The organism is Bacillus sp. 105MF, assembly GCF_000374885.1.
Lineage (GTDB): Bacteria > Bacillota > Bacilli > Bacillales > Bacillaceae_G > Bacillus_A > Bacillus_A pseudomycoides.
Genome location: NZ_KB895578.1, coordinates 56,160 through 148,730, shown reverse-complemented (window position 1 = coordinate 148,730; position 92,571 = coordinate 56,160). Strand labels below are relative to the sequence as shown.

Genomic DNA, 92,571 nt, shown 5'->3' with positions numbered 1-92,571 from the left:
ACGCTATTCTTTCTGTAGAATCATAGGAAAGGATGGCGTTTTTGTATGTCTATTTCTGTATCTGATGAATTACAACTATTTGCTCAAGAGATTCAAAGTTTTTTATCTCCAAATATCTTACGAGATCTTGCTAGAGATGTTGGTTTCGTGCAACGAACCAGTAAATACCAAGCATAACATGAATTTAAATATCAATTTATAAGTTAACAAGCATATATTCTTAATATTTTGATTGAAGAAAGCAGCAACTATATCGTTGCTGCTTTCTCATTTTCGTTATTGACTACTGATAAGTGGTGTTATGTAAACTTCAGATGTATACGATATTCATTAAAAAATGTACGACTTATTCTAACTCTACAGTGATAGAATGTAATAAATCTATATTTTTACAGGTGATAGGAGGAATGATTTTTGCATAAAAAACTTAGAAAATATCTTATATTAGGTTCCTTAACCCTTATCATTAGTGGCTGTTCGATTTCAAAAGGATACGATACACCACAAGAAGCATTAAAGCACGGATTAAAACCAACAAGTGATGCAGAAACAAATAAATATTCTGTTTTAGAGCGTATTATAAAAATAGATGGAAAAACAGCCTTTTTTGTTACACCTAGTGATTACATTTCAATAGCAGATTTAGAAATAAAAAATGGACTGTTAGTGGGATGACAGGAGGAACAAATGTAAGTGAGTTAGAAGTACAAGATTCTGGTATATCACCTACTATGGGAATATCAAATGGAAAAGTTATTTCTGGTTATCTTAAGAACCCATCTATTAGCAAGGTATCATATGAATCCACCCCAGGACATATTGTAGATTTAGATAAATTCTTACCAAACGAACCAAAGTATAAAGGATGGAGTTTATGGTACGTGATCCTTCCTAATAAATTAGATGATGGTCCAAAATCGTTAGATCTCATTACGACTGTTTTAGAATTTAAAGATACAAACGGCACTATTATAAAATATAAGAACTGATCATTTATAAACAACTTCCGATTTCGAAAATTATATAAAAAAGCTTGCATCTTTCTTCAAAATGGTTTCTTATTATTTATTGTGAAATGAGGGTTTTCGAGTTGTTTTTGATCAATGTTTATTTCAAAGCTACATTTACACCTGTTGAATTTTTAAAATATTGTTTCTGTATATCTAAATTAACAATTTTTAAGTGGAGAAGAAAAGATAAATATTTAATGTTACAACTTTAAATGAATACGAGTATAAATGTATAGATGTACATTTATACTCAAGGTGGAATTAGAAATTCTATATGAGTAACAGTAATAAATGTAATCATTAGAATAGGATCTCAGTAACGATAATAATTGTTTCAAAAGGAAGAACTATGTACGTTATTATGGAGTATATAAGCTTTTATAGTAACGATGATAGTTGTCTCTGGACAGCTATTTACGTACAGTAAAACGCCGAAGAAATAAGAAGTTAGGTGGGAGATAAACTACCCGTAAAAGCCAAATTGATGAAGGCTAATAATCGGAGGGAATGAAGGAAACCTCCACTGATTATTAGCCTTCACTTTATATTATTTACAATATATCCAAAAAAGATAGAGATATATTGTAAAATTAGTATTAAGCTTTACAAGTGAAAGAGGTCAAAAAGAAGATCGTGAAACTGAAAATTAAGAAATTTCCAAATGGGAAATGGGGGATTTTAATGAGAAAAATGATATTATATAGCGATCAAATACAAGAAGATAGAAAATTGGATTATGAGCTTTTAAGGTTATTAAATAAAGAAAACCCTTCAATAGCATATCTTCGATCATCTTCAGATGAAACAGGAAAGTATTTTAATAATGTAGTTAAATATTATAGAGATTTAGGAATTAGCAAAGTAGAATATTTTGATTTAGATAAAGAATACGATGAAAGAAAGGTTAATAACATATTTAATTATGATGCAATACATCTTTCAGGTGGAAATACATTTCGCTTTTTAAATTCCCTAAGAAAAAGAAATTTATTACATTCATTAAAATCTTATGTGGAAAATGGTGGGGTTTTAATTGGTGTTAGTGCAGGTAGTATAATATCTACTAAAAGTATTGATACAGCTCAATTTGTAGACGAGGATATTATAGGACTAGAGGATAGAAGCTCTTTAGGTTTTGTAGATTTTGATTTTATGCCTCATTGGAGTGAGGAGCAAAGTGAAAAATATTTAGAATTATTAAAGGATTATTCCAGGCTGAAAAATAGGACAATTTATGCTTGTAAAGATGGTGATGGGATAGTTATTGATGGAGAAGATATTAAATTGATTGGAAATGTTATAAAAATCTAATTTGGCTTCAATTTATCAAATACATTTTGTCTAAATGAGCTGAACAGATGTCTAGATACATTAAGAACTTATGGACATGAAAAAGTGTTTTTATATCTAGAAAATATTTTTATCATTTGCTCAAAGTAGGGAACGAAATCAGCAATTTCAATATAAACAGAAGGAGGTAGCTCAATTGAAAGAGTATGATTGGGATAATAAGTTGGAGTATTTGAGAAATACAAGGGATCTATATTATAACGATGATTATCTAAGTTTTTTGGTGAATTCAGTTTGGAAAATCTCTAAACCAGTTCATATTGTTGACTATGGTTGTGGATATGGTTATTTAGGTCTGAAACTATTACCTCTGTTACCAATAGGGTCTAGATATACAGGAATTGATAAGGGGAAGAAACTAATTAATAAAGCAAGAGAGTTATTCCGCATTCTTCCATATGAAGCAGACTTTCTTGAGGCAGATGTTACTGAAATTCAATTAGAAAGTAAGTATGATATAGCAGTATGTCATGCTTTTTTATTACATATGAACGATCCAAAGACAATGTTACAAAAAATGATAGACTCGGTCGTTGATGAAGGTAATATCATATGCTTTGAACCACATTGGATTTCGAATATGTCTTCGTATAGTCTTAACAATCTAGAGCAATCAGAAATTGTTCAGATTGGTGTTCTTCAAAAATTATTTGAAAAAGATGCAAAACGAAATGGTAAAGATGGAAACATCGGTATTAAATTACCAACATATCTAAGTGAGCTAGGGGTAGAAAATGTTGAATGTAGAGTTAGTGATAAGATTAATTTTCTTAATGTTAATGAGGATCAAAGAGATAAACAGCAATTGTATCAATCACTCAAGGAAGAGGGAATCGGTAATACTCCTGCTGAAAAAGAAGAATTCATTGAACGTTTAATAAATCGAGGGCTGATATACAATGAAGCGATGGTGCAGTACGAAGCAGAATTACAATTTTCTAAAGCATTCACTATAGATTCTTCTTTAGTATATGCTCCAAGTATGAAAATTACTTTTGGCATAGTGAAAAGCAAGTAATGTAAATAAAGAAATGAGTTAGGACTTCTAACGCTGTATACATGTTAGAAGTCTTATTTTTTAGTTTGATAGTATTTTCTAAAAGAAAATATGTCAAAATCGTGTACGAATGAAAATAGATTCGATATTAATTTTGAAAACCTCGCTTAAATCACCCATTTCCTATGGAAAAACAGAGATAGTCTTGTTATGATAACAAGCATAGTCCTTTTTTAAAACTAGAATAGATAGAATTGTGAGAAAAGTCCGAGAAAAGGACGCGCACAAGGGAGGAACAACATGAAGCGTGTTGCTTGGTTTACTGATAGTACAACTGCAAACTTTACAACAAGTGCAGATAATTTTGTTATACCGATTGAAATTGTTATTAATGGAACGGCTTACAAAGACTGTGAAGAAGGTGTTCGTGAACGTGTCTACGATGCATTAAAACAGGGTATAACTGTAACTACGTCACAACCTAATTTTGGAGATATGGTTGCACTCTTTTCTAAATGTAAAGAAGAATATGAAGAGGGATTTGCAATCACAATTAGTGGGAAAGTAAGTGGCACTTATCAAAATATGATACTTGCAGCAGAAATGGCAGGATTTCCTCTAGTTGTAATAGATAGTGAAACAACGAGTTATCCAATGGATGAAATTTTAACAAAAGCGCAAACGTTATACCGTAAGGGTATGACTTTACAAGATATACAAAAGACAATACAACATGTGGAACGTAGTCCTTATTATGTATTTCCAAAGGATTTGAAAGGTCTATATGCAAGTGGACGTGTGAAAGGTGTACAATTTATACTAGGCAGTCTACTAAGTGTAAACCTAATTCTAGAAGTAAAACATGGCGAACTTGTGTTGGAGAAGAAAGTTCGTAAAATACAAAAATGTAAAGAATATATGCGAAGCGAACTTGAAAAAGAAATGCCGAAAGTAGTCCATGTTTTCCATGCGAATGATGAAGAAGGGGCAGAAGAATGGATTGCTGATTTCAGAGCAGTATTTCCTGAAATGAAGTTTTTAATTTACCCACTTCCTATATCTTTTGCTGTTCATGCAGGTGCTGGAACAATTGCGATTAGCTTTTTGAAAGGGGAAACCCGTGAATAATTCACGGGTTTTTTTGATGTGCCAGTTCTTATTTTTTTATGTTGATGGAAATAATTTAGAGAATGAGAGATGAAGTGTTTTAGTAATAAGTAAGTGATTAACCATTAAAATAAATTAACGTGATAAGATTTCCAACATACGATATATGCTGGAGGTCGTATTTTGTTCATAGTAATAACCTAATGTCATTTTTTCATTTTCCACAAAAACAAGCACAGATAACATAAAAGAAGAACACTAAATATGTAGAAAGCATTTGTAAATCCAAATAAATCTGATAAACTTCCGCTAAGCATCGGTCCAAAAAACATACCAATTGAGTAGGCTGTATTATAGATTGCAAAAAGTATTCCATATGCATGAACTCCGTTTTTGTCTGCGAGATATGTAAGTTCTGGTAAAGCAGGTGCTAGTAAAAGGCTAAAACTAATTCCAAGGATAGCAAGTACAAATATTTCCAGGGCGGTATGAGAAACAATCACTGTAAATGGGAAACATAAAGCAGCCAAAGCTATGCCTACTGCCATCGTTTGTTTTCTGCCAATTTTAGTTGAAAGTGTGCCAATGATTGGTGCGGTAAATCCATATGCGAGAGTTGGAACGGAAAATAGGAGTCCGATTGTCCCAGGGCTAAGGTGTAAGGTGTCTTGTAAGTAGAGTGGAAGAGTTGGCTCTAAAGCGCTAGATAAGGCCGATCCTAGAATAATAATACCGATCATAATAAATAGGGAACGCATATTCAAGATAGATCGATAGCTAATTCGTTGGTTTGAGCTGGATTTTGGTTCATTATGAAGTAATGTTATTCGTAATATACCATCAATGAGTGCAATACTGGCAGCGATAATAAAGGGAAGATGATACCCTCCCCATTGATAAAGTGCCCCGCCGATTGTTGGACCAAGGAGCATCCCAGCTGCTTGTCCCGATAAAGCGAGACCCATGGCCTTTCCGCGTTCTTGCAGAGGGAACACATCTGCTAGAAGTGCTAATCCAGCTGTCCATGTTGCTGCTGCAGATATACCTTGTAGCATTCTTGCGAGCACGAGCAACCAGAAACTATTTGCAAGTCCGAATAATAGAGTCGCTGCTGCAAGTCCAAATAAGCCTAGAATCATAGGGAGGCGTCTTCCAACCTTATCGGAAACCACTCCTAAAATGGGAGTAGCAAGAAGTAAAGTAATAGCGTAACTACCGAATAAAAAGCCAATCTCTGTTTGGGAAGCACCTAGTGTTTCTGTGTACCGTGGTAAGATTGGGACAATCATTCCGTAGATGAGCATATCCGTAAAGACAGCTACTGCTACAACCCATAACGAAGCTTTTTGCACGCGAGACATTTTTAACCTAGCTTCCATCATTTTTCCTCCGTGTTCTTCTTATTTTCTAATCGAGATAACATTTTTTCCATTTTTCCAATGAAACGTAGCTGTATTTCACATTGTTCATAAATATTTTCAAAAATCAGGCTCACATGCTCTGGAATGTCTATCATTTTTTCTTTAATAGATTGTCCAGCTTTCATATTCTCGTACATTTCTATAATTTTCTTTTTTTGATCTTGTAAGGCGGATGAAATGTGTTCAAGAGAAACAGTATTTGTATCGAAAAAAGTAAGTGCTGTATATAACTCTGTTGGGAATACGACTGAAGATTGCTGGAATGACTGAAGCATGAGTGTATAGAATTCATCTTTTCCAGCAGGTGTAACACTATAAATTGCTTTGGAACGATTGCCCGTTTTTTCAACGGCATCGAGCTCTACTAATCCTTCTTTATCCATTTTTTTTAAGGCATGATAAATCGAAGCGGGAAAAACACCTGCCCAAGTGTCTGTTTGTGCTGATTGCATAGCTTGTTGTAATTCGTATCCAGACATAGGACCGTATTGCATGAGTAAACCTAGCACCATTAAACGTGTCATATGTATCCTCCGTTCAAATAGAAAATATAGAATACTAAATGTTTAGTATTTGTTTATAATATATGTGGAAATATTTGTTTTGTCAATAAAAGGATGGGGATTGTTATGTCCCGTTATTTCAGGAAATAAGACCCACCCCAAAATTCAGCGAAAGTAAAGAAGTTTAGATGGGATACAAACACCGTATAAAATTTTGATTTATAAGTGGTGATTAACTTAATAAAATAAATTTTATTTCACCAAATTAAACAAAATACATGAAAAAATAGTTATTTTTATTCTTTTTAAACTATAATTTAAATAATATTTTCTATTATCGAGGATTATATAAGATTTTAATTGAATACATGATATAAGCTGTGTAGAATCTAAGCAAGCGGATAAGAATACTGCTTACTGATGCGCAAGAAAAATAATTACTAGAGGTGAATGCATGTTAGAATTTAGGCGATTAGAGATGTGTTTGAAGGAGAAACGATTTGTAGATGGATTACAGGATGTAAATAACGAAATTGCACATATAAAAGAAACCAATACGTTCTCCTATGTGAAGGAATGGCTTTCTTTGATTTCAGGGCATGAGGAATTTGATACGCTAATCCGTCTTACAGATGAAGGGCTTATGCATCAATATAGTGCCTTCCTAATTCGCTATTCATATAAAAAATTTCCAAATATGAGAACGCTCTCTTTATATTGTGATGAGCTAATTGATGACCGAAAAGTACTTGATGCTGAAAAGTTATTAAAAGACGCTTTGGACGATATAAAGGCAGAACAAATAGATTCTGATATTTTATCAAAAGCCTACTTTACATTAGTAAGATGCCTTTTAGAAATGAAACGAAATGAAGAAGCATTCCAATATATGAAAAAAGCTGAGAGTTATAGTACACGTCCAGTCTTTGATAAATGGGGCTATTTTTATATACAAATAGGAGAATGGGAGAAAGCGGAGCACTCACTTTTAGCTGGGATGGAACATAAGGAAAATGAAGAACTAGCGGTTTATTTATTATCACAGCTATATGCATATAAAGGTGAACAGAAACGAGCATTGCAATTGATTAATGATGCGATAGATCAGTTTCCGCAAGTACCGTATTTTTATTTCGAAAAGGTGAAACATTTACTAGATTTACAGTGTTATGAGGAAATGTTAACTGTAATAGATAAGATCGATCAGATATTACCGTACCATTCGTATAAAGCTTATTTTACACATTTACGTGCAGAAGCGTTGTATAAAATGAATAAGAACGAGGAGTTACTTGCTCTATTAAAAACGGAAGTATGTTTGAAAGAGTCACTATATCATAATATAGAAAAATACCCGAATGGGAAAAAAGTAAAATTGCCATTAGTACCAATCGTACAAAAAGATAATTATTGTGTTCCAGCGAGCTTGGAGATGATGCTTCGCTTATGGGGAGAAAGTCGTACACAAGATGAAGTCGCAAATCATATATTTGATGTAACAGGATCAAAATTTTCAGATACGGTTACTTATTTAGAAGAATTGGGCTATGTTTGTCGTTATTTCAAGGGGAACGAAAAGAACTATAAAGCATTACTCGATCAAAATATTCCTGTTTTATTAAGTATAGATATTGAACATGCATCCCATGTTCAAGTTCTTTCTGGATATGATGATCAGTTACAATCTTTTTTTGTTCAAGATCCTAATTTCTTGGAACCGCTTTTTGTTGAATATGAGAAGTTACAGGAAAGATATCGCTACACCGATGGTTTATCTATCGTATTTGTTCCTAAGGAGAAAAAGGAACAATTGTCATTTTTAGTAGAAGAGGAAGATGTATACTTCCGAAAGCTATTCTCTCTGACGGATCATTTAGAAGAGCTGGATAAAAAAGGGATTGAAAAACTTGTATCATTTTTACAAGAGACAAATGAAAATCCATACACGTGGTTATACACAATCAAACATATGGATGTTGAAGTGAATCAAGAGTTTATTCTTTTTTGTGCTGAAAGGTTAATGGAAAGATATCCGAATTCAGATTTTGTTAAGCTACATAGTGCACAATGCTTTATCCGTATTCAAGATCTGGAGCGGGCTAGTGATGTCTTGCGAAGTGTTGAGAAAAAGAATAATCAAGCATTGTATCATTTTATACATGGCCGTTATTCTTTAGAGAAAGAAGAGTATGAGGAAGCAATTTCTAGCTTCCGCTCATCGTTACAATTAGATGCGGATCAGCCAATCGCATGGAGTTTTCTGGCATTATCATATATGTATATAGATCAGTCTGAACAGGGCTTGCAAATGTCGCAAATTGCATTGCAACGTCATCCTGATAGGTTTATTCTTGTGAATCATGGTTTAGTTTTAATGGATTTAGAGCGTTATGAGGAAGCATATGAAGTGTTTAATGATTTATTGAAAGAATATAAGTATGAAGCACATATATGGTATGAAAGAGCCAAATGTGCGCATCAAATGGAGAAATTGCATTTAGCAATCAAAGGACTTCGCATCGCCATTCAATTAGACAAAACGGTACCATATCCATATGTAAAACTCTCAGAAATATATGAATCAGATCTAGAAGATAAGAAGAGTGCAGAAGCAATTTTATCGCAGGGTATCGAAAATTGCGAAGAATCATCATCATTATATACTCGATTAGGGGATTTGTATTTTCAAAATGATGAATTTGAAGAAGCTGAAAAAATATATAAACGTTCTTTAGAAGGAAATGATGGAGACGTTTATTCTCATTTTGGTTTAGTTCAAATTTATATGGCAAAAGAACAGTATAATGATGCAAAGCATTATATTTTCAGCATGGAAAAGAAATTTGAACAAAATGATGAGTTTCTAATGAATGCAGGAATGGTATTGTGGGACGCTGAAATGGAATTAGGGGCTAATGAAGAACAATTAAAGATAGCGTTGTCAAAGTTAGAAAATGGCATCCGATGTTTGAAAAATAATACAGCGAATGTTTTGGAGGAATATGTAAATAGAGTTGAAGGGACACCATTTGTACAACGTGGGATAGCATTTTTAAGAAAACTAGAAAAAGAAAGAGCGGATATTACTGAGTATGGCTGTTATGCTGGTATTTTATATGAATCTCTTGGACAATACGATCAAGCAATGAAACGATACCATCAAGCAATAAAGCATAGACCGAGTAATCTTCCGTATTTTCGTATTGGTGAATCCCTTATGGTATTAGGGGAATTGGAAGACGCAAAAAGAGCATATGAATCTTGCTTAGAAATAGATGCAAACTTTATAGGAGTACATTTGAAGTTAGCGGAAATATACGAAAAAGAAGAAAACCGTTTAAAAGAACAACATCATATGCTTCAGGTAATGATCCAAGAACCGATGATTGTAAATATGGAGTATTTGGCAGAGCTTTCAGTAGAAAATTCTCTTCATAAAGAGCTTCTATCTGAGTTAGAGAAATTGGCTGGCAGAGTGAATGAAATGTGGCGTTTAGACGCTCTTGCATATGTATATGGCGCCATGAAAGATGTAGATAAAGAACAAGAACTAATGGAAGAAGCTTTGCAAATGGATGAAGAACATGTGGAAGTACGATATCATTATGCAAAAGTACTTGTTAAAAAGCGAAATCCGGAAGCAATTACATTTGTTACAAATTTAATAAAGCAAGATATTGAAAATGAACGTGTATTTGAAGTGTATGTTCAAGCGATGGAACAAAGGCGGAAATTATCTCAAATACGAGAGTCCCTTCATTTGCTGCCAATTAAGAAAAAAGAAAGAAGTACTGCATTTATGTACGCTGCATCTGCACTTGCTGAGAGACTGAGTAAGCAACAACAAAATGAAGAGCCAAAGAAATCAATCCTTACAAGAGCATTTTATCGAATGAAAAACCGTGCGAAAGAAATTTCACTTATTACAATTGTTATTGATTTATTTGAAATTTCCTTAAAATTTAATGCTAAAAATAGTATGGCAGCGCAGCGTTTAGCGATATTTTATGAAAATGGGAATATGATTACAGAAGCGATAGATGTATTACAAACATCTTTAGAAAACATTTGGAATACTAGCGCGGCACGGCAACTTGTAAATCTTCTCATCGAACATGGTGATGAAAATGAAGAGATGTTAAGAGATGCTCTTGAAATAATAAAGCAGATGAGTAAAGAAGAGCCAAATGATTATGACATGCTCTTGTTACATTCAAATGTTTTGTTCATGTTAGGGGAAGAAAAACAGGCAGAAAAGATCTGTTTACAATTAATCGAAAGAATGCCTTTTGTGAGCCGTGCATTCCTTGCTCTAGCGGAAATATATCAAAGTGAAGAAAGATTTGAAGAGTCTATTGCAATGCTGGAAGAGGGAGTACTGCACCATCCGCAAGATCATGCAATGTTTCTCGCTTTAGCAGCGTCTTATCATCAGATTGGAAAAACAGAAAGGGCAGAAGAACTAACAAATCATATACTATCTTTCGATTCTTCAGATTTATTAGTTCGATACAACAGAGCATGCTATTTAGCTGTTTTAAATCGAAATGCTGAAGCGAAAGCAGAACTTGAAACTGTTCTTCATGAGGATGAAACTGGATTTTTTGCAGAGCTTGCAGAAGAAGATGAAAAGTTAGAGGAAGTGTGGGAAACAATAAAGTAATAGCAACTGTTCATGATGTATAAAATTCGAGAACTAGGACGAAAATGAAAATATATTTTTGAATTGATTGACAATTGTCTGTTTCATGGAATAAAATAACTTTTAATAAAAGTATACAAATCTGAAGACGAGAAAGAGTAAAATATTGTACTGTTCCCCAGAGAGCCGGCGCCTTGCTGAAAGCCGGTGTACAGACTTTATTTGAAAATCATCTCCGAGGAGCCGTGGCTGAATAAAGTAAGCTCGGACGGATGTCTACCGTTACAAAGAACGCGTATGTTAGTACGTTGCTAAGTGCTATTAGTTAAGATGCTAATAGAATTAGGGTGGTAACGCGGGTAAACCCGTCCCTATTTATAGGGACGGGTTTTTTGTGTGCTTTTACAAATTTTCAAAGGAGTGATTGTAAATGGAGAGGGTAAATGTAAAAGAATCAGCTGTAGGGAGAGAAACACGAATTCGCAAGCAGTGGAATAAGCAGAATATCTTTGAACAATCCATTCGAAATCGTGAAGGTGCACAATCTTTCATTTTTTATGAGGGGCCACCAACTGCAAATGGACTGCCACACGTGGGGCATGCGCTCGGACGGACGATTAAAGATTTAGTAGCGAGATATAAAACAATGACTGGATATAAAGTACTTCGAAAAGCTGGATGGGATACACACGGATTACCGGTAGAATTGGGAGTTGAAAAACAGCTTGGTATTTCTGGTAAACATGAGATTGAAGAGTACGGAATTGAACCATTTATTCAAAAATGTAAAGAAAGTGTATTTACGTATGAGAAGCAGTGGCGTGAATTTACTGAGAGCATTGGATATTGGGTCGATATGGAAGCCCCGTACGTAACTTTGGAAAATCCTTATATCGAGAGTGTATGGCATATTCTTGGGACTATTCATGAAAAAGGGCTGCTATATAAAGGACATCGAGTTTCGCCATACTGTCCAAGTTGTCAAACATCACTTAGTTCACATGAAGTAGCGCAAGGATATAAAACAGTAAAAGATTTAAGTGCAACGGTAAAGTTTAAAGTATTGCATAGTCAAAATGAATACTTTCTTGGATGGACAACAACGCCATGGACTCTTCCAGCCAATGTAGCACTTGCTGTACATCCAGATATGGAGTATGTGAAAGCACAGCAAGCTGATTCGGTTTATATTGTTGCAAAAGAGCTGGCAAGCAATGTATTAAAAGAAGATTATCAAGTATTGTCTACCCATAAAGGAGAAGAATTAGTAGGTACTTCATATGCAGCACCATTTCCTATGGATGAAGTTACGAATGGCTATCGTGTTATTTCGACAGACTTTGTTACGGGAGATAGTGGTACGGGGCTTGTTCATATCGCACCAGCGTATGGAGAAGATGATTATAAAGTTGTACAGAATCAAGGATTATCATTCCTTCATGTTGTGGATGAACAAGGTAAGTATACGGAAGCTGTTCCATTTTTACAAGGGAAGTTTGTGAAAGAATGTGATGTTGATATTGTTCGTTACTTAGCGCAGGAAGGATTGTTATACTCTAAAGAAAAATATGAACATAGTTATCCGCATTGCTGGCGCTGTGATTCACCACTCTTGTATTATGCTGGAGAAAGCTGGTTCATTCGGACAACTGAGATCAAAGAGACATTCTTAAAGAATAATGATGCAGTCACATGGTATCCAGAGCATATGAAACATGGGCGATTTGGAAAGTTTTTAGAGAATATGGTGGACTGGAATATTAGCCGAAAACGATACTGGGGAACACCGTTAAACGTATGGGAATGCAAAAACTGTGATCATCAATTTGCACCGAAGAGCATCGATGAATTAAGAAAGCATAGCGTAGGGCATACAGCAGAAAATTTAGAACTGCATAAACCGTATGTAGATGAAGTGAAGGTATGCTGTGAAAAATGTGGTAGTTCGATGACTCGTACGCCAGAAGTAATCGACGTTTGGTTTGATAGCGGTTCGATGCCATTTGCACAGTATCATTATCCGTTTGAAAATAAAGAGCTTTTTGAGGAACAATTTCCAGCTGATGTAATCGCTGAAGGTGTCGATCAAACGCGTGGTTGGTTTTATAGTTTATTAGCAGTAGCGGCTTTATATACGGGAAAAGTACCATATAAACGTGTATTATCTCTTGGGCATGTGTTAGATGAACAAGGACAGAAAATGTCTAAAAGTAAAGGGAATGCATTAGATCCAGTAGAATTAGTCGAGAAATTTGGTGCAGATGCATTAAGGTGGGCACTTCTTGTTGATAGTGCACCTTGGAATGCAAAGCGTTTTTCTGAAAGAACTGTGCAAGAGGCGAAGTCAAAACTAGTAGATACACTTGTGAATGTATATAGCTTCTATGTTTTATATACAAACTTAGATAAATACAATCCAAAAGAAAAGTATGAGGTCAAGCGGACGAAATTAGATGAGTGGGTATTATCACGTCTTCATAGTACAGTGAAACAAGTAAGAAATGCATTAGACGAGTATCAATTTACAAATGCAGCGCGTGAAATTGCGGTTCTTGTAGATGAGGTTAGTAACTGGTATGTAAGACGTTCGCGCAATCGTTTTTGGGAGTCTGGCATGAATCCTGAAAAGGCAGCTGCATATGAAACGCTTCATGAAGTGCTTGTTACGCTTAGTAAATTACTTGCTCCGTTTACTCCATTTGTCGCGGAAGATATTCATCTTAACTTAGAAGGAAATAGTGTTCATTTAACAGATTATCCAACAGCGGATGAAAAGCTTATTCAAACCAAGTTAGAGCAAGAAATGAATGCCGTTTTACAAGTTGTTGAGTTGGGACGTAGCAACCGAAATCAGCATGGATTAAAAGTGAAGCAACCATTAGCAGAGCTTGTATTACTTGAGCACCATGAGCAGAAAGTGGACTGGGAATCCTATCGTGATATTGTTATGGATGAACTGAACGTAAAAGCATTTCATGTAGAATTAGATGAAACACAATATACATCGTACCAATTAAAGCTCGATTTTAAGACTGCAGGACCGAAGTTCGGGAAGAACGTTAACGCTGTAAATCAATGGCTAAAACAATTATCGCAAGAAGAAGTACAAAACTTTGTTTCGACTGAAAAAGCATTGTGTAAGCTTGTATCTGGGGAAGAAGTTGTTGTAACGCTTGAAGATGTATTAGTAGAACAAGTACCCAAAGTAGGGTTTTCTAATACTACAAATGGACAATATACGGTAATGTTAGATACGAATGTGACAGATGAACTATTACAAGAAGGAGTGGCGCGAGAATTTATTCGAGCTGTTCAAGAGTATCGAAAACAATTGAATTTACCAGTTAATTTACGAGTAGATGTTATTTTGGATACAGAGGATGAATTACAAAACACTCTAACAAAGCATAAAGATTTATTAGAAGAAAATTTATTAGTAAAACAATTTACGTTTAAAGCATTGTCACAAGAAGAGGATGAAATTTCTTTAGGTGAGAAAAAGGTTCGTATTAAACTGAGTCCAGCTAGCTAAATGAAAAATAGGATATAGATGGAAAGTTCGAATTTTTTATAAAAGTAACTTGAGAATGGAGCGTAAAAAATTACAAGAATCCCTGCGGAATGTCGGGCAGGGATTCAGGGGTAAAGAGGGTTATTTGTATTTGTCGAAACATGTCGTTTTCAACAAGTTAATATTACCACCAATTTTCAGAAACTCATCATGTTAAATGTGTCTGAATTGTATATAAACTGTGTATAAATTTAAACAAAAATGCTATTTTACCTTATAAAACAAAAGTATGATAATCCTTATAAATAATTGCTGAATGATAAACTTACAAAAATGCTTTTAAAAGTTCTTGAACTAATGGAAGTACTCCACCTACAAATTTCAAAACTGCCATTGCGATTTTCATATTATTTCCTCCTCTTTCTTGTAAGATGTGATAAATGTTTATACCATTATTATAGAAAGTACTTATAACAATATAAATAAATTTCAATATATAATATTTCAAATTTATTTATATTTTATATTGTTATAATAGAAAGGGTAAATTCTACAGCATTTTTCGATGAACTGAATAACTAAAGAACATGAAAGTTTCCCTACTTAAAAAGGAAGAGAATTATAAAAATTCTCTTCCTTTTTTATGTGTACATAAACATTGCTTATCTATCTGAAAGTACATGTATACTATACGATTAGTGGCTCTGGTACAAATATGTTGCGCCCTTAAATAATTCATACAGATACGTAATCAAGTGTTCGTAAAGGTATAAGCTTACATAAAATAGAAATACTATCGTTGTGTATGGTAAGTATTTCATTATACAGGAGAGATGTTGTATGACTACTAATAAACGAAATGATTCAGAAAAGGAATTTGAACCTTCAATAATTAACTTAAATGATGAGTTAAATATAATTGATAATGGGGTTACAGAGAGAGTAGACGCTTATCAAAATTTGCAAGCTGAAGATACAGTTACACTTTTTTGGGGAGATGAATGGAATATAGAAGAAGCTGAGAAGAAAAAGATGGATTGTAATCGACCAAATGACGTTAAACAATATTAATTAACATCATGGAACATCTGTCAGTCAATCATACAGAAGCGATTTTAGGAACGTTATGAATAAAGAAACTGATGATTTCCTCAGACAAAAACAAAGCATCTCATTACTATTGAGATGCTTATTCAAATCAAGCATGAATTAACTATTATTATTTAAAAGAAATACAACAATTTATTTGATCTTTCAAAGTTAGAAAGTGGACAAGGAGCTTTTCATCCAAGTTTAACACATGCGGACAGAGCTCTGTTAAGAGGTATTAGAAGCTCAGTCGGTCTTATTAACGGACAAACGTATCGAGTTAAAAGTGTAAGTCTCCAATACATTACCTCAACTTTGGATTATGCCATGTAAAATAGTATGTGTTATCAGTAATTTATTACATAATGTTATACAGTATTCCCCTATATATGGAAAAATAGAGTGATAAATTAATAACTTATCCAGTGGTTTTTCTCATAACCCACTCTATAGGTCCTCTAGAAAATTTATTTCTCCATAAAATACTAAAAATGAAGAAACAAATGGCAAATATTAATACGAAAGATAAAGATTGATTTTCAAGTCTGTGTAAAAGGATCAATGTTCCGATGCCTAAAATGACGTGACTTACATAATGAGTTAAAGTTAATTGTCCGGTTTTAACGATGGCCCCAATAAACCAATTTTTTTCATACCTCTCAGTAATAAATAAGCAAAGGATCAAGATTATTAAAGCAGATCCGGTGGCAGATAAGATGTATAAAATGTTTGGTAAAATAGGTCCTGTATTAAATAAAAAGGTAGAGGATTCTTTTCCGATATAGGGGATGAAAAAATGAGTCAATACTTTTGACAACAATTCAGCAGTTGTTGAAATGATTAGGCTGATTATTAATAGTTTTTTTCTAATTTTATTATTATGAAGATTCATTCGTCCAATCAACATACCAACTAAGAAGAACGAGAACCATGGGAAAATAGGGTGGTAGCCGTTAAAGAATAAATTACGGAGGAATCCTTTTACTGACCAGAAATCTATATAGTTTATAAAAGGAATGGGGCCTCCCCAGCCTTCAAAGGCATTAAAGGTTAATTGGAGGTATTGTGTAATGAGTAAAATGAGTATCGATAACCAAAGCAATATCTTTTTATTTATTGTAATGAAGAAGGCTGCAATAAAGAGATACACGCCGTAGTAGTGTAATATATCACCTGTCCAGTCGATTGTGTATAACAATAAGCCTAATACAAATAAGAACAACGATCGCTTCCAAATCATTTTTTGACTAGCCATAATTTTAATTGGATTACTACTAGAAACGGATGATTTAGTCATAAGGGAGATTCCTATACCTGCAAGTATGACAAATAGAGCAGAAGCGCGACCCTCAAATAGTGACATAAAGGCTATTAACCATGGGGGGCCATTACCTTCAGCCCCGGTTATAACCATGAAATTAACAATTAGCATTCCAAACATAGCCCATGCTCTAGCAAAATCTAATCCAATAATTCTTCTTTTAATTTCCATGGGAAACACGTCCTTTAAATATGCTATGCACAGCTTCAATCCATATTTGTTTATAATCCATGTTTGTATCAAACATCATGAAATTCCCGATATTATCAAGCACCAATGCGAGCATATGAGCTTTGGCTGTCAGGTTATCATCCTCAATAAGTTGCAATGAATTTGCTTTAGTAAGAAGTGCTTCAAATCCCTTTAAATATTCTCTTTGTATGGAAAGGAGCCGTTCATTATAATTGTTATTTCTAGATGCAAGTAACAAGTATTCTTGTAGGACACGGTTAAAATAAGGATCTTTATCTTGTTCATCGATTATGTTTAAACCAATTTCAATACATTTTTCAATAAAATTGTTTTTTGTAAATTCATCAGTCTTAAAGAAGGTTGAAAATTGAACTGCCTGACATAGCTCATCAAATAAGCCTTCGATTAACGCATCTTTAGATTTGAAGTAATAATAAATAGATGGTTTTGCGATTCCGACTTCCTCGGCAATCATTGTGTATGTGGTCTTAGCGATTCCGTGCTCTGCGAATAAACGATAGCTTGCCTCGATTATTGCAGAAAGGGTTTCCTCACTTTTACTCATAATTGAGCCTCCTAACATGTAAGATCATATTCAGAATAGCATGCATTAAAACAATTTTCAACCTATCGTTAGGTAAAAAATAGCCCGTTTTTTTATTGCCACCATATGAGTTACGATTGGTAAATGTCTAATTAAAAACAAACATTTCTGCTTAATATCCATAGCGAATAATATCTTTCGAAAGTATTTATCATTTTGATACACAAATATTGAGAAAATATTACTTTCTGTATTAATATAAAAAAGATAAAGGTAATATAATTGATCTTATAGAATTACTCGTACATTCAAAATTTATTAAGAGAGTGGAGAGTGATTCTAATGTTCAAAAAAAGGATGGTAGCAATTGCTACAGCAATACCGTTAGTGTTAGGTACAGTATCGGTTGTTTCAGCGGTAGAAGAGAAACAAGTAAAGATAGACAGGTATTCTCCTCAGGAAAAAGCAGCCGAATATTTAAAAGCGAATGCCGCGCAATATTCATTAAAGACAGATCTATCAGACTTACAGTATATTTCAACTACTGATACACAGGTAGCTTCATATGTTAGATTTCAACAAGTAGTAAATGGTTCCCCTGTATTTTCAAAACAAATAACCGTGACTCTTAATGGAAAAGGACAAGGGGTACTTGCTGTTTCTGATTATCAGCCTGTTCAAAATGTGAAAGAAATAAAGCAAAAAATTAGTGAAAAAGATGCAGAGCAAAAATCAAAGGTATATGTTGGTGGAGAAAGTGAACAAAATTTATGGGCTCCAACAATGAAAGAATTCGGGTATATCATTGAAGAGGGAGTTGCCATTCCTGTATACCGAGTTGTAGTTCACTCCAATCAACCATTTGGTGCATGGGAAACATTCATTGACGCTGAAAATGGAAAACTACTAAAAAAGGTAGATATAAACCGTAAAGCGGAGGGAACAGGGAAAGTGTTTTTGCCGAATCCTGTCGTAACAAGTGGTAGTGTAACTGGATTAAAGGATAATAATGATGCAGATTCAGCAGCATTAAATAATCAATTAAAAACAGTTACTTTAAAAGGCTTAAATGGAACAGGCTTTTTAGTTGGAGATTATGTCACAATTTCTTCAAAGGCAAAAACAAAATCTTCAACTCTTCAATTTAATTACACACGTTCAAATGATAGTTTTGAAGATGTAATGGCATATTATCATATCGACACTTTACAACGTTATATCCAGCAAATAGGATTTAAGAACATTAACAATCGCTCTATTAAAGTAAATGTGAACGGAACGAGAGATGATAATTCTTTCTATTCTCCGTCAACAAAAGATTTAACATTCGGAACTGGTGGAGTAGATGATGCTGAAGATGCAGGAATCATCGCACATGAATATGGGCATTCGATTCAAGATAATCAAGTTCCGGGCTTTGGTAGCTCTCCAGAAGGTGGGGCGATGGGAGAGGGATTTGGAGATTTCTTAGGTGCAACTTATGAAGATGCTACATCAACTACAGGATATGGAAAAGCATGTGTAGGAGAATGGGATGCGACTTCTTATTCAAGTTCAAATCCAACATGTTTGCGTCGATTAGATAATAATAAGGTGTACCCAAGAGATGTGCAAAATGAAGTACATGCAGACGGAGAAATTTGGTCCCAAGGAGAGTATGAAATGGCACAATCCTTTGGCCGTGATGTAGCCACAAAAATCATTTTACAATCGCACTGGTCATTAACGCCAAATGCTAAATTCCGTGATGGGGCAAAAGCGATTAAACAAGCAGATGCTCTTCTATATGGTGGGCAACATGCGGCGGAAATTGATCGGATTTGGGCGGCAAGAGGAATTAGTACAAATTAAGAATATGAATGAATAATAAAGAAACCCTGGCATAACACCGATTATGCCGGGGTTTCTTTATTATTTGTATTTACTATCAAAAATTACCTATCCAGTCATCTAGGAGTTTTCCAGATTTATTGATTCACTGACGCAAAGGCTGTCTGAGAGAAAGTAGGTACAATTTGATTTAATACTACATCTAATGATTGACCATGGGCTAGCAAGAGTTCATCAAGGAAGCGCTGTCCTTCAGTAGATGAAGTGAGAATGGTAGTTACTAGCTGTGGATCAAATATAGTATGTGGTGAGATTGCTAATGAGTTTACTGCCCAATACATTCCGTATAATTTGAAATCACGCTCGGTTGTGGCATATTTAAGAAATAAATCCATATATTTTTGGCCAAAAGAAATCCCTTTCAATTGCTGTGAACTCACATATTCGACACCTTTCCACTGCAAATCAGTAGCACAATTGAGCCACCAAGCTGGTTCGATTACATCTTGCATTTTTTTGAGAACTCTTTGTTCAAAAAAGGGAGTAGGATTATTTTGTTGTTCTTGCAAGCAAGACTCGAGTACTTCTACTTCAATTGCAGCAACGGTCATTCCTTGACCGAAAATTGGATCGTAAATACAGAATGCGTCTCCCAAGACTAACAATCCAGAGGGCCATCGATCCATTTGTTCAAAGTGATGACGAAACAGTTCTGGAACACGATAACTCCGAGGAGAGGATATTGGTTCAAACTCATGCAATGTTTCTCCAATTATCGGACTTGGGAGCTGAGAAATAACCTGCTCAAACTCTTCGGCATTTGTAGGAGGATAATGTCCACCAGGACGATAGATTAGCACCTCGGCTATATTATTTTCAATAAAGGAAAAGACACCTGTAAAAGTTTCTTTAGTTGGCTGCCCTGCAATATTGATTGTGTCCCATTTTTCTGTGAGATGTAGTAGGTGGGAGGGAACCTTATAGCGGCGAGTACTATATCCAAGGGAGACTTTCAAGCGATCTGAATCTGGCACATCATAACCCTGATCTTGAAGCCAATTTACGAGTTTAGAGGAACGACCACTAGCATCAACTATCAAATCAGCATTTAGTGTTCGTACTTGTTCAGATTTTCCGCGTTCTGAGACTTGGACTCCTGTAACAGTTGTTTGATCAATCGTCATTAATAAACCAATTACGTTATGATTTGTGAGAAAACTAATATTAGAAATTTTTTGTACTTGTTTACGAAGTGTCCATTCAAGCAAAGCTCTACTGAACTTGACATCATTCCGTGGATATTGCATTTCTATCGTACCGTATTGATTCATGTTATGGATGGTTTTATTTAGTACTGAGGGTGCACCTTGTGCTGCTAAATCATTTTCATAGCCTGGAAAGAGTCGTTCTGTAATTAATTTACCACGCTGGGTAAAACGATGTGGATGGAAGGCTTGTGGAGTACCAGGACGGTTGTCAGGTCTTTCTGGAAAAGTATCTTTATCGACTATAAGCACTTCTTTATAGTAGGTAGAAAGTACTCTTGCAGTTAGTAACCCTCCAATACCACCCCCAATGATAATTGCTCGTTCTGTTTTTCCTGTTGTTAGTGCATAGTTGGTATGAGTCATAATTTTCAACCTCCATTTATCAGGTGAATTTTAATCAGTATTTTTCATTCCACATTGGTTATTAGTGATTGACTGAGGTTTTTCCTGCTTGCTAAATTAAATATTCTGCATTAAGGTCATTTAATGGAGCCACGCTAGGAAGTTGAAAGGTAGTTAGAGTTTTTAAAGGGAAAAAGAATGATACAAAAAAGCGTCATTCTTTCCTAATATTTCTTAGAAAGACCAACGCAATTTTCCATTTAATATATTTGTTTTATAAGTTTGAAGATATAGATATGATTATTGCAAGAAATCTTTTCTAATCTTGTAGAAGAATTTTATTTTTGAGATTCCTTAAAAACAAAATGCTCTTTAAACTTTCTTCCCTCAACTTTTTGACCATTTCGCATTGCACGGAAAGGATGTTCTTGCCATGTAATCATGACATCTACCTCGTTTGTTTTTACAGAAACAGGGAAATTTGCATGTTCAAACCCTGTTTTTCCACTTGCTAATCGAGCTTCTTTTAAAGAAAAGAGTTCATATTTTGTTTCCGTGTTTGATTCATTTCGGAATACTTCCACTTGTACGTTATATACTTCATCTTTTCCAATGTTTTGTACTGAGAAGTGATACGTGTGAAAAACATCTTTTTTAGGTTGTAACATGTTTTTGTCTGTTTTCTTTACTTCGTCAATATTTACTTTCCATTGTTTTGAATTCTGTGAGATGGGTAATGATTGTGGGGAATAAGCGTATGCTTGATTTGTCATTATCGTGCACAATAGTAAGAGTAAGAAACTTATAATTTTTCTCATGTATAGACCTCCAGAAGAAATTTACTAATAATATGCCTAGGAAAACAAATTGTTATGTAATGAAATAGTTTCTTTCTGAGTGGGAGGGGAAGTCATGATGCAAAAGAACTTGAAGAAGTGGCAAATCAAACTGATGTTGTTTTAGTGAAAGATTCGAGAGGAATGACATTAGAAGAAATTGTTTCAGAATGAATTTGAAATTAAAATCAGAAAATAATGAAAAAACACCTTGCATTTTCTCTTTTAAAGGAATAGAATACTCTGTAAATATAAAAAGTGGTGAACAGGAAAAGTACATGATGTAAGGGTCTCCAGAGAGCAATCAACTGCTGAAAAGATTGCGATACCGCATGATGGAAAGACATCTGTGAGCGTTGCTTTGAACGTGAAGGTTAGTAAAAGCAAACGGTACCTACCGTTATCAGGTTTAAGATGGTCAGTATGACAATTTGGGTGGTACCGCGGAAAAATCCGTCCCTATTTATAGGGGCGGATTTTTGTATTCTTTGAAAGGAGGTGAGTGGCCGTGGATGATGATGATGATAACAATAATGTAAATAAATATGAAAATATAGGAGGAAACAATAATGGATCAATCAATGAAGCGGTCACTCGTTCGTGAATGTAAAACATGTAGTAAAAAGGTGGTTTTACTACAAGGTTGGGTGAAAAAAATTCGGCATTTGGGGAATATCAGTTTTTTATTATTACGTGATCGAACAGGTGTTATTCAATGCGTGTTAGAAAAAGAATTAGCGGGATATAAAGTAGACGTAGAAAGTGTTGTTCAAATTATTGGCGAACTTGTGGAAACCACAAAAACAGAATTAGGTGTGGAACTGCTTGTAGAAGAAGTAAAAGTGTTAAATACTGCTGAGCCACTTCCTTTTGAAGTGAATAAAAGAAAGCTGCAAGTTGGTTTAGATCAAATGTTGAATGAGCGCGTCATATCGATTCGGCATGAACGGATACAAGCCATTTTTACGATTCAATCTACGCTCGTACAGGCATTTAGTGAATTTTTAATAGAGAACGATTTCACACGTATATTTACGCCGAAAATCGTTTCTCAAGGAGCAGAAGGGGGAGCGAATGTTTTTAAACTCCCTTATTTTCAGAAAGAGGCATATTTAGCTCAATCTCCTCAGTTTTATAAACAGATGATGGTAGCAGGTGGTTTTGAACTTGTTTTTGAAATTGCTCCTGTTTATCGAGCTGAGCATCATAACTCTTCTCGTCATTTGAATGAATATATATCATTAGATGTAGAGATGGGTTTTATTGAAGACTTTTATGAAGTGATGGCATTAGAGGCAGATGTTTTACGTTATATGTTTGAACAAGTAGGACAGAAATGTGAAAAAGAATTAGTGCTCTTGCAAGTTACGGTTCCTATAATTACAGAAATTCCAAAGATTACACTTGCAGAGGCGCAGAGCATTTTAAAAACAAAGTACCGAAAAGAATCACCAGCAGGCGACTTAGATACAGAAGGGGAAAAACTAGTTGGAAAATATGTGAAGGAAACATACGGTAGTGATTTTGTCTTTATCACACATTATCCGAAAGAAGCGAGACCGATGTACACGATGCCGAATAAAGAAAATCAAGCTGTTACGGATTCTTTTGACTTATTATATAAAGGATTAGAGATTACATCAGGTGCGCAGCGAATTCATGAGTATCGTATGTTACTTGCTTCTTTTAAAGAAAAAGGGTTACAGCCAGAAAACTTCGAGTCTTATATTAATACATTCCGATATGGATGTCCGCCTCATGGTGGTTTTGGGATTGGGTTAGAAAGGCTTGTATATAAGTTTTTAGAACTATCAAATGTGAGAGAAGCGAGTGCATTTCCGAGAGATTGTACGCGTCTCGTGCCATAAAGAAAAAGAATCTTCGCGCTTGTTGCGAAGATTCTTTTTTAGTGATAGAAATTTGTACAGTTAAGTTTCTTTCTTTCGACAAAAAAATAAATAACTTACTTGACAGTCATAAATATAACCGATATAATTCGTAGTAATTTCAAAAGAAATTATATTCAGAATATTAGAGTGCGTTGAATAGGAGTAGTAAGGTCATGTGTTTGTACAGAGAGCTATGGGTTGGTGTGACATAGTCAAATGACATCCTGAACTCGCCTAGGAGCAGTAAGGTGGAACAGAAGTCTAATTCTTAGTAAATCTTAACGGTTAACCTTCGATAACAGGTTTGTAATCAAACGATTACTGCTAAGGTGGATTCATAATGGAATCAATAAGGGTGGTACCGCGTTAAGTAAATGGCTTAGCGTCTCTTTATATAAAGAGATGCTGGGCCATTTTTTTATTATATATAGGAAGAAATGGAGGGTTTATTTGGATTGGTTAATAATATTTATTTATTAATATAAAAAGATGTAATTAGGAGGAAAATAGGATGAAACAGACGGAGCAGTGGACTTCGAAATTAGGATTTATAATGGCTGCAGCAGGATCTGCAATTGGGCTTGGAGCAATATGGAAGTTTCCTTATATTGCTGGAAAGAGCGGGGGAGGAGCATTCTTTTTAATCTTTATATTGTTTACGGTATTAATAGGTCTTCCGTTATTGGTAGCTGAATTTATGATAGGGCGCAGTACACAAAAACAAGCAATCGGAGCATTTAAAAGTATCGCACCAAATACAGGCTGGCATTGGATTGGACGTCTTGGCGTTGGAACTTGTTTTATTTTGTTATCATTTTATAGTGTTGTTGGTGGCTGGGTATTAATCTATTTATTCAGAGGGATAACTGGACAACTGATTACACCGCAGCAAAATTATAGTTCACTATTTACAGAAACAATTGGGGATCCGGTTTGGGCAATTGTTGGCCATTTTGCTTTTATGTTTATTACGATTTGGGTTGTATCAAAAGGGGTACAAAATGGAATCGAAAAAGCGAGTAAATATATGTTACCAGCATTGTTCGTTCTGTTTGTTGCTCTTATTGTACGCTCCTTAACACTTGATGATGCGATGAAAGGAGTCAAATTCTTCTTACAGCCTGATTTCTCAAAAATCACATCAGAAAGTATTTTGTTTGCAATGGGGCAATCATTCTTTGCTATTAGCATTGGGATATCCATCATGGTCACGTATAGTTCTTATTTAAATAAAAAAGAAAGTTTGCCACGCTCAGCGGTAACAATTGTTGGACTAAACTTATTTGTTTCTTTATTCGCTGGTCTAGCTATTTTCCCAGCAGTATTTTCACTAGGAATGGAACCGACAGAAGGACCAGGGTTACTATTTATTGTGTTACCTTCAGTTTTTAGTCAAATTCCATTTGGTAGCTTTTTCTTAACAGTATTTCTTGCACTATTCACATTTGCAACGTTAACATCTGCGTTTTCACTACTTGAAACGGTTGTTTCAGCACTAGCGAATGGACAGCAGGAAAGAAGAAAGAAATTGTCATGGATCATTGGATTTTTAATTTTCTTAGTTGGTATCCCATCTGCACTTTCATTTGGTGTATGGAATGATATTACAATCTTTGGTAAAAATATTTTTGATGCGGTAGACTTTTTATCTAGTAATATTTTAATGCCACTTGGAGCTTTGTTTATTAGTATTTTCGTCTCATTTAAAATGGAGAAAAAGGTATTAGAAGCTGAATTTTTTATTGGCGGTAATTACGGGAAAGCATTGTTCACTTGCTGGGTATTCTTGCTTCGATTTGTCGCTCCGATTGCGATTGTCATTGTCTTTTTGAATGTGATTGGGATTATTTGAAATTAAATAATTGAATATTCAGAAATTATTAAGGTGTATTTAAGGAAAAAACCAACCGAATTATTAAAAAATGCGGTTGGTTTTTATCCTGTATAAGTAAATCAATTTTATTTATTAAAAGTTATTTTCCCTTTAACATTATTTACTTTTATTTTATCGCTTTTAGCACCTAAGATGGTAACATTCTTTTCAATATTATTGATAGCGGCTGAACCATCACCAATTTTGGCTCTTATAGATCCTTTTATATCCTTAATAACAACTTTGCCGTTGTTATTATCAAGATTAATGTCAGACTTTGTATGCACAATATCTACATTTCCATCTCTATTTGTTACACTTACAGTTCCATTAACGTTGGAAATGTCAATATTACCGTTGACATTAAGTATATTTATATCTGAATCGAGGTTAGAGACTTTGATATCGCCGTCTCTATGAGTTTTTTTAAATTCAACTTTTATGTTTTTAGGTAATGATAGTTTGACATCAACCCAAGTTTCGCTATTGCTAAAAAATTGTCCATCAAAAGAAGTGTTTAAAGTTGCAATTCCATTTTTGGCTGAAAGATCTAGTTTTAATTTATCCATGCTGATACCTTTAGCCTTTGCAGTAATAGAAGCCTCTATTTTATCTGATTTAGGATTTGTTGAAATATCAATATTGCCGTTACGGTTATCTAATGTTAACGTTTTAACATCAGTAGCGGATAGCTCCAGTTGTTGTTCTTTTGTTTTACTTTCGGAATTTGAACAACCAGTAAGTATAAGAGTTATTAATATACAGAATTTAATCCATCTTTTTTTCAATGTATTTTCCTCCAGTCTTTAATAAAAAATTTAAGCGACATCTTTTTTTACGAATATGGGGTATGCAATTCCATGCATGATGAATATATGAGTTAAGATAAATAGTATAGAAAAACTGAAAGTCATGCCCTCTACAGGGGGATTCTCATATACGAAACTTGATAAATCCGTATGAGAGAAGATGAAATATTTTGTCCAGCTGAAACCTTTTAATGAGATACTCATGACAAAACCTGCAATTGCTACTAAAAGAGAAAATACGATAGAGAATGTAGTGCTTTTAAACGCCGCTGAAATCATAAATGCTAAAGTTGCAACAATAATTAAGTAAGGAATCTTAAATAATAAGCTACCAATTAGTGCCTGAAGGAAGCTTGTTTTTTGAACGGCATGATCTTTGACAAATAAGTATTCACCATTTATTCCATCAAAGCCTAAAAGAATACCACTAAATAGAATGGAAAGAAGGAACGTCATTACGATTAAGAAAAATCCAAATAATAAAGTAGAAATATATTTAGAAAAATATATTTGTGTGCGAGTAGCGGTTCGTGTTAATAAAAATTTAATTGTACCGGATTGAAATTCACTTGCAACAATTTCACCAGCTATTATGAGTGTAATAATGGAGATAGCTATTAAAAAATTTGTACTTTGTCCAATCGTAAAGAACCAAGCATTGTTTGTTGGTTTTATATTACTGTCAATGTAATAATTATTTAGTAAAAGTTTTTTTTCATTTTCTATTTTTTCAATAGGTAATTTTAGAGATTCTTTTTCAACTTGAAGTAATGCATTTTCTTCAATAAGAGATGTCTTCCAGTCATCCCCATAATTAACTTGGCTGGAAAGCTTTACGTTTAGGAATTGAATGAAAATAAATACAACCATAACACCTATCATAATCCAAGTTCTTTTTCGTTTGAAAATTTTCATATTTTCATTTTTTATTAGATTAATCATTGTGCACTCCATCTCCAGTCATTTCAATAAATTTGTCTTCTAAAGTTGTTTTAATGGTTTGAACACCATAAACATTCACTCCATTTTTGGCTAATGTATCGCAAATTTCAGGTATATGTTCTTTACTTATTTTGATCGTAATGACATTTTGATTTGTTATGATTTCTTCACCTATTACTGATTTTTGTAAGAGTGGGATTGCTAAGTCTGTTCGGTCTACTTCAAATTGTACAGCTTGTATCTGTTCTTTCGTAATATCTTTTATATCATGTATACCAATTAAATCTCCTTTGTCTATAATAACGATGCGATCACACATCATTTCCATTTCGGCCATTAGATGGCTTGAAACAACAATTGCTACATTTTCGTCTGTAGCTAGTTGTTTTAAATGAAACCTTAAATCTCTAATTCCTTGAGGGTCTAATCCATTTGTAGGTTCATCTAAAATGAGAAGGGCAGGTTTGTGTACCAAAGCAATTGCAAGAGCAAGCCGCTGTTTCATTCCTAAAGAATAAGTGGAAACTTTATTATGAATACTTTTTTCCAACCCAACTAAAGAAACAACCACATCTAAACGTTCTTTTGGAATATTAGGTGTCATTCTAGAGAAGTGAAGGAGGTTATCATAGCCAGATAAAAATTTGTATAAATCAGGATTCTCAACAATCACTCCAATATGTTTCATAGCTTCTTTAAAGTCTTTGCTTGTGTCTTTTTTGTTAATTGTGACTGTTCCACTGGTTTTGGAGATTAAGCCAACAATCATTTTAATTGTAGTGGATTTTCCAGCACCATTTGGGCCTAGAAGACCAAGAATTTCTCCTTTTCGAGCATCAAATGATAATTGATTAACGAGTGTGCGCCTTCCAATTTTCTTAGTTAAGTTCTGTACTTTTAAAATACACATATTTTGTTCACTCCCTTAATATTAGTGACATGTTTCGGCTACTAACATAGCAAAAAGAATGTAATATAAGGCAGTGACAAAGTGTCATAACCTTGCTATGATGAAAATGGAAAAATAGGGGATATGTATAATATTCATCTTGATAGGGGGTATATGAAAGTTGAATGACATAAAAAATAAGTTACTTTGGCAGGAATGGGTAATGATACTTATTCGGATCACTTGGATTGTTGCAATTGTTACTTTGACATATCAAGATAATCCAAACTTTCCACTTGAGATTGTTTTTATAAGTACATTTCTGTCTTATGTCATACCTGTCATATTATATAAATTACAAAGTGAATTATATGTAGTAACAGAAATTATCTTAGTAGGTGGACTTTCGCTTTATTTTGCATATACATATCATTTGGCTCAGTTTTTATCTCCTGCAATTTTAACGCTTGCATTTTTTTGTCGTGGAAAAGTAAATTTCTATGCATTACCTGCAATGATAATTATCTGTGTATTGGGAGTTTTCTTGAATTTCGGGTTTGATCGAAATAAGCTGCTTCTAAGTATATTTGATGTTCTCTTTATATATGGCGTAGGTCATTTACTACAAAGAGTTGTTTATTCTATGGATGCTATTAAGAAAAAACTGAAATTGATTAAAGATAAGAATGCAATTTTAGAACAATATTCGTCCCAAGTAGAAAGAATAACTTTGCTTGAGGAAAGGGATAGAATGGCAAGAGAATTACATGATACGATAGGATATAAATTTACTTCGGTTATATTGAGTATGGAAACATTACGACCACATCTAGTAACCAAGGAGGGAGAGGAAAAATTACAAGAAATATTAGATATATCACGATCTGCATTAGATAATATTCGAAGACAGGTTCACGAAATGGATCCTCAAGAGGAATCAAATCTAGATGTGTCTTTATTGAACTTAATAGAAGAGTTTAAAAGTAATACAAATGTTCATGTTGTTTTCCGTACGGTTGGAGAATATTATCCAATGGCTAAAAAACTGAAGAGAACTTTCTGTCGGTGTTTACAAGAGGCAATGACAAACGCAACAAGACATGGGGGAGCAGAAACGATACAAGTTCTTTTACAATATCATAAAAATTATGTGATGCTTCAAATACAAGATGACGGTATAGGCATGGAAGTTATGCAGGAGGGTTTTGGTTTATCGGGAATGAGAGAACGCCTAAGTGAATATCATGGGAATTTGAGTATTGATTCCACTAAGGATACAGGAACAATTGTGACTTGTTTGATTCCGACCTTACATAAAGAAGAATCATTTGCCCAAGATAAGATTCATATATTAGTAGTAGATGATCAGCCTATCATTTCAGATAGCTTAGAACTTTTATTGGATAAATACGGTTTTCGCGTATCGGTTGCGAATAGTGGGGCACAAGCCTTAAAGCAATGTGAAGAAAGGCAGCCAAATGTTGTTCTTATGGATATACAAATGCCTAAGATGAATGGGATTACAACAATGAAGAAAATCAAAAATAGGTGGCCAGATACTAAAATAATTATGGTCACAACTTTTGAAGAAACTTCTAGTGTTTCAGAAGCGATTGAAGCGGGAGCAGAGGGATATGTACTTAAATCTGTTCAACCAGAAGAGTTAGTAGCGGCTATTCGATTAGTACATTTAGGTGGGACAATGCTATCTCAGGACGTGGCGACTCGCTTATTTAAAGAATATAGTCCAATGCCGAAAAAGCCTCCTTATGAATTGACTCCTCGTGAAATGGACGTATTAGGTTGTCTCAAAGAAGGGTTTCGCTATAAAGAAATTGCAGCAAAGCTATTCTTATCGGAAGGAACTGTAAGAAATTACGCTTCTTCAATTTATATGAAACTTCAAGTATCAGGAAGGGGAGAAGCTGTAAAAAAAGCATTGGATGAAGCTTTTCTATAAAAAATTTAAAATGGAGGATGAGAAAATGTACTATTATGTTACGGATATATAACATGTACGGATTCGTGGTCCTCCTATTTGTATATGGTGTCGAAATATAAAAAATAGGAGGAGAAAGAGATGAAACAAGAAAAAGAGGTGCTATTACAAGGTAAAATGGTGAAAGTACGCGGGAAAAAGCTGTATGTGGAGATGCATGGATCACTAGAGAAGCATCCTGTATTGTATCTTCATGGAGGTCCTGGAGAGATGTGTTTTGATTTTTCCTATCATCAAGCACATAGATTACAAGATTCTTTTCGACTCATTGCCATTGATCAACGTGGGGTAGGACGTTCAGAGGAAATTGGACAGAAAGAGCCATTTGGATTGCAAGATCTTATCGAAGACTGCGAAGAGCTAAGGAAGATGTTACAAATTGAAAAATGGTCTGTTATTGGACATTCCTTTGGTGGGTTTCTAGCATTGTTATATGCAGAAATGTACCCACAATCTATTCGAAAAATTATTTTTGAAGGGCCAACTTTTGATTTTGCATTAACTAGTAGAGCGTTATTAAAAAAGACAGGAACTTTGTTAATGGAGTATGGGAAAGAACAGCAGGGAAAAGAATGTATAGCTATCGCAGAGAGTAATACTAGTCCAGAGGAATTGCTAGAAGCTTATTCGAAATTAAGTGATGAATTAGAAGAAAATAGAATGGAAATATATAATTACGTTGAGGATGAAACGGATTATAGTTTATATAGTGAGGGAGAATGGGAAGAGTTTTATAAGCGTTCCGCAATTCATTTTATAAGATTGAAAGAGGAAGGGGAAATTTATCAATCTTTATTATTAAAATTAAAAGATGTCGAGAATCCAATGTTGCTAATCATAGGAAAACACGATGTAGTAACTTGTGAAAAACACATTGAAGTATTTCAAAGAGATACTCAAAATGGTAAAGTCATAGTCTTTGAAGAATGTGGTCATACACCGCATTATGAAGCAGCGAATCAATTTGCAGAAACGGTAATTGATTTTTTGAAGTGAATTAGAAAAAGGTGCTTCATAAAAATGAGAAGCACCTTTTTTCTTCATGTTTAAATTTCAGGATGGAAGATTGTAATGTTAGGCCATTTACTTTGCCAGTTCTTTTTTTGTAATCTTTTTTTATACATATTAGTGCGCTCTTTCGTTTCGAGGAAATGAGGTGTTGGCTTCACCTGTAACGTGAGAACATCTTCTATTCCGCAAGGGGCGGTTAATACAATATTATCTTGGTCATCTAATGTAACTCCAAGAGCAGTCGCTGTTTCGGGGAATTTAGAAATTGCATCGACTGAAGATGAATAAGGTGGCATGTTATTGACTACATGCATACGAGCTTGATTTTTCACTGACCATGGAATAGTAGAATCTATACTTTTAAGCTTATTTTCTAATTTTTCTTCGGTGGATTCACTTATATGTAATGGGTCAAAATAGATGATATCTATATCTGGCGTTAGAGTTCTTACTTCGTATCCATGAAGAACATCCCAAATTTTAGAACGAACAAATCCAGCGCAAACCCACCAATCAGGCAATTGTAGGGATTTTGCTGTCTGTAATATTTCCATCATCCAAGTATCATTTTGTATGAGTTTAGTAATATCTTGTTCTGTTTTCATATACATACATTCCCCTCCTTGTTAAATGTAACTTTTCATTTAAGTAATTTAAGAATTTTTGAATATAGTATATCTTTCTCTTCATCAAGTATTGCTTCTGTTAATCGAGCTGTCATAGTGGGAAGTATCATTCACTGATCCTCACCATCAAGGATGATGTAGTGGTCATTTAATGCATGAGTTTAATAATCCACAAAATCCAATGTGCACCAGGTACAAATAAGAGCTGTGCTAATAATGTACCGAGAAATCTTGAAATCATAAGCCAACCGAACATTTTCCCCATTGTATCAGCCCCATTCTCTGATTGAAGAGCACGCTCTGTTAAAAGGGCAATGCGCGGATCTAAAAGCACAGTTAATAAGATTGTGGCAAATCCATTAACGAGCCCGGATGCCGTACTGGCATTCGTCGCATAAGTCGGATTTAAAAAGGAAGCGTACAAAGCAGAAAGGACACCTGCAGTATAGATGGCGGTTGCAAACATATTAATGAGCATAATTCGTTTCGGAATACCACCAATTCGCATACGGTGAATCATTTCAGATTTAGGAAAACGAACATATTTTTTTGTATACTTCAATTTTTGTAAATTGTTTGTTTTCATCATTCGAATGAATGAACCGTCTGTTTCAAAGTTTTGAATTACATACCCAAATAGCTTTGTGAAAGTAGGATATAGAATAATTGCGAGCAGTGTACCGATGGAAGCTGTGAATAAAACGAGACGTATTGCTCTTTCTAAATCAATAGAGGAGTCTATCTTGGCCTGATCAACGATACCGCCAAGTAAAAAAGCTTGCAGTAAGTTGGATGTTCGTGAAACCAGCAACACCAACCCAACTACGGATAGGGAAACAGCAATCTTTTTTAAACGCACACCTGCTAAGCGAATACTATAAGAACTTGTTTCGACTGCATGGATGATAATCGTGAAAGCCATTATGAAAATTAATGTTTTCGTCATTTTTGGTCACCATTTTTCTATGAAATTATACTTATAATACAACAAGAACATAGTTTTGAGTATATATATTCGTGGCTCAGACTGTTGGGAAGAAGCTAATGTGTAAAAAAAACAACATAAATATTCAAAATAAATATTTTGATAATATAGAAAGGATGGTGATTTTTCTGTTAGAGGGGGATTTGTGTCATGCATACATATTATAGTAATCGTGCAAAAGAGTATGAAGCAGGGATGTATACAACATTTCTATTTGATTTAGATGGAACATTAACAGATCCGAAAGAAGGAATTGTAAATTCGGTTTTATATGCATTGCGAAAAATGGGAATAGATGAACCGAATCAGAAAGAGCTAGATTCTTTTATTGGTTCACCAATTCAGCATTCGTTTGCAGATAGATACGGAATGGACGAAAAACAAATAGAGCAAGCTGTTACATATTTTCGTGAATATCTAAAGCGAAGCGGCCTACTTGAGAATAGTGTGCATGAGATGATTCCCTATATTTCACAAAAGTTAAAAGATGAAGAGAAACGATTATTTGTTGCAACTTCAAAAACCACTGTATTTGCAAAACAAGTTTTAGAACACTTTAACTTGATTCATTTTTTTGAAGAAATTGTTGGTAGTAATTTAGATGGAACCCGAATAAAGAAAGATGAAATTATTGAATATATTTTGCATACAAATCCAGAGTTGCAAAGAGAAGAGATAGTGATGATTGGGGATAGAAAGCATGACATGATAGGAGCTAATTGTAATGGGATTGACTCTATCGGTGTATTGTATGGATATGGGAGTGAAGAAGAATTAAAAGAAGCAGGAGCGACGCATATTGTGAAACATGTCGAAGAGTTGCGAAGCTTCTGTACAAAAGACAGAATTTTTAAAATATAAAACAAAAAAGCAAATCCCTTTATAACGAGTAATAGTTAAATCGTTTTCGTTTAAAGGGATTTTTCATATGTAATAGAATAGTAATAAATATGCTATTTTAATTATAAAAATTTTGTTAGAAAAGGGGGAGGAATGTCAGTATTTGAATCGTTATAAAAGCGATATTTTGTAGGGATACATAGAAAAAATCCGGATTGAAAAGATTGAATTTTCAGTCTGAGAAAGGTGAGAGAATTGGAGCTAGTTATTATTTTATTAGCACTTAGTTTACTTATGTTTGTTGCCTATAGAGGATTTTCTGTTATTTTATTTGCACCGATTTTTGCTCTATTTGCAGTATTTTTAACAGAACCTAGTTTTGTACTGCCTTTCTTTTCGAATATTTTTATGGAGAAAATGGTAGGCTTTATTAAGTTGTATTTTCCAGTTTTCTTACTAGGTGCTATTTTCGGTAAAGTAGTAGAAATGTCTGGAATTGCAGATTCTATTGCTAAGACAATTATTGAAATAGTGGGTGAAAAACGGACCATTTTGGCTATCGTTTTAATGGGGGCTGTTTTAACTTATAGCGGTGTGAGTGTTTATGTTGTTGTGTTTGCAATATATCCATTTGCTGCAAAATTGTTTCGTCAAGCGAATATTCCGAAGCGCTTAATACCTGGAACAATCGTTCTTGGAGCTGTCACGTTTACGATGGATGCACTCCCAGGATCACCGCAAATTCAAAATGTAATCCCGACAACATTTTTTAAAACAGATATTTATGCAGCACCTATACTTGGTATTATTGGTGCTATTTTTGTCTTAACGTTAGGATTGATCTATTTAGAGAGTCGACGTAAGAAGGCGAAAGCAGCTGGAGAAGGATATTTTGGTTTTGAAGATGGGAATTCTGAAATGGCAGCATCACTGGAGTTAGAGCAAAAGAATCATACTTCTCTTCAAAGTATTAAAATTTCAAGAGTACAGCAAGTCGTTGCTTTTGTACCACTTATTTTAGTAGGAGTTATGAATAAGTTTTTTACAATAACAATACCAAAATGGTATCCAAATGGTTTTGATTTTTCCTCAATTGGAATGAAATCGTTTGGTAAGATAGAGTTAAGCGCAGTACTTGGTATTTGGTCTGTAGAATTAGCACTCATCATTGGGATTATAACAACGCTTTTATTATATTGGAAGCGTGTTGTAACAGGATTTCAAGCAGGATTGAATACAAGTATTGGAGGAGCATTGCTTGCAACAATGAATACAGGAGCAGAATTCGGCTTTGGTGGCGTAATTGCAGCACTTCCAGGGTTTGCGATTATGCGAGATAGCATTTCTGCAACATTTACTAATCCACTCGTAAATGGAGCGGTGACAACGAATATTCTTGCTGGTATTACTGGTTCAGCATCGGGAGGAATGGGAATTGTATTAAGTGCAATGGGAGATAAATTTATTGCAGCGGCAGAACAATATCATATTCCACTTGAAGTTATGCATCGTATTGTTTCAATGGCATCGGGAGGGATGGATACACTTCCACATAACGGAGCAATTATTACAATCCTTACTGTTACAGGATTGACACATAAACAATCGTATCGTGATATATTTGCTGTGACAATATTGAAAACGGTCGCTGTATTTTTAGTAATTGCTTTTTATATGTTTACAGGAATCTACTAATAAATTTATTAGTCTGGGAGGAAATAATTAATCGAAGTGGAATATTACATTTGATAATTTATACAATGGAAATTTCACATTATAAAATATTTAGTAGGGAAAGAAGGAGTGGGTTATTTGCAAGAAATCGCAGAGTTTCGTATGCCAAAGAACGTTTTGTACGGGAGAAATTCACTGGATAAATTAGGAGAACAAGCAATTAAACTAGGGAAAAAAGCTTTCATTATCAGTGATTCTATTATGAAAAAACTTGGTTATATTGATGCGTGTGTGAAACTACTAAAAGCGAAAAAAATAGATGTTATTACTTATGAAAATGTAAATGCGGAACCAACAAATATCCACGTTTTGGAAGCGTTAACGATATGTGCAGAGTCAAAATGTGATTTTATTATTGGGCTTGGTGGAGGAAGTTGTATTGATGCAGCAAAAGCTGTAGCAGTTCTGTTTACAAATGGAGGAGAGATTGAAGATTATGTTCAAAATCATGTGGAAATAGAAAAGCAACCATTACCCCTTATTGCAATTCCAACAACATCTGGTACAGGATCAGAAGTTACAAGTGTTGCTGTTATTACAAATACAAAAACAGATGTCAAAATGATGATTAAGCACCCAAATTTCACGCCACAAATCGCGATTATCGATCCCTTATTGACACGTTCTGTTCCACCGAATATTACTGCAGCAACAGGTATTGACGCACTATGTCATGCAATTGAAGCATATCTTTCTAGATTTTCGCAACCGCTTACAGATGTATTAGCACTTGCAGCAATTGGAGCGATTATGAAACACTTGCGGATTGCCTATGAAAAGGGGACAGATATAGAAGCACGAGAAGCAATGATGATTGCATCCTTACAAGCTGGCATTGCTTTTTCAAACGCATCGGTCACTTTAGTCCATGGAATGTCACGCCCAATTGGAGCACTATTTCATGTACCCCATGGTATATCAAATGCGATGTTACTACCAGCAGTTTTAGATTTTACAAAAATTTGCTCAGTCAAACGCCTCGCAGATATTGGGCGGATTATAAATCCGGAATTACATTCATTATCTGATGAAGAGCTTGCTAACCATGCTATTTTTGAAATAAAGAAACTCTGTTTGGATCTACGTACTCCTAATCTTAGGGAGTACGGAATTGATCAGGTTGAATTTGAAAATGCTCTTTCAAAAATGGCGAAAGATGCATTGGCTAGTGGGAGTCCGAGTAATAACCCACGCATCCCTTCTTATCATGAGGTGAAAAAATTATATCGTATATGTTTTGACTATCAATATGAAAATTCTATAAGTACCTCAATAGATTTCTGAATATTATTAAAATATTTCCACGGAAATGAAAAGGGGGCAGGAGATGGAATTAGTAATTATTTTATTGGCTCTTTGCATGCTGATGTTTGTTGCCTATCGTGGTTTTTCGGTTATATTATTTGCCCCAATTTGCGCGCTATTTGCGGTTTTATTAACAGAGCCAAGTCACGTATTACCTTTTTTCTCTAATATTTTTATGGAAAAAATGGTTGGGTTTATTAAATTATATTTTCCAGTATTCTTACTCGGAGCAATTTTCGGTAAGGTAGTAGAAATGTCAGGGATTGCGGAGTCTATTGCAAAAACAATTATTCAGCTAGTTGGTGTCAAACGTTCTATGCTAGCAATTGTTCTGATGGGTGCTATATTAACCTATAGTGGCGTCAGTTTGTTTGTAGTTGCTTTTGCGGTATATCCATTTGCAGCTAATTTATTTCGAGAGGCTAATATTCCAAAACGATTAATACCAGGAACAATTGCTCTTGGAGCGATTACGTTTACAATGGATGCGCTTCCGGGGACACCGCAAATTCAAAATGTTATTCCAACCACGTTTTTTAAAACAGACATTTATGCAGCACCATTTCTTGGAATCATTGGGGCGGTCTTTGTATTTCTTGTTGGTATGTTGTATTTAGAAAGAAGACGAAAAAAGGCAGAGGAAAGTGAAGAAGGTTATTATGGTTGTGGAAATGAGAACTCTGAAATGGCAGCCACAACTGAAACAGAACAAACTATAAAACCACCAGCTATTCATACTCCCGAAATTACACCACTTCGCCAAGTACTTGCTTTTATACCGCTTATTTTAGTGGGGGCAATGAATAAAGTTTTTACAGTGATGATTCCAACATGGTATCCAAAGGGATTTGATTTTTCATCTATTGGATTAAAAACATTTGGCAAAGTGGAACTTTCTGGTGTGCTAGGCGTATGGTCTGTTGAACTGGCACTATTAATCGGAATTATTACAACGATAATTTTAAATTGGAACCGCTTATTTACGGGATTTCAAGCTGGCTTAAATGCAAGTATTGGTGGTGCATTGCTTGCTGCTATGAATACTGGAGCAGAATATGGTTTTGGGGGAGTTATAGCAGCATTACCCGGCTTCGGTGTCATTCGGGACAGTATTTCTACGACGTTCACAAATCCTCTCGTAAATGGTGCAGTTACTACAAATGTCCTTGCGGGAATTACTGGATCAGCATCAGGAGGAATGGGGATTGCTTTAAGTGCGATGTCGGAGAAATACATTGCGGCGGCAGAGCAATATAATATTCCATTTGAAGTGATGCATAGGATTATTTCAATGGCATCAGGAGGAATGGATACATTACCACATAACGGTGCTGTCATTACATTATTGGCAGTAACTGGATTAACACATAAGCAATCTTATCGTGATATTTTTGCAATTACTATTATTAAAACAATAGCTGTATTTGTTGTGATCGGTGTTTATAGCTTAACTGGAATTGTATAAGAAGAACTAAAAAAGGACATTTGTTTGTTTAACAAATGTCCTTTTTGTTATGTTAAAATTACATAATAATGTTGTGTAAATTTTAAATGAGAAAATAAGGGGGAATGGGTAAGATGAAAATGATAGGTCTTATTGGTGGAATGAGCTGGGAGTCTTCTTCTGAATATTATCGCATTATTAATGAAGAAGTAAAAAAGAGGTTAGGAGGATTACATTCAGCGAAATGTCTTTTATATAGCGTTGATTTTGAAGAGATTGAACGATATCAATCTGAAGGTGATTGGGGAAAAGCGGGAAACGTATTAGGAGAAGCTGCATATTCTCTTGAGAAAGCTGGTGCAGACTTCATTGTTATTTGTACGAATACAATGCATAAAGTGATTAGTAATATTAAAGATAAGGTGAGTATTCCTATTTTACATATCGCGGATGCAACAGCTATGGAAATAAAGAAACAAGGAATTCGATCAGTTGGTTTACTCGGAACGAAATATACAATGGAACAAGATTTTTACAAATCACGTATAGAAGAAAAGGGTATGAGAGTAATGATACCAAATGAAACAGATAGGGAATTAGTAAATAGAATCATATATAACGAGTTATGTTTAGGAAAGGTTAATCAAACATCAAGAGATTCCTATAAAGAAATAATAAATCGTTTCGTACAAAATGGAGCAGAAGGAATTATATTAGGTTGTACGGAAATAGGGCTATTAGTAAAACAGGAAGATTCTCAAGTTCCTTTATTTGATACAACTTTTATACATGCTGTTGAAGCTGTAAACATCTCTTTAGGAGGTTATTTGGATGTGATGAAAAAGAATAAAAAATAATTACATAACTTTATTATGTAAACTAATCCGGTTGTGTCGATGGAAAATATTCAGAAGATACTTTATAATGTAAGTGGTTACAAAAAAGGGGGAGTATGGATGTTTTCACTTCGGCCAATTGCTTTTGTACATAATGAAAGAAAAATGATAATGGATGATGAATGGGGAGATGTACAATCTCTTATTACATTAACGGATTCATATGCAGAAGAGAGTATACAAGGAATTGAAGATTTTTCACATATTGAAGTAATCTTTTATTTTCATAAAGTGAAAGATGAACAGATTCAATATTCGGCTAGACATCCACGAAATAATAAGGAATATCCGAAAATAGGTATTTTTGCACAGCGGGGGAAAAATCGTCCCAATCGATTGGGGGCGACAATTGCAAAAGTTGTAAGGCGAGAAGGAAAATCAATTGTAGTTGAAGGATTAGATGCAATTGACGGTACACCTATATTGGATATAAAGCCTGTTATGAGAGAGTTTTTACCGAATGAAGATATTTTACAACCTGAATGGGTAACGGACCTTATGAAGGAGTATTGGAAAGGAAGCGAAGTAAAGTGAAAATATATGAAGCGACAATTGAAGATTTAGATGGAGTAGCATCAGTATTTAATAATTATCGTACCTTTTATAAACAAGAGTCGAATGTGGGAGAAGCACGAGTATTTTTGCGTAATCGCATAGAGCGAAAAGAATCTGTAATTTTTGTAGCTGTTGAAGATGGGGAGTACCTTGGATTCACACAATTATATCCTTCTTTTTCATCAGTTTCGATGAAAGAATTATGGATTTTAAATGATCTATTTGTACAAGAAGGTAAACGCGGCGCAGGTATTGGAAAAAAATTATTAGAAGCGGCTAGAATTTTCGCACTAGAGAACGGTGCAAAAGGATTAAAATTGCAAACAGAAATAGATAACATATCAGCACAGCGATTATATGCCGAGAATGGATATTTGAGAGATAATCGTTATTTCCATTATGAATTAACTTTCTAAATTCAATATTAATACAGGCGAAAATACAAACCGAACTCTATCATTCAACGTATATTACTATTGTGCAAGTTCCTGTGAATACAACGTACAATATTATTTGCGATTGCTTGTAGATTTGTATATGAAAAATAAAAACCCTAACATATTACTTTTGATTAATATGTTAGGGTTTTTTTAAATAAGGTGCTTCTTAAATTTGTGTTGTAATTCGTTTCAGAATCCAAATGACAGCATCTTGAAAGTTTTCTGCAATATAACTCGGTTCAATATCAGCCCATTTATCGCGATATGTATGTAATGCGTCATGCCCGGCACCCGTTTGAACTAAGATCGTTGTTGCACTCACATTTGCGCCAGCAACGATATCAGTCCAGCGATCGCCAATAACGATACATTTTGTTAAATCAAGCTCATGTTTTTTTGATGCTTGCAGAAGCATACCTGTACTTGGCTTTCGACATTCGCATCCATCTCCATGTCTGTGAGGACAAAGATAGATGTCATCAAAACCAAAAGCTTCTAGTTCTTGAATAAAATCTTCTATACTTGCTTTTCCATCAGCAATACCAGGTTGATTTGTAAAGGAAAATAGTTTTATATTTTGTTCTTTTAATGCACGTAAGGCGTCTTGTGTAAATGGAAATAAGGTAAATTCACCAGGATAATGTATGATAGTATCTCCTCCGATGGTTCCATCACGATCGATAAATATTGCTTGAATGTTTGTCATAATAGTAGTTCCCTTCAACTAGTAAATTAAAAGTATTTTACAAATCGATATCCGTTTATTTCGTATCCTAATTTTTTATAGAATGGATGAGCATCTGTTCTTTGCGTACCACTTACAAGCCATGTTCCAATACAGTTATGCTCTTTAGCTAACTGTTCAGCATACTCCATTAAAATTTGTCCAATTCCTTTTCTTCTTGCTGTGGAGTCAACACTAATAATGGATACTTCCCCGTATCGTGTCACATCTTCTAAGTTCTCACGTATACGAAATCCAAGGAATCCAAATATATGATCATCTTCTTCGTAAACATATAAGAAGTCAAATGGGCTCATTTCAACAAATTGTAAGCGGTTTTGCATGTCTACATAAGAAATATCAGAACCTTTTAATTCTTTTGTTAGTGAACAAAGTGCTTCTATATCGTTCACAGTTGCTTTTCGAATGTGAGATTTCATACTCTCAACTCCATCTGTAAATATAAATTAATAACTCCAAATGTTAAATATTCTGTTAAAAAGTGTTTTTTCCTGCTAGTAATACGAATATGAATATTTAACATATTAGATATATAGAATGATATTTTAAGAAGAAATATGTTATGATTTCCCTGGAGTTTATTGTAAGTGGGAAGAGGGGAAGTAATTTGTTACAGGTCAATATTCGATCAGCGGGTTATGAAGCAGGAGAAAAAACAATCCATGATATAGCATTTTCAATTGAAAAAGGTGAACTAGTTGCTCTTATTGGTGCAAATGGAGCTGGGAAAAGTACGACAATTAAATCAATGCTTGGCTTACTTGCAAATATGGAGGGTGAAATTTCGTTTGGTGAAAAAGAGAATCCGTATGCATATGTGCCAGAACACCCAACGTATTATGATTATTTAACATTATGGGAGCACATTGAATTGTTAATGGCTGCACGTGGGTGTGAAATAGGGAGCTGGGAGGAACGCGCACAGGAGTTATTACATACATTTCGAATGGAAAAGCATAAGCATGAATACTTATCAAAGTTTTCAAAAGGTATGAAACAAAAATCAATGTTGATTTTGGCTTTTTTAACGGAACCAGACTTTTATATTATTGATGAACCGTTTATTGGATTAGATCCAGTAGCAACACGAGAATTTTTAAATTTCTTATATAAAGAAAAAGAGCGGGGAGTAGGGATTTTACTGTGTACCCATGTGCTAGATACAGCGGAAAGAATCTGTGAACGATTTTTACTTATTTCACAAGGAACGTTATTAGCAAACGGTAATCTACAAACAATTCAATCCCTAGCAGAAATGCCAGAGAGTCCATTATTAGATTGTTTTGATGCAATCGTAAGGCGGGAACAACATGATGAAACAACAATTTTATAAAAGGTTGCGTCATGAACTGAAAAGAAAATGGAAATCCATTCGGTCTGTAACTGATTGGACAATCGCATTATATTTTATCGTTCCAGTACTTGTATTTAGCGGGATTTATTATCGTTCGTTATGGACAAGAGAATTATCTGCAGAAGAACCGGCTTATTTTTTATTGGGCTTGTTTGTATTTTTCTTTGTTACATATTCAAGAGGAATGCGTTCGTTTTTTGAGCAAGCAGATAGCCTGTTTTTAATTCAGCATCCAGTTCACATGAAAAAATTAATGAAATATGGCATGGTATACACATGTATTCGAATAAGTATAACAAATATCATTGTAACGCTCATTATGTTACCTATATTGGTTAAGAGTATGGGGGCTTCTCTTTTACAAGTCGTATTATTTTGGCTGTTCTTTACCGTTTTTCGGTGTATGTTATCACTATTGGTAAGATATATAGATGTGCGTGGAGGGAAGCGCTGGGTATTATGGATTGTAAAGATTATCGTATTTTTTATGAGTTTTATTTGTTTGGGAAGTGGTATGTTTTTAGGTTTTAAACATCCAGTATATGCAATGCTATTTATCATTGTATTGATTGGAATTAGTTTGATATTGATAAAACAAAAAATGAACTATCAACGTTTCTTTTTTAAGGAAGTTGAAAAAGAAAAGGAAGAGGGTATGCGCTGGACAACGGAAATCATGCACTTTAGTGGTCAAATAACGAAGCAAAGTAATAACTCGAGACCATGGTTGTTTCCACGTTCGAAGCATATACTAGGGAAAAAATCTGATTCGCGTATTATTGAATCATTTTTTAAGGAGTATTTTCGATCAGGTGCTTCTTTAAGTTTTTATATTAAAATTATCTTTATGAGTGCAGTATCGATAAAAGTAACACCATGGTGGATTGCGCTTATTATTATTGTATTTGCCTGTGTTGCAATTGCACTTTATTCAGGGGATCAATGGAATGAATTTGTTAAAAAAATGTTTCTCCAATTATATTGTGATCAAGGGAAGTTATTATTGTTAAAAGGAAGAGCGGGAATGTCCTTGTTTGTTCCGGCTGTTTTGATTTACGGCATAGTTATACTTGGCCAGTTTTATTTATTACCAGCTATTATCGTAGGAAGCCTACTATTAATATTAATAGGCTGGATTGTATTCATACCATAGAAAAAAGAGCCATAATGGCTCTTTTTTAGTCTGTAATTGACTGGTAAATAAAATATAAGAGAACAAAAATGCTCACGACGGAGTACATGACATCTAGAGTCATTAAAAATCCTCCTCACTATTGTTGTACTTATATTATATGAAATCTGACTATTACATATTCAAATGAAAAAAATATGAAAGTTAATAAATTTGTAAAGTGCAAAAATTAGCATCATTTTGTATAATGGAAGAAACAACTGTTATACAAATATAAGTAGTGAAAGGGGAGGGAATAAAAAATGCCAAATTGGTTTAGAAAGACGTTAGTCGCATTAATTACTGTATTTACATTTGGTTTAGTGACGCCTCCTTCTATTTTGCTTGATAATGCAAAAGCGGACAAGCCTACAACAAGGCAACAAAATTTGGAGCAGACGTCCTATACATATGAAGAAAATCGAGAGAGGTTAACCGCAGAGACCTTTGTGACCTATGCAATGCAAGAAGCTGAGAAACAATCTATGCAAAAGTTTGGTTCTAAAATTGGACCTGTCATTGAAGATGAATTTAAAGATATTATTCTACCTAAAATAGAAGAAGCAATTGCAGAGCTTACAACAGATGTACCGGAAGAGTCTTTACAATCATTAACAATTTCACAGAAACCAGCAGGCGGCAATAACGAAAAGATTTTTCATGTATATGATACGAAAACAGGAAATGATTTACTACGTTTCCATGTAAGGCGGGATCATCCACCACAAGATGGATATTATTTTAATTTCCACTACCATCGCTTTGATGATGGATATACAGCGCATCATGAGTTAGGAGATATTTATTGGAATACGAATATGCCGCCGAAATGGCTGTCGTGATAAAAAGAACGAGGAGATGTCCTTGTTCTTTTTTGTTTTTATAAATGTGAAAATTAAAGGTGAAGCGGATCTTAACAGCGAATAGAGTATGTTTAGATTTGTTCAAAAAAGAGGCTAAGGGAGTATTCATTATGTTGAAATATGTTGTATTTGATTTTGACGGTACATTAGTAGATTCACAAGATATATTTGTTCCTATTTATAATCAACTTGCTGAGAAGCATGGGTATAAAACGGTAAGTGAAGAAGAAATTGAACCTTTAAGAAAATTATCTATTCCTGAAAGGTGTAAACAGCTTCATGTACCACTTTATAAATTGCCTATATTAGCGCTAGAGTTTTATAAACTATACCAGCCAGCTATTAAAGATCTAGTCTTATTTAATGGCATGAAGGAAGTGCTAGATGAATTACATAGAAAGGGTTATGGAATAGCAGTAATATCCTCTAATTCAGAAGAGCATATTAGAGCATTTCTACATAACAATCAAATAAAAAATATTCAAGAAGTTTTTTGTTCGAAAAATTTGTTTGGGAAAGATAAAATTATCAAGAAATTTTTAAAAGAAAAAAAGTTAACAGAAGCTGATATGCTGTATGTTGGTGATGAGCAACGAGATATTGTTGCATGTAAAAAAGTTGGCGTAAACGTCGTATGGGTTGGATGGGGATATGATGTGATGGAAACGATCAAAGAAGATTCTCCAAATTATATGGTAAATACACCAAATGAAATTTTACATATAGTTGAGTCTGTTCATTAAAATGAAAGAAAGAGAAGGGGATGCAGCAGTTTGAACCTGGTATTCATCATATTGAATTTTGGGTAGCAAATTTAGAGGAATCCATATGTTTTTATAGTAGGTTGTTCTCTATCGTTGGTTGGAAACAGTTGAATGAGAGTGCATTTAGTACAGGGAAGATTGAAATATATTTCAAGGAAGTAGATGAAAAGATTGTAAGAACGTTAGGGCCGAGGCATATTTGTTATCAGGGTGTTAGTAGAGCTGTAGTTGATAAGGTCACTAATTTCTTACAAAATGTACAAGCGGAGATTATTCGTGGGCCGATTGAGACGAATCATTACTCAGATGGATATTATACTGTGGATTTTTATGATCCGAATGGGTTTGTTGTAGAAGTGGCTTATACGCCTAATGTGGAAATGTGAGGAGAGATCTTATTACCCGTTAATACGGGATAAATAATAGAGGAAAGTATAGCTTTCCTCTATTATAAGTTTAGATTGTTGTATTTTTATTTAATCTTCGTAAATGTAAGAGGCTGTGTACTTAACATAACTGGTACATGTAATTGGATTGTTTGGAATTCCCCTTTTATATCCATCTCATAAGCAAGCAACACATTCATTTCTATTTGGAATAAGTATAATGTTGCATAAAACATATCATAATGATGGTGATGTAAACGAACTTTTAGTTCTGTGAACTGTAAATATAACTCTTCATTTTGTTTATACACTTCTAGTGTTCCATAAGCAGGGTGTTCGAATGTTCCAATATAGTCTTCTAATGCATGAGAAGGTACGGTCTCTTTTACTTGTTCTGGAAGTGATTGGTTTACTTCTTTCATCATTTCTTTCAATTGAGCGGTGTCTTCTATAGCACGCTTATGCCAATCAAGTGTTTCCAATCCGAGGAGTTCGTCATAGATTTGATTTGCAAGATAACTAGGAAGTAAGGTGCTTCCGGCGTTCGTTAATATGACAAGGCCTATATTTTCTTTTGGAATAAATGAGACAAGTGCAGAAAATCCATCGATACCTCCGCTATGATGAATTACTTTATAGCCACGGTAAGAACTAATAAACCAACCAAGACCATAACTATTTACTGGTGATTCAGGGGGCGATAAAAGTGGCTGATCAGGAATTGTATTGTGCGGCGTATACATTTGTTGTAATAATTCAGAAGATAGTAATTCGTGATCTCCTGTTTTTCCTTGATTAAGATGGAAAAGTACCCAATTTGCCATATCTGCAATTGTTGAATTGATGCATCCAGCAGCTCCTACTGTATCAATATTACGGAATGGTACCTCTTTTATTTCTCCATCTTTCTCAACGTAAGGCAATGCGTAGTCATTCGTATTTTGTGAGTCTGTGACAGAGAAGTTTGTTTGCTCCATTTGAAGTGGTGCTAAAATATGTTCTTTGGCGTATTGCTCCCATGTCTGATTTGTAATGTTTTCTACAATATAGCTAATTGTTGCATACATTAAGTTGTTATATAAGAAAGCTGTGCGAAATGGTGCATCAAGTGATAAATGCTTTATTTTTTCAACGATGTCTTTTCGAGTTAAGGAAGAGTTGTACCAAAGAGCATCATGACGACTAACGCCAGAGCGGTGGGAAGCTAAATCACGTGCTGTAATTTGGGAGCTTGCAAGTATATCTGATAAAGCGAAGGTAGGGATATAAGATTGAACAGGAGTATCCCAATCAAACTTTTTTTGTTGTGCTAATAGGCTTAAAGATAGGGTGCCAAATGCCTTGGTCGCAGATCCAATTGCAAAGCGTGTTTGAGGCGTAACCGGTTTTTTCTGTTTTGAATCACGATAGCCAAATCCTTCTGAAACAATGACTTCTCCATCTTTTATAACTGCGACAGCAGCCCCAGGAACGTGTAGATCTTTCATCATTTTTTCAATTGTTGTTTGTAATGAACTAATAACAGGAATTTCAATTTTAGACATGCTTCTAACCTCCAAATATTATTTTATACTTCCGCACTATAGTTTCTTTGGTAAAGAGTGAAATACCTCTTAAAAGATGAAAAGTTAAGAATTTTGTAAGATTCATTAAAATGGATATCCTATACTAGATTTCTGTTAATACTTACTATATTGAAATATTTTTCAATAAGTTTTACTGAGAATTTTGCATGCAGAATTATTTTTTGTATGATAAACTCCATATAGGAAATAGATGCGAAAGAGGGTTTTTCTTACATATGAAACATGCTGAATATGAATACTTAAATCTGTGTCGCCATGTGATGGAGCATGGTACAAAAAAAGAAGATCGTACAGGAACAGGGACTGTATCTGTATTTGGATATCAAATGCGTTTTGATCTTAGCAAGGGATTCCCTTTGTTAACGACAAAGCGTGTGCCATTCCGCTTAGTAGCTAGTGAACTTCTTTGGTTCATGAAAGGCGATACAAATATTCGTTATTTACTACAAAATAACAATAATATTTGGAATGAATGGGCGTTTAAAAGCTGGGTAGAAAGCGATGCGTATGAAGGGCCAGATATGACGGACTTTGGACTTCGCTCTCAGCAGGATGAAGAGTTTAAGAAACAATATGATGAGCAAATGGATTTGTTTAAAAAGAATGTACTGGAAGATGATGATTTTGCAAATCAGTATGGCTATTTAGGAGATGTATATGGAAAACAATGGCGTGCTTGGAAAACGACAGCAGGTGAGACGATTGATCAGTTAAAAGATGTAATCGAAATGATTAAGAAAACACCAGATTCTCGTCGCTTACTTGTTTCTGCTTGGAATCCTGAAGATGTGCCAAGTATGGCACTTCCGCCTTGTCATACGCTATTTCAATTTTACGTAGCAGACGGAAAGCTTTCGTGTCAGTTATATCAACGAAGCGGTGATATTTTCCTTGGCATTCCATTTAATATTGCAAGCTACTCATTGTTAACACATTTAATCGCGCACGAATGTGGTTTAGAAGCAGGAGAGTTCGTTCATACGATTGGAGACGCACATATTTACACAAATCATTTTGAACAAGTGGAAAAGCAGTTAGCGCGTGAACCACGTCCGTTTCCAACGCTAAAATTAAATCCAGATGTAAAGTCTGTTTTTGATTTTGAAATGGAGGATTTAACATTAGAAGGTTATGATCCACATCCTGCAATTAAAGCGCCTGTCGCAGTGTAAACGCAAAAGGAGATGAAAATATGATTATTTCATTTATGGTCGCAATGGATGAAAATAAAGTCATCGGTAAGGATAATAAATTACCGTGGCATTTACCAAGTGAATTGCAATATGTTAAGAAGACAACAATGGGTCACCCACTTATTATGGGGAGAAAAAACTATGAAGCGATTGGAAGACCACTTCCAGGAAGACGAAATATTATCGTAACGCGCAATATGAATTATCATGTAGAAGGCTGTGAAATTGCGCAGTCAGTAGAAGAAGTATTTGAGTTATGTAAAAATGAAGAAGAAATTTTTATTTTTGGTGGAGCGCAAATTTACGAATTGTTCTTACCATATGTGAACAAGCTTTATATAACAAAGATTCACCATTCATTTGAAGGAGATACATTCTTCCCAGAAATGAATATGAAAGAGTGGAAAGAAGTTTTTGTGGAAAAAGGTGTTACGGATGAAAAGAATCCGTACACATATTACTATCACATATATGAAAAACAAAAATAATCATAAAAAGATTGATGTGTATGTTCACATCAATCTTTTTATTTGGATAATAAGATAAAACTTTATGAATGAACTTTTTTGATGATATAATGGTAGAGGTTGTAAGTTTTAGTAGCTTAGGAAAAATCCATAAAAGACAGATTTATATTTATTATTTCTTTGCTTAACTAAAGGAGGAGAATCGGTTGAAAAAACTATGGGGATTGCTTTTTCTTTGCTTCACACTCATGCTAGTAGGATGTGGTAAAGAAGAAAAGCCAGAACAAGCATTTGATACATATGCAAAAGCGTGGAATAAGCAAAAATTTGCAGATATGTATGATCAATTGTCAGAAGATGCAAAAAAATCTATTTCAAAAAAAGATTTTACAGAGAAGTATGAAAAGATTTATGCGGGTATTGAGGTTAAAAATCTAAAGATAGAAACAGGAAAAGTAAAAGAGGATAAAGAAGATAAAGGGCCAGTTCCTTTTAATGTGAGTATGGATACAGTTGGTGGGAAAATTTCCTTTTCTCACGAAGCAAAGCTTGTGAAAGAGAAAGATGGAGATAAAGAATCTTGGAAAATAGACTGGACTCCAGATTTTATTTTTCCAGGCATGACAAAAGACAGTAAAGTACGTATGCAAACGTTTCAAGCGAAGCGTGGGGAGATATATGATCGTAATGGAAAAGGACTTGCAACGAATGGAAGAGCAAATGAAATTGGCATCATTCCAGGTAAACTAGGAGAGGCTGCACCACAGACAAAGGAAACAATTGGAAAGTTGCTGAATATGTCTGTAGAAGAGATAGATCAAAAGCTTGCGGCAAAATGGATTAAACCAGATTCATTTGTACCAATTGGGATTTTACAAGAAGGTGCAACGCAAAATGATTATATTTCTTTAGACGGTGTAACGACTCGACAAGTCAATGTTCGTACATATCCATTGGGAGAGGCTGCTGCTCATTTAACAGGATATATGGGGAAAGTGAATGCAGAAGATTTAAAGGATTTACAGAAAAAAGGATATCAGGCAGATGACCCAGTTGGAAAAGCTGGTTTGGAGCAAGTATTTGAAGAGAAGCTACGTGGTAAAAAAGGTGGCCGTGTCTTCATGGAGGATGCACAAGGAAAAGAGAAAAAAGAATTAGCTAAAATTGAAGCAAAAGATGGAGAAAATGTTACGTTAACAATTGATAGTACAATTCAGGAAAAAATCTTTAACGAAATGAAGGGAGAAGCTGGTTCAAGTGCAGCGATAAATCCGCAGACTGGTGAAACAATTGCACTTGTGAGTAGCCCTGCGTACAACCCGAATGTAATAGTAAGGGGTGCATCAAAAACACAACGTGAAGCATGGAATAATGATCCGAAAAAGCCAATGACAAATCGCTTTACACAAGCATCGGCACCAGGTTCTGTATTTAAAGCAATTACAGGTGCGATTGGTCTTGAAACGAAAACAATTGATCCAAAAGAGGAATTGAAAATTGAAGGATTACAATGGACAAAAGATTCTTCATGGGGAAATTATTATGTAACACGTGTAAAAGATGCAAGTCCAATTGATTTTGATAAAGCAATGAAGTTTTCTGATAACATTTACTTTGCACAACAAGCAATAAAAATTGGGAAAGATAAATTTATGAGTGAAGCAAAGAAATTTGGATTCGATGAAAAGTTACCAATTGAATATCCATTCCCGGTTTCAAAAATTGCAAAAGATGGCATTAAAAATGATATTCAAATGGCTGATACAGGGTATGGACAAGGCCAAGTATTAATGACGCCTCTTCATTTGGCATTAACGTATGCACCGATTGTAAATGAAGGGAATATACCATCTCCACATCTTATTAAAGATGATAAACAAGTTAAACCTTGGAAAGAAAATGTGATTTCTAAAGGGAACCAAGATATATTAAAAAATGCGTTAACAAAAGTAATTAATGATGAAGATGGTACAGGGAAAATTGCTAAGATTGACGGTATGACTCTCGCTGGAAAAACGGGAACAGCTGAGTTAAAAGAGTCGAAGGAAGCAGATGGAAAAGAACTTGGATGGTTCGCTGCTTTTGATGTAAATTCACCCAATATGATTGTTACGATGATGATTGAAGATGTAAAAGGCCGGGGTGGAAGTAACGTACCTGGTGAAAAAGTGAAACATGTTTTTCAAAAGTAATACTTAGGAAAAAGCTATCTCCTTAAAAAAGGAGATAGCTTTTTTCGTGAAGATTGAATAATGAAATGTGAATATTCAATGAAATGGAGATAGGAGAATTATCTACTTACGAAAAAAAAGTAGCTATTTTTTATTGACAGAAAAAGAATGTTTTTGTATTATACTTACATAAGGTAAGTTATTTACTTTTTTATTAAAATCTCAAATTAAAGATAATTATTAAGGGAGAGAATAAAAATGACAAAAGTACTATTTATTACAGCAAATCCAAATTCAGCAGAAGCATCTTTCAGTATGGCAGTAGGGGAATCATTCATTGAAGCATATAAAAATGAACATCCACAAGATGAAGTGGTAACAATTGATCTATTTAACACAACTGTACCAGCAATTGATGCAGAAGTATTTACAGCTTGGGGTAAATTTGCAGCAGGTGAAGGCTTTGAAACGTTAAGCGAAAGCCAACAACAAAAAATTGCAGCAATGAATACAAACTTAGAAACATTTATGAATGCAGATCGTTATGTGTTTGTAACGCCAATGTGGAACTTCAGTTATCCACCAGTAGTAAAAGCATACTTGGATAACTTGTCTATCGCAGGTAAAACTTTTAAATATACTGAAAACGGACCAGTTGGTTTACTAGAAGGGAAAAAAGCACTTCACATTCAAGCTACAGGTGGCGTTTACTCTGAAGGACCATACGCAGCAATGGACTTTGGCCGCAAGCACTTAAATGCAGTATTAGGATTTATGGGTATATCTGATGTAGACTACCTTGCGGTTGAAGGTATGAATGCAAACCCTGAAAAAGCACCAGAAATTAAAGAAGCGGCAATTGCAAATGCTCGCGAATTAGCAAAACGTTTCTAATATAGAAAACTCAAAAATGTCCAAACGCTTGTCGTTTGGACATTTTTTCTTCTTTTTCCTTCGTTTGTCTAGTATAATGAAGGACGGAATGAGAATAAGTGGGGGTTCTATATGATTCAAACGTTTTTTAAAATCTTTTATTTAATTGTAATTGTAATTGGTATTACACCGAGATTATGGCGTATAAAACGAAAAGCACAGACAATGTCGCCACAAGAGAAAGATCGCCTCGTGTATAAAACAACAAACTGGTTTGGTAAGAAAATGGTTCGTGTAGCTGGGTCGACTGTACAAGTAAATGGAATTGAAAATGTGCCGAAAGATAAACCGGTCCTTGTTGTAAGTAATCATCAAAGTGATATGGATATTCCAGTTTTACTTGGGTACTTGAATAAACCGATTGGGTTTGTTTCAAAAGCAGAAATTAAAAAATTTCCGATTGTACCAACTTGGATGGAATTGATGAATTGTGTGTTTATGGATCGTAGTAATCGTCGTCAGTCGCTCCAAGCTATTAAAGATGGAATTGAACTTTTAAAGAATGGACATTCTATCGTAATTTTCCCAGAAGGAACGCGCAGTAAGGCGGGCGAAATGGGGGAGTTTAAAGCAGGAAGTTTTCATCTTGCTGTAAAAGCCGGAGTAGCTATTTTACCAGTAACTGTAGACGGAACATATAAGATGTTTGAGGCGAATGGAAATCGCATGAAGCCTGCTCATGCAACAGTAACCATTTCTAAACCAATTACACCTGAGCAATATGCAAGTATGGATATAAAAGAATTAACGCAGCATACGAAAGATATTATTGCGGCTCAATTACATAAGTAATAAAAAAAGTCTCAGCTTGAAAAGCTGAGACTTTTTTATGCAACAGGCAATACATAAAACAAGACGCAGAAGAACATCATTGCACTACCACCTAATACAAAAAGGTGCCAAATTGCATGGTTGAAGGGCAGCTTTTCCCAAAGGAAAAATATAGCCCCTACTGAATATAGGATCCCACCGGTTAACAATAGTGAAAATCCATGCCCGGTTAAATTTTCATAAAGTGGTTTAATAGCGACGATAATGAGCCAGCCCATAATGATATAGCACAGTGTTGACATTTTAATAAAACGGCGTACAAAGAAAATTTTGAAAATAATTCCACCGATGGCCAGCGTCCAAATAATTGCAAGTAATGTCCAGCCGAGTGGCCCTCTTAGAGTAATTAGTAAGAATGGTGTATACGTGCCGGCAATTAAGAGATAGATGGCCGAGTGATCTAAAATCGTAAATAATTTTTCTACTTTCGGGTGGTGGATGCTATGTAATAGCGTAGAAAACAAATATAGTAGAAACATGCTCACGCCGTAAACTGTAAATCCAACAATAGCAGATACAGTACCATGCTTTGATGCATGCATAATTAGTATTATTAATGCAGGAATGCTTAAAATGGCACCGATGCCATGGGTAATCGCATTGGCAATTTCCTCTTTTACGAATTGCGTCATTCGTGTTATTTTTTGAGTCATAATTTGATTCCTTTCATGTTTGATGAAGTAAGGTGTAATTTCCTTTACCATATCATATACATAAGAAATAGAAAATGAAAATTGTTTAAGTGATTATATTTTCGAATTTTTTTGACAAAAGCTAATAGATGCATTGACGTTTACAAAATTTTTTGACAAAATAAAATTAAGTGAGATTAAGGGGGAAGTCATATGCCAAATATTGGGGTTCCGGGTTTAATATTAATTTTAGTACTCGCTTTAATTATTTTCGGTCCAAAAAAGTTACCTGAAATTGGACGAGCTTTTGGGGAAACATTAAAAGAGTTTAAAAAGTCTGCAAAGGGTTTGCATGATGATACGGAAGAAAAGAAATAAATTTCACTAGGTTATTTTGTTTCTATGGTATATAGCGAGTGGGGAATGTGGTGATAAGAGTGGACAATCAAGAGATGAGTGTCATAGAGCATCTTGGAGAGTTAAGAAAGCGACTCATTATAACAGCGCTGACGTTTCTGATTTTTATTGTCATTGGCTTTTCATTTACGAAAGAAATATATAATTTTATCGTAAAAGATTTAAATATGAAATTAACTGTTTTAGGTCCAAGTGATATTTTATGGATTTATTTTGTGATTGCAGCTGTCTTTTCAATTGTATGTACAATACCAGTTGCAGCTTTACAAATTTGGTTATTTGTAAAACCAGCTCTACATGAACATGAGCGTAAAATGACAATTCTGTATATTCCGGCATTATTTCTATTATTTATTGGAGGACTTTGCTTCGGCTATTTTCTGATTTTACCATTTATTTTGCAATTTTTAATGAGTCTTGGTGATGATATGTTTCAGACAATGTTTACGACGGATAAGTATTTTTCGTTTGTGATGAATATGACAGTACCATTTGCTGTGATATTTGAACTTCCTGTCGTTACGATGTTTTTAACTAGTATAGGTGTTCTTAATCCAATAGCACTACAAAAGGTGAGAAGATATGCGTATTTTATTTTAATTGTAATTGCTGTTTGTATTACACCGCCAGACTTTATTTCTGATTTTTCAGTAGCGATACCACTTCTTGTAATTTATGAATTAAGTATTACAGCATCAAAGTTTGTGTATAAGAGGAAAATAAAAAGAGAAATGAATACAGAATCAAAAAGTGCCTCATTATAAAGGCACTTTTTTTATTTATTTGTTATACTATACTTATAACTGTATACAATATAAAGAAGAAAAAAATTATAGAATCTCCGAAATTTAGACAAACTTTTCACTAGTGTAAGTTTATACTGAAGTTATAAATCCAATAAAAAAGAGGATTGATATCGTGATTATGAAAAGTTTTTATTTCACTCATTCAACAGGGAATTGTATCAAAATATTTGAAATCCCTGTCCTACAAGCACAACACCCATTAGCATTTCTAATTCAGTCACGTCTTCAACTATTTATTGCTAAAATTCAAAAACAAAAACAACCGAGATTCTCATACTCTTTTCGCGAATATTTACAAAGTTGCTTAAAGTGGAATGATTATTCAAATGTATATCAAACAAACTCGCTTGAAAAAAATGCATAGTCTAAAATAGAGACAGAGCAAATAAGCTCTGTCATTTTCTTTTTAGACATAAAAGTCAAAGAAATTTGTCGAAAATCACTTCAAACTGTTGAAAGCATTGTGAATACTAGTATAATAACAAGGAGAGCGTATTGGAAAGGGAAGAAGTAAAATATGCAAAAAATTAAAATTGTTACAGACTCAACGGTGGATTTATCACAAGATGTGATTCAAAAATATGATATTCATGTTATTCCATTGTCGATTTCTGTAAATGGAAAAACATACTTAGATCGTGTAGATTTACAGCCGGATGAATTTATTGAAGAAATGCAAAAATCAGAAGAATTACCAAAAACATCACAGCCAGCAGTCGGATCGTTTGTTGAAATGTATGATCGTTTAGGGGAGGACGGTAGCCAAGTTCTTTCCATTCACTTAACGCATGGTTTAAGTGGGTCAGTTGCAACAGCTAATACTGCAGCAACGATGACAGATACGAAAGTTACAGTGGTAGACTCATTGTTTATTACGCATGCTTTATCGTATCAAGTAATTGAAGCAGCAAAAATGGCGAAGGAAGAACGTTCTTTGGAGGATATTTTAAAGCGTGTTGAAGAAGTTCGTAAAAATACTCGTCTATTTGTAGTTGTTGATACGTTAGAAAACCTTGTAAAAGGCGGTCGGATTGGAAAAGGAACAGCTATGATCGGATCTTTATTAAACATTAAGCCAATTGCAAGTATTGATGATGGTGTATATAATCCTGTTGCGAAGGTACGCAGCAAAGGTCAAATTGTGAAAACATTGATAAAAATGTTTGAGGAAGATATAGCTGGTAAAACAGTAAAGGCGGTAGCTGTACCACATGCGAAAGCATTACCGTTAGCGCAAAAAATGAAAGAAGCAGTTGAAAAAATTAGTGGATTTACACAAACGGAAATTTTTTACACAACGCCTATAATTAGCACACACACTGGTGTAGGGGCAATCGGATTTTCATATTTTGCTGAATAGAAAAAGAGCTACTTGAGGGTAGCTCTTTTTATCTTTTCATCTACAGCAACATTTTAAATGAATGAGACTATTTAGGAGTGGGGAAGAAGTTCTATTAATTAAGATGTTATAACTGATTGTAATAGACGATGATAATCGTGATGATGGCGTTTATTGAAATCATAAAGCGTCGTTGTAAATACTCCCTCATATAATAATATTCCTTTCTCCTTTTATCGGTTCTTATATGAACAGAAAATCAGCAGTTCATTAAAGCCTTAGTTTATAATATGCATAAAAGGGGAAAGGGATTTATAATTTTGCGTGTTCCTTTATGGATTCTTTTTCCTCAGAGGGCATTTTTTCTGGAAAATACGTTTGACCAAGAAATAATACGTGAAGTTGTTCCCAAGGTAACATACGTAAATTCCAGTTGTTACGAAGTCGGGTAATAGCTTCTCTAGGTGTCTCATCAGCAAGTGCAAATGTACCGTAATGCATTGGAATGAAATGCGTTGCTTTTACATCTAAAAAGGCTTGCACTGCTTCCTCGGGGGAAACATGTGATACTTTCATAAACCATTCTGGTTCATATGCACCAATAGGCATTAAGGCGATATCAATAGAAAATCGGTTGCCAATTTCTTTAAACCCTTGGAAATAGCCACTATCACCACAAAAGTAAATTGTTTCATCTGTTGTGCTATTATCGATAACCCATCCACCCCAGTGGGAAGTATTCATATCAAACAATGATCTTCTTGTCCAGTGCTGCGCCGGTACGAAGTGAAATGCTACATCATTAATTTTTGTGAATTCCCACCAGTTATATTCTTCTACTCGCATAAACTTTTTTCTTGTAAATAACTTTTTTAATCCAGTAGGTACTAAGTATAGAACATCTGAATTCAATAGACGAAGTGTAGAAAAGTCCAAATGGTCATAATGACCGTGTGAAATGAGGACAATATCAATCTTAGGTAATTCCTGTAATGTAAGGCCGGGATTCGTTAGCCTCGGTACAAGCTTTATTTTCTTTGACCATACTGGATCTGTTAAAATGTTGAGCCCGTTTGTTTGTATAAGGAATGTTGAGTGACCTATCCATGTAATTGTTGTTTTTTCAGTGTTCGTTCGTAAAAACTGGCTACTCTTTACAGGTGATTGTTCTACTAGATAAGAAAAATCTTTTTTGTTTTGTTTTCGTTCTTTACGCCAACGTAAAAAAGAACGAAGTGGTTTTTTTGTACTAACATTATCCATATTTTCATAGCGCTTTGCCATGAACATCACCTCATTTAAAATCTTTGTAGTTGTATTGTATCGAAATGTTGTAAAGGAAAAAAGTGAGGGAAATTGATTAACGATTAAAAAATTGTAAAAAATAGTGTGGATATCTTTACAAAGCGAGTGACTTATTGAAAATTATTGTGTAAAGAGACGGGAAGGAGATAATTTTAGTAAACAATGAAACAGTTGTCTAGTAATTCGCTCGAAAATAGGAAGTAACATACCTAAATTCGTACGATTTCGTGAACAAATTGGATAAACAATTTTCTCATAGTGTTTACTTTTGTTATGATAAACATGTCATACATAAATTTAGAAAAGAGAAGAGAGGTTTGAAAATGAAGCGTTATCAAAAGCTGATTGGTCTCATAGTTGTTTTTTGCTTCTTTATACTTGCAGGATGCGGCTCAGGATCAAAACTCCGTAAACCATTAAATTGGGATTTAGAAACTTTTCAATACATAAATCAAGATGGTAAAAAGTTTGGAACAAAAGATTTAAAAGGGAAAGTATGGGTGGCTGACTTTATGTTTACCAATTGTCAAACGGTTTGTCCACCAATGACTGCTAATATGGCAAAGCTACAAAAGATGGCGAAAGAGAAAAAATTAGATGTTCAATTCGTTTCGTTTAGTGTAGATCCTGAAGTGGATAAACCAGAGAATTTGAAAGCATTTATACAAAAGTTCACAGATGATACGAAAAATTGGAATTTGCTAACAGGGTACTCATTAGAAGATGTGAAAAAATTTGCAAAGGATAATTTCCAAACGTTAGTAGATAAACCGGAAAATGGTCAAGTCATCCATGGAACATCGTTCTTCTTAGTTGATCAAGAAGGAAAAGTAATGAAGCAATACAGTGGAATTAGTAAGACACCGTACGAAGACATTTTACGTGATATGGAGCGACTCTTGAAATAAAAGAAGGATGCTGGGCATCCTTCTTTTTGGATATGGAAAATATATATATAATGGTTAATCTATGGATAAAATATCGTGCTGTTGTGGAAGTTTTTGAGCGCGGATTTCTAAAATACCATTTTGATAGGAAGCTTTTGCACTTTTTTTCTTAATTAGATATGGAAGCTTAATCATGCGAGAAGCACCTGACATGGATCGCTCACGGCGATAGTAATTATGTGAAACTTCATCTTTTGTTTCTTCCATGATTTCTTCAGTAACAGAGATTTTTAAGTATTCACTTTGAATTTCTATTTGGATTTGTTCCTTTTGAACGCCCGGGAGTTCTGCTTTTATGACCAGTTCTTCTCCAGTTTCATATAGGTCGACAGGGAATGTTAATAAGCGGTTTCCTTTTTGAAAAAAGTGATTCATATCCGCAATTACATCACGTAATGGCGTTTGTTCAAAAAAATCATCAATTTGTTTTAAGTAACTACGAATTGGTGGACGAGACGAAGATTCTTTTTTTTCATCACTCATGTTTTTGCCTCCTAGAAATCAATTTGCAATATCATATGACAAATGTGTGCAAATGTGAGTGCCTATTTTTCATGTTTGCACAAAAAAATTGGGTAAAATGTGAAATGGAGTGATTTTTTTATAGTTTTTATCGCCATATCGAGTTGATTATGCTAGTATAAATAGGGTTGATATAGTAGTATAGAAACAGAATGAAAACTGAAAGAGGGTAAGAAGTATGTGTGGTTTTGTAGGATGTTTATGTGAAAACCCTAGAGAGTTTTCAGAAACAGAAAAACATCAATTTGAAAATATGAATACGATTATTTTCCACCGTGGTCCAGATGACGAGGGATATTTTCGTGATGAACATGTACAATTTGGCTTCCGCCGTTTAAGTATCATTGACTTAGAGGCAGGACATCAGCCGCTAACTTATGAAAATGATCGATATGTAATTATTTTTAATGGTGAAATTTACAACTATGTAGAATTACGTGAAATGCTACTTGAAAAAGGTGCAACATTTGCAACGCAATCTGATACAGAAGTTATTATCGCATTGTATGCACACATGAAAGAGAAATGTGTAGATTACCTACGTGGTATGTTTGCATTTATGATTTGGGATCGTGAAGAAAAGAAACTTTTCGGTGCACGTGACCACTTCGGTATTAAGCCGCTATATATCGCGCAGCAAGGTGATACAACATTCTTTGCATCTGAAAAGAAAAGTATCATGCATGTTATGCAAGATAAAGGGGTAAATCCAACTTCTCTGCAACATTACTTTACGTATCAATATGGACCAGAACCAGAAACATTAACTGTTGATATTAATAAAATCGAACCTGGTCATTATTTCGTAAAAGAAATCGGTAAAGAGATGGAAATTCATCGCTACTGGAAACCATATTTCAATGCTTCAAGTGCGACAAAAGAGGAGCACATTCAAGCGATTCGCGACGTATTGTATGATTCTGTAAAAGTTCATATGCGTAGTGATGTACCAGTAGGTTCATTCTTATCTGGTGGTATCGATTCATCTATCATTGCGTCTATCGCAAGAGAAATGAATCCAAATCTTCTAACATTCTCTGTTGGTTTCGAACGCCGCGGCTTTAGTGAAGTTGATGTAGCAAAAGAAACGGCAGAAAAGTTAGGCGTTACAAACCATAGTGTCTTCATTACAGCGAAAGAATTCATGAACGAATTCCCAAAAATTATTTGGCATATGGATGATCCTTTAGCTGATCCAGCTGCTGTACCGTTGTACTTTGTAGCAAAAGAAGCGCGTAAGCATGTAACAGTAGTTCTTTCTGGTGAAGGTGCGGACGAGCTATTTGGCGGATATAATATTTATCGTGAACCAAACTCGTTAAAAATGTTCTCTTATATTCCTACTCCAGGAAAAAGTGTCTTAAAAGCATTAAGTGGAGCATTAAAAGAAGGATTTAAAGGGAAAAGCTTCTTAGAACGTGGATGTACACCAATTGAAGAACGCTACTATGGTAATGCGAAAATCTTCCGTGAAGAAGAAAAAGCTGAGTTAATGAAGTATTATAATGAAAGTGTTAACTATATGGATATCACGAAGCCATTGTATAATGAAATTAAAGATTATGATGATGTAAGCAAAATGCAATACATCGATATGTTCACATGGCTACGCGGCGACATTTTATTAAAAGCTGATAAAATGACGATGGCAAATTCATTAGAACTTCGTGTGCCATTCTTAGATAAAGAAGTGTTTGACGTTGCGTCTAAAATTCCAACAGAATTAAAAATCGCAAATGGAACAACAAAAGCAATTTTACGTGAAGCAGTGCGCGGAATCGTTCCGGATCACGTGTTAGATCGTAAAAAGCTTGGATTCCCTGTACCAATTCGTCATTGGTTAAAAGATGAAATGCATAACTGGGCTGTTAATATTATTAAAGAAAGCAAAACAGAGCATTTAATCGACAAACAGTATGTATTAAACTTACTGGAAGCACATTGTGCAGATAAAGGCGATTATAGCCGTAAAATTTGGACAGTACTTGCATTTATGGTATGGCACCAAATTTATGTTGAGCATAAATATGATACAAATGAGTTTCATGAAGAAACAAAGCGTGCGTATAGCTTAGTATAAAGTGAAACTGGCATCCGCCACTGATTATTATCCCACCAATAGTGGGATAAATAAGAAAACCTTAAGATTGCATACGATCTTAAGGTTTTTTTCATAAATACGTATTGTAGTTGATACAATAATAATAAAAGGATGGACAAAATATGATTACGTTTGAAAAAGTGAATACAGAAACAAAAAAAGTTGTTGAAGAAATGTTTGTTTCTAATGGTTTGAATATAAAGGAAGTTCAATATTGTATAAAAATTGATGATACATATATTGGTGTAATTGATTATACCGTTCAAGGTGAGCGTGCTATATTATCTAATTTAATAATTCATTTTGATTATCAAGGTTACGGATATGGAACGAACACTTATTTTACATTTGAAGAAATGATGAAGAGTAGAGATATGAAAGATATCAAGGTGTTACAAGGGGATCTAACTAAACAAGCTAAATCTTTTATAGAGGGACTCGGCTTTATATGGAACGGTGAAATGTACATAAAACGCTTCTAAAAGGAAAGAAGTTAACTAAGGAAAGAAATGAATATAAGGCAGGTGGATGTATGACGATGACGTCTGGTTTTTTACTAATAGGGAGTTGTTTTATAGGAGCAGAACTATGCCAAATTTTCATCCGGAAAATGATGCGTAAAAAGCGTAAACCGTATGAATGGCAATACATTCCGGTATTTTTTATTCTGTTTTTTACTTTGTATGTATTACAAAATGCAATCCATTTTCCACCAATGTTGAACATTTTTTTGAAGTTTGGCTTAATATATAGTGGCAGTGGAATGGCTATTCTATTTTGTTTGTTTTGTATACGGCATGTTCATTATCAGTCGTACATATTTATTTTAAATTGGCTCAATCGAGATGATGGAAATCGCCTTACATAAGGTGGTTTTTTTGTTTGTTTTGTAACCAAATTTTTATGTTGTACATAAAATAGGACGAGCATAAATATAAGCTCTATTAAATATAGAAAGGAAATGGTATATGAAGCTAGTTATAGATGCAGGTCATGGCGGATACGATTCCGGTGCTGTTGGAAACGGTTTGGTTGAAAAAAATCTAACACTTCAAATTGCTAAGCGTGTTCGAGATATTTTACTTGCAAATTATGCAATTAATATTAAGATGACGCGCGATAGTGATGTCTTTATCTCATTATCAGAACGTGCAAATATTGCTAATTCTTTCGGAGCAGATTTTTTCATCTCATTTCATATTAATAGTGGCGGTGGAACAGGTTTTGAAAGTTATATTTATAATGGACTATCAGATAGCAGTTCTGCAGCAGCCAAGCAACAAAAGATGCATGTGGCAGTTAATCCTGTTTTAACGAAATACGGTTTGCGTGATCGTGGTGCAAAAAATGCAAATTATGCAGTACTAAGGGAAACAGCTATGGATGCTTTATTAACAGAAACAGCTTTTATTGATACAACATTTGATGCAAATTTATTAAAAAATCCGCAGTTTATAGAAGATTTATGCCAAGCATATGCAAGAGGAATTGCTGTAATCTTAGGATTAACGGCAAATCCAAACCCACCAAATCCAGAACCGCCAAGTCCAGCTCCTCAAACAAAAGGTGTAGCATATATTCGAGGAAAGAACGTGAATTTAAGAAGCGGCCCATCAACATCATCCTCAGTGATTCGTCAGTTAAATTCTCCAGAATCGTATGTAGTTTATCAGGAAAGTAACGGTTGGCTAGATTTAGGGGCAGGCCAATGGATATATAATGATCCATCGTATATTGATTATGTGAAATACGGAAATAGTGATGGAAGTCCGATTGGAGTGGCGAATATTCGAGGGACGAATGTGAATTTAAGAAGCGGTCCATCAACATCGTCTTCAGTGATTCGTCAGTTAAATTCTCCAGAATCCTATTTAGTATACGCAAACCAAAACAGTTGGCTAAACCTAGGAGGAAATCAGTGGATATATAATGATCCATCTTATATCAAATATGATCAATATTAAAATATAAAAGATTAATAATGGAATTGAATGACACCCTGCCTTGAATGTCTTGCAAACAGAAGAACTTAGAGGGAGGGCTTTTTGTGAGGAAATAATATATTAAAATTATAAACATGCTAATTGGACTTATCATTGTAATAGCTATGCAATTCGTGTCGAAAAGGGCAAGTCAAAACATGTGTTATGCATTGATTGAAGTGACAATTACTTTTGTATGCCTGTTCATTTTCCATGTTTATCGGTAGGATGAAATTGTATACATGTTGGAATAGTTGAGAGAACATATTTTAGAAAAATTTTAAAAATATATTGACAACTTTTAGTCAATACATTAATCTTTAAAATGTTAATGATAATCAATTTCATCTAGGAGGACATATGACCCGAACTAAAAATATCTTTATTCTCTGCATTGTAATGTTAACGGTTATGATTGCAGGATGTGGAAAAGAAGAGAAGAAAGAAACGAATACAGCAGCAGAAGGAAAAGAATCGTATGTAATTAAGCATGCGATGGGGGAAACAACGATTAAAGGAATACCTAAAAGAGTTGTTGTCCTAACAAATGAAGGTGCCGAGGCACTTTTAGCGGTAGGAGTTACACCGGTTGGTTCTACAAAACCAAGAGCTGGTGAAGAATGGTATCCGCATTTAGCAAAAGAATTGAAAGATACAAAAGTTGTAGGAACTGAGCGTGACGTTAATTTAGAGGCGATTATGGAATTAAAGCCTGATTTAATTATTGGGAATAAGATGCGTCATGAAAAAGTATATGAACAATTAAAAGAGATTGCACCTACTGTTTATGCTGAAACACTACGCGGGGATTGGAAAGAAAACTTTACGTTATACACAAAAGCCGTAAATAAAGAAAAAGAAGGTCAAAAAGCGCTGGATGATTATAAGAAGCGTATTGAAGCGATAAAAGAGAAACTAGGAGATAAAATAGTATCTAAAGTTTCTATCATTCGTTTCGTTCCAGGTGATGTTCGTATTTATCAAAAGAATTCATTCTCTGGTATTGTTTTGCAAGATATCGGATTTAAGAGGCCACCACTTCAAGATAAGGATGATTTTGCGATAAAAGGTGTTACAAAAGAGCAAATTCCAAATATGGATGGAGACTATTTATTCTATTTCACATCTGATAAAGATGCTAATAAAAATAATGAAGGAAATACGATAGCGAAAGAATGGACAGAAGACCCACTCTTTAAACAGCTACAAGCTTCCAAAAATAATAAAGTATTCGAAGTAGATGAAGTTATTTGGAATACAGCAGGCGGCATTAAAGCGGCAAATCTTATGTTGGATGATATTGAAAAATACTTTCTGAAATAAGTAAATAACCTATAAAAACACATCACTATTAAATTGTGATGTGTTTTTATATTCTTAAATAACTGAAAAATCATCACTATTAAGTGCAAATAAGTTGTAAAATGAAAATAATTATTAGGAAAGGAGTGGTAATATGACAACAGGTGTTCATAAAGATTGGATTTTGTTTAATGGAAGAATTGTGAATATGAAGGAAGAACAGCCAATGGTTGCATTAGAAGAGCGAGGTTTACAATTTGGTGATGGTATATATGAAGTGTTTCGTTTATATAATGGGAAACCTCACCTACTAGATTTACACTTAGAAAGATTCTTTAAATCTATGAAGGAAATTCATCTTGTTCCACCTTTTACAAAAGAAGAATTAATTGAACAACTTCAGCAATTAATTGAGAAAAATCAATTTCAAGAAGATGGGAATGTGTATATTCAAATTTCAAGAGGCATGCAGCCACGAAATCATGTATATGAATCAAATCTAGAGCCAACTTGTTTTGCAAACATTGTTTCATTCCCGAGACCGCTATCTCTAATGGAAAAGGGAATAAAAGTAACAGTGGAAGAGGATATTCGCTGGAAGTTTTGCCATATCAAATCTTTAAATCTTCTTCCTAATATTATGATTAAGAATAAAATTAATGAAGAAGGGTATCAAGAAGCGATATTAGTTCGAGATGGAATTGTAACAGAAGGATGCCATTCGAATTTCTTTATTATAAAAAATAATAAAGTGATTACGCACCCAGCGGATCAACTTATTTTACATGGAATTACTCGTCATCATGTCATTTCATTAGCAACAGCTCTACATATTGAAGTAGAAGAGCGAGGGTTTTCATTACAAGAAGTATACGAGGCAGATGAATGCTTCTTTACAGCAACACCCCTTGAAATACTCCCTGTCATTCAAATTGGAGACGAATCATTTGGTAATGGTGAACGGGGACCTGTTACAAGGAAGTTACAAGAAGCTTATGAAGAAAGCATCGCTACCTTTAAAGTAATAAATTGAATGCGCAAGGAAAATGAAGCTGGTATTCCTCCAGCTTTTTTTCGTGATATAATTAAGCATAGGACAATTTTTGAAAACGCTATAAAAGGGGATTTTATGTATATGAATTATGAAGCATTTAAAGAAGTAATTCACGGACGACGCAGTGTTCGGAAGTTTACAGAACAAGAAGTATCTATTGGTGACATAGAGGAAATTATTGATTGTGCTCGTTATGCTCCAAGCGATACGAACTCACAAACGTGGGAATTTATTGTTATTATGAATCGGAATAAAATTAAAGAAATTGAGAAAATGACATGGGATGCTTTACATAAATTGGCTGAAAAAGCAACGGAAAAAGGAGAAGAAAAAGCAGGCAAATTACTTACGCGTTCGTTTGGACCATATGCAACTGCTTTTTCTGATGCACCGGCTTTAATCGTATGTTTAGCTACACCATATGAGTCAAAGTTTCGTGAAAAGATATTTGATCCAATTGACTTCGTTCCAGATTCAGTATGGGAAGAAGAGGGGATTAAGAGTAGTTGTTTAGCTGCGCAAAATTTAATGTTAGCAGCATATGCAAGAGGTCTTGGGACCTGCCCGATGACAGGGCCGGTGTTATTAGCTCAAAATGAACTGCGACAATATTTACAGATTGATCCTGAGAAACAAATTAATATGGTAATTTCGCTAGGGTATCCAAAAGATAAACCGAAGAAACTTGCTCGAAAAGAAGTAAAAGATATTACAAAGTTTATTTTGTAGGATGTTATGTAAAAAATTAGAAAAAGACATTGGATGTATCAATGTCTTTTTCTAATTTTTCTAGAGGAGAATATTTTTTAGTGATAATGGGCTAGAATGGAGAGTAAGAAGGAATTTCTAATTATTTCTTGAAAAAATTAATGATGTTAAAAAAGAAAGTATGGTACAGTAATGATGAACAGAATGTTTGTTCACGGAAGTTTAAAAAACTGAACTTAGAACAGATAATTATTTCTGTATAATAAATAAAGAATAAATTTACAGGGGGGATGAATTTTGAAGAAATTCATAATCACTGGATTGTCTGCTTTGTTACTGGTGGGGTGTGGTGTCCCGAATGGAAAAGAAGAAACTCAGCCAGTAAAAGAAGAACAAGTTGTAAATGCAAGTGATGAGAGTGTGACTCCTTTTCCAGAGGGAACAATGCCAATTGGTGAAGGGAAAGTAAAAGTAATCACGCCAGATGGTACTTCTGAAGATGGGAAGATACCAACTGTATTTGTAAAGAAGGATACTCTAATTCAGCAAGTTGAATTAGAACTTGCCGATTTTCAAAATGATAAAGAAACATTCGTATTCGTAGATAATATATTTGAAGATAAACATCATGTTACTAGCATGACGCAGACAACAGTAGAATTAAAACAAAAAACGTTAGAGAAAGGGTATCATACAATAACTGCAGTTCAATTTGAAAATAATGATCCAGCGGGAAAAGTTATTAACTTTGTACAGGCTAAATTTGAAAATAAACCTGCACATTAAAAAGGTAATACTCTGTTATGTTAGAGAGGGAAAGGTACATCACGATAAAGAGTGATGTACCTTTTTGGTTTTTATTCCGATTCTACCATTTGCGGGCAGTAAGACTCCCACCTCAAAATTCGGTGAAAATAAAGAAATTAGGCGGGAGAGTAACTGCCCATAAAAGCCCGATTGGTGAGGGGAAATAATTAATGGAGGATGGAGAATCCCCCACTGATTAAAGTTTCAATTTATCTTTTTATAAATACACATTAAGAAGAATTTGAATAAGTTACAATAAGAATTAGCACAAATTATCAAAAAATATTTTGATGAAAATATAAAATAGATTAAAAGAGGGGGGAGTGAAGATGGATTATTTCGAAAAAATCCAAAACTCTATTGAATTTATTGAAAGCAATCTACAGGACAGACTTAATGTTGTTGAAGTTTCTTCGCAATCTTGTTTTTCTCCGTTTCATTTTCAAAGGCTGTTTCAAGCGATTACAGGTTTTTCTGTACAAGAATATATAAGAAATAGAAGGCTATCTGAAGCTGCCATTTCATTAAGGGAAACAAGAAAGAATATATTAGAAATTGCGATTGATTTTCAATATAACTCACAAGAGGCATTTACACGGGCATTTGTAAATTATTTTGGAATGACTCCTGCTAAATATCGAAAGTCAGAAATCGCTTTACATTTACAAGCTAAAATGAATTTTTTTGACTATAAAAAGGAGATGAAGGGAGACTTGATTATGAATAAACCTAATATTGTACAACTAAGCAAAAGGGATATTATCGGTTTTGAATATAAAACTAATCTAAACAATGAAAAATACTTTGAGGAAATTCCAAAATTTTATTTTGACTTTGGAAGTAATGAATATTATTTGAGGATTCTTGAGAAAATTGCACCTAATATGTCATATGGTATCGCATGTAATTTTCATGATGATGGTAATTTTTCGTTCATTATTGGAGAAGAAGTACAGGGGAGTGCTGCAGAATTAGACGATGGGTTTGTTAATTTTGAAATTCCAGAAGGTAAATATGCTGAATTCAAAGTAAATGGTTCGACTGATTTAGTTCAAAATACGAGAAGGTATATTTATGGTACATGGCTACCAAACTCGAATTATGAAAGAAGAGAAGGACCAGATTTTGAAATTACCGATGTATTGCAATCAATATATCCAAATAAAATGAAAGTGATAATATATATACCTATACTTTAAATATAAATGTTTCGTAGGGATTTGTTTGAAAATGTCGAATAAAATATATTGCGTCGTAAAAACACGTTTTCTATTGTTTAGCGTGAAACGAGTAGGGAGGAGAATGAGTGATGAAACGTGCTCTTATAAATATTGATTATACATATGATTTTGTAGCAGAAGATGGTGCTTTAACGTGTGGAAAGCCGGGACAAGATATTGAACAGCATCTTGTAGCGATTACGAAGCAGTATATTGAAAACGGAGATTATGTTGTGTTTGCCATTGATAAACATGAAAAGAATGATTCCTATCATCCTGAGACACAATTATTTCCACCACATAATATAGCGGGAACAAAAGGAAGAGATTTATACGGAGAGTTACAAAAGGTGTATGAAAAATATCAAGACAATGAGAATGTATACTATATGGACAAAACACGTTATAGTGCTTTTGCTGGAACGGACTTAGAAATGAAACTAAGAGAAAGAGGAATACAAGAAGTCCACCTTGTTGGTGTATGTACGGATATTTGTGTTCTACATACAGCAGTGGATGCTTATAATAAAGGATTTCACATCGTTGTACATGAAAAAGCAGTGGCTTCTTTTAATGAACAAGGACATGAGTTTGCAATTGGACACTTTAAGTCTTGTTTACATGCCGAAGTGCAGTGAAGAGAAACAAAAATGCGGGATAAAAGGAATGGAACAATACTTAGACGGCTCTTGGTCGTTCGGAACTGCAAGATTAGTAAACAAATACAACAAATCGAAAAGTTATTGATATAGAGTGAAGAAGCTGATACATTCAGCTTCTTTTTTAATTTATAGTATTTAGAAATTTCTTAATGTTATAATGGTAGTTGGTGATGAACATGAATTATGATGAAAAGCAAATGCGCCGGTTAGAGGCGTTAAAAGAAATTGCAGAGTTGTTAAATGAGGCAACTGATTTACAGGAAATGTTGGAAAAAGTATTACATACATTATTGCAAGTTATGAATTTACAAACAGGTTGGATTTTTTTTATTGATGAAAAAGGAACGCATCGTATGCTTGTTGATAGGAATTTGCCACCAGCACTCACATGGCGGGAAAAGAAGCCGATGTGTGAAGGAGATTGTTGGTGCGTGAATCGATTCGTAAATGGACGTTTAGAAAAGGCAACAAATATCATTGAGTGTAAACGAATTGAAGATGCTATTGAATATAATTGGGGAGAGACCGAAGAGATTACACACCATGCGACGATTCCTCTTCGTGCTGGCAGCGAGAAGTTCGGTTTATTAAATGTTGCTTCACCTCATAAAACACATTTTTCAGAAGAAGAACTAGCGTTATTAGAGGCGATTGCATTCCAAATTGGAACAACGATACAACGAATTAGGCTAGTTGAGAAAGAGCGCAAATATGTAATTGTAGCGGAGAGAAATCGACTCGCACGTGATTTACACGATTCGGTGAAACAATTGCTATTTTCTATTATGTTAACTGCTAGAGGGACTCTTGATATGGCAAAGGACAAAGAATTACAAGAGATGCTCCGTTACATAGGGGAATTATCGCAAGTAGCGCTGCAAGAGATGACATTATTAATTTGGCAATTACGGCCAGAAGGATTAGAAAAAGGGCTTGCAGAAGCAGTACAGAATTACGGAAAGCTATTAGGTATTCAAGTAGCAATTCGAATTGATGGAGTTATTTCAATTGGTGATGAAATAGAAGAAGTACTGTGGCGTGTGAGTCAGGAAGCCTTACATAATTGTAAAAAACATGCTTCATGTGAGAGAGTATCTGTTAGCTTGAAAATAGAAAATAATAAGTTGAACTTTCAAATTGAAGATGACGGCATTGGGTTTATTAGAGAAACAGTGAGAGATTCAGCACTTGGTTTAAAAAGTATGAAAGAACGAATTGAATTGATGAAAGGAACATTTCGAATAAGAACGAAACCGGGACAGGGGACAAAGATTGAGATTCAATTACCGGTTTGAAAGGGAGAAACACATTGAAAATTAAATTATTACTTGTAGAGGATCATCATATTGTGCGAAGGGGACTTGTATTCTTCTTAAAAACGAAAGAGGAATTTGAAATTATAGGAGAAGCAGAGAATGGGGAAGAGGCGTTAGCGTTTGTTCGAAAAGAAAGGCCAGATGTAGTATTAATGGATTTATCAATGCCGAAAATGGATGGAATTGAAGCGACAAAAAGATTGAAGCAATATGATGCGACAATTAAAATCCTTATGTTAAGCAGTTTTTCAGAGCAAGATTACGTTCTTCCAGCGATGGAAGCTGGTGCGGATGGTTATCAACTAAAAGAAGTACAGCCAGATCAACTTGTTGCTTCTATTATTGCTGTACATCAAGGCAATGCAAATTTCCATCCGAAAGTAACGCCTGCTTTGTTAGGACGACCGGCAGTGAAAGAGGAAAAAAAAGATAGTTTTTCTATGCTGACAAAAAGGGAAAAAGAAGTATTGCGTGAAATTGTGAAAGGAAGAAGTAATAAAGAAATTGCAGCAGAGCTTCATATTACAGAACAGACAGTTAAAACACATGTTTCAAATGTACTTGCTAAATTAGAAGTAGATGATCGGACGCAAGCGGCTTTGTATGCTGTGAAAAATGGTGTTGTATAGGAAGATGTTGAGGTGCCAGTAGCTATACGCTCGTATGAACAAAATTGTTTAAATCTATCCGAATGTGTAGGAGAATACATAACAGAAAACAATGAAGCGATTCAGATTACAAGTTCAAATAACCAATTCTATGTTACGATTCCAAAACGTTACGGAGTATTATATAAGTTTAAAATTTTGCCTAGTCGCATGTAAAATGAAACGATAACATGCCGTACTACATATATTGATGAAGAGGTAGAAGTCAATATAAGAACAGGATTATTACGGTATAAAGACGTCACTGCAAAATATACAAAAGCATATAAAATACATAACAATATCCAATAAAGATTTTTCTTCTTTCGATAATTAGGTACGATAGAGCTACTATGGAAGGGGAAGATACATCATGTCTGGTACAAAAAGTGGAATAGGAAAGATTCGGGCTTCATTAAATGGTTTATCACCGAAGCTTCGAAGTATTGCTGAACATACTATTAAACATCCGCAAGATGCTGTACATAAATCAATTACGGAATTAGCTGAAGTTACTAGTAGTTCAGAAGCGACTATAGTTGTTGTTGTTGCTTTGGAATAAAGTTTGATAAAAATGAAGTCACAAACCTTTATTTAACAGCAACAACAAAAACTCCATTTTGAAAAAAAGATTGATCTACTCTGTAAAATTAAAGACAAGTGATTGTAACTCTTTATATACAGAGTAAGTGTTTGTCTTTAATGTCAGACATTAAATAAAAATTAAGTACATCACTTATATATAGTGGTGTACTTTTTTTGTTTATTAGACCTCTAAATGACCTCATTTACTACCACAACTATGTAATAAAGTTAATTATTCACAGCAACAATTGTGTTGTACTATAATAGGAACATACATTCTTATGAGGGGTGTTGTAATGACAAAAATATATTCAGTAAAAGAGGTAGCTGAAATCCTAGGAAAGCACGAGGAAACAATAAAACGGTGGCTTCGTTCTGGTAAACTACCTAATTCATTTAGAAATAGCGACAAAGAAGGATGGAAAATTCCTGAAAGTGACTTATTAAATTTAAAAAAAGTTGTTGATCCCGCCGGAACAATTGAACAACCAGAAGTGAAATCTGATGTCGAAGAAACAGAGTTAGTTAAATTGGCATATGAAGCTGTTACCCTTACTTCTCCTAACAATGATATTTTATCTGTTCTTTCTATTATAGGAATTAAACGAACGTTGGAGATACTCCTTATAATGCAGCAATCGACAACAAAAGTTAAAAATCCTGACGGATTTATTAAAAAAGCAGTTCGTGAGAACTGGAGTCCCACTTCTGTTCCTGTAAAGTTACCAAAAACACAAAGTAAAAGATTATATGATTTATCACAGCAGGACATCAGTAATGTAACAAATTCAAATAATGAACCTTATAAGCGAAGGGTTCCTTTTTATAATTGGCTTGAAGAATAGGTAATTAACAATATGTAATAAAGTAAGTAGGTGATTTTATGACAAAATATCAGTATCACTATTGCCCCGAAGGGATTGAAAGTCGCTATGAATTATTGGTTTTTAACGGTAAAAATGAGCCATTTCTTCCTTTGATAGAACATTACCACGATTGTATAGGGAGAATAGACAAAAGCTTTGCCCTTTCGTATTTGAATTGTCTGCTTCCTTTCTTTAGGTGGCTAGACGATTCAAGTAACTTCCAGGGTAAACGAATTCAGTGGAATGAACCTCCTGAAACAATACGAACAGCTGTTGAAGATTATTTAATGAATGAAATGGGGTGTAAAGTTCGTGAAAAAGACACCTTTCGATTTGTTAATCGTACAAGCAAAAGCCCTAATACGGTAAACCGTTTTCTATCGGCGTTGAAATCATTCTATAAATCTCTTATTCGATTAAAGCAGTATAATTATTCAAATCCTTTAATCGATTCTTATGCGATTTTAGATGAATATAAAAGTCAAACCGAAGGTGTAAGAAAGGATAAACCTCGTATGCCATCTGAAGCTGGAACGGAAGATGCTATACCACATAGAAGGCTAACGGATTCATATTTTAAGCTAATTAATGAAGAGTGGCAGCCTGAAATTATTGATGATCCTTACCTTCCTTCTCAGGTCTATCAAGCAGGGAAAAAGGTGAACTGGTCACTGAGGGAATTGGTTATAGCTCGTATGCTTTTTGAAACAGGAGCAAGAGCATCAGAGGTTATAGAATTAACTATTGGCGATTATCGCTCACGTAAAAGTTTTCAAGAAGCCAGTGCGTTTAATAAAGGAAGTCACGGCAAAAGAGTGAAATTTATTCGATTTAGCAAAAATACTGTAAAGTTGTTGATGCGATACATCAATAAAGAGCGTGTGAAGTATGACGAGTTACAACGAGCCTTTGATACATTGCCAGATGATACTCCTATATTCCTTACGGAACTTGGAACACCCTTTTCATATGAAGCTTGGTATTACCACTGGAGCAGGGCTATAGAAGAATGCAAGATTAAGTTAAATCCGCATAAAACACGACACTGGTTTGTTACCACTAGGTTACGAGAGATATATAACACTTCCAAAACAGAAGCTGAAATTAAACAAAGGACAAATGAACTTATTAAGTACATAAAGTGGAAAAATGCAGATACCATAAAAGTTTACGAACATTATTTTGATGAAGAAAAGAATCGTGAAGCTCACGATCAAATGTTGGAAAATATGGCAGAGTCAGAAAAAGAGTATATGGAGCAAAAAAAACACCGCCGAAAGAAAAAGCCTACTCTAACAGCTGTGGAAAGCATCAAAACTGTTGAATTAGATCCTGATCTACAAGACTTTTTAGATGGATTGGAGTGATTACACTGACAATATCAACCCGTATACCTCAATCACCTTTTTACGAGAAACTATTGGGTAAAGTTGATGAACAACTATTGCATTTTTGTGATGCAAGAGACGTTTTTTTACTAGACAAAATGGATGAAAGATATTTGAAATACTATATTAATAAAATGGTAGACAAGCCTTGGAACAACCATTTATTCCTTGCTTTGTTAGTATTTAAAGAAAGAAATTTAAATGTTGAAACGATTGTAACTATGATTCAACATATTAACTCACGGTTGAGAGATTTGTTTATTTACTTTAATTTGACTGATTGGGAAGAATATGATGTTGAAACACATATGTATCAATACTTTAAAGGTTCTATTTTAAAACAACACTCAGATATTGCTAGGGCTGAATTTTTAACTAGGTACAGAACTTGCTCTTACACAACAAAGAAATGGGTTTTAACCAAAATACTTAATGAACAACAAGAATACTTTCATCGATTTGTATTTCCAATGCCAACTTACGATTCAAGAGAGTTTTCTTTTACTAAAGCAGCGAAAGAACAAGCTCAAAACACTCGTAAGAGTGAAACAGATGCTATCGTGCCTTTTCTTCCTCAAATACGAGCAGAAGGACATTTTCGTTGGAATCAAATAACTCGACTGCGGCAAACCTATTTAAAAGTCTGTGAGCAAGCAAAAACACCAAATGTAGTTCTGCCCTTAGATTTCTATTACGATGAACCAGAACGGGTCGGTGAACGCTTTTATTTTCGTCTGTGGGACAAGCCTTCGTTTGTATTAAGTCATAAAGAACAATTTAATGCTTCCACTTTAAAAGCAGCACTTAATCGTAAAGGAGTTTATTCAGAGGAAAACAATCATTACTTCGTAGAGTTTATTAAAGCAGAACGGTTGGAAGATGATGAGGAAGCCGAAGGTCTATGGTTTATAGAGCTATTTGAAAATAATCTTATTGGACAGTGGTTTCAAAATTTGAATGATAATGAGTTAAAACATAAACGAGACCTTCTTTTTTTATGGGGCTATGGAAGAGATAATTCTAATAGTAATCCTGAACCCTTTAACTCCAAACATAAAGGAATACTCACATCAAGCACCTTTGTTTCTCTCCATAAAGACAAAACCGAAGGTATTTTGTTTGATGTAGAACCTATATATGCAGCAGCGACCTTCGGTTTATTGGCATTAGATATATGTACTACTACTGGCACCAGAATAAATGAATTATTACAAATTAGTAATACAAAGGAATGTATCCGTACAGTTAAAGTTGATAAAAAATTGCGTTTTTCTTTTTACGCTATTCCGAAAGGTCGTGACGAATTAGAAGCTTTTTATATCAGCGAACAAACAATAAAAATAATACAATCGGTCGGGCTTATGTTAAGAAATCATTATGGTACTGATAAAATACCAAGTGTGAAATATCGAGGAGTTCGGAAACATCTATTTCCTAAACCTAAACCATATTTTTTTCAGTATCACAATAAAGCATTAGGAGAATTTGGAGTTTGGTCATCTCTCCGTTTTTTATTACACGGTCAACATATGGAAACACAAGAAGGTAAACCTGTTGTAGTGAAAACACACCTTTTACGGCACGCTTTTGCTACCGAAGCTGTTCAGCGACAAAAGTTACCGATAGACATTGTAGCAAAGATATTACACCAACGAGATGTAGGTGTAACTGGTTATTACTCTGAGCCTACACCAAGCCAAGTGGCTCAATCAGTAAGTGATTTACACGATGTTACATCTGATTATATCGATATTGATGAAGCTGTATTGCGAAATCCTGAAGAACTTGAAAAAGAGCTTGAGGAGTATAAAGAAAAGGTTGGCGTGTTCAATAATGTTATAGGCGGAACGTGTGTCACAGATCACGTCTGTCCAATTAAAATGGCGTGTTTAGGTTGCCAAGCAAAAATCCCACAACCTGAAAAGAAACACGAAGTATTAGAGGTTATTGAGCTATCGAAAGATATGGAGAAACGATATAGTGCAATGAATTTAACAGTTGAAGTTAAGAAAGCAAAAGCGATGCGAAAACACGCACGTAATGAATTGAAAGAAATAGAACTCATTGAAAAGTATAGGGAGGAACAAAAGTATGAGCCAGACATTCAATTCAAAAAATGAACCAGTTTGGCTTAAAGAAAGTCATCAAAGGCGTAGCAATCGTTCAGTACAAATAGGTAAACAATCAATTGATCAATTGATTAAAAAAGGCCATCCTATCACTTATACAACAATTGCTGAACAATCGAAAGAAATTGATCCCGAAGGGAAAGGAATTCATCCAAACACTATCCGTTCAAACGAACATTTATATGAGTATTACAAGCAACATAGTAAAACTCATAAGCAAAAAATGAATAGCAAAAATAATACATTTAACCGTTCAATTACCACCGAGAATATTGAATTTCATAAAATAAAACCAAACCGTAATCTAAATAATCTCCAAAAGAAATATATGAAATTATCTAAGAAAGAACTTGCCCAAAGGCTAATTCTTGCAGAAGAATATATTGCAGAAAATAACACTAAATGGGTTTCGAGTTACTTCGAATCATTTAAATAGGTAATGTACGGAAAGGTATCACCTATTCTTATTAAACTAACGGGGCAGGTTAGTTTAAGTGTATTTTGGTTAATATAGGAATTTTCGGATGCCCCCTAGAATATAAAAAATATAGATTGTATTATAGGAGGTATATAATGAAACAAAACATTTATGATAATCCGTTTTTCTTTAAAAAGTATAAGTCATTACGTGAAACTGGATTCAGCTTTAATGATTTTGTTGAACAGCCAGCAATTAAATCTATAATTGCTAATCTTACAGATAAGTCTGTATTAGATTTGGGATGTGGAACTGGTCATTTTTCTATGTACTGTGTAGAAAATGGTGCCGCGAAAGTTATAGGAGTGGACATCTCAAGAAATATGATTGAACAAGCTGAAATGTATAACAAAAACGAAAAAATAGATTATATGTGTGTACCAATAGAAGAACTTAATTTGCCAAATCAAAAATTCGACTTAATAACAAGTTCTTTAGTTATACATTACATAGAAGATTACTCACATCTAATTAAGAAAATAAGAGGTCTGTTAAAAAATGATGGTGAATTTATCTTTTCAACAGAACATCCAATAGTAACAGCTCGAAAGGAAATGAATAATTGGTTTGAAGATAATAATGGAAACAGATTGCATTGGGCATTAGATAATTACCAAGAAGAAGGAAAAAGGGAGGAACATTGGTGGATAGATGGTGTTGTTAAATATCACAGAACAATTTCAACATTAATTAATACTCTTATAGACAACGGTCTTGTAATTGAGAAAATTATTGAGCCAGAGTCAACTCCAACAGGATTAGAAAAAATGCCAGAATTAATAAATGAAAAACGGAGACCATCTTCTATTATCATTAAATCAAGAAAATATTGAGATTGAACCCTCGTTGATTAACTACTGGCTTTATTTTTAAAAAAGAGTAAAATCTTTTTCTAATTTTAAAAATAAGATTGTGAAGAAATACACTTAAAGTAACGGGTGCTTTAGTACAACAACATTACAATTTCTTGTTGTAGTAAATGGGGTCATTTGTAGTACAAAAAAAGGATAGATAGAGCATAATTTATTCTGCTCTATCTATCCTTTATAATTTACCCCTTAAATGTCTGACATTAAATAAAGATATAATGTTATTAAGGGTTTTAAGAAATATCTTGACTTTTAATAAAAAAAATGGAGTTACTCTTTTTAACTAAGTATGAGATTTTTATAAAAAAGTTTAATCAAAACTCACTTAGAATCTTTTACTTGAAGGAATAAAGCATCGCATCTTTTTTATGAACATCGTTAATTTAGAATGAATTTTGACCATATCTGTAATTACTTGTAAAATGTTATACATATAAAGGTATTTTAGGATAAATATAGAAGTGGTATGTTTTTTAGTTTTAAAGGGGCTAAAGCGCATCTATTTTATGTTTTGAGAGGGAGAATTGGAAAATCATATGAAGAATTTTAAAAAAGTACAGGTGAAATTTTACTAGCATCTGGATTAGTAGTTTCTATGTCAGCTTGTAGTGTAACTAGTTTATTTGGAGACAAAGAAAAAACAAATGCTGAATCTAGTAAACAAGAAAGTAAGGAAACTAAGACAGAAGGAACAAGTTCAGCTAAGTCAGAAAGTAAATCATCTGAAACAAAGGAAAAATCAACTAACTCGAAAGAAGAAAGTAAAGATGTTCAAATGGTTCGAGTTTTAGCAGAAGATTATCCACAATTTATGATAGACATTGAGAAAGATTTAGTAAGACGTTTAGATTACTATGATTCTTCTGTAAAAGATTATGATAAAGGAAGTAAGTCAAAAGCAGAAGTTATAGATGCTCTTAAAGACTTAAATAAAGTATTTGATAAACTGGAACATATAGATGCTCCTTCTAAGTACAAGAACGACCATAAAGAAGTACTAAAAGCTGTTACAAGTTTAAGGGAAACTTTTGGGCATATAGAAAAGGTAATTAATGATAAAGACTCTAATAGTGATTCTATTAGAACAAGTGTTGATAAGGCAAACAATTCTCTAAGGGAAGCCAAATCACATTGGAAACCTGTATTTGATAAATTAAAGACAGAAGTTAATGGTGGTTCGACTTCAAGTAGTTCTTCTAGTAGTTCTGATTCAACAAGTTTAGCTAGTGTTAGTCAGACTAAGACATCTGATAGCCAAGCTAAAACTGGTATATTTGAAGGTACTACAATTGGTACACAAGAAGAAAGAGATATGCAGTATAAAAACGTGCAGAATAACCTCAAAGACGGTACTGAAATCATCGGTAATTGGGGTATTGATTTTGGTAACGGAGTAAAAACTACGCTAGTACTAAAAGGTGACAAAACATTTGTTACTTATGCGAATGGTTCTTATCCAAGTGAAGATAACATTTTATCAGGAACATATAAAGTAGATGTTAATGCAAAACAGGTAATGTTAGTAGTCGATAAAGCAAAGAAAGACGGGCAAGAAGTGAAGGTACAAACTAGCTTTGTATCTTATAAAATAGAAAACTACGATGGTAAAACGTTACAAATTTATCACATGGACGATAACATTCATATTCGTTATGTAAAACAATAAATAATTAGCAAAAAACTCTGTAAAATGATTTTTACAGAGTTTTTTTTGTTAGTTCTAATTTATTATAAACGATCAGACTTTTTTTAAAAATTATCAAACTTTATTTCAAACCCACAACAATACGATGAGCAAATTGTTGGTTTGGAATAAAGTTCAATTAAAATCGTTCTACAAATGTTGATTTTACAATAGAAGAAACCGACCCGTTTTGAAAAAAAGATTAATCAAAATGGATGGGTATAATTTTGTGAAGGAGTTATTTTTTTTTAAAAAGTTTGATTAAAACTCACTTAGAATTCTTTAATCGAAAAGGAATACAACGGTGCAACTTTTTTGTAAACGGTATAACTTTCTTTAAAACGGTACATCTTTTTTATAAACAGTACGACTTTATTTCAAAGCTACAGTTGTTTCAGCACTTTGAAATCAGTTCGGCGGACACGCTGTTGTAAAGAATGATTAATTGATATATCAGGAACTCATACGAAAGTATGAGTTCTTTTTGTATTTCTCATACTATTTTCTCAAAGCTTTTCCCTCTTTTTACTGTTTTTTGTGTAGAATTTTCTGATAGTATAGAAGTAGAACTTAAAACAAAGGGGAGAAATAAACATGAAATTAGTTGTAATTAACGGAACACCACGTAAATTTGGTAGAACACGTGTCATTGCAAAATATATTGCAGAACAATTTGAAGGAGAGTTATATGATTTAGCAACAGAACAATTGCCTTTATATAACGGTGAAGAATCACAACGTGAACTAGAAGCGGTAACTAAATTAAAAACAATAGTGAAAGAAGCTGATGGTGTTGTCCTTTGCACACCTGAATATCATAATGCGATGAGTGGTGCGCTCAAAAATGCATTAGATTTCTTAAGTAGCAGTGAATTTGTCCATAAACCAGTTGCTTTATTGGCGGTTGCAGGCGGCGGAAAAGGCGGTGTAAACGCGCTTAATAGCATGCGGATTGTCGCGCGAGGCGTATATGCAAATGCGATTCCAAAACAAGTTGTACTAGACGGTTTATACGTACAAGATGGTGAACTTAGTGAAGATGCAAAACCATTAATTCATGATCTTTTCAAAGAGTTAAAAGCATATATGAGCGTGTATAAAGAAGTGAAAAAGCAATTAAGGGTTGAGTGATAATTTTTTAGAGGGCAATGTTCTATTATTCATTGCCTCTAGCACCTTTGTGAAAACGATTTCAATCAATAAGGTCCAAAGAATAGTGATATAAATAGAAGAATTTTTAATAAAATTGATTTTATGTATGGAAATTAAGGTGGTGAATAAGGATGATTACACATTTTTCAGAGCTGAGATTACAGACAGTATCTATTCAAGGCGTAGAACAAGTATATGGAGAACGCCTCGGGATCCCAATTTTATTAAAAACGGATAAACAGATAAGTTTTCGATTAGCGCCACATGTAACTTTATCTTTTGAAGAAGCATATGAGCCAATTTCACCTGCTCATTTTGCTTTTCAAGTACCATTTTCAAAATTTTATGAAGCAGCAAAACGGATTCAGGAATCTGGTTTGCTTATTGTAAAATGGGAAGACGGTCATGACATTGATGAAGAGGATAATCGATTAAATTTATATTTTCGCGATGGGGATGGAAATCTTCTGGAGATTATTGCACATAAATATATTGATGAAGGTGTTTTAGTTCCACATACACCTTTAAACATTCTTTATATGAGAGAAATAGGTTGCCCAGTTGAAAATGTACCTATATTTAGAGAATGGCTAAAATCTAATTTATGCATGAAAACATTTGAAGATGGTGGAATTTTAAACTTTATGATTGGTGGCACAGCCCATATTGTTGCAAGTTGGAAGGGGAGAACTTGGATTCCAATTGCAATGAAAGCTTTGCCTCCAAAGATACATGTTTCATTTGGAACACCAAGTCTACACTTCATACAAAAGGTTCAGAATCATCTAAGACAAAATGATGTACCTTGTCAGTTTAGTAAGAATGAACTATCGTTTGTTCAAGAAGGATATTCTTTTTCTATACAACATACTCCGCATTTTAAAGCTGATATTCCTAATAAGTTAAATTTGCCACTTTCTATTTAAGTGGTATTTTTTTGACTTGTATTCAAAACACCTGTTGCTTCATTCGTTTAATTGCTATACACATATTAACGATCTGGATACGTTTCTTGTAAAAAACCGACAGATTGTTTAATTAATGCTTTTAGAACATTAAGATCAATATCTGCTACTTTATTAATGTATATACACGCTTTTCCAGATGTATGTTTTCCAAAGTCTTTTAATAATTCTTCTCGCTTAGGGTCACCCGTCGCAAAATATAAACTAATCTTGGCTTTACGAGGGGAAAAGCCTACTAATGGTGCATCTCCTTCATGACCAGATGCATATTTATAGTGGTATGTACCAAATCCAATTATGCTTGGTCCCCACATCTTTGCTGGATAACCTGTTGTTTCAGTAAAGATATCTAATAACTGATATGCGTCTTCTCGTTTTTTTAGGCTGTCAACATTTTCAATAAACTCGATTACACTATTGTTGGTTTCTGTTGTTTTGAGTTTATACATAATAGAATCGCCCCCTTTTTAGATATAGGTTTTATCGCATATTTCATTATAATACATAGTTTGAATCGAAGTTACAGAATCTCATGTATTCTTAAAAGAAATAAAAACTTTTGAATAAAAATTTACTTTCTCTTTTCATCCTTAAAAATAACACAAAATTATTTCATTTCATCTAACTTACCTTTTTTTCTAAGTAAATCGGCTTTTGTTATATCTCTAGAAATAATAAATAGAAATAAGTTAACCAAGACTAAAATGACATCTATACAAATGACCCAAGAATCACTTTTTATAAAAGAATTAGTCATAACCAATATTAATAAGCTAATTCCTGAAATTAAACGTACTTTGTTTTGTCCTATTTTCAACATAAAATCATCTCCTTTTCACCATATTACAATATTCTTATTGTATTTAATATATATTAAATTATAAGCATGTAATGAATGCACTAAATGTAACCTTTTATCCCGAATAAACGGGAAGGAATATCCTCACCTCAAGATGCAGAGAGAAATAAGGATGTTAGGTGGGAGATCAACTGCCCGTAAAAGTCCGATTGGTGAGGGCTAATAATCAGTGTGGGAAAGAAAACCCCACTGATTAAAGTTTCACTTTATCTTGATATCCCAAAAATAAAAAATACTCTTGAAATAAGGAGAAACTTCCAATAAATCCATTGTATGACGAGAGAGAAAATACAAAATCTATAAAGGAACCATATAAAAAGAGGATGTGAAACAAAATGGGAAAAACGAAAGCGTTAGGATCAGCGAAACATAAAGGAAATCAAACTCAGTGTCAAACATCTTCTAAAAAAGGGCGTAATGCTCAAAACGCAGGACAACGTAGTCACTAAAAAATACTTCTGTCTCCCTTTCTTTTTTTATATAATATAAAGAAAGGGAGTGTAAGCTTATATATGAACAAATGGATACTACTTGTTATCTTATTATTTCCACCATTATGCATAATGTATATGACATATCGAATGAAAAAAGTTGCCTGTGAAAAGTTAAGTGATAACGCTCCATATGTATTAATTTTAGGTGCAAAATTATTTGGGGATAAACCTTCTTTATCTCTTCAAAATCGACTGGATGTAGCCTTAATGTATTTAAATTCTCATCCGGAAACAAAAGTAATTGTATCTGGAGGACAAGGTGAAGATGAGGACATTCCTGAAGCACATAGCATGCGAAATTATTTAATAAAACATGGAATTGAAGAGAATCGTATTTTCATTGAGGATCGTTCGACAAGTACTTATGAAAATCTAAAGTTTAGCATGGATTTATATCATGTAATGCACGCGGTAGTTGTGAGTAATACATATCATCTATATCGAACAAAAATTATTGCTAAGCGTTTAGGAATGCAGATGGAGTCACTCGCGGCACCAACGCCAAGGCGTTCAGAGAAGAAAGCATATATACGTGAATATGCAGCAATTATTAAAACAGTATTATTCGATCATTAGAGCTCAAGTAAGGGCTCTTTTTTCGTGAATAAAAAGCGTATCATTTGAAAAGAAGGAAAGATTCTATCAGAATGAAAGAAACAATAATAAGGGAGTTGTATTTGTGATTCGATTTAATCATGTGTCAAAAGCATATGAAGATGGTACAAAAGCAGTAGATTCATTACATTTAGAAATTAAAAAAGGAGAGTTTTTTGTCCTTATCGGTCCGAGTGGTTGCGGAAAAACAACAACGATGAAAATGATTAATCGTTTAATTGAAACGACAGAAGGTTCCATCTCTATCGATGGAAAAGACATCCAAGATTACAATATTCATGAACTGCGTTGGGATATCGGGTACGTTCTGCAACAAATTGCATTGTTTCCACATATGACAATTGCTGAAAATATTGCGATTGTACCTGAAATGAGAAAATGGAGTAAAGAAAAAGTTCGAGAGCGTGTGGATGAGTTACTTGATATGGTTGGATTAGATCCAGATGTATATCGAAGTCGTATGCCTGATGAATTATCTGGTGGACAGAAGCAACGTGTGGGAGTGGTAAGAGCACTGGCTGCTAACCCGAAAATCGTTCTCATGGATGAACCATTTAGCGCGCTAGATCCATTAAGCCGAGAACAGTTGCAAAAGGATATTGTAGAATTACAGAAAAAAATTCAAAAAACAATCGTGTTCGTGACACATGATATGCAAGAAGCGTTAACACTTGGTGATCGTATTTGCGTGATGAGAAAAGGAAAAATCGTTCAATTAGATACACCGGAAGGAATCATACATAACCCAGTAAATGATTTTGTAGAAGAATTTATTGGAAATCGTGTTCGCCCTTGGTATGAAGGGAAGAGCATTGAAAATGTGTTGCCACTTGCGAGTGATAGAAAAGTAGACAATGATGTTTTACCTCTATCTCTGCATGCTTCACTACAAGAGGCGTTGATTCGTTTGGAAGCAGAAGAGGCAATCCCGATTGAAAGAGAGGGGCAATACGTGGGGACATTAACGAGCCGTCATATTGTGGCATATTTGGCTGGACAAATGAAGGAGAGGGGGTAAACCGTGTCTGCATTATTACAAACGTTTCAAGAACGAAAATTAGAATTACTTAGTGCGCTGATTGAGCACTTACAAATTTCACTTATTTCTTTATTCTTTGCGGTGATGATTGCAGTTCCACTCGGTATTTTGTTAACGAGAAGAGAGCGAATTGCTGAGTTTATTATAGGCACATCCGCTGTTATGCAAACAATTCCCTCATTGGCTTTACTAGGGCTTTTAATTCCGCTTGTTGGTATTGGAAAGGTGCCAGCAATTATCGCGCTAGTTGTGTATGCGTTATTGCCAATTTTACGAAATACATATACGGGAATCCGTAAGTTAGATGCATCGCTTATTGAAGCAGCAAGAGCGATGGGAATGAATAGCTTTAGAAGATTATGGAGAGTAGAACTTCCTCTTGCATTGCCAATTATAATGGCTGGAATTCGTACGGCAATGGTATTGATTGTCGGAACAGCTACGTTAGCTGCTTTAATAGGAGCTGGAGGGCTTGGAAAACTTATTTTACTCGGTATAGATCGAAATGACCATGCTCTTATCGTATTAGGGGCTGTACCAGCCGCATTGTTAGCTTTATTCTTTGACGGAGTACTTCGGATGTTTGAAAGCACTGGACGCTCTCCTAAGCGAATTATATTGGCAATATGTATCATTGTAGTTGTTATAGCTGCACCATTTCTATGGAATACGCAAAAGAAAGATATTGTGATTGCTGGAAAGCTGGGAGCTGAACCAGAAATTTTAATTCAAATGTATAAGCAGCTGATCGAGCAAGATACTGATTTAGATGTAGAATTGAAACCAGGACTTGGGAAAACAGCATTTGTTTTTGAAGCTTTAAAATCAGGGGAAATTGATATGTATCCTGAATTTTCAGGGACTGCTTTATCTACTTTTGTAAAAGAAGACCCAAAAAGTACAAATCGTAAAGAAGTATATGAACAAGCACGCCTAGGGATGGAAAAGAAATATCATATGGTGATGCTAAAGCCGATGGAATATAACAATACATATGCACTTGCAATGCCAAGAAAAGTTGCAGAGCAGTATAATGTGAAAACAATCTCAGATTTACGAAATGTTGCAGCAAATGTTAAGGCTGGATTTACGTTAGAGTTTGCAGATCGGGAAGACGGCTATAAAGGGATGCAAAAATTGTATAATTTCCAGATTGCAAACGTAACAACAATGGAGCCGAAGTTACGATATGGTGCAATTGAGTCGGGGGAGGTTACTGTTATTGATGCTTATTCTACTGACAGCGAACTTGAACAATATGGCCTCCAAGTACTAGAAGATGATAAAGGGTTATTCCCACCTTACCAAGGAGCTCCTTTATTAAGAAAAGAAACGCTTGATAAATATCCTGAACTTGAACAGACATTAAATAAACTTGCTGGGAAAATATCAGATGAAGATATGAGAAAAATGAATTATGAAGTAAATGTAAATGGTAAAAGTGCAGAAAGAGTAGCGAAACAATTTTTAGAAAAAGAGGGATTGATTCATTAATATTTGCAAAAAATATACAATTTAATGACTGGAAATCGACCGTTCATAATAAAATGAACGGTTTTTTTGTGCATACTTATACAATTTTCCAAAAAAGTATTCCCTTTTTGCTCATTTTCTTTTAGAATAAGTAATGTTTTCCTGAAAAAATATAGTAGAAACATCTATTAGAGAAAAAGGTGACTTTAATAGTTGAACGGATGAACATAACACCTAGAATGACAGATGGGGTGGTACCGATAGAAAAGAAATTAGGATTTTTTCCATTAATCGCATTAGTAGTAGGAACAATGGTTGGCGGTGGTGTTTTTAGTTTACCGCATGATTTAGCAGTAGGCGCAAATAGTGGCGCAACGATAATTGGATGGTGTATTACAGCAATGGGAATGATTCCACTTGCACTTGTATACCAAACGTTAGCAAGACAAAAACCAGAGCTTGAAGGCGGAATTTATAGTTACGCACGCACAGGATTTGGTGAATATGTTGGTTTTAACAGTGCATGGGGATATTGGCTTGCAGGGATTTTAGGAAACGTAGCTACGATTATGTTATTGTTTAGTACACTTGGATATTTTTTCCCTATTTTTAAAGGAGGAAACAACGTTGCCTCCATCGTTGGTGCATCTCTTTTATTATGGACGCTGCACTTCCTTATTTTAATTGGAATTCGTGAAGCGTCTATTATGAACTTTGTTGCAACAATTGGAAAACTAGTTCCGATTTTATTATTTATTGCAGTTATGGTTACAGCGTTTCGCTGGGATACATTTACACATGATTTTTGGGGTGAGGGAACCGTTTCTATTTCTTCTGTCCTTGGTCAAGTGAAAAATACGATGCTTGTTACACTTTGGGTATTTATCGGTGTGGAAGGAGCAGTCGTATTATCTGGAAGAGCAAAAAACAGCCGTGATGTTGGAAAAGCAACGGTTGTTGGATTAATTTTAGTTATGTCCATCTATATTTTAATCTCAGTCCTTTCTATGGGGGCAATGACAAGACAAGAGCTTTCTCTGTTAGAAACGCCGTCAATGGGCCATGTATTAGAGCATGTTGTTGGACCATGGGGAGCATTTGCCATTAATATCGGATTGGTTGCTTCACTTGTTGGGACATTAATTGGATGGTTCTTACTTGTTTCAGAAATTTCTCACGTAGCAGGGAAAGATGGCGTATTTCCGAAAGCCTTTACGAAGACAAATAAAAAGCAGACACCACATATTGCATTATGGATTTCAAATGGTGTCGCACAAACATTGTTTATTATCGTTTTGTTTTCGGAATCAACGTATCAAATGATGTATTTTATCGCGTCTACATCTATTTTACTTCCGTACTTATTATCAGCACTTTATCAGTTGAAATTAGTTGTAACGAAGGAACTGAAACGTGCGAGGCTGAAAAATGGAATGCTTGCTTTAATTGCCTCATTGTATTCCGTATGGTTGATTTATGCAGCAGGCTTAAAAAACTTATTACTTGTCTCAATCGTATATGGTATTGGACTTGTTGTTTATATGTTTGCTCGAAAAGAAAAAGGAAATCGCTGTTTTTCTGGCATGGAGAGATATGTCATGGTTGTAATCGTGGTTGCAGCAGTAATATCGCTTTATATGCTTGTAACAGGTAATATAAAAATGTAAAAAAGTCCTCCTGGAGGACTTTTTTCTTTGCATACAAGGAATTTTATTTTATTTACAGAATATCTAATATATAAGATGTTTAGGAGGGATGAGAATGGAAGAAAAAGAACAACTCTTAAGAATTATGGAATTGGCAAGTGATTTACGAAAAGTATTAGTACAAGAATCATTTTTTAATCATCATCCCGAACTACGTGGAGCGATTGAGAATTTAGCTGGTTCTGTGGAGACTTTAGCAAGCCTGCAACATAATAAAGATGAAAATGCCGAGGATAAACTACGATACGTACTTGCTAAAATGAAAATTGCTCACAATGCGATTATGCAAGAGAAAAAAGCTTTCCCTTCTCACTAATATAAGTTTTACTTTTGTAACCTGACGGTGTACGTCAGGTTTTTTTGTTTCTAGTTTTCTTTTACAGTTCATATAATAAGAACAGTATGAAAAAAAGAAGGTGAGTATATTGAAGCTACATAAAGCTCTCCATCCAAGTTTTATAAAGCGGATGTATCACATGAGATTTCTTGGAAAGTTCGTTGAAGGTGAGGAGGAAAAAAAGAATACTTTTTCTGTACAATGTCTTTCACAAATTCCTTCTATTTTGAAATCGCAATTTGAAGGTGAAGTATATTTGTTTGAAGGACTATATACTAACAAAAAAAATGAGAGAATATTTGCGGATTTAAAGAAAAAAAAGTTAGAAAAACAATTGGTATTGTTTCGCCTTTATTATGAAAGAGGGAACTTGTATGTTGAATTAATATGTACAGAACAACGGGAAATCGCGGATGCATATAAGATTATCCCTTCGCCAAGATTAGTAGGATATAAAAAGAGAGAATCTTTAGAGCGAAAGCTAGGTAATGGGTACTTATCTTTTCTTATTCCTAAATTCCCACACGATTTCGAAGTACCACAGTTGTTATGGTATGAAGGTAGATTATATGGGAATTTATCATTAAAATCATCCATTAGTTCAATTGCATATTGCGAACAAAAAAAGGAATGCAAATATATCGAAATTGATAATTGGACCAAGTATATAGAAGTGAAAGCGGATGATCATTTGTATTTTGTAAGAGAAAATATGTATGATCAACTTCTAAAGCAAATCGAAGAAGAGGGAAAACGGGTGGAAGTAGTAGACATAAAAGGGCAAAAAGAAGACCAAGAATGGAATGAGCGTGAATCTACATTTATACAGTATGTACAGAACTTAATCAATAATAAAGGTTTGTATTTAGATGCAACGGATATTTTTAACTTTCATATTAGTGTAAAAACAAATATGTTAACGATTCTTGCTGGTATCCCAGGAATCGGGAAATCTCGTTTTGTGCAAGTATATGCAGAAGCGTTAGGGTTAACGTATGGAGAAGAATTGTTATGGATTCCAATTTCTCCATCTTATCAAGAACCACACGATATAATAGGTTATCTTCATCCAAATGGAACATATATCGAAAGTGAAACGAAGTTAATTCGGACATTATTAAAAGCATATGAAAATCCGAATCAGCTTTATATGATTGTATTTGATGAAATGAATATGTCACATATTGAACATTGGTTTACACCATTTTTATCTATTCTTCAATTAGAAAAGAAAAATCGTATTCTTTCTTTATATGAGGAAGGAAATGAAATAGAAAATATAATTCCACCTAAAATTGAAATTGGTGAAAATATTATTTTTATCGGGACTGTGAATTTTGATGAAACAACGAAAGAATTATCTGATCGCTTATTGGATCGAACAAATCTTATTACACTTCAAAAGATTCCATTTTGTGAAATCAATATGCAGCAAAATAGAGGGATACAAATCCCGCCCCTACAAGTAACAACAGGAGAGTTTCGTATGAATTGGTTACGAAATAAAGAGATAATTGATGTGCTTTTTGAAGAAGAATTAGAACTATTAGATAGATTACATGGCGTATTATCATCACATGACGCATCGAAAGGCGTTTCTTTTCGATGCGCTGCTGCGATTGCGACTTATTTGCAAAATATCCCTCCAAAAGATAATCAATCTTATATGATTAGCCGAGAAGAGGGTTTTGATTTACAAGTAAAACAGCGTATTTTAACAAAATTACGTGGTACGGAAATGACAATTGGTCCACTTCTTCGTGAGGATGAAAAGAAAGGGCTATCGCTAGTATCATTATTACAATCTCCACTTGCGAATTGTGTCTCCGCATTCGAACATTCTCTAGCTTATATTAGACAAAAACGGCGTGAATTGGAGTTGTATGGGTATGCGAAATGAGGAGCAGCACGAGACGGAAATTGTAGATACAAAAGATAAGCTCCCGTTCGTATTAAAATTAATTATTGGAACAGAAGGAAAAGGAGATTTTATATTTTTGAATCGTCTTTGTAAACACACTACAACAATGGCACATTGTGTTTATAAAGTGCAAGAATTAAAAGCATTACGTTTGACTTTACATTGTGAAAAGCCAATCCGTGTTACTTTTATATGGAATAAAGTGTATGAAGGGCAAAAAGATAAGAAAGAATGGCAATATGAATTGTATGAAAAAAGAGAAAAAGTATTATTATATGAACATGGAAAAACTGATTTTTTTTATCCTTGGCGTTGTGGTTTGTATCATTTCGAGGTGAAAGTGGAAGAAGAGATATACTATGGAGCGTTTCAAATTGTTCCTAAAAATTTTTTTGATGATCAATTTGAAACGATTCAAAATTATGTAAAATCAATTTTGAATGAAATTATGCTAGATCGTGGTTATTATAAAAAGACATTCTCAACGCTAATTGACATTGAAGATTCTTCCTATTTAATGCTACTTCGAATGCTGCCACAAAAAATGAAAAAAATAAAGCAGCTTTATAAAAAAGTTGAAGAGAACACAAGATATATCGATAGATATGAGTGGGAAATACGGGAACGAAAAGCGACGATGAAAAGTGTGATAATGAACGAGAAAAAGCCTCACGCTAAGTATTATAATCGCAGATTTATAGAACAAACAGATAGTTTGGAGAATGCTTTTCTAAAATTTACAACGAAACAATTTTATCAATATTTACTTGAAGCGCAGGCTTTCTTACAAAAGACAATCGAAATATTAGAAAGAGCAACACATACAAAAAAAGAGGAACAACAAGCAGTAAAAACAATTATGCAAACCATTGAAAGAAACGGGTCTGTAACAGATAGGGAGAAGCAAAAATATCGAAATATTCATTTGTTAAAAGAGGCAGACTTGCGGAAAGCATCTATGAAAATACAAGAGTATAAAATTTTAAATCATATTGTCCACCAAGCTATACTGTACTTTCAAAATTTGTTAAATTCTCCATTCTGGAGAGGGATTTCTGAAAAGACAAATATAACTATGCATGCTTTACCTGTTACTCATCGGCAACTATTATATCATTTAGAGTTTCTACCACGTTATAATCAACAATCTCCAGCTTTATTATTTGTGTATAAACCAACGTTTTTAGTGTATGAGTATTATGCATTTTTTATCATTATTTCTATATTGCAACAGTTAGAATTTAAAGATGAAATTTCATTACGCGAACAAATTCAAACTTATTTTTACTTAGATGGTTTACAGGATGGTACGACAATTGTTTTAAATCGTGAAAATATTCAAATCCATGTAGTGTTTAATGACCTTATTGAAACGCACCCACTCATTGCACTTAGTAAAGGAAGTCATTTCTATAATGGAGAAGATACGAAAAAGCCAGACATTCGTTTAGATTGTTATGTGAAGCAAGGGGAACGTTATGAGTACCAGTCGTCTATTATTGTTGAGGTGAAATATAGTCCTATGTTTAATATTTTTCAGCCTGTTGGAAATACAAAAGCAACAGAGCAAATGTACAAATATTGGTCCATTAAATATGTAGAAGAACAAGATGGAAAACGTATTTTTCACCGAAGGGCGATTCATGAAGTGATTTGTGTATACCCAGGCAGTCATATGCACGGGAAGAAAATAGAAGCAGGTTGCGGAGTCTTTTTGCAATTATATCCATATAAAACAAAGCAGGGAGAAGAAAAGTTAGCTGGAAAGCATGGTCTTGTACAGATTTTCGAGAAATGGTTAAAAAATATTGTAACATGAAAAGAAACCTTTCTTTACGGAAAAGGTTTCTTTTTGTGTAAGTAAATTGAATTGTTGAAGGGAGTATAATTGTGAATTTATGGTATTGTAGAATTAAATACCCATAGAGGTGATAAAACAATAAAGGTAATTTCTAATTATATACAATGGAAGTGTCACTTTATATAAATATAAAAAAATGAATAGGAACTGGTTAATTTTTATAGAATGTATAATGTAGTAAATACCTTTTAGTTGCATGCGGAGATTTGTTCTTATATGATAGATGGTGAAAGCGTTATCAAAATATAGGGCGGCGATGGGAAAGGCGGGGAAATATGTTCCAGCATGTTCAAACAAAGGAAGAACATTTTTGGTTCGAGCAACTGTGGGGAGATTTTTGTGAAGAGAGAGATTTAATGTTTGTAGAGCGTAATTTAAATCCATCACGATTTTTATTAATAGAAGAAGGACATTCTATTGGTACAGTAGAGTGTATTCGATATACGACACCTGAACAATCTAATTCTGAGTTTTTCTATCCGTTTTCTGAAAATGAGTTAATGAAAGGTTTAAAGAATGTTTATGAAATAGGAAAGTTAAGTATTGCGAAAACATCGCGCGGGAGAGGACATTTCAAAAGGTTAACAGCTATTTTATTTATTCATGCTTTAGAAATGAAAGCTGAGTGGTATATTGCTGTTGTTACAAAAAGAATGTATATGTATTTACTTACAATTGGTTTTCCAATTGAGCCAATTGATGATCCGTTTTATTTTCATGATACATTGCAAGGGGTACCTGTTCGAATTCATGCTCGGAAAGGATTAACACATTTGTATTCCTTAAAAGAATTTCGGGATATTATTCAAGGAAATGCTCATGCGCAGGCATTAATCAAAGAGAACAGTAAAAATATTATGTTAACAAGATGAAGTGTCACAAATTTTTATAAATTATTGTGATTGATATCACATCCCTTTTTCTCAATGTATATTAAGCTTAGTTTGTAATGAATGATTGGGAAAGGGTGGGATGATATGTTTTGCTATCAATGTGAACAAACGCCAACAGGCGGATGTAAAGTAATGGGTGTTTGCGGTAAGAATGAAACAATTGCAAGTTTACAAGATACGATTGTGTTTGGGTTAAAAGGAATTGCTGCTTATCGTACCCATGCTGCGCAGCTAGGGTATACAGATCCATTTGTAGATGCTACAACTCAAGAAGCGTTATATATGACATTAACAAATTCTAACTTTAATGAACAAGAACATATTGATATGGCTATGAAAGTTGGGAAATCAGCTTTACGGGTGATGGAGTTGTTAGATGAGGCACATACGAATCATTTCGGTGTTCCAGAGCCTGTTCAAATTACACAAAATCATGTAGAAGGTAAGGCAATTGTTGTTACTGGTCATAATTTATTTGCATTAGAGGAATTATTAAAGCAAACAGAAGGCAAAGAAATTAATATTTATACGCATTCTGAAATGCTACCAGCACACGGATATCCACAACTGAAAAAATATAAACATTTAAAAGGAAACATTGGTAAGGCATGGTATGATCAACGACGTCTTTTTGAAAAATTTACCGGTGCGATATTGGCTACAACGAACTGTGTTATGCCAATTAAAGGATCATACTCTGAACGCTTCTTTTCATATGATATTGCTGGCCTGGAGGGTGTACGGAAAATTGAAAATGATGATTTTGCACCATTGATTAAAAAAACGCTAGAACTTCCCGAAGTACATATGGAGTCGGATGAACAGT

At 34.2% G+C, this 92,571-nt stretch carries 83 protein-coding genes, 4 pseudogenes and 3 other annotated features (1 of these 90 cut by a window edge); of the genes and pseudogenes, 67 read left to right on the top strand and 20 right to left on the bottom strand.

Annotated elements, in window-relative coordinates; all coding sequences use genetic code 11:
* Nucleotides 1-45: 45 nt before the first annotated feature.
* The 5 genes and pseudogenes from C564_RS38065 (at nucleotide 46) to C564_RS0119295 (ending at nucleotide 4,485) form a co-directional block, all read left to right on the top strand.
* Nucleotides 46-177: a hypothetical protein gene (locus C564_RS38065; RefSeq protein WP_003197296.1), complete on the top strand. Its 132-nt coding sequence runs from the start codon at nucleotides 46-48 to the stop codon at nucleotides 175-177.
* Between the two features lie 237 nt (nucleotides 178-414).
* Nucleotides 415-989, top strand: a pseudogene (locus C564_RS38230) (hypothetical protein).
* A gap of 702 nt (nucleotides 990-1,691) precedes the next feature.
* Nucleotides 1,692-2,321: a Type 1 glutamine amidotransferase-like domain-containing protein gene (locus C564_RS0119305; protein ID WP_026008632.1), complete on the top strand. Its 630-nt coding sequence runs from the start codon at nucleotides 1,692-1,694 to the stop codon at nucleotides 2,319-2,321.
* 175 nt (nucleotides 2,322-2,496) lie between these two features.
* Nucleotides 2,497-3,378, top strand: a complete 882-nt coding sequence (locus tag C564_RS0119300) for a methyltransferase domain-containing protein (protein WP_018766460.1) — start codon at nucleotides 2,497-2,499, stop codon at nucleotides 3,376-3,378.
* Between the two features lie 279 nt (nucleotides 3,379-3,657).
* Nucleotides 3,658-4,485, top strand: a complete 828-nt coding sequence (locus tag C564_RS0119295) for a DegV family protein (protein WP_006094703.1) — start codon at nucleotides 3,658-3,660, stop codon at nucleotides 4,483-4,485.
* A gap of 185 nt (nucleotides 4,486-4,670) precedes the next feature.
* On the opposite strand, the gene C564_RS0119290 is transcribed toward C564_RS0119295, so the two are convergent.
* Nucleotides 4,671-5,843 (bottom strand): MFS transporter, encoded by a 1,173-nt coding sequence (locus tag C564_RS0119290; protein ID WP_018766459.1) that lies wholly within the window; start codon nucleotides 5,841-5,843, stop codon nucleotides 4,671-4,673.
* A complete protein-coding gene (locus C564_RS0119285; RefSeq protein WP_018766458.1) occupies nucleotides 5,843-6,409 on the bottom strand; it encodes a PadR family transcriptional regulator in 567 nt (188 codons plus the stop codon). Before C564_RS0119285 ends, C564_RS0119290 begins: the two co-directional genes overlap by 1 nt.
* A gap of 433 nt (nucleotides 6,410-6,842) precedes the next feature.
* Here C564_RS0119285 and C564_RS0119280 point away from each other — a divergent pair, with 433 nt between their 5' ends.
* Together C564_RS0119280 and ileS are read left to right on the top strand one after the other, a co-directional pair.
* Nucleotides 6,843-11,051 (top strand): bacteriocin-processing peptidase family protein, encoded by a 4,209-nt coding sequence (locus tag C564_RS0119280; protein ID WP_018766457.1) that lies wholly within the window; start codon nucleotides 6,843-6,845, stop codon nucleotides 11,049-11,051.
* Nucleotides 11,052-11,166: 115 nt separating this feature from the next.
* Nucleotides 11,167-11,406 (top strand) — a binding site (T-box leader).
* Between the two features lie 54 nt (nucleotides 11,407-11,460).
* A complete protein-coding gene (gene ileS / locus C564_RS0119275) occupies nucleotides 11,461-14,562 on the top strand; it encodes an isoleucine--tRNA ligase (RefSeq protein ID WP_018766456.1) in 3,102 nt (1,033 codons plus the stop codon).
* A gap of 304 nt (nucleotides 14,563-14,866) precedes the next feature.
* Here the strand turns inward: ileS and C564_RS38225 are convergent, their stop codons facing one another.
* A complete protein-coding gene (locus C564_RS38225; protein WP_033794835.1) occupies nucleotides 14,867-15,049 on the bottom strand; it encodes a hypothetical protein in 183 nt (60 codons plus the stop codon).
* 332 nt (nucleotides 15,050-15,381) lie between these two features.
* On the opposite strand from C564_RS38225, the gene C564_RS0119265 reads away from it, so the two are divergent.
* Together C564_RS0119265 and C564_RS37595 are read left to right on the top strand one after the other, a co-directional pair.
* A complete protein-coding gene (locus tag C564_RS0119265) occupies nucleotides 15,382-15,612 on the top strand; it encodes a hypothetical protein (protein WP_006094706.1) in 231 nt (76 codons plus the stop codon).
* Between the two features lie 165 nt (nucleotides 15,613-15,777).
* Nucleotides 15,778-16,033 (top strand): annotated as a pseudogene (locus C564_RS37595) (sensor histidine kinase); the annotation flags it as partial.
* Nucleotides 16,034-16,048: 15 nt separating this feature from the next.
* On the opposite strand, the gene C564_RS0119260 reads toward C564_RS37595, so the two are convergent.
* Nucleotides 16,049-17,122, bottom strand: coding sequence for a DUF418 domain-containing protein (locus C564_RS0119260; RefSeq protein WP_018766454.1), 1,074 nt, complete (start codon nucleotides 17,120-17,122; stop codon nucleotides 16,049-16,051).
* Complete coding sequence (locus tag C564_RS0119255; RefSeq protein ID WP_018766453.1) at nucleotides 17,112-17,708, bottom strand: TetR/AcrR family transcriptional regulator; 597 nt, start codon at nucleotides 17,706-17,708, stop codon at nucleotides 17,112-17,114. Before C564_RS0119255 ends, C564_RS0119260 begins: the two co-directional genes overlap by 11 nt.
* A 321-nt stretch (nucleotides 17,709-18,029) precedes the next feature.
* On the opposite strand from C564_RS0119255, the gene C564_RS0119250 reads away from it, so the two are divergent.
* A complete protein-coding gene (locus tag C564_RS0119250) occupies nucleotides 18,030-19,538 on the top strand; it encodes a M36 family metallopeptidase (protein WP_018766452.1) in 1,509 nt (502 codons plus the stop codon).
* A gap of 116 nt (nucleotides 19,539-19,654) precedes the next feature.
* Here C564_RS0119250 and C564_RS0119245 read toward each other — a convergent pair whose 3' ends face one another.
* Nucleotides 19,655-21,148, bottom strand: coding sequence for an NAD(P)/FAD-dependent oxidoreductase (locus C564_RS0119245; RefSeq protein ID WP_018766451.1), 1,494 nt, complete (start codon nucleotides 21,146-21,148; stop codon nucleotides 19,655-19,657).
* A gap of 317 nt (nucleotides 21,149-21,465) precedes the next feature.
* A complete protein-coding gene (locus C564_RS0119240) occupies nucleotides 21,466-21,945 on the bottom strand; it encodes a hypothetical protein (protein ID WP_018766450.1) in 480 nt (159 codons plus the stop codon).
* Between the two features lie 270 nt (nucleotides 21,946-22,215).
* Nucleotides 22,216-22,427, top strand: a binding site (T-box leader).
* A gap of 105 nt (nucleotides 22,428-22,532) precedes the next feature.
* On the opposite strand from C564_RS0119240, the gene aspS reads away from it, so the two are divergent.
* On the top strand, nucleotides 22,533-23,831 hold the full coding sequence (gene aspS / locus C564_RS0119235) for an aspartate--tRNA(Asn) ligase (RefSeq protein ID WP_006094713.1): 1,299 nt from the start codon (nucleotides 22,533-22,535) through the stop codon (nucleotides 23,829-23,831).
* A gap of 164 nt (nucleotides 23,832-23,995) precedes the next feature.
* Nucleotides 23,996-24,245, top strand: a binding site (T-box leader).
* Between the two features lie 118 nt (nucleotides 24,246-24,363).
* Nucleotides 24,364-25,704, top strand: coding sequence for a sodium-dependent transporter (locus tag C564_RS0119230; RefSeq protein ID WP_018766449.1), 1,341 nt, complete (start codon nucleotides 24,364-24,366; stop codon nucleotides 25,702-25,704).
* 107 nt (nucleotides 25,705-25,811) lie between these two features.
* Here C564_RS0119230 and C564_RS0119225 read toward each other — a convergent pair whose 3' ends face one another.
* The 3 genes from C564_RS0119225 to C564_RS0119215 are packed head-to-tail and all read right to left on the bottom strand — an operon-like array spanning nucleotide 25,812 to nucleotide 28,386.
* Complete coding sequence (locus C564_RS0119225; RefSeq protein ID WP_018766448.1) at nucleotides 25,812-26,513, bottom strand: hypothetical protein; 702 nt, start codon at nucleotides 26,511-26,513, stop codon at nucleotides 25,812-25,814.
* A gap of 30 nt (nucleotides 26,514-26,543) precedes the next feature.
* On the bottom strand, nucleotides 26,544-27,476 hold the full coding sequence (locus C564_RS0119220; protein WP_018766447.1) for an ABC transporter permease: 933 nt from the start codon (nucleotides 27,474-27,476) through the stop codon (nucleotides 26,544-26,546).
* On the bottom strand, nucleotides 27,469-28,386 hold the full coding sequence (locus C564_RS0119215; protein ID WP_018766446.1) for an ABC transporter ATP-binding protein: 918 nt from the start codon (nucleotides 28,384-28,386) through the stop codon (nucleotides 27,469-27,471). The genes C564_RS0119220 and C564_RS0119215 overlap by 8 nt, the downstream gene beginning before the upstream one ends.
* A 160-nt stretch (nucleotides 28,387-28,546) precedes the next feature.
* Between C564_RS0119215 and C564_RS0119210 the strand changes: the two genes are divergently transcribed.
* Both C564_RS0119210 and C564_RS0119205 read left to right on the top strand, forming a co-directional pair.
* Nucleotides 28,547-30,325 carry a helix-turn-helix transcriptional regulator gene (locus C564_RS0119210; RefSeq protein WP_018766445.1) on the top strand — a complete coding sequence of 593 codons (1,779 nt, stop codon included), beginning with the start codon at nucleotides 28,547-28,549 and terminating at the stop codon, nucleotides 30,323-30,325.
* Nucleotides 30,326-30,445: 120 nt separating this feature from the next.
* Nucleotides 30,446-31,360 (top strand): alpha/beta fold hydrolase, encoded by a 915-nt coding sequence (locus tag C564_RS0119205; RefSeq protein ID WP_018766444.1) that lies wholly within the window; start codon nucleotides 30,446-30,448, stop codon nucleotides 31,358-31,360.
* Between the two features lie 50 nt (nucleotides 31,361-31,410).
* Here C564_RS0119205 and C564_RS0119200 read toward each other — a convergent pair whose 3' ends face one another.
* Both C564_RS0119200 and C564_RS0119190 read right to left on the bottom strand, forming a co-directional pair.
* Nucleotides 31,411-31,986, bottom strand: coding sequence for a nucleotidyltransferase family protein (locus C564_RS0119200; RefSeq protein WP_018766443.1), 576 nt, complete (start codon nucleotides 31,984-31,986; stop codon nucleotides 31,411-31,413).
* Nucleotides 31,987-32,149: 163 nt separating this feature from the next.
* On the bottom strand, nucleotides 32,150-32,947 hold the full coding sequence (locus C564_RS0119190) for a lipid II flippase family protein (protein ID WP_018766441.1): 798 nt from the start codon (nucleotides 32,945-32,947) through the stop codon (nucleotides 32,150-32,152).
* Nucleotides 32,948-33,181: 234 nt separating this feature from the next.
* On the opposite strand from C564_RS0119190, the gene C564_RS0119185 reads away from it, so the two are divergent.
* The 7 genes from C564_RS0119185 to C564_RS0119155 all read left to right on the top strand — a co-directional run bounded on the left by C564_RS0119185 (nucleotide 33,182) and on the right by C564_RS0119155 (nucleotide 40,176).
* The gene (locus C564_RS0119185) at nucleotides 33,182-33,847 is read left to right on the top strand and encodes an HAD family hydrolase (RefSeq protein WP_026008630.1); all 666 of its coding nucleotides are present in this window, start codon (nucleotides 33,182-33,184) and stop codon (nucleotides 33,845-33,847) included.
* A gap of 234 nt (nucleotides 33,848-34,081) precedes the next feature.
* The gene (locus tag C564_RS0119180; RefSeq protein WP_018766439.1) at nucleotides 34,082-35,521 is read left to right on the top strand and encodes a GntP family permease; all 1,440 of its coding nucleotides are present in this window, start codon (nucleotides 34,082-34,084) and stop codon (nucleotides 35,519-35,521) included.
* 108 nt (nucleotides 35,522-35,629) lie between these two features.
* Nucleotides 35,630-36,844, top strand: a complete 1,215-nt coding sequence (locus C564_RS0119175) for an iron-containing alcohol dehydrogenase (RefSeq protein WP_033794834.1) — start codon at nucleotides 35,630-35,632, stop codon at nucleotides 36,842-36,844.
* A gap of 43 nt (nucleotides 36,845-36,887) precedes the next feature.
* Nucleotides 36,888-38,330 carry a GntP family permease gene (locus tag C564_RS0119170; RefSeq protein WP_018766437.1) on the top strand — a complete coding sequence of 481 codons (1,443 nt, stop codon included), beginning with the start codon at nucleotides 36,888-36,890 and terminating at the stop codon, nucleotides 38,328-38,330.
* Nucleotides 38,331-38,443: 113 nt separating this feature from the next.
* Complete coding sequence (locus C564_RS0119165) at nucleotides 38,444-39,166, top strand: aspartate/glutamate racemase family protein (RefSeq protein WP_018766436.1); 723 nt, start codon at nucleotides 38,444-38,446, stop codon at nucleotides 39,164-39,166.
* 99 nt (nucleotides 39,167-39,265) lie between these two features.
* Entirely contained in the window at nucleotides 39,266-39,739 is a 474-nt protein-coding gene (locus C564_RS0119160; protein WP_006094725.1) for an SAM-dependent methyltransferase, read from the top strand.
* Nucleotides 39,736-40,176 carry a GNAT family N-acetyltransferase gene (locus C564_RS0119155; protein ID WP_018766435.1) on the top strand — a complete coding sequence of 147 codons (441 nt, stop codon included), beginning with the start codon at nucleotides 39,736-39,738 and terminating at the stop codon, nucleotides 40,174-40,176. Before C564_RS0119160 ends, C564_RS0119155 begins: the two co-directional genes overlap by 4 nt.
* Before the next feature lie 190 nt (nucleotides 40,177-40,366).
* On the opposite strand, the gene C564_RS0119150 is transcribed toward C564_RS0119155, so the two are convergent.
* Nucleotides 40,367-40,906 (bottom strand): HAD-IIIA family hydrolase, encoded by a 540-nt coding sequence (locus tag C564_RS0119150; protein WP_018766434.1) that lies wholly within the window; start codon nucleotides 40,904-40,906, stop codon nucleotides 40,367-40,369.
* 26 nt (nucleotides 40,907-40,932) lie between these two features.
* A complete protein-coding gene (locus C564_RS0119145) occupies nucleotides 40,933-41,364 on the bottom strand; it encodes a GNAT family N-acetyltransferase (protein ID WP_006094728.1) in 432 nt (143 codons plus the stop codon).
* 188 nt (nucleotides 41,365-41,552) lie between these two features.
* Between C564_RS0119145 and C564_RS0119140 the strand changes: the two genes are divergently transcribed.
* The 5 genes from C564_RS0119140 to C564_RS0119120 all read left to right on the top strand — a co-directional run bounded on the left by C564_RS0119140 (nucleotide 41,553) and on the right by C564_RS0119120 (nucleotide 45,483).
* Complete coding sequence (locus C564_RS0119140; protein ID WP_016114694.1) at nucleotides 41,553-42,278, top strand: ABC transporter ATP-binding protein; 726 nt, start codon at nucleotides 41,553-41,555, stop codon at nucleotides 42,276-42,278.
* Nucleotides 42,256-43,452: an ABC transporter permease gene (locus C564_RS0119135; RefSeq protein WP_018766433.1), complete on the top strand. Its 1,197-nt coding sequence runs from the start codon at nucleotides 42,256-42,258 to the stop codon at nucleotides 43,450-43,452. The genes C564_RS0119140 and C564_RS0119135 overlap by 23 nt, the downstream gene beginning before the upstream one ends.
* Nucleotides 43,453-43,733: 281 nt before the next feature.
* Nucleotides 43,734-44,312 (top strand): YpjP family protein, encoded by a 579-nt coding sequence (locus C564_RS0119130; RefSeq protein WP_018766432.1) that lies wholly within the window; start codon nucleotides 43,734-43,736, stop codon nucleotides 44,310-44,312.
* 131 nt (nucleotides 44,313-44,443) lie between these two features.
* Nucleotides 44,444-45,076, top strand: a complete 633-nt coding sequence (locus C564_RS0119125) for an HAD-IA family hydrolase (RefSeq protein WP_018766431.1) — start codon at nucleotides 44,444-44,446, stop codon at nucleotides 45,074-45,076.
* Nucleotides 45,077-45,096: 20 nt separating this feature from the next.
* The gene (locus C564_RS0119120) at nucleotides 45,097-45,483 is read left to right on the top strand and encodes a VOC family protein (RefSeq protein WP_018766430.1); all 387 of its coding nucleotides are present in this window, start codon (nucleotides 45,097-45,099) and stop codon (nucleotides 45,481-45,483) included.
* An 86-nt stretch (nucleotides 45,484-45,569) separates the two neighbouring features.
* On the opposite strand, the gene C564_RS0119115 is transcribed toward C564_RS0119120, so the two are convergent.
* Nucleotides 45,570-47,027: a serine hydrolase gene (locus C564_RS0119115; RefSeq protein ID WP_018766429.1), complete on the bottom strand. Its 1,458-nt coding sequence runs from the start codon at nucleotides 47,025-47,027 to the stop codon at nucleotides 45,570-45,572.
* 257 nt (nucleotides 47,028-47,284) lie between these two features.
* Here C564_RS0119115 and C564_RS0119110 point away from each other — a divergent pair, with 257 nt between their 5' ends.
* The 5 genes from C564_RS0119110 (at nucleotide 47,285) to C564_RS0119090 (ending at nucleotide 52,625) form a co-directional block, all read left to right on the top strand.
* Nucleotides 47,285-48,241, top strand: a complete 957-nt coding sequence (locus tag C564_RS0119110; protein ID WP_003197376.1) for a thymidylate synthase — start codon at nucleotides 47,285-47,287, stop codon at nucleotides 48,239-48,241.
* 20 nt (nucleotides 48,242-48,261) lie between these two features.
* Entirely contained in the window at nucleotides 48,262-48,750 is a 489-nt protein-coding gene (locus tag C564_RS0119105) for a dihydrofolate reductase (protein ID WP_003197378.1), read from the top strand.
* Between the two features lie 185 nt (nucleotides 48,751-48,935).
* Nucleotides 48,936-50,921 carry a penicillin-binding transpeptidase domain-containing protein gene (locus tag C564_RS0119100; RefSeq protein ID WP_018766428.1) on the top strand — a complete coding sequence of 662 codons (1,986 nt, stop codon included), beginning with the start codon at nucleotides 48,936-48,938 and terminating at the stop codon, nucleotides 50,919-50,921.
* A 237-nt stretch (nucleotides 50,922-51,158) separates the two neighbouring features.
* On the top strand, nucleotides 51,159-51,794 hold the full coding sequence (locus tag C564_RS0119095) for an FMN-dependent NADH-azoreductase (protein ID WP_018766427.1): 636 nt from the start codon (nucleotides 51,159-51,161) through the stop codon (nucleotides 51,792-51,794).
* Nucleotides 51,795-51,905: 111 nt separating this feature from the next.
* Entirely contained in the window at nucleotides 51,906-52,625 is a 720-nt protein-coding gene (locus C564_RS0119090; RefSeq protein ID WP_003197382.1) for a lysophospholipid acyltransferase family protein, read from the top strand.
* A 35-nt stretch (nucleotides 52,626-52,660) separates the two neighbouring features.
* Here the strand turns inward: C564_RS0119090 and trhA are convergent, their stop codons facing one another.
* Nucleotides 52,661-53,317 (bottom strand): PAQR family membrane homeostasis protein TrhA, encoded by a 657-nt coding sequence (gene trhA / locus C564_RS0119085; RefSeq protein ID WP_018766426.1) that lies wholly within the window; start codon nucleotides 53,315-53,317, stop codon nucleotides 52,661-52,663.
* 192 nt (nucleotides 53,318-53,509) lie between these two features.
* Here trhA and tatA point away from each other — a divergent pair, with 192 nt between their 5' ends.
* The 4 genes from tatA to C564_RS0119065 all read left to right on the top strand — a co-directional run bounded on the left by tatA (nucleotide 53,510) and on the right by C564_RS0119065 (nucleotide 55,879).
* Nucleotides 53,510-53,674, top strand: coding sequence for a twin-arginine translocase TatA/TatE family subunit (gene tatA / locus C564_RS0119080; RefSeq protein WP_001132888.1), 165 nt, complete (start codon nucleotides 53,510-53,512; stop codon nucleotides 53,672-53,674).
* Nucleotides 53,675-53,748: 74 nt separating this feature from the next.
* The gene (gene tatC / locus C564_RS0119075; protein WP_016114704.1) at nucleotides 53,749-54,477 is read left to right on the top strand and encodes a twin-arginine translocase subunit TatC; all 729 of its coding nucleotides are present in this window, start codon (nucleotides 53,749-53,751) and stop codon (nucleotides 54,475-54,477) included.
* A gap of 154 nt (nucleotides 54,478-54,631) precedes the next feature.
* Nucleotides 54,632-54,883, top strand: coding sequence for a DUF2535 family protein (locus tag C564_RS0119070; RefSeq protein WP_000605583.1), 252 nt, complete (start codon nucleotides 54,632-54,634; stop codon nucleotides 54,881-54,883).
* Between the two features lie 153 nt (nucleotides 54,884-55,036).
* Nucleotides 55,037-55,879 carry a DegV family protein gene (locus tag C564_RS0119065; RefSeq protein WP_003197390.1) on the top strand — a complete coding sequence of 281 codons (843 nt, stop codon included), beginning with the start codon at nucleotides 55,037-55,039 and terminating at the stop codon, nucleotides 55,877-55,879.
* Between the two features lie 291 nt (nucleotides 55,880-56,170).
* Here C564_RS0119065 and C564_RS0119060 read toward each other — a convergent pair whose 3' ends face one another.
* Nucleotides 56,171-57,142: an MBL fold metallo-hydrolase gene (locus tag C564_RS0119060; protein ID WP_003197392.1), complete on the bottom strand. Its 972-nt coding sequence runs from the start codon at nucleotides 57,140-57,142 to the stop codon at nucleotides 56,171-56,173.
* Between the two features lie 344 nt (nucleotides 57,143-57,486).
* Here C564_RS0119060 and C564_RS0119055 point away from each other — a divergent pair, with 344 nt between their 5' ends.
* Nucleotides 57,487-58,071, top strand: coding sequence for an SCO family protein (locus tag C564_RS0119055; protein WP_018766424.1), 585 nt, complete (start codon nucleotides 57,487-57,489; stop codon nucleotides 58,069-58,071).
* 54 nt (nucleotides 58,072-58,125) lie between these two features.
* Here C564_RS0119055 and C564_RS0119050 read toward each other — a convergent pair whose 3' ends face one another.
* Nucleotides 58,126-58,593, bottom strand: coding sequence for an Hsp20/alpha crystallin family protein (locus C564_RS0119050; protein ID WP_003207117.1), 468 nt, complete (start codon nucleotides 58,591-58,593; stop codon nucleotides 58,126-58,128).
* A 217-nt stretch (nucleotides 58,594-58,810) separates the two neighbouring features.
* On the opposite strand from C564_RS0119050, the gene asnB reads away from it, so the two are divergent.
* From asnB to C564_RS0118940, 22 genes and pseudogenes are all read left to right on the top strand, one after another.
* Nucleotides 58,811-60,712: an asparagine synthase (glutamine-hydrolyzing) gene (asnB, locus tag C564_RS0119045; RefSeq protein ID WP_018766423.1), complete on the top strand. Its 1,902-nt coding sequence runs from the start codon at nucleotides 58,811-58,813 to the stop codon at nucleotides 60,710-60,712.
* A 143-nt stretch (nucleotides 60,713-60,855) separates the two neighbouring features.
* Nucleotides 60,856-61,215 (top strand): GNAT family N-acetyltransferase, encoded by a 360-nt coding sequence (locus C564_RS0119040; RefSeq protein ID WP_018766422.1) that lies wholly within the window; start codon nucleotides 60,856-60,858, stop codon nucleotides 61,213-61,215.
* A gap of 56 nt (nucleotides 61,216-61,271) precedes the next feature.
* On the top strand, nucleotides 61,272-61,601 hold the full coding sequence (locus C564_RS0119035; RefSeq protein ID WP_018766421.1) for a hypothetical protein: 330 nt from the start codon (nucleotides 61,272-61,274) through the stop codon (nucleotides 61,599-61,601).
* Nucleotides 61,602-61,701: 100 nt separating this feature from the next.
* Nucleotides 61,702-62,697, top strand: a complete 996-nt coding sequence (locus C564_RS0119030; RefSeq protein WP_018766420.1) for an N-acetylmuramoyl-L-alanine amidase — start codon at nucleotides 61,702-61,704, stop codon at nucleotides 62,695-62,697.
* Nucleotides 62,698-63,075: 378 nt separating this feature from the next.
* Entirely contained in the window at nucleotides 63,076-64,038 is a 963-nt protein-coding gene (locus C564_RS0119025; protein WP_018766419.1) for an ABC transporter substrate-binding protein, read from the top strand.
* A gap of 133 nt (nucleotides 64,039-64,171) precedes the next feature.
* The gene (dat, locus tag C564_RS0119020; RefSeq protein WP_018766418.1) at nucleotides 64,172-65,050 is read left to right on the top strand and encodes a D-amino-acid transaminase; all 879 of its coding nucleotides are present in this window, start codon (nucleotides 64,172-64,174) and stop codon (nucleotides 65,048-65,050) included.
* Nucleotides 65,051-65,152: 102 nt separating this feature from the next.
* Nucleotides 65,153-65,800 carry a nitroreductase family protein gene (locus C564_RS0119015; protein WP_026008627.1) on the top strand — a complete coding sequence of 216 codons (648 nt, stop codon included), beginning with the start codon at nucleotides 65,153-65,155 and terminating at the stop codon, nucleotides 65,798-65,800.
* A 276-nt stretch (nucleotides 65,801-66,076) separates the two neighbouring features.
* On the top strand, nucleotides 66,077-66,565 hold the full coding sequence (locus tag C564_RS0119010) for a hypothetical protein (protein ID WP_018766416.1): 489 nt from the start codon (nucleotides 66,077-66,079) through the stop codon (nucleotides 66,563-66,565).
* 350 nt (nucleotides 66,566-66,915) lie between these two features.
* Nucleotides 66,916-67,785, top strand: coding sequence for an AraC family transcriptional regulator (locus tag C564_RS0119005; protein WP_018766415.1), 870 nt, complete (start codon nucleotides 66,916-66,918; stop codon nucleotides 67,783-67,785).
* A gap of 110 nt (nucleotides 67,786-67,895) precedes the next feature.
* Nucleotides 67,896-68,444, top strand: coding sequence for a cysteine hydrolase family protein (locus C564_RS0119000; protein ID WP_018766414.1), 549 nt, complete (start codon nucleotides 67,896-67,898; stop codon nucleotides 68,442-68,444).
* Nucleotides 68,445-68,644: 200 nt separating this feature from the next.
* The gene (locus tag C564_RS0118995) at nucleotides 68,645-69,763 is read left to right on the top strand and encodes a GAF domain-containing sensor histidine kinase (protein WP_018766413.1); all 1,119 of its coding nucleotides are present in this window, start codon (nucleotides 68,645-68,647) and stop codon (nucleotides 69,761-69,763) included.
* 14 nt (nucleotides 69,764-69,777) lie between these two features.
* Nucleotides 69,778-70,413 carry a response regulator gene (locus C564_RS0118990; RefSeq protein ID WP_026008626.1) on the top strand — a complete coding sequence of 212 codons (636 nt, stop codon included), beginning with the start codon at nucleotides 69,778-69,780 and terminating at the stop codon, nucleotides 70,411-70,413.
* Nucleotides 70,414-70,425: 12 nt separating this feature from the next.
* Entirely contained in the window at nucleotides 70,426-70,608 is a 183-nt protein-coding gene (locus C564_RS0118985; protein ID WP_018766411.1) for a hypothetical protein, read from the top strand.
* A 196-nt stretch (nucleotides 70,609-70,804) separates the two neighbouring features.
* Nucleotides 70,805-70,969 (top strand): annotated as a pseudogene (locus tag C564_RS0118980) (MurR/RpiR family transcriptional regulator); the annotation flags it as partial.
* Between the two features lie 343 nt (nucleotides 70,970-71,312).
* Nucleotides 71,313-71,861, top strand: a complete 549-nt coding sequence (locus C564_RS0118975) for a helix-turn-helix domain-containing protein (protein ID WP_018766409.1) — start codon at nucleotides 71,313-71,315, stop codon at nucleotides 71,859-71,861.
* 38 nt (nucleotides 71,862-71,899) lie between these two features.
* A complete protein-coding gene (locus C564_RS0118970) occupies nucleotides 71,900-73,249 on the top strand; it encodes a tyrosine-type recombinase/integrase (protein ID WP_018766408.1) in 1,350 nt (449 codons plus the stop codon).
* Between the two features lie 5 nt (nucleotides 73,250-73,254).
* On the top strand, nucleotides 73,255-75,390 hold the full coding sequence (locus tag C564_RS0118965) for a site-specific integrase (protein ID WP_026008624.1): 2,136 nt from the start codon (nucleotides 73,255-73,257) through the stop codon (nucleotides 75,388-75,390).
* The gene (locus C564_RS0118960) at nucleotides 75,362-75,835 is read left to right on the top strand and encodes a hypothetical protein (protein WP_018766406.1); all 474 of its coding nucleotides are present in this window, start codon (nucleotides 75,362-75,364) and stop codon (nucleotides 75,833-75,835) included. Before C564_RS0118965 ends, C564_RS0118960 begins: the two co-directional genes overlap by 29 nt.
* Nucleotides 75,836-75,972: 137 nt before the next feature.
* Complete coding sequence (locus tag C564_RS0118955; protein ID WP_018766405.1) at nucleotides 75,973-76,710, top strand: class I SAM-dependent methyltransferase; 738 nt, start codon at nucleotides 75,973-75,975, stop codon at nucleotides 76,708-76,710.
* 560 nt (nucleotides 76,711-77,270) lie between these two features.
* A pseudogene (locus C564_RS0118950) lies at nucleotides 77,271-78,412 on the top strand (DUF3994 domain-containing protein).
* Between the two features lie 612 nt (nucleotides 78,413-79,024).
* Complete coding sequence (locus C564_RS0118945; protein ID WP_018766403.1) at nucleotides 79,025-79,561, top strand: NADPH-dependent FMN reductase; 537 nt, start codon at nucleotides 79,025-79,027, stop codon at nucleotides 79,559-79,561.
* Between the two features lie 152 nt (nucleotides 79,562-79,713).
* Nucleotides 79,714-80,508 carry a glyoxalase gene (locus C564_RS0118940; RefSeq protein WP_018766402.1) on the top strand — a complete coding sequence of 265 codons (795 nt, stop codon included), beginning with the start codon at nucleotides 79,714-79,716 and terminating at the stop codon, nucleotides 80,506-80,508.
* 65 nt (nucleotides 80,509-80,573) lie between these two features.
* Here C564_RS0118940 and C564_RS0118935 read toward each other — a convergent pair whose 3' ends face one another.
* Together C564_RS0118935 and C564_RS0118930 are read right to left on the bottom strand one after the other, a co-directional pair.
* Nucleotides 80,574-80,996 (bottom strand): DUF1801 domain-containing protein, encoded by a 423-nt coding sequence (locus C564_RS0118935; protein WP_006094749.1) that lies wholly within the window; start codon nucleotides 80,994-80,996, stop codon nucleotides 80,574-80,576.
* Between the two features lie 158 nt (nucleotides 80,997-81,154).
* The gene (locus C564_RS0118930) at nucleotides 81,155-81,367 is read right to left on the bottom strand and encodes a hypothetical protein (RefSeq protein ID WP_003197440.1); all 213 of its coding nucleotides are present in this window, start codon (nucleotides 81,365-81,367) and stop codon (nucleotides 81,155-81,157) included.
* A gap of 551 nt (nucleotides 81,368-81,918) precedes the next feature.
* On the opposite strand from C564_RS0118930, the gene C564_RS0118920 reads away from it, so the two are divergent.
* From C564_RS0118920 to hcp, 9 genes are all read left to right on the top strand, one after another.
* Nucleotides 81,919-82,476, top strand: coding sequence for a YdcF family protein (locus C564_RS0118920; RefSeq protein WP_006094751.1), 558 nt, complete (start codon nucleotides 81,919-81,921; stop codon nucleotides 82,474-82,476).
* A gap of 103 nt (nucleotides 82,477-82,579) precedes the next feature.
* Complete coding sequence (locus C564_RS0118915) at nucleotides 82,580-83,533, top strand: ABC transporter ATP-binding protein (protein ID WP_018766400.1); 954 nt, start codon at nucleotides 82,580-82,582, stop codon at nucleotides 83,531-83,533.
* 3 nt (nucleotides 83,534-83,536) lie between these two features.
* Nucleotides 83,537-85,048 carry an ABC transporter permease/substrate-binding protein gene (locus tag C564_RS0118910; protein WP_018766399.1) on the top strand — a complete coding sequence of 504 codons (1,512 nt, stop codon included), beginning with the start codon at nucleotides 83,537-83,539 and terminating at the stop codon, nucleotides 85,046-85,048.
* Nucleotides 85,049-85,266: 218 nt separating this feature from the next.
* Nucleotides 85,267-86,694, top strand: coding sequence for an arginine-ornithine antiporter (gene arcD, locus C564_RS0118905; protein WP_003207126.1), 1,428 nt, complete (start codon nucleotides 85,267-85,269; stop codon nucleotides 86,692-86,694).
* Nucleotides 86,695-86,788: 94 nt separating this feature from the next.
* Nucleotides 86,789-87,049, top strand: coding sequence for a hypothetical protein (locus C564_RS0118900; protein ID WP_003197448.1), 261 nt, complete (start codon nucleotides 86,789-86,791; stop codon nucleotides 87,047-87,049).
* Between the two features lie 109 nt (nucleotides 87,050-87,158).
* The gene (locus C564_RS0118895) at nucleotides 87,159-88,970 is read left to right on the top strand and encodes an AAA family ATPase (protein WP_018766397.1); all 1,812 of its coding nucleotides are present in this window, start codon (nucleotides 87,159-87,161) and stop codon (nucleotides 88,968-88,970) included.
* Nucleotides 88,960-90,810: a hypothetical protein gene (locus C564_RS0118890; RefSeq protein WP_018766396.1), complete on the top strand. Its 1,851-nt coding sequence runs from the start codon at nucleotides 88,960-88,962 to the stop codon at nucleotides 90,808-90,810. Before C564_RS0118895 ends, C564_RS0118890 begins: the two co-directional genes overlap by 11 nt.
* A 317-nt stretch (nucleotides 90,811-91,127) precedes the next feature.
* Entirely contained in the window at nucleotides 91,128-91,724 is a 597-nt protein-coding gene (locus C564_RS0118885; RefSeq protein ID WP_018766395.1) for a hypothetical protein, read from the top strand.
* 105 nt (nucleotides 91,725-91,829) lie between these two features.
* Nucleotides 91,830-92,571, top strand: partial view of a hydroxylamine reductase gene (gene hcp / locus C564_RS0118880; RefSeq protein WP_018766394.1) — the 5' portion only. Its footprint extends 545 nt past the window's final position; 742 of the gene's 1,287 nt are visible here — the first part of the coding sequence; its start codon is at nucleotides 91,830-91,832; the stop codon falls past the right edge of the window.

What these genes read in the sequence shown, in the direction of transcription:
- C564_RS0119025 (WP_018766419.1), top strand. Translation starts at nt 63,076, where the DNA reads ATGACCCGAACTAAAAATATCTTTATTCTCTGCATTGTAATGTTAACG.
- C564_RS0118885 (WP_018766395.1), top strand. Translation starts at nt 91,128, where the DNA reads ATGTTCCAGCATGTTCAAACAAAGGAAGAACATTTTTGGTTCGAGCAA.
- trhA (WP_018766426.1), bottom strand. Translation starts at nt 53,317, where the DNA reads ATGACTCAAAAAATAACACGAATGACGCAATTCGTAAAAGAGGAAATT.
- C564_RS0119120 (WP_018766430.1), top strand. Translation starts at nt 45,097, where the DNA reads ATGCAGCAGTTTGAACCTGGTATTCATCATATTGAATTTTGGGTAGCA.
- C564_RS0119090 (WP_003197382.1), top strand. Translation starts at nt 51,906, where the DNA reads ATGATTCAAACGTTTTTTAAAATCTTTTATTTAATTGTAATTGTAATT.
- C564_RS0119105 (WP_003197378.1), top strand. Translation starts at nt 48,262, where the DNA reads ATGATTATTTCATTTATGGTCGCAATGGATGAAAATAAAGTCATCGGT.
- C564_RS0119185 (WP_026008630.1), top strand. Translation starts at nt 33,182, where the DNA reads ATGTATACAACATTTCTATTTGATTTAGATGGAACATTAACAGATCCG.
- C564_RS0119135 (WP_018766433.1), top strand. Translation starts at nt 42,256, where the DNA reads ATGATGAAACAACAATTTTATAAAAGGTTGCGTCATGAACTGAAAAGA.
- C564_RS0119230 (WP_018766449.1), top strand. Translation starts at nt 24,364, where the DNA reads ATGAAACAGACGGAGCAGTGGACTTCGAAATTAGGATTTATAATGGCT.
- C564_RS0119285 (WP_018766458.1), bottom strand. Translation starts at nt 6,409, where the DNA reads ATGACACGTTTAATGGTGCTAGGTTTACTCATGCAATACGGTCCTATG.
- C564_RS0119245 (WP_018766451.1), bottom strand. Translation starts at nt 21,148, where the DNA reads ATGACTCATACCAACTATGCACTAACAACAGGAAAAACAGAACGAGCA.
- C564_RS0119160 (WP_006094725.1), top strand. Translation starts at nt 39,266, where the DNA reads ATGTTTTCACTTCGGCCAATTGCTTTTGTACATAATGAAAGAAAAATG.
- C564_RS0119280 (WP_018766457.1), top strand. Translation starts at nt 6,843, where the DNA reads ATGTTAGAATTTAGGCGATTAGAGATGTGTTTGAAGGAGAAACGATTT.
- C564_RS0119265 (WP_006094706.1), top strand. Translation starts at nt 15,382, where the DNA reads ATGACTACTAATAAACGAAATGATTCAGAAAAGGAATTTGAACCTTCA.
- C564_RS0119110 (WP_003197376.1), top strand. Translation starts at nt 47,285, where the DNA reads ATGAAACATGCTGAATATGAATACTTAAATCTGTGTCGCCATGTGATG.
- C564_RS0119295 (WP_006094703.1), top strand. Translation starts at nt 3,658, where the DNA reads ATGAAGCGTGTTGCTTGGTTTACTGATAGTACAACTGCAAACTTTACA.
- arcD (WP_003207126.1), top strand. Translation starts at nt 85,267, where the DNA reads ATGACAGATGGGGTGGTACCGATAGAAAAGAAATTAGGATTTTTTCCA.
- C564_RS0119150 (WP_018766434.1), bottom strand. Translation starts at nt 40,906, where the DNA reads ATGACAAACATTCAAGCAATATTTATCGATCGTGATGGAACCATCGGA.
- C564_RS0119255 (WP_018766453.1), bottom strand. Translation starts at nt 17,708, where the DNA reads ATGAGTAAAAGTGAGGAAACCCTTTCTGCAATAATCGAGGCAAGCTAT.
- C564_RS0118890 (WP_018766396.1), top strand. Translation starts at nt 88,960, where the DNA reads ATGCGAAATGAGGAGCAGCACGAGACGGAAATTGTAGATACAAAAGAT.
- C564_RS0119060 (WP_003197392.1), bottom strand. Translation starts at nt 57,142, where the DNA reads ATGGCAAAGCGCTATGAAAATATGGATAATGTTAGTACAAAAAAACCA.
- C564_RS0119220 (WP_018766447.1), bottom strand. Translation starts at nt 27,476, where the DNA reads ATGATTAATCTAATAAAAAATGAAAATATGAAAATTTTCAAACGAAAA.
- C564_RS0118975 (WP_018766409.1), top strand. Translation starts at nt 71,313, where the DNA reads ATGACAAAAATATATTCAGTAAAAGAGGTAGCTGAAATCCTAGGAAAG.
- C564_RS0119015 (WP_026008627.1), top strand. Translation starts at nt 65,153, where the DNA reads ATGAATTATGAAGCATTTAAAGAAGTAATTCACGGACGACGCAGTGTT.
- C564_RS0119260 (WP_018766454.1), bottom strand. Translation starts at nt 17,122, where the DNA reads ATGGAAATTAAAAGAAGAATTATTGGATTAGATTTTGCTAGAGCATGG.
- asnB (WP_018766423.1), top strand. Translation starts at nt 58,811, where the DNA reads ATGTGTGGTTTTGTAGGATGTTTATGTGAAAACCCTAGAGAGTTTTCA.
- C564_RS0118935 (WP_006094749.1), bottom strand. Translation starts at nt 80,996, where the DNA reads ATGTATAAACTCAAAACAACAGAAACCAACAATAGTGTAATCGAGTTT.
- C564_RS0119000 (WP_018766414.1), top strand. Translation starts at nt 67,896, where the DNA reads ATGAAACGTGCTCTTATAAATATTGATTATACATATGATTTTGTAGCA.
- dat (WP_018766418.1), top strand. Translation starts at nt 64,172, where the DNA reads ATGACAACAGGTGTTCATAAAGATTGGATTTTGTTTAATGGAAGAATT.
- C564_RS0119190 (WP_018766441.1), bottom strand. Translation starts at nt 32,947, where the DNA reads ATGACGAAAACATTAATTTTCATAATGGCTTTCACGATTATCATCCAT.
- ileS (WP_018766456.1), top strand. Translation starts at nt 11,461, where the DNA reads ATGGAGAGGGTAAATGTAAAAGAATCAGCTGTAGGGAGAGAAACACGA.
- C564_RS0119165 (WP_018766436.1), top strand. Translation starts at nt 38,444, where the DNA reads ATGAAAATGATAGGTCTTATTGGTGGAATGAGCTGGGAGTCTTCTTCT.
- C564_RS0118960 (WP_018766406.1), top strand. Translation starts at nt 75,362, where the DNA reads ATGAGCCAGACATTCAATTCAAAAAATGAACCAGTTTGGCTTAAAGAA.
- C564_RS0119005 (WP_018766415.1), top strand. Translation starts at nt 66,916, where the DNA reads ATGGATTATTTCGAAAAAATCCAAAACTCTATTGAATTTATTGAAAGC.
- C564_RS0118920 (WP_006094751.1), top strand. Translation starts at nt 81,919, where the DNA reads ATGAACAAATGGATACTACTTGTTATCTTATTATTTCCACCATTATGC.
- C564_RS0118940 (WP_018766402.1), top strand. Translation starts at nt 79,714, where the DNA reads ATGATTACACATTTTTCAGAGCTGAGATTACAGACAGTATCTATTCAA.
- C564_RS0119145 (WP_006094728.1), bottom strand. Translation starts at nt 41,364, where the DNA reads ATGAAATCTCACATTCGAAAAGCAACTGTGAACGATATAGAAGCACTT.
- C564_RS0118945 (WP_018766403.1), top strand. Translation starts at nt 79,025, where the DNA reads ATGAAATTAGTTGTAATTAACGGAACACCACGTAAATTTGGTAGAACA.
- C564_RS0119115 (WP_018766429.1), bottom strand. Translation starts at nt 47,027, where the DNA reads ATGTCTAAAATTGAAATTCCTGTTATTAGTTCATTACAAACAACAATT.
- C564_RS0118930 (WP_003197440.1), bottom strand. Translation starts at nt 81,367, where the DNA reads ATGTTGAAAATAGGACAAAACAAAGTACGTTTAATTTCAGGAATTAGC.
- tatC (WP_016114704.1), top strand. Translation starts at nt 53,749, where the DNA reads ATGAGTGTCATAGAGCATCTTGGAGAGTTAAGAAAGCGACTCATTATA.
- C564_RS0119290 (WP_018766459.1), bottom strand. Translation starts at nt 5,843, where the DNA reads ATGGAAGCTAGGTTAAAAATGTCTCGCGTGCAAAAAGCTTCGTTATGG.
- C564_RS0119095 (WP_018766427.1), top strand. Translation starts at nt 51,159, where the DNA reads ATGACAAAAGTACTATTTATTACAGCAAATCCAAATTCAGCAGAAGCA.
- C564_RS0119040 (WP_018766422.1), top strand. Translation starts at nt 60,856, where the DNA reads ATGATTACGTTTGAAAAAGTGAATACAGAAACAAAAAAAGTTGTTGAA.
- C564_RS0119050 (WP_003207117.1), bottom strand. Translation starts at nt 58,593, where the DNA reads ATGAGTGATGAAAAAAAAGAATCTTCGTCTCGTCCACCAATTCGTAGT.
- aspS (WP_006094713.1), top strand. Translation starts at nt 22,533, where the DNA reads ATGGATCAATCAATGAAGCGGTCACTCGTTCGTGAATGTAAAACATGT.
- C564_RS0119305 (WP_026008632.1), top strand. Translation starts at nt 1,692, where the DNA reads ATGAGAAAAATGATATTATATAGCGATCAAATACAAGAAGATAGAAAA.
- C564_RS0119035 (WP_018766421.1), top strand. Translation starts at nt 61,272, where the DNA reads ATGACGTCTGGTTTTTTACTAATAGGGAGTTGTTTTATAGGAGCAGAA.
- C564_RS0119055 (WP_018766424.1), top strand. Translation starts at nt 57,487, where the DNA reads ATGAAGCGTTATCAAAAGCTGATTGGTCTCATAGTTGTTTTTTGCTTC.
- C564_RS0118900 (WP_003197448.1), top strand. Translation starts at nt 86,789, where the DNA reads ATGGAAGAAAAAGAACAACTCTTAAGAATTATGGAATTGGCAAGTGAT.
- C564_RS0119130 (WP_018766432.1), top strand. Translation starts at nt 43,734, where the DNA reads ATGCCAAATTGGTTTAGAAAGACGTTAGTCGCATTAATTACTGTATTT.
- C564_RS0119205 (WP_018766444.1), top strand. Translation starts at nt 30,446, where the DNA reads ATGAAACAAGAAAAAGAGGTGCTATTACAAGGTAAAATGGTGAAAGTA.
- C564_RS0119030 (WP_018766420.1), top strand. Translation starts at nt 61,702, where the DNA reads ATGAAGCTAGTTATAGATGCAGGTCATGGCGGATACGATTCCGGTGCT.
- C564_RS0118970 (WP_018766408.1), top strand. Translation starts at nt 71,900, where the DNA reads ATGACAAAATATCAGTATCACTATTGCCCCGAAGGGATTGAAAGTCGC.
- C564_RS0119250 (WP_018766452.1), top strand. Translation starts at nt 18,030, where the DNA reads ATGTTCAAAAAAAGGATGGTAGCAATTGCTACAGCAATACCGTTAGTG.
- C564_RS0118995 (WP_018766413.1), top strand. Translation starts at nt 68,645, where the DNA reads ATGAATTATGATGAAAAGCAAATGCGCCGGTTAGAGGCGTTAAAAGAA.
- C564_RS0119240 (WP_018766450.1), bottom strand. Translation starts at nt 21,945, where the DNA reads ATGAGAAAAATTATAAGTTTCTTACTCTTACTATTGTGCACGATAATG.
- C564_RS0119215 (WP_018766446.1), bottom strand. Translation starts at nt 28,386, where the DNA reads ATGTGTATTTTAAAAGTACAGAACTTAACTAAGAAAATTGGAAGGCGC.
- C564_RS0119170 (WP_018766437.1), top strand. Translation starts at nt 36,888, where the DNA reads ATGGAATTAGTAATTATTTTATTGGCTCTTTGCATGCTGATGTTTGTT.
- C564_RS0119065 (WP_003197390.1), top strand. Translation starts at nt 55,037, where the DNA reads ATGCAAAAAATTAAAATTGTTACAGACTCAACGGTGGATTTATCACAA.
- C564_RS38065 (WP_003197296.1), top strand. Translation starts at nt 46, where the DNA reads ATGTCTATTTCTGTATCTGATGAATTACAACTATTTGCTCAAGAGATT.
- tatA (WP_001132888.1), top strand. Translation starts at nt 53,510, where the DNA reads ATGCCAAATATTGGGGTTCCGGGTTTAATATTAATTTTAGTACTCGCT.
- C564_RS0119125 (WP_018766431.1), top strand. Translation starts at nt 44,444, where the DNA reads ATGTTGAAATATGTTGTATTTGATTTTGACGGTACATTAGTAGATTCA.
- C564_RS0118955 (WP_018766405.1), top strand. Translation starts at nt 75,973, where the DNA reads ATGAAACAAAACATTTATGATAATCCGTTTTTCTTTAAAAAGTATAAG.
- C564_RS0119200 (WP_018766443.1), bottom strand. Translation starts at nt 31,986, where the DNA reads ATGTATATGAAAACAGAACAAGATATTACTAAACTCATACAAAATGAT.